This window comes from Streptomyces sp. NPDC001410, from assembly GCF_042895235.1.
In the GTDB taxonomy this organism is placed as follows: Bacteria; Actinomycetota; Actinomycetes; order Streptomycetales; family Streptomycetaceae; genus Streptomyces.
The window spans coordinates 1-114,283 of sequence record NZ_JBIAWE010000018.1 but is presented as its reverse complement, the minus strand read 5'-3'; the positions used below and the strand labels follow the sequence as shown (position 1 = coordinate 114,283).

Genomic DNA, 114,283 nt, shown 5'->3' with positions numbered 1-114,283 from the left:
CACCGACGACGAGGGCCGGCGCTACACCTCGGAGCTGAGGTTCGTCGCCTTCGACACCGAGCCCAGGCCGTAGTGTTCGACCACATGCGCGAGCTGGGAGGTGCCTTCATGGCCGAGGAGCCGATCGACCTGATCCGCCTGGAGGGTGGGGGAAACAGCGTCGTCCTCCGGATCACCGGGAAGGAGGCGGGGGAACGTCCTGACGAAACCGACGTCCTGGCCGGGGAGTTCCAGGTCGACACGTGCTTCGTGCGCGGCAGCCTCAAGACCTGGCTCTTCCCGGAGGATCTGCGCCAGTGGCAGCAGGCCCTGGACATGCTGGACGCGGGACAGGACATCGCTTGGCGTGAAGGCACACGCGCCCCATGGCTGTTCATCGAACGGGTCGAGGACGACGACCGGTGCCGAGTCACGATCAGGGACCACTCCATGTCCCTGACGACGGTGACCGTGACCGTCTTGCTGACCGACGCCTGGTTCGACGAGGCGTACGACCGCCTCGACCTGATCTGGAAGGCCTGGCGTCCGAACGAGGACCGAGCCTGACCACCGCCGCGTGACCGGCTCAGTCCAGCAGGGCGGCCGTGAACCTGTCCCGGTTGGCCACCAGCCGGTCCTGGATACGGTCCCAGCGCTGCCACCCGCCGCGCTCGGCCAGCATCCGGAGGTAGGCACGGTCGCCGTCGGCGACCCGGCGGGCCACGAAGGCGCGGCTGGTCTCGGTGGCCTGCTCGACAACTCCCGGCAGTTCGACGCGTTCCCGCTCGCTCAGGCCGTAGCCGTCGGCGAGGATCCGCAGGCGCGCGGGGGCGTCGAGGCCGGCGGGGTAGAGGGCCGACGCGGACTCGGGATCGAGCATGGGGACCCAGTAGCGCGCGGTCATGGCGACGTCCCACAGGGGCCGGCCCGGGGCAGCCAGGTCGAAGTCGATCAGGGCGGCGGCGCGGCCGTCCCGGAAGACCACGTTCTCCGGGCACACGTCGTTGTGGCACAGGAGCGTTCCGCCCTGCGGGTCGGCCAGGTCCCCGGGCCAGTCGACGTGAGGGTCGGCCGGGACGGCCGCGCCGGCCTCGTGGAGGCGGCGCAGGAGGACCCCCACCGACCTGAGTGCGGTCTCCGTCATCGCCCATCGCGGAAAGGGCGGGAGGGCGACCTCACCGGCGACGAAGGTCAGCTGCTCGCGGCCGTCCGGGGTGAGACCGACCGGGACGGGAGCCGCGTCGAAGCCGTGTTCCCGCAGGGCTTGGAGGTGGCGGTGCAGGGCCCGTGCGGTACGGGGTGCGGGACGGTCGACCACCGCACCCCGGCGGAGGACCGCGCCCGCGTTCACCGTGCCTCCGGGCAGCGCCCGGCCGTCTCCTGCCACACCCTCACTCGTCACTCGAGCAACGCTACTCGTGCTGCTAAGGGTGTACGGGGCCCGCGAACGGGGCCAGTTGCCGGAAGCGCTCGTCGAGGGTGACCGTCGGCGTGATGCGGTGCAGCGCGGCCCGCACCAGGGTGAGCGGGTGGTCGGGGAAGAGCGCGTCCCACTGCTCGTCGTCGGCGACGTGACACGGGAGTCCGCCGAACTGCCCGCCGGCGGCGTACGGGTGGGGACGGAAGTAGGCCTCGGGTCCCACCTGGGCCATCACCGTGGCCTCGCGCATCCCGGTCATCGCGCCCTCCGCGGCCTGCACCTTCAGGACCGTGCTGCACCCGGCCTTCGGTACGGTCCACGAGCCGAGGAACACCTGCCCGTGCGGTCCGCCGGGCCGGGGCACCTTCACCAGCTGACGTACCGCCGGGACACCGTGCACGGTGCCGGGCACCGCCTCGATGAGCCCGCCGCCGGCCCGGGCCACGCCCGCCGCGAGCCCGGTCCGCAGGTGTTCCAACTCATGCAGCGGGGCGGGCAGATCGGGGACGAGAGGAAAGAAGTGGATCGACAGGACGAGTCCCGCCGCGTCCGTCCACACGCCGGGCTCACGCTCGGTGAAGCCGGTCAGGTCCAGGCCGGTGATCGGAGTCATGGTGATCATCATGCCGGGTGCGGACGACCCGCCGACGGCCGGGGCTCAGTCGTCCTCCTCCCCGCCGTAGGCCTCGAAGTCCGCGAACTCGACCGGGTCGTCGTCCTCGTCCAGGACACACAGGCCGGGCGTGCTGAGCCGGCCGCGCTGCCAGGCCAGCAGCGTGTCGATCAGACCCTGCTCCAGCGGCGGCCCCTGTTTCGCGTGCCGGGGCCAGAACACGAGCGGCCAGTCGTCGGGTCGGTCGCCCTCGGTGAGCCAGCCCAGGTAGTCGCCGTCGATGGAGTCGGCGATGGGCAGGAAACCGCCGGGCGCCGGGAAGGTGGCGAAGGGATACCACTCCGGGTGGCCGGACTTCAGGTACTCGTAGGCCTCGATCGTCTGGTCCACGAACGCGGTGAAGCGCGGCGCCGTCGTGCGCAGCGGCTCCGGGAACCGCAGCCAACCGCTCCACTCGCCGCTGCCGTACGTCTCCATCAGCCGCACGTACTCCCCGGGCAGGGCCGTGCCCAACTGCTCGAACAGCCCCTCCCAGGTGCCGTCGCCGAGGCGTGGCTCGGCCGGCGGTGGGGTCAGCAGGCGCAGCGCGTCCAGTCCCGTACCGGTCTCCAGGGCGATCAGGCGCTCCTCCTTGCTCAGCCGGGGCGGGACGGGGGCGGGCGGGGTCCACGGTCCGGCGGTGTCGAGGAAGGCGGTGCGCGCGAAGGTGCCGGGCAGGGGGCCCATCAACGGGCCGGGTGGGGAGGGAAGTTCCCAGGTGTCGCGGACGGCGTGGCGCAGGTAGCCGGTGAGCGTGAGGTCGTACCGGTGCCAGGGGAGCAGGCCGCTGCCGGGCACGGGCCCCTGGTGGGCGACGACCACCGTCCACTCGTCGGGGTCGTCGGAGACCGACGTGTCCCAGAACAGCGTGTCGGTGCCCCGGCTGCAGCCCCAGGCGAGCAGCCCGCCCGGCTCAGGGTGCAGCAACGGCCGCTCCTCCGCAGGGAGTTCGCGCGCCTCGATCCGGGCCTCCCGCTGCGTGGCCCGCAGCCACTGGCCGTAGTCGAACCTGCCCGGCTGCACACACGGCACATGGATCCAGAGGAACTCCCCGAAGTCCACCGGCCCGTACCGGTCGGCCAGCAGCTTGTAGTCGGCCGGCAGCCGCGTCCCCAGCCACTCCTCCACGGCCGCCCAGTCGACGGGGACGGGGACGGGCGGGCGTTCGGCGTCCGGCTCGGCGAACTCGGCCAGGTCCACGGTCACGTGCATCCTCCGGTGTGATCATCGAATGGGCAGGATTCTGCCACCGGCGGTCACCACCGGCGGTCACCCCCATACGGTCAGCGCGCTGGTTAGGCTCGGGGCGTGCTCCATGTGGAAATCGTTCAGCTGCTGGTCTCGCCCGTGCACCGGTTCGAGGGTCGCCCGGGCGACGGACTGCCCGAGCTGCCGCCCGACGACCTGGTGACGACCGCCGAGGTCCGCGCGGGACTGGGCATCGTCGGGGACCGGTACTTCAACCACCCCGCCCACCGCAACGCGTCGATCACCCTCATGGCCGTCGAACGCCTGCCGCGGCAGGGCCCGGGCGAGGCCGACCTGCTGCGCACACGTCGTAACGTCCTGCTGCGCGGCGTGGACATCGACGCGTACGTCGGCTCGACGGTCTTCCTCGACTGCGGCACCGGGCCCGTGGACCTGGAGGTACGCAGCGCTGCCCGGCCCTGCGCCTGGATGGACACCACGCTGGGACCCGGAGCGCAGCGGGCGCTGCGCGGCGGCGGAGGAGTGCGCTGTCGGCCGCTGACCGACGGGATCCTGATCGTGGGACCCGCCGTGTTCGGGGTGCGGGAGGCGCAGGAGACGTAGGCGAACCAGGCGCGGCAGATGAGTACGACGACTCAGGCGATGCCCTCCGGAGATCATGAAGGCTGAGGGCATGACAAGCTCCTCGCCCAGCCACTCGCCGATCACCCCGTTCCCGTACCCCGCCCAGGCGCCGCAGCCCGCACCGCGCCGGCCGCGCCGTCGGCTGCTCGTGGGCGCGGTGGCGCTGATCCTCGTCGCCGCGTGCGCGGTGGCCGCCGTCTGGTGGAGCAAGGGCGAGGAGAACGACCCGCTGGCGGGCCGTCCCCGGGTCACCGACACGCGCGCCGGCCTGTCCTACGCCGTGCCGGAAGGCTGGAAGCACGACGCGGCCAAGGACAAGGACCTCATCGACGCCTTCTCCTCGACGATGAGCAGGACCTCCGGCGCGGCCTCCTCGGGCGGCGGCACCGTGCTGGCCGGGCGCGCCGGGCAGACCGTGCCGCGCGCGGAGCTGCGCCGGGCGGCCGAGAGCGCCGCCCGCTCCAACGCCGAGTTCTTCTACCCCGACCGGCCGGCCACCCTGGAGGAGTCGCACGCCACCGAGGTGGACAGCCGGCCCGCCCACACGGCCGTCCTGCGCATCCGGAACGGCGACGACGGCACCGCCCGCCTGGAGATGACCCTGGTGACCGTCGACGACGAACGCACCGCCTTCCTCCTCGCAGTCACCACGGACGAGGCCGACACGCAGATCACGGCGGACATCCACGCGGTCGTCGCCGACGCCACCGTCGACTGATGACACCGATCGCCGGGGTCAGGAACCAGAGGCGACCCACTGCCCCTCGCCGGCACCGGCGTTCGCCCAGGCCGCCTCACGGAGCGGCCGCAGGCCGTTGAGGCGGACGACGACCGTCGAGCCCCCGTGGCCGAGGACGCCGAGCGGCAGCGGCAGGGTGGCCGCGACGTCCCGTCCCGCACGACCAGGCCGCTGATGAACACGGCGGCGTTGACGAGGTTCTGCACCACCAGACGCCGGGCCCGCCGGGAGAGCGCCACCACGGTGGGCACGGAGGCCGGTTCGTCGCGGACGATCACCGCGTCCGCGGTCTCCAGGGCCAGGTCCGATCCGGCGCGGCCCATGGCGATCGCGGTGTGGGCGGCGGCCAGGGCGGGCGCGTCGTCGACGCAGTCACCGACGACCAGCACCTTGCGGCCGGCGCTCTCCCGCTCCTTCACCGCGCCCACCTTGTCCTCGGGCGGCAGCCCGGCCCGCACCTCGGTGATACCGACCTCGCCGGCCCGCCGGGCGGCGGCGCGGGGGGTTGTCGCCGGTGAGCAGCATCGGGCCGCTGCCGGTGAGCGCCGTGAGGGAGCGACGGTGCCGGCGGCGTCGGGTCGCAACCGGTCGGCGATCCCGAGGGCGACGACGGGGACGCCGTCGACGGTGACGAGCACCGCGGTACGGCCGCCGTCCTTCAGATGGGCGGCGAAGGCCTCGGCACCGTCCCGGACGGCGGGCGCCGAGCGGGCTGGTGACAGGTCGTCGTACAGCAGCCGAGCCTGGCGCGCCCACGGCGACCGTACGGCCTTCGATCCTGGCCCGTACGCCGATGCCGGGCGCGGAGACGAAGTCCCGCGCGACGCCGACGACGAGGCACCTCCGCCTCGGCCTGCCCGACACCCCGGACACGGACCGCCCGGCGGGCTGACCGGAGCGAGGGTGGGTACCGGCCGCTGCGCGCCGGACGTCGGCTCGGTCTGACCTGGAGTCCTCCGACGTGGAGGCCTCGCCCCAGGCACGGCAGTGCCCAGTTGGCACCGCAGTGCGGGTGGGCACCTGCCGCTGTGCGCCGGACGCCGGACCGGGGTGACCTGGTGTCCTCCGGTGCGGATGCCTCACCCCAGGCTCGGCGGTGCCCAGTCGGCGTGGCGCAGGATGCCTCGGACCGTCGCCCGGGACGGGGCGAGTCGCAGAGCCGTGTTGCGCAGGGCGACGGCCGCGGGATGGGACAGCTGCTGGCCCATCCGGCCGGCCTGCCGGGCCGCGCGGGCGACCGACTGCGTGCGGGGCCGGCGCTCGGCGTCGTACCGGGCCAGCGCCGCCGCGACCGTGGGGGCGTCGGCGAGCGCGGCGGCCAGCGTGGCGGCGTCCTCCAGGGCCTGGCAGGCGCCCTGGCCTAGATGCGGCGTCATGGCGTGGGCCGCGTCGCCGAGGAACGCGATCCGGCCCGCGACGAAGGTCGGCAGCGGGGTCACCAACTCGTGGATGTCGTGGTGCAGTACGGCCTCGGTCCGGGTCGCCTCCAGGAGCGCCGGGATCGGCGCGTGCCAGCCGCGGAAGCGGGCGCGCAGCATGCCGAGCGGATCCGTATGACGCACTGCGGGCGGGGAGTTGAGCACCGCGTGCCACTCGGCGCGCCCGTCGGCGAAGGCGATGTGGCCGAACTCCGCTCCCTGTCCCCAGGTCAGCTCGAAGTCGCTGCTCAGCTCCACCGGGCGCGCGGTGATGGCGCGCAGGACCGTCGACCCGCTGTACGCGGGGCCGGGATGGTCCGGGAACACCTGGCCGCGCAGCCGACTGCCGACGCCGTCCGCCGCGACGACCAGATCCGCTTCCAGGACACCCGCTCCGGTCGGCACCTCGATCCGGTCGGGAGCCGAGCGGTCGACCGACGGCACGGTGACGCCCACATGCAGGCACTCCGGGGGCAGCGCGGCGCGCAGCAGGCGGTGCAGCGCGGTGCGCGGGATGCCGACGATCGGCGTGCCCAGCTCCCGCGCGAGCGCGGCTCCGTCCATGCGTGCCAGGAGGCCGCCCGAGGGGGTGCGGGTGCCCCCGCTGTACTGCGGCCGGGCCGCCGCACGCACCGCGGCGCCGACGCCCAGGACGTCCAGCGCGCGCAGGCCGTTGGCGTGCAGGGAGATGCCCGCACCCGCGTCGGCCAGGGTGGCGGCCCGTTCGAGGACCGTCACCTCCCAGCCGATGCGGTGCAGACCGATCGCCGCCGACAGTCCCCCGATCCCGCCACCGACCACCACCGCCGTACCGCCCATGTCGGTCCCCTCCCCGAGTACGCTCCTTCTACAGATGTAGAAGGAGCGTACTCGGGCCCTCTACGGCTGTAGAAGCGGGGGTGTAGAAAGAGGGGGTGTCCACCGATCGACGTACCCTCCTCGCCGACGCGGCCATCGGCGTGCTCGCCGACGTCGGCATGCGCGGACTGACGCACCGCGCCGTGGACCGCGCGGCGAATCTGCCGCCAGGCACCACCTCCGCCTACTACCGCACCCGCCAGGCGCTGCTCACCGCACTGGTGCGACGTCTGGTGGCACTCGACCAGGCGGAGCTGCAGGAGATCGGGAGCAGGACACCGGAGATCCGGAGCGCCGCCGAGGTGACGGCGGGCCTCCTGGCGTTCACCGCGCTTCGGCTCGCCGGGGAGGGGCGGCGGCGGTCCCTCGCGCGGTACGCGTGCGCCATCGAGAGCGTGCACCAGCCCGAGCTGCGCGAGATCCTCGTGCCCCGCGAGAACCTGGCGCGACGGGCGCTGCAGGAATTCCTGGTCATGCAGGGCGTGGAGGATGCCGAAGAACGTGCGGTCACCCTGCTGACCTGCGTGGACGGGCTGGTCTTCGACCGGCTGGTGAACGGCGGTAGCGTGACCGGGCCGGAGATCCACGGCCTCGTGGCAGCGGCCCTGCGCTGAGCCGTACGACGACCACGGCGTGGCCTCCCTCGGAACCGAAGGGAAGGTGTCGCGACCACGGTCACGGCGGCACCGCCCGCACCGCGCGCAGGACAGCCCAGACGACCGAGATGATCGGCACGGCGACGACGGCTCCGATCACCCCCGCGACGATGCTGCCCGCGATGACGGACACGGCAACGACGAGCGGGTGCAGCCGGACCGCCCAGCTCATCACCAGCGGGTGCAGCACATGCCCTTCGAGCTGGCCGATGACGACGATGAGCACCAGCACCGCCGCGGCCGTGAGCGGCCCACGCCCGGCGAGAGCGACGATGGTGGCCACGCCGAGCGCGACCGGTGAGCCCACCAGGGGCACGAACGTGGCGAAGAACTCCAGCAGCGTCAGCGGCAGCGCGAGCGGCACCCGCAGCACGAGCAGTGCGATGCCGACCAGCACGGCGTTGGTGGCAGCCACGATGATGATCCCGCGCGTGTACCCGGCGAACGTCCGCCAGGCGGCGCTCCCCGCCCGGTCCCAGGCCGGCCGGGCAGGGCCCGGCACCAGCTGGTCGCGCCCCCAGCGCCACATGCGCTCGCCGGAGTGCATGAAGAACGCGGAGGCGAACAGCGCGAGCGCGCCGCCCGTGATCACCTCGACGACTCTGCCCAGTCCCGACAGGGCGCTGCTGAGCAGGCTGGCCCGGTGCGTGGAGATGTAGTCGGTCACCTGGCGCTGCAGATCGGAGAGCCGGCCGGGGCTGAGCCGGAACGGCGGACGCTGCAGCCACAGCTCGATGCGGTGGATGCCGCCCCGGAACTCGCCGGCCAGCTTGGCCGACTCGCCCGCCACCGCGTTGCCCACGAGCGCGAGCAGGCCGAGCAGGATCAGCAGGCTGCCGACGAGCGCGAGGGCGACGCTCAGCGGCCGCGACAGGACGCGGCTGAGGAAGTCGACGAGGGGGCGCAGGACCGAGGTGACGACGAGGGCGAGGAACAGGGCGACGGCGATGAGCTGGAAGCGGCCGAGGATGCTGAAGACGCCGTAGACGACGATGCCGACGAGGGTGAGGCGCCAGGCGTAGGCGGCGGCGACCCGCAGCCACGGCACCGGGCGCCCGGCCACCGGGGTGTCGGGCTCCGGGCGGGTGACCGCCGTGAGCCGTACCGAGTACGCCGGCCGGCTCCCCAGCACCGCCGCGCCCGCTCGACGCCCTCTGCTCATTCGCCGGCCCGCACCGCCCACCCGGTCTTCCGCCTCCTCACCGTGCCCGCGTCCTGACTGTCCGTCACATCCTGAGAACGGTAAGGGCAAGCCGGAGAAGGAGACGACGCAACGCGCGGTGACGCGGACTTCACAACCCGTGGGCGCGCTCCACGGGCAGCAGCTCCCGGATGTCCGCCGGCAGCGCCCCGGCGATCCGCTCGGTCAGCTCCGGAGCCAGTGCGGCGTCCAGCACCTCCAGTACGGCCGCGGCGTCGCGCAGGGCCGTGTCCTCGTCGGTGCCGGCCCGGTCGGCGATCCGTCCGGCGAAGACGGTCAGCCCGAAACGCTCACCCGCGGTGCCCGAGTCGGCGCCGCCCGACGCGTCCGCCGCCAGTCGCATGTCGGCCGCCAGGTCCGGCGGCAGCTGAGCGGCCACATGGCGGGCGAGCCCGGACGGCAGCCGTTCCGAGAGGGTGCTCACCACGGCGTGCGTCGCCCGCTCGGCCGTCCCCCGGTCGGGCAGCTGGGCCAGTGCCTGCACCTTTCCGATGATCTCGTCGTGATGCATGAAGCCGGCTCCTTCCTCACGATGCCAGGGCCCGGCTGCGCTGTGACTCCGGGTAGCGTCGGGTGAAGTTGACTGCCCACACCAGCAGCGCCACCGGCAGGACCCAGTTGAGCCAGTCGCTCCCCGACGACGTCCGTGTGGCCAGCCAGCCCAGCACCGTGATGACCACGAATACCCCACCCCGCGCCGCCGTGAGCACCCGGTTGATGCGCTTGAACAGTGGCGAGTCCCACACCTCGGGCGGCGTCGACCGCCGGGCGTACTGCTCCGTGAACGGCTGGAAGAACAGCGATCCGAGGGCCACGACGGCGATGACCCCGTTGGCGATCACCTGCGCGTACGTCTCCAGCCACAGCAGTTGTTGCTGTTCCAGGGTCAGCGCCAGCACGCAGATCACGGCGAAGAAGACGATGCCCGTCACGTCGAGGATCGAGAGCCTGCCGTGCAGGATGTCCTGGCCGGACAGCACGAGGGCGGTGACCAGCGCGGCCAGCGCCGCGTACTTCCAGGTGCTGGGTCCGGCGACCACCGTGAAGACGATCCATGGCGCGAAGGAGAGGAAGACGCTGCCGTACCCGACCGGTGCGGCCGTCCGGTCCCTGGTCGCCGATTGCTGTGCCATGGGATCACTTCCAGCGCATGGACGAGCCTGTCGGGGGCCCGGCCCGTTCTTCCATCGTGCCGCCGAGACGCGGCCCGCGCATCCGCGCCCGCGGTGCCCGAGGGACCGCCCGGAACGCGCTGCGGACGGAGGAAGAGATCCCGCCGAGGTGAAGGAAACGCCGCACGGGTTCTTCACGGTTCCCCCAAGAGGGACGAACATGCCATGTCATGGACATTTTGCTCGTGGCCAGCGCGTTCAACAGCCTCTCCCAGCGGCTGTACGCAGAACTCTCCGACCTGGGACACCGCGTGGATGTCGTACTCGCCACGCACGGCGCGGACCCGGTCCGTGCCGCCGTGCACGACCGGCGCCCGGACCTGATCGTCGCGCCGATGCTGAAGACGGCCCTGCCCGAGGACGTCTGGCGGGAGCAGACCTGCCTCATCGTGCATCCGGGGCCGCCCGGCGACCGCGGCCCGTCCGCGCTCGACTGGGCCATCGCCGATTCTGCGCCGCGCTGGGGCGTGACGGTGCTCCAGGCCGAGGCGGCCATGGACGCGGGGGACATCTGGGCCGCGGAGTCGTTTCCCGTGCCGGCCGTCGGCAAGAGCGACCTGTACCGCAACGAGGCCTCCGACGCCGCCGTGGCCGCCGTCCTGCTCGCCGTACGCCGCTTCGCCGACGCCTCGTTCAAACCGCGCCCGCAGACCGGCGACCCCGACGCGTCCCACGCCCCCGTCCACGTCGTGTGGCGCGACCTCTTCCGGCAGGAGCGGCGGCGCGTCGACTGGGCGCACGACAGCACCGAGACCGTGCTGCGCAAGCTCCGCGGCGCCGACTCGCAGCCCGGCGTCCTGGACGAACTCCTCGGCCACGAGGTGTTCCTGCACGGCGGGCACCCCGAGGACCGGCTGCGCGGCCGCCCCGGCGAACTGCTCGCGACCCGGGCGGGCGCGGTGTGCCGGGCCACCCGGGACGGCGCCGTGTGGATCCCGGAACTGCGCCCGCGCAAGAACTCCGGCGACCCGGCGCCCTTCCGCCGCCCCGCCGCCTCCGTGCTCGCCTCGTTCGCCGGCCGCCCGCTCGACCTCCCGGAGGCCGCCGTCCCGCTCGACCTGCCCCCGCGCCGCCGCACCTGGACCGACATCCGCTACCGGCAGCGCGGCGATGTCGGCTTCCTCGGCTTCTCCTTCCCGGGCGGAGCGATGAGCACCGACCAGTGCCGCAGGCTGCTCGCCGCCTACCGGTTCGCGCTCACCCGCCGCACCTCCGTCCTGGTGCTCGGCGGCGCCCGCGACTTCTTCTCCAACGGCATCCACCTGAACGTCATCGAGGCCGCCGCCGACCCGGGCGAGGAGTCCTGGACCAACCTCACCGCCATGGACGACCTCGTCGAGGCCGTGCTGCGCACCACCGACCGGCTGGTGGTGGCCGCGCTCGCCGGCAACGCGGCCGCGGGCGGCGCCATGCTCGCCCTCGCCGCCGACCAGGTCTGGTGCCGTACCGGTGCCGTCCTCAACCCGCACTACCGGCGGATGGGCCTGTACGGATCCGAGTTCTGGACGTACTCGCTGCCCCGCCGCGCCGGGTCCGACACCGCCCACCGGCTGACGGAGGAGGCGCTGCCGCTGAGCGCCGCGTCGGCCGGGCGGCTCGGACTGGTGGACCGGCTCGTGCCCACCGGGCCGGGGGAGTTCGCCGCCCAGGTCGAGCGACTGGCCGTCGGCCTCGCCGCCGCCCCGGACCTCGGGCGACGCATCGCCGCCAAGGCCGCGGCACGCCACGCGGACGAGCAGGCACGGCCGCTCGCGGACTACCGGCGGGACGAACTCGCCCGCATGTACGCCATCTTCTTCGACCCCACGGCCCCGTACCACGTCCTGCGGTCGGCCTTCGTCCGCAAGCAGCCCACCGGCGACGCCCGCCCCCTGGCACAGGCCGTCGGAGCCGTCCGGTGAACCCGGCACCATCCCCGCTGCTCGTGGCGGGCGTCGGCAACATCTTCCTCGGGGACGACGCGTTCGGCCCCGAGGTGATCCGTGCCCTCGACGCGCGCCCGCTGCCGCCCGAGGTGCGGGTGCGGGACTTCGGCATCCGCGGCATGGACCTCGCCTACGCGCTGCTGGACGGCTGCGCCACCGCCGTCCTGGTCGACGCGGCCCCGCGCGGACACCGCCCCGGCACCCTCACCCTGATCGAGGCGGAACCGCCCGACGGCACCGCCGTGCCCGAGGCGCACGGCATGGACCCGCAGAAGGTGCTGGCGCTGGCCGCGCACCTGGGTGACGAGCTGCTGCCCCGGGTCCTCGTCCTGGCCTGCGAGCCCGGCGTCCTGCCGAGCGGCGACGAGGACATCCTGCCGGGGATCAGCCCACCCGTGCGGGAGGCGGTCGACCGGGCCGTGGACGCGCTGCACACCCTGGTCCCCGTACTGCTGGCCGACCCCGCCGCGCCCGCACCGCCGTTGGGCCGCCCGATGGAATCCGGGCCCCCGCACGCGGCTGCGCTGCCCGGCCTCGCGGCCGACGGAGCCGAAGATCGGTGAGACCCGAGCCGTAAGGGACACGGCCGGGGCTCCGCCGCACGACTCCGAGGAGCTGCGCCCATGTGCCGGTCCGACGTCAAGCAGGCCGTCCTGGCGAAGAACGACGACCTGGCCGCGAGCCTGCGCGACGATCTGACGCGACAGGGCGTCACGGTGGTCAACCTGCTGTCCAGCCCGGGCAGCGGCAAGACCGAACTCCTCGGCCGGATCCTGGCCAGAGCGGTGGAGCGCGGCGTTCCGGTCGCCGCGCTCACCGCCGACCTCGCGACCGAGAACGACGCCGTCCGGCTGGCGCGCTCGGGCGCCCCCGTCCAGCAGCTGCTCACCGACGGACTGTGCCATCTGGAGGCCCGGCAGGTACGCGGGCGCCTGGAAGGCTGGCTGCCGGCGGACACCGCGGTGCTCTTCGTGGAGAACGTCGGCAACCTCGTCTGCCCGGCGTCCTACGACCTCGGCGAGACCCTGCGGATCGTCCTGATGGCGGTGACCGAGGGCGAGGACAAACCGCTGAAGTACCCGACCGCGTTCGGCTCGGCCCACCTGGTCGTCGTCACCAAGACCGACCTGGCCGAGCCTGCCGGCTTCGACGAGATGGCCTTCCGGGCGAACGTCCAGCGGGTCAACCCGGGGGTGGAGATCGTACGGTCGTGCGCGCGTACCGGCGACGGCGTCGACATCCTCCTGGCCCACGCCCTCGCCGCCCGGCACGGCGCCCCGCCGCACCGGCCTCCGCTCGCCCCGCATCCCCACGGTCACCACCACCCCGCCTCCGCTCCCGTCGCGTGACCGCGCCCGTCACCGGCCCGGTCCGCCGCCGGATCACCGTGCGCGGCACGGTGCAGGGGGTCGGGTTCCGGCCGTACGTGCACCGGCTCGCCGCCGACCTGGAGCTGGCCGGGTTCGTCGGCAACACCGCGAACGGCGTGCTCATCGAGGTGGAGGGCCCGGCGGGCGAAGTGGGCCGGTTCTTCGACCGGTTGACCGAGCAGCCGCCCCCGCTGGCGGCCGTGACGGGCGTCGGCTGTGAGGACCTCCCCGCCACCGGCACCACCGGCCCGTTCACCATCCGCCCCACCGAGCAGTCGGCGGGCCGGACCCAGCTCCCGCCCGACACCGCGACCTGCGCCGACTGCCTGCGCGAGCTGGCCGCCCCGGCCGACCGCCGCCACCGCCACCCCTTCATCACCTGCACCCATTGCGGCCCCCGCTTCACCATCGCCACGGGGATGCCGTACGACCGAGCGGCCACCACCATGGCCGGCTTCCCGATGTGCCCCACCTGCGCCCGGGAGTACGCCGCCCCCGCCGACCGGCGCTTCCACGCCCAGCCCGTCGCCTGCCCCGACTGCGGCCCCCGGCTCCGCCTGATCCCCGCCGACGGAACCGGTGTCCGCCCGGCCCGGGACGCGGACGCCCTGGCCACCGCACGGGCGCTGCTGGCCGCGGGCCGGATCATCGCCGTGAAGGGCGTCGGCGGCTACCACCTGGCCTGCGACGCCACCGACTCACGCGCCGTCGCCACCCTGCGCACCCGCAAGGAACGCGGCGGCAAGGCCTTCGCCGTGATGTGCGCCGACCTCGACACGGCGGAGCGCGTCGCGGACCTCACCGACGCCGAACGAGCCGCACTCACCGGCGCCCGGCGCCCCATCGTCCTGCTGCGCAGACGCACCTCCGCGGACGGGCTCCGCCTCGCCGACCAGGTCTGCCCCGGTAGCCCGCACGTGGGCGTGATGCTGCCCTACACCCCCGTGCACACCCTGCTGTTCGGGCTGCCCGGCGATCCGCCCGGACCCCGGGTACTGGTCATGACCAGCGGAAACCGCTCCGGCGAGCCCATCGTCACCGATGACGCCGAGGCGCTGATCCGGCTGGCCGGACTCGCCGACGCCTGGCTCGCCCACGACCGGCCCATCGCCTCCCCGTGCGACGACTCCCTGCTGCGGGTGCGCCCCGACGGCACCGAACAGGTGCTCCGGCGCTCCCGCGGTTACGTCCCCCGCCCGCTGCGCCTCCCCCTCCCGGTCCGTCCCACGCTCGCGGTCGGCGGCGACCTGAAGAACGCGCTCTGCCTGGGCGAGGGGGACCTCGCCTGGTTCGGGCCGCACATCGGCGACATGGGTGACCTGGCCACCCTCGAAGCGGCCGAGAGGGCCGAACGGCACCTCGGTCGCCTCACGGGAGTCACCCCGCGGCTGGTGGCCGCCGACCGGCACCCCGGTTACCACTCGACGGGTTGGGCACGGAGACGATCGACCCAACTCGGACTTCGGCCACCGACGTTGGTCCAGCATCACCACGCCCACATCGCCTCGGCCATGGCCGAACACGGCCTCGACGGCACCACACCCGTCATCGGGATCGCCTTCGACGGCACCGGGTACGGCGACGACGGCACCGTGTGGGGCGGCGAGGTACTGCTCGCCGACTACACCGGCTACCGGCGCTTCGCCCACCTGACCCCGGCCCCGCTGCCCGGCGGGGACGCGGGCGTCGCCAACCCCTGCCGGCTGGCGCTGGCCCGGCTGTGGGCGGCGGGGCTGCCGTGGGAGCGGGACCTGCCGAGTGTCGTAGCGTGCTCCGAACCGGAACTCGGCATCCTGCGGCAGCAGTTGGAACGCCAGGTGGCATGTGTCCCGACGTCCGGCATGGGTCGTCTCTTCGATGCCGTGTCGTCTCTGATCGGCGTGTGCCACCGCGCGGGGTACGAGGCGCAGGCCGCGCTGGAGCTGGAGGCCGCGGCGACGCAGGCGTGGCACGCGGACACCAGGGCGTACCGCTTCGGGTTCCGGACCCTCCCGCCACTCAACGCAGTCCCGTCCGGCCGGCCTCTCGGCCGGCTGAACCGGGCGGGCAGGTGGGAGATCGCGCCCCCGCTGCAGGCCGTCCTCGCCGACCTGCGGAGCGGCACCCCCACCCCCGTGCTCGCGGCCCGCTTCCACCGGGGCGTGGCCCGGGCCGTCACGGAGATCTGCCGGCGGGCCCGCGGAACGACCGGCCTGACCACGGTCGCTCTCACCGGAGGCGTCTTCGCCAACGCCCTGCTGGAGGAGGAGTGTGCCGCCCTGCTGGCCGCGGACCGGTTCACGGTCCTGCGGCATGGCGAAGTACCCCCGAACGACGGCGGGTTGGCGCTCGGTCAGCTCATGGTCGCGGGAACAGCAACCAACCACGAGACGGAGTGACCCATGTGTCTGGCAGTGCCCGGCAAGGTCGTGGCCATCGACGACGGCGCCGACCCGCTCACCGGGCTGATCGACTTCGGCGGAGTGCGGAAGCAGGCGTGCCTTGAATACCTGCCCGATGTGCGGGTCGGGGAGTACGTCATCGTCCACGTCGGGTTCGCCCTGCAGCGCCTGGACGAGGAGTCGGCCCGGGCGTCCCTGGAGCTGTTCGAGCAACTCGGGCTGCTGGAGGAGGAGTTCGGCGACGCCTGGGAGCAGGCGGCCCGGCAGGGGAGCGGGAGTGAGGTCCAGTGAAGTACATCGACGAGTTCAACGACCCGGATCTGGCGCGCCGGTTGCTGGGCGAGATCCGCGCCACCGTCACCCGCCCCTGGGCGCTGATGGAGGTCTGTGGCGGCCAGACCCACTCCATCATCCGGCACGGCATCGACCAACTCCTGCCGGACGAAGTGGAGTTGATCCACGGTCCGGGCTGCCCGGTGTGCGTCACCCCCCTCGACGTGATCGACAAGGCGCTGGAGATCGCCGCCCGCCCGGACGTGATCTTCTGTTCCTTCGGCGACATGCTGCGGGTGCCCGGCACCGACCGGGACCTGTTCCGGGTCAAGGGCGAGGGCGGTGACGTCCGGGTGGTGTACTCGCCGCTCGACGCCCTGGACCTCGCCCGCAAGAACCCGGACCGGCAGGTCGTCTTCTTCGCGATCGGCTTCGAGACGACCGCCCCCGCCAACGCCATGGCCGTCCACCAGGCCCGCCGTCTCGGCGTGGACAACTTCAGCCTGCTGGTGTCCCACGTCCGGGTCCCCCCGGCGATCGACGCCATCATGTCGGCGCCCGCCTGCCGGGTGCAGGGCTTCCTCGCCGCCGGGCACGTGTGCAGCGTGATGGGCACCGCCGAGTACCCGGACCTGGCCGAGAAGCACCGGGTGCCGGTCGTCGTCACCGGCTTCGAACCGCTGGACATCCTCGAGGGCATCCGCCGCGCCGTCCACCAGCTGGAGCGCGGTGAGCACCGGGTGGAGAACGCCTACCCCCGGGCCGTGCGCGAGCAGGGCAACCCGGCGGCCCTGCGCATGATCGAGGAGGTGTTCGAGGTCACCGACCGCAACTGGCGCGGCATCGGCCGGATCCCGACCAGCGGCTGGCGCCTGACCGACGCCTTTCGCGCCCACGACGCCGAGCACCGCTTCGACGTCGCCGGGATCCGCACCGAGGAGCCCGCCGCGTGCCGGGCCGGCGAGGTGCTGCAGGGCCTGATCAAGCCGACCGAATGCGCCGCGTTCGGCACGACCTGCACCCCGCGCACCCCGCTGGGCGCCACCATGGTCTCCAGCGAGGGCGCCTGCGCCGCCTATTACCTGTACCGCCGGATGACCGACACCCCGGCACGGCAGGGATCCCGCATCCCGCAGGAGGAGATGAACCCCGTTGGCTGACCTCGCCACCGAAGCGGCCGAAGCGGTTGACGCTGCCGAAGCGATGCAAGCGGCCGTCGACCCCGCGAACTGGACCTGCCCCGCACCCCTGCGCGACCAGCCGGTCGTGGTCATGGGCCACGGCGGAGGCGGCGCGCTGTCCGCCGAACTGATCGAGCAGGTCTTTGCCCCCGCGTACGGCAACCCCACCCTGGCCGCCCTCACCGACTCGGCCGTCCTCGACCTGGGCGGCGCCCGGCTGGCCTTCTCCACCGACTCCTACGTCGTACGGCCGCTGTTCTTCCCCGGCGGCAGCCTGGGCGACCTCGCGGTCAACGGCACCGTCAACGACCTGGCCATGAGCGGCGCCCGCCCCGCCTACCTCTCCACGGCGTTCGTCCTGGAGGAGGGCGTGGAACTGGCCGTCGTCGGGCGGATCGCCCACGCCATCGGCGCGGCGGCCGAGGCGGCGGGCGTCACCGTCGCCACCGGCGACACCAAGGTGGTCGAGTCCGGGCACGGCGACGGCGTCTACGTCACCACCGCCGGCATCGGCCTCGTCCCCGACGGCGTCGACATCCGCCCGCAGCGCGCCCGGCCCGGCGACGCCGTGATCGTGAGCGGCCCGATCGGCCTGCACGGCGTGGCCATCATGAGCGTCCGGGAGGGGCTGGAGTTCGGGGTCGAGATCGCCTCCGACACCGCGCCGCTGGCCGGCCTGGTGGCGGCCATGCTGGCGGTCACCCGAGACATCCACGTGCTGCGCGACCCCACCCGGGGCGGGCTCGGCACCTCGCTCAACGAGATCGCCCGCGCCTCCGGCACCGGCGTACGGCTGCGGGAGCGGGCCATCCCGGTCCCGGACGAGGTCGCGAACGCCTGCGGTTTCCTCGGCCTGGACCCGCTCTACGTCGCCAACGAGGGCCGGCTCGTCGCCTTCGTGCCCCGGGACGAGGCCGAAGCCGTGCTGGCGGCGATGCGCGCCCACCCGCAGGGCACCGGCGCGACCCTCATCGGCGAGTGCGTCGAGGAGCACCCGGGCATGGTCGTCGTGGCCACCGGGCTCGGCGGCACCCGGGTGGTGGACCTGCCGCTGGGGGAGCAGCTGCCCCGTATCTGCTGAGCGGCCCGGACAGCAGTCGGCCCTGCCGGAGACCGAGCTCCGGCGGGGCCGACTGCCGTCAGGGCAGGGCCGCAGCCGCCTCGACGTCCGTGATCTCCAGTTCCCGGCCGCTGCGCAGGTCCTGCGAGGGCCGGTCGCAGCGCGGGCACCAGAAGAACGGCGGCATGCCCACCGCGAACTCCTCAGCACACCCGCCGCACCAGGCCCGCGCAGTCACCTGCTCGACCACGAGCCGCGCCGCGGCGAGGGCCGTGCCGTCACGGGCCACCTCGAAGGCGAAGTGCAGCGCGTCCGGCACCACACCGGCGAGCTCGCCGACCCGGACGGTCACCGACGAGACGTCGTCGGCGCCGTCCGCCCGGGCGATCTCCTCGGCCTGCTCCACGATCGCCGTCGCAATGGACAACTCGTGCACGGCCGGCTCAGGGGTAGCGGCGGTTCGCGCGCAGACCACCGGTCATCCGGTAGATGCGCAACTCACGCACCATACTGGGCAGTTCCAACACGAACAGGGCCAGTGCCAGACCGCCCACCAGAGCGGCCTGCGCGAGCAGCACCTGACGTCCGGACATCGCCGACCTCGCTGTGTTCGTCGTTCGGCAGCGCTTGTTCACGCTCTCTCCCTGCTCTCATCCCGGTGAGATGTTCGGCATGGCGTCCAGCAGGGCGTCATGCCGCTTCCAGTGGATCCCGGTGGAGCGGCGCGCGTCGGCGGTGCCGTCCCCGTGGTGTCCGCTCTGGTGCTCGTAGGGGCCATGGTTGCCCTGGTGCATCCCCGGCACATGGCGGGGCGTGTCGGGCTTCGCCTGGCGGCGGCCCACTCTGATGCTGCCCATGTCTGTTCTCCTTCCAGGCCCTCACGACCGCTCGGTGAGCTGCGCGAAGAACCGTTCCACGGCCGGCCAGACCCCGTCGCCACCGGACAGGCCCCGCCACTCGCGGCGGACGAGGGCGACCATCCGGAAGCAGTCGTCGACCGGCACGATCCAGTGCTCGTCGAGGCCCCGCACGGTGTTCACCAGCAGCGCCTCCACCTCGGGTGCCATGGAGGCGAGCTGCGGAAACGCGGCGGTCAGCCGCTGCCAGGCCGCCGCGTCCACCTCCCACCGCATGGCCCCGGCCGGGCTCGGCCCCTGTGCGGTGACCGTGCCGTCGGAACGCGGCACGAAGAACACCAGGCCGACCGGTACGCCCAGCACCGCCGTGTCGACCGGCGGCAGCCGCAGCCGGCGCCGGGGTACCAGCCGGTAGCGTCCCTCGCCCGCCCCGTCCTCGGCGAACAGCACCGAACAGGGGCCGCACACGCACCGCACCTCGGCGGCCTCGATGTCGTACAGGTGGGGGTGCGCGTCGGCCACCGGGGCGGCGCACAGTTCGCACGTCTCGGCCTCGGCGGCCGCCGTGCGGCCGGCTGCCGAGCGGATGACGCGGGCCAGTGCCCCGTCCGTGGTCACCGGGACTCCTGCGGCCGCGGCGCGGTCCGGCGCGTCAGCGTCGTCAGGGGTACGAAGGCCGGGGCCGCCCGCCGCGCGGCGGCGACCGGCTCCACCGCGTCCAGCTCCGGGGCGGCGGCCAGCACCGCCGCGCGGACGGCCGCGGTGACGTCGGCCGACCCGCCGCCACACCCGGAACCGCACCCGCCGCCGGTGCTCACCCGCACCCGGGCCACCTGACCCTCGACACCGGCCCACTCCAGGTCACCGCCGCGTTCGCGGACCGCGGGCCGCAGCCGCTCGACCGCGCGGGCGGCCCGTCGCTCGGCGGACTCGGGGTGCAGGGAGTGCAGCACCAGCAGGTGCCCGAGCAGCTCGTCGTCGGCCAGGCGCTCGCGCAGCCGCTCGTCCGCGTGGTCCAGGACCCGGGCGAGCGCCTCGCCGTAGACCTCGGTCAGCAGAGTCACCGACTCCAGCGCCTCCCGCGCAGCCGGGCCCGGCGCGGACTCCAGCCCCGCGAGCACCTCGTCGAGCCGGGCGAGCCGCGCCTCCACCGCCGGATCCGGGAGCCGTACGGCGGTGTCAGGCATGGCCGGCCCCGTACGTGGGCGAGTGCACCGTCGACAGCGTCTTGCCCTTGCCCATGTACATGTGCACCCCGCAGGGCAGACACGGGTCGAAGCTGCGCACGGTGCGCATGATGTCGACGCCCTTGAAGTCGTCGGGCCCGTTCTCCTCGAAGATCGGCTGGCCCTGGACGGCGTCCTCGTACGGCCCGGGGGTGCCGTAGATGTCGCGGGGGCTGGCGTTCCACGGGGTCGGCGGGTACGGGTGGTAGTTGGCGATCTTCTTGTCGCGGATCACCAGGTGGTGCGAGAGGACACCGCGCACCGCCTCGTGGAAACCGCAGCCGATCGCCTCGTCGGGCACCTCGAAGTTCTCGTACACCTTGGAGTCGCCGTCGCGGAGCATGCCCATCGCCTCCTCCAGGAACTGCAGGGCCATGGCGGCGGCGTAGGCGACGAAGTACGGCCGGGCACGGTCCCTCTCGATGGTGTTGCTCCACTTCGGGATGTGCCACTCGAGCGTGGTCTCCGGCAGCGACTCGCCCTTGGGCAGGGAGATGCGCACGCTGCTGCCGGTCGCCTTGACGTACGGCGTGTCGACCAGGCCGCTCAGCGCGGTCGTCCACAGCCGGGCGAGCGGCCCGCCGCCGGTGTCGAGGGCGAGGTGCTCGCCGGTCCCCGGGTGGTGCCAGCGCGGGCTCATCACCCAGCTGTACTTGCCGTCGAAGTCCCGCTTCTGCGGCACCGGCACGGTGGTCTGGTTCCACGGGTGACGCATGTCGACGGGGTTGCCGAGCGGGTCGTGGGTGACGAACGGCTGCTCGTTGACCCAGTCCTCGTAGAAGGAGCTGCCGAGCATGATCCGCAGGCCGAGGTTGATGTCGACCAGGTTGTTGGTGACCAGTTCGCCGTCGACCACGATGCCGGGGGTGACGTACATCGCCTTGCCCCACTGGTTCATGTTCGCGTAGCGGTAGTCGACGACGTCCGGGTCCTGCCAGGCGCCCCAGCAGCCCAGCAGGATGCGGCGCTTGCCGACCTCCTCGTAGCCGGGCAGCGCCTCGTAGAAGAAGTCGAAGACGTCGTCGTTCATCGCCACGGCCTTCTTGACGAAGTCGATGACGCGCATGAGCCGGCTGAGGTAGTCGGTGAAGGTGTTGGGCTGCGGCATCGTGCCGACCCCGCCCGGGTACATCGTCGACGGGTGGACGTGCCGTCCCTCCATCAGGCAGAACATCTCCCGGGTGACCCGGCTGACCTTCAGCGCCTCCTTGTAGACCTCGCCCTCGAAGGGGTTGAAGGCCCTCATGATGTCGGCGATGGTCCTGAAGCCGTGGACGTCCCCGCGGGGCGCGTTCGTGCGCTCGGCACGGGCCAGCACAGCGGGGTTGGTGGCCTTGACCATCGCCTCGCAGAAGTCCACGAACACCAGGTTGTCCTGGAAGATCGTGTGGTCGAACATGTACTCGGCCGCTTCGCCGAGGTTGGTGATGTGCTCGGCCAGCTTGGGCGGCTTCACGCCGTAGGCCATCTGCTGGGCGTAGTTGGAGCACGTGGTGTGGTTGTCGCCGCAGATGCCGCAGATGCGCGAGGTGATGAAGCCCGCGTCACGCGGGTCCTTGCCCTTCATGAACACCGAGTAGCCGCGGAACAGCGACGAGGTGCTGTGGCACTCCACGACTTCCCGGTTGGCGAAGTCGATCTTCGTGTAGATGCCCAGGTTGCCGATGATCCGGGTGATCGGATCCCAGGACATGTCCACGATCTGCGGGGGTTTGCGCCCGGTGGCCCGGGACTCGGTGGTCGTCATCTGCGGTACTGCCCCTTGCTGTTCGGGTTCGGCGGGTCGATGGCGGGATACGCGACGGGCGGCCTCTCGGGCGGCGTCACGGGCGGTAGTGCGGGTCGTAACCGCTGGTCAGCCTGCGCTTGTTGTGGCGCCACTTGGGCTCGTGGTTCACCATGTCGTTGGTCAGGCCGCGCAGCCGGCGGATGACGGCCGCGTACGGCTTGACGGCGAGGGTCGACAGCGTCGCCCCGGGTGGTTCGTCCATGAACGGCATGAACGCGTCCGGGAAGCCGGGCATCGTGCACCCGATGCAGATACCGCCGACGTTCGGACAGCCGCCGATCCCGGACATCCATCCCCGCTTGGGCACGTTGCAGTTGACCACGGGGCCCCAACAGCCCGTCTTCACGAGGCACTTGGGCGAGTTGTAGTCGAGGCCGAAGTCGCCCTGCTCGTAGTACGAGCCCCGGTCGCAGCCCTCGTGCACGGTCTTCCCGAACAGCCACTGCGGGCGCAGCATGTGGTCCAGCGGGGGCGGGGGAGCGGTACCGGCCGCATGCTGGAGCACCCAGATCAGGGTCTCCATGAAGTTCTCGGGCTGGATCGGGCAGCCGGGCACGTTGACGACCGGAAGCCCGGCCTGCGACGTGAACTCCCAGCCCAGGTAGTCCGCGAGGCCCATGCAGCCGGTGGGGTTGCCGGCCATGGCGTGGATGCCGCCGAAGGTGGCACAGGTGCCGGCGGCCACCACCGCCCAGGCCTTGGGCGCCAGTTGGTCGATCCACCAGTTCAGCGGCAGCGGCTGGCCGGTCTCCGGGTCGTTGCCGAAGGACGTCCAGTAGCCGTCGCCCTCGATGATGTTCTGGTTCGGGATCGAACCCTCGATGACGAGGATGAACGGGGCCAGTTCGCCGCGCGCCGCCGCCCGGTACGGGGCGAGGAAGTCCTCGCCGCCCAGGCTCGGCGAGAGCACCTTGTTGACCAGGTTGACCTTCGGCAGGCCCGGGATGAGACCGAGCACCACGTCCTCGATGGAGGGCTGGTCGGCGGCCGTCAGGGAGACGGTGTCGCCGTCGCAGCTCATGCCCTCCGAGATCCAGAGGATATGGATCTCGTCGATCGCGTCGCGCTCCTGGGTGGCACTGGTCTGGGTGGTCATGTCGTCCGCCTTTGCTGCGGTCGGTCGGGGAGTCGGTGAGCGGCGTGCGCCGGCAGGTCAGGGGCGTCCATCGGGCCGTCCCTCCTCCGGCCGGTCGGCCGGACGTCGGGGCCGCGGGGACTGCGGCCGGGGTGGGTGGACCGGGTCGGCGGGACCCGGCGCGTGCGCGCCTGCGAGCGGTTCGACCTCGTCGGGCCGGAAGTAGTGGAAACGGCCGTACCAGCCGTGCAGTTCGGCCGCGGGATCGTCGTCGACGTTCACCGCGAGGTGCACGCTGCCGTCCACGTCGTGGAAGACCGCCGCCACCTGCGCGGTCCGGCCGGCCACGAACATGTCCTGGGCGTCGGCACCCCGGCCGCGCGGCCGCAGCCGCACCCGGCTGCCGCCGCCGACGGGGACGCCGTCCACGAGCACCGTGTCGGTCGTCGGGGACAGCCCCTCGTCGCCGCCCTCCTGCCACCACGCGGGCCGTTCGGCCGGGTCCTCGGCTACGGCGGCGGGCGTGACGGGAGTCAGTGAGCGGATGGCGCCGTGCAGCCGGGCGAAGACCTCCTGGGGCATGCTGTCGACACGGTCCAGGATCTGCGCGGCCCGCGGGTCGGTGGCCCGCGCCTCGGCCTTCTCCTCGTCCGTCAGGAGCATCGTGCGCAGCGTCAGGATCTCGTCGATCTCCGCCGCGTCGTGCAGGTCGCCGGGGCTCTCCGGCGCCACCTGCGGACGGTCCGGGAGGATGATCGGGGAGGACAGGACGACCCGACCGACCGGTCCCGTCTCCTGCGGCTCGCCGCCCAGGACAGGAAAGGTGAACGTGTTACGGCAGTCGCGCACAGGGGCCTGCAGATCCGCGGGCGGATCGATCAGCGAGACGAACTCCACGCCCTCGCCGCCGAGCAGGGTGTGCGCGGCGAGCAGCGCATGCCGCAGGGCATCGCCCCGAGCGGCCCGGGCATCCGGTGCGCGCCCGGTGTTCTCGGTGCGCACCCGCAGCCGGCACACGTCGTCGGTGATCCGCTCGGCCACGACCGTCGTACGCGCCCGGACCTGTTCGCGTCGCCGCACCACGCGCCCGGCACCCCCGGGCAGCGGCTCCGTCCGCTCACCGGGCGGCGCCCCGGCCTCGGCGCGGCACTCGCCGCGCAGCAGATCGGCGAGCGGCCACGCGAAACCGACCTCGTGCGGCACCGCCTCGTCGAAGGTGAGATGGGCCGTCCCGTCGTCGGTGCGCAGCGACTCGACCGGGCGGTACTGCCCGTCCGCACCGGCCGCTTGCACCTGCTTGTGCTGCATCTGCAGGTACCGCACCCGCACCCGTACGACCGCTTCGGGCTGCCGTACGCGCACCAGGCACTCGGTCTGCTGGTACCAGGAGTCCGCGGAACCGGACAGGCCCGGGGTGACGGGCCCGTCCGCCTCCACCCAGTCCCGGGGCAACAGCACCCCGAACTGCCAGCGGACGCGGTTCTTGGCCGAGGAACGGCGGTACGGGTAGAGCAGATAGCCTTCGTAGAGGACGGCATCGGCGACCGCGCTCACCTGCGCGAAGGCGTCACCGGACGGGTCGTCTCCCGCCACGGCGGTACACGCCACGCCACTTACGCCGCCCGTCTCGGCCATTTTGCCTCCTCGCCACAGGTGCACCCGCCGATCCCTTCCACCACGGTCACACCCCTCACGGGTGCTCGCCCTTCCGGCGGACCGGGATTGGGCCGGGCGGGGGACGAGGTAGCGGGAGAGGTATGGGCTCGGCGGGCTCGGAGTGTGCGGGAGGCCGGAGTCGGTCACCGGTCCGGGCCGGCGCTCACACCTGTCCTGCCAGGTCGAGGCAGCAGCGGACGAAGTCCAGGACGACCGGATTGCGGTCGTCGGCGGATGCCCACGCGACGCCCACGTGCGTCGGGCTCACTCCGGTGACCGGCCGGTACACGACGCCGGGCCGGGCGTAGAACCGCGCGGCGGACTGGGGCGCGAGGGCGATCCCGTACCCGTTGGCGATGGCGTTCAGCCAGTCGTCGGGCTGCTCGGTGACCGCGCCGACACGGACGGGGTGGCCCTCGCGCTCCTCGGCGGCCAGCCAGTGGTCGCGCCACGCGCCGGTCTCCTGCGGGGCGGCGACGAACGGCTCGTCCCACAATTCGCGAAAGGCGATGGTGTCGCGCGCGGCCAGCGGGTGCGTGGCGGGCAGGGCGACCCAGCGCGGCTCGCTGAACAACGGCTCGACGCGCAGGACCTCCTGGCCAGGGAAGGGCAGCCGCAGCAGTGCGACGTCCACGTCCCCGGTGGCCAGTCCGGCGCTCGGGTTCGTCCAGGCCGCCTGGCGCAGCTCGGCGCGCCACCCGGGCCGGCGCCGGGCGAACGCGGCGACGATCTCCTGCGTCGCCTCGTTGGCCGCGCTCGCCAGGAACCCGACCCGCAGCACCCGGGAGGCCTGCCGGTCGGCGGCCCGGGTGGCGCGCAGGGCGTCGTCCCACGCCGCGAGCACCTTCGGGACGAGACGGGCCAGCTCACGGCCCGGCCCGGTCAGTGCCATGCCGGCCCGCGAGCGGTCGAACAGCCGTACACCGAGCTGAGTTTCCAGCTGCCGGATCTGCTTCGTCAGGGCCGGCTGGGACACATACACGCGCTCGGCGGCGCGGGTGAGGCTGCCGTCCTCGGCGACGGCCAGGAAGGAGCGCAGGAGACGGGTGTCGACATCCATTCCACCAGGTTATGGACGCAGGTATTGGACGGCGTGTCGGCCTCCCGGGGAGGGTGGGGGCATGGAACTCGCCTACGTCCTCGTCACCTGTGCGGCCGTCCTGGCCAACGCCGGCATCGCGGCGGCCGACCTCGCCAGGGCGCCGTTCGTCCTCGCCAACTCGCGTGAGGTCGGTGTGCCGGCGGCCTGGCTCCGGCCCCTGGCTCTGCTGAAGGCGGCCGGGGCCGCAGGACTCCTGCTGGGACTGCTGGGCCTTCGCCTCCTGGGCGTCGCCGCCGGTCTCGGCCTGGTGCTTTTCTACATCGGCGCCCTGGCCGTCCACGTACGGGCACGCGTGCTCCACAACATCGCGTTCCCGGGCCTGTTCCTCGTACTGGCCTCGGGAGCGCTGACGATGGCCGCGATCGTCTAGCGTGGCCGCCATGACGCCACTGTCGCTGCCCCCAGAGATCCGCCAATGCGTCGACAGCTACCTGCAGTTGACCGACGAGGCCGTTCCCGGGCTCGTCCAGGGCCTGTATCTGCACGGGTCGCTCACGTTCGGCGACTTCCGTCCCGGACGCAGCGACATCGACTTCCTGGCGGTGCTGAGCGAGCGGCCTTCGCAGAAGGCGGTGGACGCGCTCCGCGAGGTCTTCGTGGAGCTGAGCAGCCGTCACCCACGCCTTACTTCGACGGGTTGCACGTCACGTACGCGGATCTGGCCGGCTCGCCGAAGGGCTGCCCGGACGTGCCGTGCGTCCAGGAGTGGGACTTCCGGCCCGCAGGTCACTTCAGCCGCAACCCGGTCACCTGGCACGAGCTGGCCCAGCGAGCCGTCACCGTACGTGGCCGCCAGCTGACGGCGGACGACGTGTGGACGGACCAGAGCGCGCTGCGCGCCTACAGCCACGCCAACCTCGACGAGTTCTGGCGGTCGTCGCTCGACGAACTGCGCGCGGGTCCGGGTCAGGAATGGGTCTTCGACGGCCCGGCCGAGCGGGGCGAGTGGGTCACCGAGTGGTTCGTACTCGGTATCGCGCGCCTGCACCATCTGCTGGCCACCGACCGGCTCACCTCCAAGACCGGCGCCGGGCGCCACGCCCTGACCGCCTTCGACGGGCGCTGGCAGCCGATCGTCCACGAAGCGCTGCGGATCCGTGAAGGCTCCGCGGCCTCCGCGTACGAGGGCGACCCGATCGCGCGCCTGCGGGACACCATCGCTTTCGCGGCGATGGCGATCGAGGAGGGCCGGCGGCTCGGCCCTTGACCTTTGCAGCTCGCCCCTTGACGCCCCGAAACCGCTCTCACGGCAGCCGCTCCAGCGCCACCAGCGCTGCGTCGCCGCCGAGGTCGCCGTCGACGTGATGCAGGAGGGCCAGGCGCAGGGCGGAGACCATCGCGGGCAGCGGGCGGTCCGCGTGGGCACGGGCGTGCGCGGGGAGGTCGTAGAACCGGCCCCGGCGGTCCCGGGCCTCGATGAATCCGTCCGTGTACAGCAGGAGCCGGTCGCCCGGGGCGAAGGGCACCGTCGTCGCGACCGGCTCAGCGGCCAGGAGGTCGCCGAGTCCGAGCGGTGGCCCGGGCCGGTCGGGCAGGTGGGCGTGGACCCGGCCCGCGCGCACGACGAGCGGGTCGGGATGACCGCAGTGGACGATGCGGGCCACCGCCTCGCCGGGCGGGAACTCCACCAGCAGGGCGGTCGCGAACCGCTCCGTGAACAACGCCTGCGTGCCCTGGCCGTCCAGCGCCGCGATCTCGCGGCGGGCGCGCTCGTCCAGGCCCTGGGCCACCTCGGCCAGGGACGCCTCACGGTCGGCCAGCTCCCGGAACGCGCCGAGCAGGTTCGCTGAGGCCCCGACGGCCGTCAGCCCTTTGCCCCGCATGTCGCCGATGAGGATCCGGGTGCCGTACGGCGTCTGCAGCGCCTCGTAGAAGTCGCCGCCGATCCGGGCCGCCGACTCGGCCGGCAGATGGACGCCGCACAGGGCCAGCGAGCGGATCCGGTCCGGCAGCGGGTGCATCAGCGCACGCTGTGCGGTCTGTGCGACGGAGCGGACCTGGCGCAGCTGCCGTTCCCGGCGCCGGCGCAGCGAGCAGGTGGCGAGCGAGGCGAGCCCGACCACGGCCAGGGTGCCCAGGACGACGTCCGAGTCCGGGCGGCCGAGCTGCCCCGCGACCATCTGCAGCAGCGCCGTCACGGAGAGCGCCGCGCAGGCGAGGGCCGCCGTCGCCCACACGGGGAGCAGGGCGGCGGCCAGCACCGGCACGGCGGCCATCACCGGCGAGACGTGCAGCCAGTCCGGCGTCAGCAGGTCGGTGAGAGCGACGACCACCAGGAGCAGGACGGGGGTCAGGGTGAGAGGCAGCCGGCTCCAGGCGGGCGGGGTACGGCCGGTGATGTCGGTGGGTGCGGTGTCGTCGTGCGGGTGATCCGTGGGGTGAGAGGTCATCGTCGCCGTGAGGGTCGCAGCGGGCTGAGCACCCGGCGCTGTCGGGTCGGGGCGGGTACGGACGTGGTCAGGCAGGACAGGACCGCGTCCAGGTGATGGACGAGATGGCGGTCCGCCTCGCGGTCGACCGGTGCATCACGGTCGGGTCTGTCGAGGCGGGCGAGGGCGTGGCGGGCCGCCGGCAGCGCGGGGTGGGGCCGCCCGCCCCGGCAGCCGTAGACGCACAGGGCCGTCGTACGCAGCAACCGTGCGTACGGGTCGGCGAACCCGTCGGCGACGGGAGCGTCCTCGCCCCGCGAGCCGGGCCGGCTCACCGCGGGCCTCGTGTCGAGGAGCCGCCCGGCCGCGCACACCTGCTGCTCCACGTCGGCGAGCGTCCGTATGACGCGACGGTCCAGGTGCCAGCGGCGGCGACGGGCCATGGGGCGTACGTTCCAGCGCACGCTCTCGTGCGCTTCGTCCACGGCGGTACGGGCCTGCGCCAGCGCGGTGTCGAGTTCCCGCTCCCAGCCGGAGCCGAGCACGTTCCGCGGCCGCTCCCGCCGGGCGACCGCGTCGGCCAGACCGTCGAGGTGGCGGGCGAGCAGGGTGCGCAGCCTCTCCATGGCGTGCTCCGCGGACCGCACCCGTACGGCCGGGAACAGCAGCGCGCTGCACGCCAGGCCGAACGCGATGCCCAGCATGATCTCCGCGAGGTGGGAGACCACCTCGGCAGGATGCCGGCCACGGACCAGGGCGAAGGTGATCAGGGCCGTCGTCGGCAGATGCAGCCCCTGGTGGCCCAGCAGCTCGTGCCGGGCCAGCAGGACGGAGGCGAAGACGACGAGACCCAGACCCGCCATTCCCGGCTCGACGTACAGGGCGGCGGGTACGGCGACGACCACGCCGAGCAGGCATCCCGCGGCGTACCGGGTCGCGGCGGCGACCGTGCGCACCACCGTCGCCTCGACGATCAGCAGGGCTGCCACGGCACCCACATAGGGGTGGGGCGTATGCAGCAGATTCACGCACACCTGCCAGGTCAGCCCCGCTGCCACCGTTGCCCGCGCGGCGTCGGCGCAGTTGGCTCGTCCGAAGGGCATAGCGAGGGCGGATATCCGTGCGCTGCGCATGCCTTCCGTGCTCCTTCCCTGTGCCGGACTTCTCGAGCCCGCCTGGGCGGGTTCGGGGCAACAGCCCCCCAGGGTAATCGGACAAATGGGGCATCTGGCAAATAAGGAGCGTGTAGAGCTTGCGATGGGCGGAGAGGGCAGGATTCGAACCTGCGTGGGCCCCGTGGGGCCCGACCTTGAGGCGTGCTCGTAGGTCCCCGATCAGCCACTCCGGGCACCTCTCCCCGTGTCCGGCTTCCGGTTTCCCGTGCCGTTCACATCAACTACGGTGCCAGGCCGCACTGACGCGACGGTGACGTCTCACTGACGTGCCGAGCCCTCCGCCGTGCCCACTCGCGGCGACCGCACTATGGGCTCCGGCCCCATATCGCAGCCGTGCCAGGCTCCTAGCATCTCCGGGCATGCAGACCAGAGCCGCACGCCTGACAGCCGCCCTGGTGGCCCTCGTGGCCGCCTTGGCCGCCGGACTCCTCACCCCCCGCACGGCGGCCGCTGCCGCCTCCCTCGGTGAAGTCACCGGGTTCGGTGCCAATCCCGGTGCGCTGCGCATGTTCCGTTACGAACCTCCGGACCTGCCGGTGAACGCTCCCGTCGTCGTCGCCCTGCACGGCTGCACCCAGGACGCCGGGTACGCCGTCAACAGCGGCTGGACCGCGCTCGCGGACCGCTGGCACTTCTCCGTCGTGGTCCCGCAGCAGTCCACGAGCAACAACCTCAGCAAGTGCTTCGACTGGTTCCAGGCCGGGGACATCGAACGCGGGGACGGCGAGGCCGCCTCGATCGCGCAGATGGTGGACCGCCAACTCGCCGACGTCCGGGGCGATCCCTCGCGGGTGTTCGTCACCGGCCTGTCCGCCGGCGGCGGTATGACGGCGGTGATGACGGCGACCTATCCGGAGAAGTTCCGGGCGGCCGGCATCGTGGCCGGGCTGCCGTACGGCTGCTCCGCGGCGGCCGGTGGGCCGTACCCGTGCATGTACGGGTGGGCGAACCAGACACCGGCCCAGTGGGGCGACCGCGTCCGCAGGGCCCGCCCCGGATACACCGGCCCCTGGCCCACGCTCACCGTCTTCCAGGGCTCGGCGGACGGCACGGTGAAGCCGTCGAACATGACGGACCTGGTCAGGCAGTGGACCGACGTCCAGGGTGCCGATCAGAGCGCGGACGTCTCCGACACCGTGGCGGGGTACCCGCACCAGGTCTACCGCTCCCCTTCCGGGCAGGCTGTGGTGGAGACCTACGGCATCACCGGGATGGGGCACGGGCAGCCCGTCGATCCGGCGACCGGGTGCGGGACCACGGCCCCGTACGTCCTCGACGTCCACCTGTGCGCCGCCTACCGGCTCGGCCTCGCCTGGGGCCTCGGCTGACCACGGTCAACTCCCGGTCTGACCGGAGCGGTCCCGCCGCTCGCGCCGCGTTCGGCGGGCCTCCGCCAGCAGGGGCAGCAGGGAGATGACGACGATGAGCGCGACCAGCGGCAACAGGTAGTCGTCGACGCGGGACACCGAGGAACCCAGGAGATATCCGGCGAGTACCAGGCTCTGGGACCAGAGCAGGCCGCCGATGGTCTGCCAGATGGTGAACGTCCGCACGGGAACCCCGAGTGCGCCGGCCGCCGGGTGCAGCACGGAGCGCAGCATCGGGACGAAGCGGCCGATCACCAGTGCCTTGCGGTATCCGTAGCGGGCCAGCATCCGTTCCGCCTGGGCCGTAACCTCCTTCACCCGCCGCCGCGAGGTGCGGGCCAGCAGGGGCCGGCCGCCGTGCCGCCCGAGCAGATAGCCCGCCTGGCCGCCCGCCACGGCGCCGACGGCCGCGCACAGCAGCACCTGCCACAGCACCAGCCGCGGCGCCTGCTGAGCGCTCGCCGCGCACAGCACACCGGCCGGGAACAGCAGCGTGTCACCCGGCAGGAAGAAGCCGACGACCAGCAGAGCCGACTCGGCGAAGATCACCACCAGGACGCCCAGCGCACCGAAGGCAGCGAGCAGCGAGGCGCTGTCGGTCGGATTGACCCCGATCACCGCCCTCGCCTCCCGGTCCCGCTCGTCCGTCGCTTTCCTCAAGTGTCACGTGGCCGCGGTCCGGCTGCCCGGACAACCGGGTGGACGGGACCGCAACGGGCGGGAAACTCCTTTGCCGGGCTCCACGCACTGGTGTGCGACCGGTGCAAGGGCGACACCTGTGCGCCGGTCGCGGACCGGGTGCTCGGTCCCGCGCCCGCCCAGGTGACCTGCGGGGCCGGAGGGCCGGGCCTCCCCTCTTTGTCCTGCCAGTGGAAAAAGATCGCGGGAATCCATGCATGACTTCTTCCCAGTCTCGGCAGCCACTGCTACGTTCCCTACGAAAGCCAGACACTGGTGGCCGAATACTGGCGGGGAGGGGCTCGTGAGGCGCATGACGGCACGACCGGCGAACGCGCACCAGGCCCGCCTGCTCAAGCTGTTGCGTGACGGCGGTCCCAACTCCCGTGCCCAGCTGGGCGACCAGGTCGACCTGTCCCGGTCCAAGCTGGCGGTGGAGGTGGACCGGCTGCTGGAGACGGGCCTCGTGGTGGCCGACGGACTCGCCGCCTCGCGCGGCGGCCGCCGCTCCCACAACGTCCGGCTCAACCCGGACCTCCGCTTCCTCGGTGTCGACATCGGCGCGACCTCGGTCGACGTCGCCGTCACCAACGCCGAGCTGGAGATCCTCGGCCACCTCAACCAGCCGATGGACGTCCGTGAGGGCCCCGTCGCCGTCTTCGAACAAGTCCTGGACATGGCCGGCAAGTTGAAGGCTGCCGGGCTCGCCGAGGGCTTCGACGGCGCCGGAATCGGCGTCCCCGGACCCGTCCGGTTCCCGGAGGGTGTCCCGGTAGCCCCGCCGATCATGCCGGGCTGGGACGGCTTCCCCGTGCGGGAGGCACTCAGTCAGGAACTCGGCTGCCCGGTCATGGTCGACAACGACGTGAACCTCATGGCCATGGGGGAACAGCACGCCGGAGTCGCCCGCACCGTCGCCGACTTCCTCTGCGTCAAGATAGGCACCGGTATCGGCTGCGGGATCGTCGCCGGCGGCCACGTCCACCGCGGTACCACCGGCAGTGCGGGCGACATCGGCCACATCCAGGCCGTGCCCGACGGCCGCCCCTGCGCCTGCGGCAACCGGGGCTGTCTGGAAGCACACTTCAGCGGCGCCGCCCTGGCCCGTGACGCGGTGCAGGCGGCCCAACAGGGCCTGTCCGCCGAACTCGCGGCCAGGCTGGAAGCTAACGGCACACTCACCGCCGCCGACGTCGCGGCCGCGGCCGCGACGGGCGACGCCACCGCGCTCGACCTGATCCGCGAGGGCGGCACCCGCGTCGGCCAGGTCATCGCGGGACTCGTCTCCTTCTTCAACCCCGGCCTGGTGGTGATCGGCGGCGGGGTGACCGGCCTCGGCCACACCCTGCTCGCCGCGATCCGCACCCAGGTCTACCGCCAGTCGCTGCCCCTGGCGACCCGCAACCTGCCCATCGTCCTGGGGGAGTTGGGCCACACCGCCGGTGTGATCGGCGGGGCCCGACTGATCAGCGACCACCTCTTCTCGCCCGCGTAAGCAAACCCCGCCCACCCGCCCGAGCAGACTCCAGCGCGTCCACTTACTCGTGTAGACGAGCGAGCCCGCGATCTCGCGCGAGCCCATCAACCACCCCGCGCGAGCCCCACCAATCCCTGCGCGCACCCACGTACCCAGCGCGAACCCACCAGCCCTGCCTGAAGCACGCCCGCGCCCGGCCCCGCGCCAGGCCGTAGGCCCAGCACGCCCTGAAACCGGCCCGCGTCCGCCGAGGGGAACCCACATGGCACCCGAACCACCCCTGCTCAGCATGTCCGCAATCACCAAGTCGTTCCCCGGCGTCCGCGCCCTGGACGGCGTCGACCTCGACGTCCAGGCCGGTGAAGTGCATTGTCTGCTCGGCCAGAACGGCGCCGGGAAATCCACCCTCATCAAGGTCCTCGCCGGCGCCCACCAGCCGGACGGCGGCACGATCCGCTGGCGCGGCGAGCCCGTAACCCTGCGCTCGCCGATCTCCGCCATGCGCCTCGGCGTCGCCACCATCTACCAGGAACTCGACCTGGTGCAGCACCTGTCGGTGGCCGAGAACGTCCATCTCGGCCACGAGCCGACAGCCGCCGGGTTCGTCGTACGGGGGAAGGCGGCGCGCTCCTCAACCGCCCGGCTCCTGAAGCGGCTCGGGCATCCGGAGATCGATCCGGCCCGCCTGGTCGGGGAGTTGCCGGCGGCGCAGCAGCAGATCGTCTCGATGGCCCGCGCCCTCTCCCACGACGTACGCCTCATCGTGATGGACGAGCCGTCCGCCGCGCTCGACCCCGACGAGGTCGACAACCTCTTCCGTATCGTCGGCGACCTCACCGCCGAGGGTGTCGCCGTCGTCTACATCTCGCACCGCCTGGAGGAGATCCGCCGGATCGGCGACCGGGTGACCGTGCTCAAGGACGGGCGGGCGGTCGCGGGGGGACTGCCCGCCAAGACCACCCCGACCAGGGACGTCGTCGCCCTGATGACCGGCCGCAACGTCGAGTACGTCTTTCCCGAGCGGCCATCGGGGCCGGTCGCCGAGGATCCCGTGCTCCAGGTCCGCGGACTGGCCCGGGAGGGCGAGTTCGCGCCGCTCGACCTCGACGTACGGCCGGGGGAGATCGTCGGTCTCGCCGGGCTGGTCGGCTCCGGGCGGTCCGAGATCCTGGAGACCGTCTACGGTGCGCGGAAACCCACCGCAGGCCAAGTCCTGGTCTACGGGCGGCCGTTGCGGACCGGCAGTGTGCGCGCGGCCGTGCGCGCCGGGCTCGGGCTCGCCCCCGAGGAGCGCAAGGCGCAAGCCCTGCTGATGCTGGAGTCCGTCACCCGCAACGTCTCGGTCTCCTCGCTCTCCCGCTTCTCCCGGGCCGGCTGGATCGACCGGCGCGCCGAGCGCGGCGCGGCACGGGCCGCGACCCGCGAGCTGTCCCTGCGGCCCGACAACCCGGACGTGCCGGTACGCACCCTGTCCGGCGGCAACCAGCAGAAGGCCGTCCTCGCCCGCTGGCTGCTGCGCGGCTGCCGGGTGCTGCTGCTGGACGAACCCACCCGCGGCGTCGACGTCGGCGCCCGCGCCGAACTGTACGCAGTCGTCCGCCGGCTGGCCGACGAAGGACTCGCCGTGCTCCTCGTCTCCAGCGAGGTGCCCGAGGTCCTCGGCCTCGCCGACCGCGTCCTGGTGCTCCGTGAGGGCCGGGTCGTGCACACGGCACCCGCCTGCGAGCTGGACGAACACCGAGTCCTCGACCTCGTCATGGAAGGAAGCCCGGCGTCATGACGCAGCCCGTGTCCCCGCCCCGGGACGCCGCCGACAAGACACCGTCGGCGGGCCGTCTCCCCGCCTGGCGCGGCCTGGCGGCCCGCGCCGACGTCCGTACCCTGTCGCTGCTCGGCGTCCTCGCCGCACTCGTCGTCATCGGCGGTGTCACGAAGCCCGACGAGTTCCTGGACACCCGCAACCTCCAACTCGTCCTCACCCAGGCGTCGGTGATCGGCGTGGTCACGGTCGGCATGACCTTCGTGATCACCTCCGGCGGCATCGACCTCTCCGTCGGCGCGATCGTCGCCCTCGCCTCCGTGTGGGCCACCACGGTCGCCACGCAGGAGTACGGCTTCGCCGGGATCCTCTTCACGGCGGTGGTCGTCGGTCTCGGCTGCGGCCTGGTCAACGGGCTGCTCATCGCCTACGGCGGGATGGTCCCGTTCATCGCCACCCTCGCCATGCTCGCCTCGGCGCGCGGCCTCGCCCTGCAGATCACCGACGGCCGCACCCAGATCGTCACCGTCGACGGCATCCTGAACCTGGGCGAGCGCGACTCATACGTCCTCGGTGTCCCGCCCCTCGTCCTGGTGTTCGCGATCGTGACGATCGTCGGCTGGTTGCTGCTCAACCGCACCACCTTCGGCCGCCGCACCGTCGCGGTCGGCGGGAACGCCGAGGCCGCCCGGCTCGCGGGAATCGACGTGCGCCGCCAGCGGCTCTACCTCTACCTGCTGTCCGGGCTGTGCTGTGGCGTCGCCGCCTTCCTGCTGATCGTGCTCTCCGGTTCCGGCCAGAACACCAACGGCAACCTCTACGAACTCGACGCCATCGCCGCCGCGATCATCGGCGGCACCCTGCTCAGCGGCGGCCGCGGCACCATCACCGGCTCCGTGCTCGGCGTCCTGATCTTCACCACGATCACCAACATCTTCGCCCTGAACAACCTGCAGAGCGACGTCCAGCAGATCGCCAAGGGCGCGATCATCGTCGCCGCGGTCCTGGTCCAGCGCCGCACCGCCAGAACGTCCTGAGGAAAGGTTCACCGCCATGCCAGAGCAGACGAGCCGCGCCACCCATGGCTTGACCAGTCGCAGAGGACTTCTCTTCGGGACCGCCGCGGTGTCCGCAGGGGCCTTCCTGACGGCTTGCACCAGCAACGACACCAAGGGTGAGAGCCCCGCGGCGGACACCCGGCCGGCCGCCGACGACAAGCCCGGCAAGCACGTCACCATCGGCTTCGCCGGACCGCAGGCCGACCACGGCTGGCTCAACGCCATCAACGACAACGCCAAGAACCGGGCGAAGAAGTACTCCGACGTCACCCTGGAGATCACCGAGGGCTCCAACGACACCGCCCAGCAGATCGGCCAGATCGAGACCCTCATCAACAAGAAGGTCGACGTCCTGGTCGTGCTGCCCGCCGACGGCAAGGCCCTCACCCAGGTCGGCCTGAAGGCGATGCGCGCCGGCATCCCGGTCGTCAACCTCGACCGCATCTTCAACTCGGCCCAGGCGTACCGCTGCTGGATCGGCGGTGACAACTACGGCATGGGCCTCAACGCGGGCCACTACATAGGCGAGAAGCTCAAGGACAAGCCGAACGCCCGCGTGATCGAGCTGGCCGGACTGGACAACCTGGAGCTGACGAAGCAGCGCACCCAGGGCTTCGACGACGCCCTGAAGAACTATCCCAACATCCGCAAGGTGGCCCGCCAGGCGGCCGAGTTCACGGTCGAGTCCGGACAGGCCAGGATGGCTCAGCTCCTGCAGGCCCAGCCCAAGTTCGACGCGCTGTGGAACCACGACGACGACCAGGGCGTGGGCGCGCTGCGCGCCATCGAGCAGGCCGGACGGGACGACTTCCTGATGGTCGGCGGGGCCGGCGCGCTCTCCGCCTTCCAGGCCATCGAACAGGACAACGGCGTGCTCAAGGCGACCGTCCTGTACCCGCCGACCATGGCCGCCTCCGCGATCGACCTCGCCCGCGCCCTCGGCCAGGGCAAGGGCGTCGGCGGCCTCGCCGAGTACGAGATCCCCGCGTCTATCACCCTCTACTCGGCCGTCGTGGACAAGGACAACGTCGACCAGTACATGCCGACCGGCTTCAAGTGAGGCACACCGCCCGCACCCCCCACCGCGCCACGACGAAGAGGAGGACGAGCGCATGGAACAGCCGCAGCAGTCGGCGGAGCCGAAGCCGGGGCCGGACACGGCGGCCGAAGCCGTGTCGGAGGCCGGAGGGATTCCGTTGCGCGTCGGCATGATCGGGTACGCCTTCATGGGCGCCGCCCACTCCCAGGGCTGGCGCACCGTGGGCCGGGTCTTCGATCTGCCCCGGCAGCCGGAGCTGGCCGTGGTCTGCGGCCGCGACGCCACCGCCGTACGCGCTGCGGCCGCCCGCCACGGCTGGGCGGCGACCGAGACCGACTGGCGGGCGCTGATCGCCCGGGACGACGTCGACCTGGTCGACATCTGCACCCCCGGCCACAGCCACGCCGAGATCGCTCTCGCCGCCCTCGCCGCGGGCAAGCACGTCCTGTGCGAGAAGCCCCTCGCCAACACGGTCGAAGAGGCCGAGACGATGACCCGAGCGGCCGAAGCCGCCCACGCCCGTGGCCAGTTGGCGATGGTCGGCTTCAACTACCGCCGGGCCCCCGCCACCGCCCTCGCCCGGCGCATGGTCGCCGACGGCCGGCTCGGCACGCTGCGCCACGTCCGGGTGTCGTATCTCCAGGACTGGCTCGTGGACCCGGACTTCCCGCTGACCTGGCGGCTGCGCAAGGAGCTGGCCGGCTCGGGCTCGCTCGGTGACCTCGGCGCACACATCGTGGACCTCGCCCAGTACCTGGCAGGGGAGCGGCTCGCCGGGGTGTCCGCCCTGACCGAGACCTTCGTACGGGAGCGGCCGCTGCCCGCCGGAGCCACCGGCGGACTGGGCGCGGTGGCCGCGCAGGGCGGCACCGGCACGGTGACCGTGGACGACGCCGCCCTGTTCACCGGCCGGTTCGCCTCCGGCGCCCTCGCCTCCTTCGAGGCGACCCGCTACGCCACCGGGCGCAAGAACGCGCTGCGCATCGAACTCAACGGCGAGCGCGGCTCGTTGGCGTTCGACCTGGAACGCCTCAACGAGCTGTGGTTCCACGACGCCACCGAACCCGGTGCCGAGGCCGGCTTCCGCCGCATCCTCGTCACCGAACCCGACCACCCCTATCTGGACGCCTGGTGGCCGCCGGGCCACGGACTCGGCTACGAGCACACGTTCGTCCACCAGGCCCGCGACCTCGTCCACGCCATCGCCGACGGCCGCCGCCCCGAACCCTCCTTCGCCGACGGTCTCCAGGTCCAGCGGGTCCTGGCCGCGGTGGAGGAGAGCGCCGAGAAGAACTCCGTCTACACCCCCGTCGGGGACTGAGGAGGCCCGCCCATGCCGCGCCCGTTCACCCTGTTCACCGGCCAGTGGGCCGACCTGCCCCTGGAGGAGGTCTGCCGGCTCGCCCGCGACTTCGGCTACGACGGCCTCGAACTCGCCTGCTGGGGCGACCACTTCGAGGTCGACAAGGCCCTGGCTGACCCGGCATACCTCGCCTCCCGCCACCAACTCCTCGACAAGTACGGCCTGAAGTGCTGGACCATCTCCAACCACCTGGTCGGCCAGGCCGTCTGCGACGCCATCATCGACGAGCGCCACCGGGCGATCCTGCCCGGCGAGGTGTGGTCCGACGGCGACCCCGAGGGTGTGCGGCGGCGCGCGGCCGACCGCATGAAGGACACCGCCCGCGCCGCGGCCGCCTTCGGCGTCGACACCGTCGTCGGCTTCACCGGCTCCGCGATCTGGCATCTCGTCGCCATGTTCCCGCCCGCCCCCGAGTCGATGATCGAGCGCGGCTACGAGGACTTCGCCGAGCGCTGGAACCCCATCCTCGACGTCTTCGACACGGAGGGCGTACGGTTCGCCCACGAGGTCCACCCCAGCGAGATCGCCTACGACTACTGGACCACCCACCGCGCCCTCGACGCGATCGGCCACCGCCCGGCCTTCGGGCTGAACTTCGACCCCTCCCACTTCGTGTGGCAGGACCTCGACCCCGTCGGCTTCCTGTGGGACTTCCGTGACCGGATCTACCACGTGGACTGCAAGGAGGCCCGCAAGCGCCTCGACGGCCGAGGCGGCCGCCTCGGCTCCCACCTGCCCTGGGGCGACCCGCGCCGCGGCTGGGACTTCGTCTCCGCCGGACACGGTGACGTCCCCTGGGAGGACGTCTTCCGGATGCTCCGCTCCATCGACTACCGGGGCCCGATCTCCGTGGAGTGGGAGGACGCCGGCATGGACCGGCTTCAGGGCGCCCCCGAGGCCCTCACCCGCCTCAAGGCCTACGACTTCGAGCCGCCGTCGGCCTCCTTCGACGCGGCCTTCTCCAACTGACCCTGAACAAAAGGTCAGTTGTCACCCCCTCCGGGATGACGGCGCATCCCGGCGTTCGCACCCGCTCGTACAACCAGCCCCATTCTGGAGGCAATTCGTGCTCGGGAACGACCGCACCACCACGACCGCGAACCACAGATCACGTCTGCGCAAGGCGCTCGCACTGCTCAGCGGCGCCCTGCTCGCCGGTGCGACCCTGACCCTGACCACCCCCCAGGCCGGCGCCGCCGTCGCCGACCAGGAGCCGGCCGCGGCGGCCTCGACGGCCGAGGACTTCCAGCAGGTCACCCTCGCCAAGGGCGAGGCGGAGGTCGGCGAGCCCATGTCGCTCGCCGTCCTGCCCGACCGCTCGGTCCTGCACACCTCACGCGACGGCGAACTGCGCCTGACCGACGCCGCGGGCAACACCAGGCTCGTCGGCAAGCTCGACGTCTACTCCCACGACGAGGAGGGCCTGCAGGGCGTCGGCATCGACCCGGACTTCGCCGACAACCGCTTCGTCTACCTCTACTACGCACCCCCGCTGGACACCCCAGCGGGCGACGCCCCCGAGACCGGCACCGCCGCCGACTTCGCACCCTTCGACGGCGTCAACCGGCTCTCCCGGTTCGTACTGAAGACCGACGGCAGCCTCGACACCGCCAGTGAGAAGAAGATCCTCGACGTCCCCACCACCCGCGGCCTGTGCTGCCACGTGGGCGGCGACATCGACTTCGACGCGGCCGGCAACCTGTACCTGTCGACCGGCGACGACACCAACCCCTTCCAGTCGGACGGCTACACGCCCATCGACGAGCGAGACAGCCGCAACCCCGGCTTCGACGCCCAGCGCACCGCCGGCAACACCAACGACCTGCGCGGCAAGATCCTGCGCATCAAGGTCGACGCCGACGGCTCCTACTCCATCCCCGACGGCAACCTCTTCGCGCCCGGCACCGACAAGACGCGGCCCGAGATCTACGCGATGGGCTTCCGCAACCCCTTCCGGTTCAGCGTCGACAAGAAGACCGGCATCCTCTACGTCGGCGACTACGGCCCCGACGCCGGTGCCGCCGATCCGAACCGCGGCCCGGCCGGCCAGGTCGAGTTCGCCCGCGTCACCGGCCCCGGCAACTTCGGCTGGCCCTACTGCACCGGCGCCAACGACGCCTACGTGGACTACGACTTCGCGACGAAGAACTCCGGCGCCTCCTTCGACTGCTCGGCACCGAAGAACACCTCGCCGCACAACACCGGCCTGACCGACCTGCCCCCGGCCCAGCCCGGCTGGATCCCGTACAACGGCCCGTCCGTACCGGAGTTCGGCGACGGCTCCGAGTCCCCCATGGGCGGCCCGGTCTACCACTACGACCCCACACTCGACTCGCCCGTGAAGTTCCCCCAGGCCTACGACGGCGACTTCTTCGCCGGTGAGTTCGGCCGCCGCTGGATCAAGCGGATCACCAGCGACGCCGACGGCAAGGTGCAGTCGATCAACGACATCCCCTGGAGCGGCACCCAGGTGATGGACATGGCCTTCGGCCCGGACGGCGCGCTGTACGTCCTCGACTACGGCACCGCCTGGTTCGGCGGCGACGAGCACTCGGCGCTGTACCGCATCGAGAACGCCACCGACGGCCACTCCCCGTCGCCGCAGGCCGCCGCGGACCGCACCTCGGGCCAGGCGCCGCTGAAGGTCCAGTTCTCCTCCGCCGGCACGACCGACCAGGACGGCGACGCGCTGACGTACAGCTGGGACTTCGGCGACGGCGGCACGTCCCCGGCCGCCGACCCGGCTCACAAGTACAGGAAGAACGGCACCTACACCGCCACCGTCACCGTCAAGGACCCCTCCGGACGCACCGGCAGTGCCGGCGTTCAGATCGTGGTCGGCAACACCGCGCCGAAGGTCGTCCTCGACACCCCGAAGGACGGGCAGCTGTTCAGCTTCGGTGACCCCATCCCGTTCAAGGTGACCGTCACCGACCCCGAGGACGGCCGCACGATCGACTGCTCCAAGGTCAAGGTCACCTTCGTCCTCGGCCACGACACCCACGGCCACCCGCTCACCTCCGCCAACGGCTGCTCCGGCACCATCCGGACGAGCGCCGACGGCGGCCACGACGAGGACGCCAACATCTTCGGTGTCCTGGACGCCGAGTACACCGACGGCGGAGGCGGCGGCCAGGCATCGCTCACCTCGCACGACCAGAACGTCCTGCAGCCCCGCCACCGCCAGGCCGAGCACTTCGGCACCGGCTCCGGGGTCACGGTGACCGCCAGGGACACCGCCCACGGCGGCAAGGTCGTCGGCGACATCCACGACGGTGACTGGATCGCGTTCACGCCGTACGCCCTGAACAACGCCACGAAGATCACCGCCCGCATCGCCTCCGGCGGCGCAGGCGGCACCCTGGAGGTCCGCGCCGGATCGGCCACCGGCACCCTCCTCGGCAAGGCCACCGTGCCTGTGACCGGCGGCTGGGAGACCTACCAGGACGTCACCGCCGGACTGTCCCGCGCACCGCGCGGCACCACCACGCTCTACCTGGTGTTCAGGGGCGGCAGTGGTGCCCTCTACGACCTGGACGACTTCACCTTCACCACCGGCTGACGTGCTCGACGAGCACCGCATCAGGTAACCGCCCGGCAAGGGCCGCTGAACGGCGGCGGGCGGGAGACGCCGGACTCCCGCCCGCCGTCACCACCCCTTTCCCCTCGGGAAGCTCATGCCCTGGACAAGGAGGCTGCCCATGTCCGCGTCCCACTCCCGTCCCCCTCGTGTCGGTGTCTGGCTCGTCGGCGCCCGCGGCTCGGTCGCCACCACCGTCGTCGCCGGGTGCGCCGCCGTGACCGCGGGCCTCCGCCCGCCGACCGGCCTGGTCACCGAGACGCCGGCCTTCGCCGGCAGCGGCCTGCCCGCCCTGGCCTCGCTGGTCTTCGGCGGGCACGACACCACGGACTGCCCCCTGCCCAAACGCGCCGAACAACTGGCCGCGGGCGGCGTGCTGCCCTCCGGCCTCCCGGCCGCCGTGGCCGCCGAACTCGCCGCGGCAGACGGGGAGATCAGGCCAGGCGGCCCGCTTCCCGGCGACACCCGGGACGAAGGCGAGCTGATCGCCGCGTTCGCCGCCGACATCCAGGACTTCGTGCGACGGCACGGCCTGGAGCGGACGGTGGTCGTGAACGCCGCCTCCACGGAACCGGCCCCGACCGGCCCCGTGCTCCCGCCCAGCTCGCTCTACGCGGCTGCCGCCCTGCGCGCCGGTTGCCCCTACGTCAACTTCACGCCTTCCACGGGCCTGCGCCACCCGGACCTCGCCCCGCTCGCCGCAGCCGGCCCGCTGCCGTACGCGGGATGCGACGGCAAGACCGGACAGACCCTTCTCCGGTCCGTCCTGGGCCCCATGTTCATCCAGCGCGCCCTGGCCGTCCGTGCCTGGTCCGGCACCAACCTCCTCGGCGGCGGTGACGGCGCCAGTCTGGCCGACCCGGCCGCGGCGGCGGCGAAGAACGCCGGCAAGGAGCGCGTCCTCGCCGACACTCTCGGATCCGCCCCCGAGGGCGAGGTCCACATCGACGACGTGCCCGCGCTCGGCGACTGGAAGACCGCCTGGGACCACATCGCCTTCGACGGCTTCCTCGGCACCCGCATGACCTTGCAGACCATCTGGCAGGGCTGCGACTCGGCCCTGGCCGCACCCCTGGTCCTCGACCTGGCCCGCCTGGTCGCCCGCGCCCACGAGCGCGGCCTGGCCGGACCACTGTCCGAACTGGCCTTCTTCTTCAAGGACCCGGTGGGAGAGGCCCCGTCGGCGCTGGCGGAGCAGTACGCGGAACTGGTTCGGTTCGCCCGGCGGTTGGGGGAGGCCGAGTGAGCCGGTACCGGGCCTGGGCCGAACTCCTGCGCCTCCCCGCCCTGTTCACCGTCCCCGGCGACGCCCTCGCCGGAGCAGCCGCCGCCGCGGTCCGCCCGAACCGCCGTACCGTGCTCGCCGTCGGCTGCTCCCTGTGCCTGTACGAGGCCGGGATGGCCCTCAACGACTGGGCCGACCGCGCGGAGGACGCCGTGGAGCGTCCCCACCGGCCCCTCCCGTCGGGCCGGGTCCGCCCGGGCGCCGCATTCGCCGCAGCCTGCGCGCTCACGGCCGCCGGCCTCGCCCTGGCCGGTCGCGCCGGGCGCCCGGCGCTGGCGGTCGCCGTGCCGCTCGCGGCCACCGTCTGGTCGTACGACCTCGGCCTGAAGCGCACGCCCGTCGGCCCGGGCGCCATGGCCGCCGCCCGCGGTCTCGACCTGCTCCTCGGCGCCGCGGCCACCGCCGGACGCGTCCGCCCCGCCCTGCCCTCGGCCGGGCTGCTCGCCACCCACACCCTGGCGGTCACCGCTGTGTCCCGCCAGGAGACCCGCGACGGTTCCCCCTTCGCCCCGCTCGCGGCCTTGGCGGGTACGGCCCTCCTGGCCCGGCTGCTCGCGGACCACACCCCCCTCACCACCGCCCTCGCCCTTGCCTACGCCACGACCACGGCCCGCCCCTACCTCCACGCCACCCTCAACCCCTCGCCCCCACTCACGCAGCGCGCCGTGGGCGCCGGCATCCGTGCCACCATCCCGCTGCAGGCCGCCCTCGCCGCCCGCACCGGAGCCACCGCCACCGCACTCGGCACAGCGGCCCTGGCCGCACTGGCCGGGCGGTTCACGAGGCGGGTGAGCATCACATGACACCTCAGGGCCCGGTTCCGCGGCACGGCTGCGTCGGCGACGGCGGCACCGCCCACGCCGGAAACGGCCTCGTCCATGCCCGCGCCGGCAATGGCCTGGTCAACGCCCGCGTCCTGCTCACCTGCCCGACGGATCGCCAGGCAGGTGAGCATCACATGACACCCCGGCCGACAACACTCCGGTTCGGCTACGGCACCAACGGCCTCGCCGACCTCCGCCTGGACGACGCCCTCGCCCTCCTCGCCGACCTCGGCTACGACGGCGTCGGTCTCACCCTCGACCACATGCACCTCGACCCGCTCGCCCCCGACCTCGCCGCCCGCACCCGGAAGACCGCCCGCCGCCTCGCCGAGCGGGGGCTGGAGGTCACGGTCGAGACCGGTGCCCGCTACGTCCTCGACCCGCGCCGCAAGCACGGCCCCTCGCTGCTCGCCCCGGACCCCGAGGCGCGTGCCCGCCGCGTGGACCTGCTCCTGCGTGCCGTGCGGGTGGCCGCCGACCTCGGTGCGCTCGCCGTGCACTGCTTCAGTGGAACCGTTCCGCCCACCAGTGACCCGGCCACCGCCTGGCAGCGGCTCGCCGATGCCCTCACGCCCGTCCTGGACGCCGCCACCACTGCCGGCATCCCGCTCGCGGTCGAACCCGAGCCGGGCCATCTCCTCGCCACCCTCGCCGACTTCCACCATCTGCGCCGCCTCCTCGGTGACCCGCCGGCCCTCGGCCTCACCCTCGACATCGGGCACTGCCAGTGCCTCGAACCCCTCCCGCCCGCCGACTGCGTGCGCCTGGCCGCGCCCTGGCTCAGGCACGTCCAGATCGAGGACATGCGGCGCGGTGTCCACGACCACCTTCCGTTCGGGCAGGGCGAGATCGACTTCCCGCCCGTGCTCGCCGCCCTCGCCGCGACGGGCTACCGCGGACTGACGGTCGTGGAACTGCCCCGTCACTCCCACGCCGGCCCCCAGTACGCCGAGACCTCCCTGCCGTTCCTCCGCCGGGCGGCGGCCGCCGGCAACCCGGCCGCCGTGCCAGAAGGGAGCACCCGATGACGCACCACCCCGTCGCGCACGCCGGCCCGGACGCCCTCCGCGACCACCTGGACACGCACCTGGACCCGGGCGCCCGCGCCTGGTTCCACCAGGCCGTGACCGAGGCCGCCGCCCACCCCGGCGCGCACGGGCCGATCTCCGTGTGGGAGCTGCGCCTCGCGGAGGCCGCCCGCCGCTGCGGCACCCGGCACGCGGACGCCGTCCGGGTGCTGATCCTGCACGCGGCCCGCGCCGACACGGCCGCCCTCACCCGCGTCTACCGGCAGGGCACCGCCGCCGAGCGGCGCGCCGTGCTGCACGCCCTGCCCCACCTCGTGCCCGGCCCCGACGCCGTGGCGCTGGTCGAGGACGCCCTGCGCACCAACGACACCCGGCTGATCGCCGCCGCCCTCGGCCCCTACGCCGCCCGCCACCTCGACCCCCACGCCTGGCGGCACGCCGTGCTGAAGTGCCTGTTCACCGGTGTCCCGGTCGACGAGGTCGCGGGCCTCGCCGAGCGTGCCCGCGCCGACGCCGAACTCGCCCGCATGCTCGCCGACTTCGCGGCCGAACGCACCGCCGCCGGACGGCCCGTACCCAGCGGCCTGTACCACGTCCTGGCCCTGGCCACCGCTCAGACCCGCGAGGAGTCCTGATGCGCCTGTTCGACCCGCACATCCACATGACCTCCCGCACCACCGACGACTACGAGGCCATGCGTGCCGCGGGCATCCGTGCCGTGGTGGAGCCGTCGTTCTGGCTCGGCCAGCCCCGCACCTCGCCCGCCTCCTTCCTCGACCACTTCGACTCCCTGCTCGGTTGGGAGCCCTTCCGCGCCGCCCAGCACGGCATCGCCCACCACTGCACCCTCGCCCTCAACCCCAAGGAGGCGAACGACCCCCGCTGCCTCCCCGTCCTCGACGAACTGCCCCGCTATCTCCTCAAGGACCAGGTCGTGGCGGTGGGCGAGATCGGCTACGACTCCATGACCCCGGCCGAGGACCGGGCCCTGGCCGCGCAGCTCCAGCTCGCCGCGGACCACGGCCTGCCCGCCCTCGTGCACACCCCGCACCGCGACAAGCTCGCGGGCCTGCGCCGCACCCTCGACGCCGTGCGCGAGTCCGCCCTGCCCCCGGAGCGGGTGCTGGTCGACCATCTGAACGAGACCACCGTCAAGGAGGCCGAGGACAGCGGCTGCTGGCTCGGCTTCTCGGTCTACCCCGACACCAAGATGGACGAGCGCCGGATGGTGGAGATCCTGCGCGCGTACGGGCCCGAGCGGGTCCTGGTCAACTCCGCCGCCGACTGGGGCAGGAGCGATCCGCTGAAGACCCGCCGGGTGGCCGACCTGATGCTGGCCGAGGGCTTCACCGAGGACGACGTCGACCGGGTCCTGTGGCGCAACCCCGTCGCCTTCTACGGCCAAAGCGGCCGCCTGGGCCTGACGGTCACCCCGCCCGGGGCGACCCACGAGGGCAACTCCCTGCTGCGCGGCGGGGAGTGAGCGCCGTGCGGCTGCGCCACCCCGACGGCACCACCGTCCACCTCGCCTACTGCACCAACGTCCACCCCGCCGAGACCCTCGACGGCGTCCTCGCCCAACTGCGCGACCACTGCGAGCCCGTCCGCCGCCGCCTCGGCCGCGACCGCCTCGGCATCGGCCTGTGGCTGGCCCACGCCGCCGCCCGCATCCTGGACACCGACCCGTCCGCCCTGCGCGCCCTGCGCCGCGAACTCGCCCGGCGCGGCCTGGAGGTCGTCACCCTCAACGGCTTCCCGTACGAGGGCTTCGGCGCCGACGAGGTCAAATACCGCGTGTACCGGCCGGACTGGGCCGACCCGGAGCGCCTGGAGTACACCACCGCCCTGGCGCGGATCCTCGCCGCCCTGCTGCCGGACGACGTCACCGAGGGCAGCGTCTCCACCCTGCCGCTGGGCTGGCGCACCACCTGGAGCGCCGACCGCGCCGACGCGGGCCGCGGCGCCCTGCTGACCCTGGCCGAGCGCCTCGACACGCTGGCGGAGCTGACCGGCCGCTCGATCCGGGTCGGCCTGGAGCCGGAGCCCGGCTGCACGGTGGAGACCACCGCCGACGCCCTCGCCCCGCTCACCGCCGTCGGGCACCCCCGCATCGGCGTCTGTGTCGACACCTGCCACCTCGCCACCTCCTTCGAGGAGCCGCAGACCGCCCTGGACGCGCTCACCGGCGCCGGGATCCCCGTCGTCAAGTCCCAGCTGTCGGCCGCCCTGCACGCCGAACACCCGAGCCGACCGGAGGTCCGCGCCGCGCTCCGCGCCTACGCCGAACCCCGGTTCCTGCACCAGACCCGCACGCTCACCGCGGCCGGCCCGCGCGGCACCGACGACCTCGACGAGGCCCTCGACACCCTGTCCCGCGGCGCACCCTGGCGGGCCCACTTCCACGTCCCGCTGCACGCCGCCCCCGCCGCACCCCTCACCTCCACCCTCCCGGTCCTGCGGACAGCCCTGACCCACCTCGTCGGCGGCCCGCACCCCCGGACCCGGCACCTGGAGGTCGAGACCTACACCTGGCACGCGCTCCCGCCCGAGCAGCGCCCCCGCGGCCGGGCCCGGCTGGCCGACGGGATCGCCGCCGAACTCTCCCTCGCCCGCGACCTGTTGACCGACCTCGGCCTGAAGGAGCTGCCATGACCGGGCCCGTGCGACCCACCCCGCTCCTCGTCCTCGACGTGGTCGGCCTCACCCCGCGGCTGCTGGACCACATGCCCCACCTCAAAGCCCTCGCCGCAGCCGGCTCCCGGGCCCACCTCGGCACCGTCCTGCCCGCCGTGACCTGCGCCGCCCAGTCCACCTTCCTCACCGGAACCCACCCCGCCGAGCACGGCATCGTCGGCAACGGCTGGTACTTCCGCGAACTCGGCGACGTCCTGCTGTGGCGACAGCACAACGGCCTGGTCGCCGGGGACAAGCTGTGGGACGCCGCCCGCCGCGCCCATCCCGGCTACACGGTCGCCAACATCTGCTGGTGGTACGCCATGGGCGCCGACACCGACATCACCGTCACCCCGCGCCCGGTCTACTACGCCGACGGCCGCAAGGAACCCGACTGCTACACCCGCCCGCCCGCGCTCCACGACGAACTCACCGAGAAGCTCGGCACGTTCCCGCTCTTCCGCTTCTGGGGGCCCGGCGCCGACCTGGTCTCCAGCCAGTGGATCATCGACGCCACCCGGCACATCCTCGGCACCCGCCGGCCCGACCTGACCCTCTGCTACCTTCCGCACCTCGACTACGACCTGCAGCGCCACGGCCCGGACGATCCCCGCTCCCACAGGGCGGCCGCCGACCTGGACACGGCCCTGGCCCCGCTGCTGGACGACGCCCGAACGCAGGGTCGTACCGTCGTCGCGCTGTCCGAGTACGGCATCACCCGCGTGAGCCGGCCCGTCGACATCAACCGAGCCCTGCGCCGCGCCGGCCTGCTGGAGGTGCACACCCAGGACGGCATGGAGTACCTCGACCCGATGGCATCGCGCGCCTTCGCGGTCGCCGACCACCAGATCGCCCACGTCTACGTCCGCCGGCCCGAGGACCTCGCCGCCACGCGCGCCGCGCTCGCCGGACTGCCCGGCATCGAGAAACTCCTCGACGACGAGGGCAAGAAGGCCCACCACCTGGACCATCCGCGCTCCGGCGAACTGGTCGCCGTGGCGGAGCCGGACGCCTGGTTCACGTACTACTACTGGCTGGACGACGACCGCGCGCCCGACTTCGCCCGCCTGGTCGAGATCCACCGCAAGCCCGGCTACGACCCGGTCGAGCTGTTCATGGACCCGCTCGACCCCTATGTGAAGGTCAAGGCCGCCACCGCGCTCGCCCGCAAGAAGCTCGGGCTGCGCTACCGCATGGCGGTCGTACCCCTCGACCCCGCACCGATCCGAGGCAGCCACGGCCGCCTGCCCACGAGCGACGACGACGGTCCGCTCCTGCTGTGCTCCACCCCCCGCGCCGTCGGCGACCGCATCGCGGCCACCGACGTGAAGTCACTCCTGCTCCACCTCGCCGGTCTCGGCACCGACAACCCGTCCGAAGGAAGGTACCCGTGAACACCACGCATGACACCGACGACCAGTTGCGCCGCAGCCTCGGCATCGGCCGCCGCGGCTTCCTGAGCACCTGCACCGCCGTCGCGGCCGGCGCGATCGCCGCGCCCGTCCTCGGCGCGAGCCCCGTGCAGGCCGCACCGCAGTCCGGCGGCACCGGCAGCGGGCACGCACTCGTCCCCGAAGACAAGCGCGGCATCATCCTCTACACGGTCCGCGACGCCATCGGCCGCGACCCGCTGACCACCTCCCTGCCCTCCGGCTTCCGCGCCGTGTTCGAGCAGCTCGCCCGCTTCGGCTACCGCCAGGTCGAGTTCGCCGGTTACGGCCAGCACCCGAACGCACCCGGCGGCGCGAGCCTGGAGTCGATCGAGGGCGCCAAGCTGCTGCGCCGCTGGCTGGACGACAACGGGCTGCGCGCCCAGGGCAACCACGGCTTCATCCCCAGCTCCTGGCCCTTCACCGACACCGACCTCGACACCTTCAAGAAGCACCTGGAGATCGCCAACATCCTCGGCCTGGCCCACATGGGCACCGGCGCCGACCCCACCAGCAGCTCCTACAAGGCCGACTGGGACGTGGCCGCCGACAAGTGGCACGCCCTCGGCGCGATCGCCCGCCGCGCAGGCCTCAAGCTGTACACCCACAACCACGACGCGGCCTACGGCTTCCTCCTCGACGGCGGACCGCTCGACGCCCAGGGCCGCCCGACCCGCAGCTCCGGCATCCGCAAGCTGGAGTACTTCCTGTCGATCACCGACCCCCAGTTGATCTGGCTGGAGATGGACGTCTTCTGGGCACATGTCGCCCAGTACAAGTTCCGCACCTACACCGCCCACGACGGCTCCACGCAGACGAACATCTTCGATCCGGCCGGCCTGGTCACCTGTCACGACAAGCGCTACCCGCTGTTCCACGCGAAGGACGGCGTCGTCAACACCATTAACGGGATGGGCTACGACATGGTCCCGTTCGGCACCGGCGTCATCGACTACCGTTCGTTCTTCTCCCGCGTGGGCCACCGCAACCACCACAACCCGATGGTCGAGCAGGACAACGCCCCGAGCGCCACCAACCCCGGGCAGTCCCTGGAACACGCGGCGATCGGCTACCGCAACATGGCCGCCCTGCGCCGCTGACGGCGGGCAGGGGCGGAGGGCCTTGCCGCGCCATCACCAGGCCCTCCACCCCGGCCGGCCCCTTGTCCGGACGCCCTCTGTCAGGTCCGCGGCCCCGGCCTTACACTGCCGATCCGCAGTATTTCGGGGGCAGTTGACGGGGGGAACCCAGCATGTCCGATCCGTACGGTCCGTACCAGGGATTCGCCGTACCACCGATGCCCTCGGCTCCGCCGCCCACGCCGCCGGACGGCCGGCGGGCGGCCGCCGTCGCGGTGCTCAACCTGAGCGGACTCGGCCTCGGGTACGCACTCCTGCGAAGATGGGTCCTGATGGCCGCCTGCCTGGCGGCAACCGTCGTCCTGCTGTTCGTGGCTCTGCCAGCCGACGCCGACGGCGTCCCGGGGGCCGCGCTCACCGTCTACGTCCTGCTCCTGCTGATGGCCGCCGTCCACGGAGCGATCGCCGGACTGCGCACCCGGCTCACCTGGCCGGGCCGAGCGCCCCTGGCCCTCCTGCTCGGCGTGCTGCTGCTCGCCGTACCGGCCGGAGGCGTGGTGTGGTACGACGACGCGCACGAGGAAGCCGTGCAGCAGGCGCTCCTCGACCGCCTGGAGCAGGCCGACCATCTGGTGACCAAGGCCGGCCGGCACAGGTTCACCGGCGCGCGGGGCGACTACGGAGCGGCCCTGGAGATCTACCGGGATCTTGCGGCCGAGCACTCCGGTTCCCGCGCCGCCGCCCAGGTACCCGATCGTATGCGGAGCTTCTACACCACGGTCGGCGCGGCCTACGGACACCAGGAGTACTGCGACGCGATCGAGCCGCTGAAGTACCTGCGTACGGTGCCCCGCTTCATGCCGAAGAAGGAACTCGGCTCGCTCACCCAGTGGCCCGACGACCGACTCGCCACCTCGTTGTACGAGTGCGGATGGGCCGGACTGACGGCGGGTCAGGCCGACTGGGTCGCACGCTTCGACGACCTGCTGACCACGTTCCCGCAGTCCGAGTCGGCGACCAAGGTCGCACCCGCCGTGGACGCGGCGGTGAAGAAGGCCGAGAAGGACGTCGACGGCGCCGCACCCTGCACCGCCGTCGAGAAGCTGCACGACCTGAACACCCGGATCAGCGACCTCTCGGGGACGGCGGGGAACGCGGCCGACGGTCTCACGAAGTCCGCCGACCGGGCCGACCGGAGCGGTGACGCGGGGGAGTACGCCTGCGGCGTCGACCAGTACAAGGACGGCGACTTCGACGCGGCCCAGAAGACCATGGAGCAGTACGTCTCCGACAACAAGAACGGCAAGAACCGGGACCGGGCCAAGAAGATCGCCATCGGAGCCGAGGTGGCCCAGACCCTGCCTGCCGCCGGGAAGAAGCTGCCCACCACCGACTCCGGCGGCAGCATCACCGTCACGGTCAAGAACGACAGCCCCGACGACGTCACCGTCCTCTACACCGGACCGGTCACCGGCAGCTTCACGCTCAAGGGGTGCGGCAGCTGCAAGTCGTACGGCCTGGCCGACACGCTGAGGATCGGCTTCAAGCCCTGCAACGGTGGCAAGAACTACCCGCAGCGGACGCTCAGTCTCCCCGTCGGCACCACGTACTTCGTGCACAAGCCGCACGGCGGCAGCACCGCCACACCGGCCTCGGACACGGCCAAGCTCCGGTCCGGGTACATCTACACGGAATGCGCCTACACGACACAGACGTTGGGCTCCAGCTACTGACCGTGCGGGGCGGGCCGAGGCCCGCCCCGCCGCTCGTCAGCGCCGTCGCCCGGCGCGCCGGCGTACCACCAGGACGGTGCCCGTGCCGAGGATCACGGCCCCGGCCGCGGCGGCCGTGAGCGGCAGGACCGAGCCGGTGCCGGTGCTCGCCAGGTTGCCGCCCGTGGCGGAGGAACCCGAGGTGCCGGTGGTGGCGGTGCCGCCCGTGGCGCCGGCGGAGGAGCCGGAATCCGAACCGGAACTGGAGCCGGACCCGGAGCCGGAGCCGGAGGTGGAACCAGAACCGCCGGTGGACCCAGTGGCGGAGCCCCCGGCGGAGCCCGTCGAGCCGCTGCCACCCGTGGAGCCGTCACCGGAGCCGTCCAGCAGGATGTCCGCGGTGTCGTTCGACTTGTCGGTGTCGAAGGGCCGGGGCTCGCCCGCGAGCGCCACCGAGCCCTTGGCCCCGGACACCACCTTGTCGATCTTCAGCCGGAACTCGTACGTCTCCCCGCTGTTCTCGTCGACCCACGCCTGGCTGGTGCCGCACTCGTACGTCCGCGACCCCACGTTCTTGCAGAACCCGTCGGTCTTGGCGACCGACGTACCAGCCGGCACCTTGATGTGCACGCGGGTCGCCCCCGCGCCGATCTCCCGCAGCACCCAGCCGGGTCCGGCGTTGGTGAACCTCACCACCAGCGGGACCGTGTCCCCGACCTTGCCCTTCAACTGGGCGCCGGTGACCTGGAAGTCGGCCGTGTTCTTCGCGGTCACCTTCACGGTCGCCGCGTCCCACTCCTCGTGCTGGGCGGAGCCCGGGGCGGCCGGGGTCTCGTCGGGCCGCTCGACCAGCTTCACCGCAGGGCCCGTACCCCGCACCGGCGGCGGGCCGGCGTCCGTGAACGCGGGGTCGTAGCTGGCGACCGTCACCCGCAGCTCGTCGTACAGCGCGCGGTCGAGTGCCTTCAGGGTCAGCGTCTGGTCGGGCGCGTAGACGACGCCGGGCTTCACCTGCTGGTCGAACTCGCAGACCACGTCCGAGGAGCTGGGCGCCTCGTCGAAGGACGGGATCTCGTAGCGCAGGCAGTTGGAAGGCACCTCGGTGTGGCTGAGCCCGCGGGTGACGGAGTACGACATCCAGACCTTGTCGAGCGCCGCGGTGCCGGTGTTGGTGAAGGAGGCCGGGACCTTGAACTCGCTGCCGGGCCGCACACCGTCGATCGGGGCGATCTTGCCCAGCACCAGACCGGGTCTCGCGTCCGCGGCGCCGGCGGGCGCGGCCCCGAGCGCGATCAGGGCGACGGCGCCGACGGCACCGGCGGTCTGGCGGAGTAAGCGGGGGCCGGAGAGCGTGGGGGGCATGAAATCCTCTGCATGAATCGACTGCTACGGACAGCTGAACTGTGCGGGAACGCGCGTTCCCGCACAGGAGACCTCCGCCACCGCCCGATGGTTGTACAGAGCCCGACCGGAGGTCACTGCCTCGCGCGGCGAACCAGCCACTCCAGGGCCGCGGCCGCCTCGCCGAGGACGGAGAGGTGGCCGTCGTCCGGTCGAAGCCGGAGTTCCGAGCGCGGGCAGCGGTTCGCCAGCCACTCGCCGTGTGTGCTGGGCACGATCCTGTCCTGACCCCCGTGCAGGACGAGGACCGGCGCGGTGACCGACGCGGGGTCGCAGCCCCACGCGTGGACGTAGGCCAGGTCGTCGTCGACGAGTCCGCCCGGACCGGCGGCCACGGCCGGCTCGACGACTTCCTCGAACCAGGACCAGTCACCGGCCAGGGCCGCATGGTCGGCCGGGGTGAACATCTCGGGGTCGTACACCGCCTCCGCCTCGTACCGCTCTTTGGCCTCGCGTCCCGCCGCGGCCGCGGTCAGCGATGCCCGGCAGGACACGGCCATGCCCGCGAACCAGTCGAGCCCCTCGGCGTCGAACGGGGCCAGACCCGACACCTCGACCACGCCGAGCACCCGTTCCGGCAGTACGGCGGCACACGCCAGGGCGTGCGAGGCACCCCCGGAGTGACCATGACGGCGAACCGGTCGATGCCGAGCGCGTCGGCGATGTGGGCGACGTCGGCTGCGGCCGATGCGATGCCGCGGCCGTCGAGCGGCGGGGTCGAACCGCCGTATCCGGGGCGGTCGTACGACACCCAGCGGACCCCGAGCCGGGCGGAGGCGGGGAAGAGGGGCCTGGGCGGCAGGCCCACGTTGGGTGTGCCGTGATGCCAGAAGACGGGGAGCGCACCGGATCCGCCGGCGCCGGTGTCGTAGAGGTGCAGTCTGCGCCCGTCGGGCAGCTCCAGGTCGGATTCGGTCACGTGGATGTTCGTCACTGCGCGGGTCCTTCCGGGCGGGTGCCGGGTACTTGACTGCGTAACCGACTCCGTCGACTCCCGGAACTCATCGCTCGGCCGAGTGGGCGACAGCCCGTGGGTCTGCACCCTCAGGTCGGTACCGAGCGGAGCGGACGGGCCGGCCGTCCGGGTCTGCTGCGCTCCAGCCATTCCTGATACGCCGGGGCCTGGTGGGCTGCCTCCCAGTAGGCCTCCTCCAACTCGCCGACACCGTTGTCGAGTTCGGCCGCCGTCCGGGCCGCGAGCAGCAGCCGTACCCCTATCGGGTCGCCCTGCAGCGGCCGGATGGCGAGGTCGGGGCGGGGGCGCGCGGTCGGCTGGCTGACCGTGACGACCTCGCCGATGGCGGCCAGGGAGTAGGCGCTGAGATAGTCGCCGTGCAGCAGGTCGGGTTCGATCCCGGCCCTGCGCAGCACCCGGCACAGGCCGTCCCATTCGCCGTCGACCGTGGAGTCGATCATCCAGCGTTCGTGGGCGAGGTCGGTCAGGGGTATCTCGCGCTGCGCCGCCGCGGGGTGGTCGGCGGCCAGGGTGACGAACTGCGGTTCGCGCTCCACCAGGACCCGCAGGCGCAGCCCGGCCGGGACACGCAGCGGGCTGCCCTCGACCTCGTGTACGAAGGCCAGGTCGAGCCTGCCCTCGGCGACCATCCGCAGCAGGGAGTTCGCGGACACGTCCATCTGGAGGCTGGGCTCGACCGGCGGGACCCGGGCGCGCAACCGGCGGAGCCAGCCCGGCAGGGCCCGGCTGGCCGTGGCACCGATGCGCAGCCGGGGACCGCCCGAGGCACGAGCGGCCGCTGCCCTCGTCTCGGCCACGATCGCGGCGAGTTCGGCCACGAGCGGCCGGGCGCGGCTGACGACGAGGTGGCCCAGCGGGGTGAGGCGGCTGCCGGTACGGTCACGAGTGAAGAGCCGGCCGCCGAGCGTCTGTTCGATGCGGCGCAGCTGGGTGCTCAACGAGGGCTGGGCCATGCCCAGTTCGCGAGCGGCCTGGTGCAGACTGCCGGCGTCGGCGATGGCGCACAGAACGCGCAAGTGCCTCACCTCGAGCTCCATGCACGGAGCGTAAGGGCAGTGGCTGATGAGGCGCCAGATATTCAAACGCCAACGGAACGGCTGGAGTTGGGCGTGATAGCCGGACGCTATCCCCAGTTGCCATCATCCGCCGACCGCCGGGCTGACGGAAACTCAGGGTCAACCGATCGTTCACCACCCCACACGAACGAGTAGGAGCACCCCCCACATGACGTCGACCCGTACGTCCTCCCCTTCCGCGAAGGCCTCCAGGAGAGCGCTGGCGCTCGGCCTGGGCCTGGCGTTCGCGGCACTGGGCACCGCGATCCCGGCGAGCGCCCAGACCACCGGCTCCACGGCCACGCCGCACGCCCGCTACACGGGCCCGACGGGCGAGGCGGGCAACAACAAGGCGTTCTTCGAGGCCGTACTGGCCTCGGTCGCCAAGAAGCAGGCGGCGCACCCGGGCCTGCGGTCGGTGACCGTCTACTACGACGCCTCCCAGGCGCCGAGCTTCCGGTCGCAGATATCGAGCGCCGCGTCGATATGGAACAGCTCCGTCTCGAACGTCAAGCTGCAGGCGACCTCGGGCGGCGCCGACTTCGCCTACTACGAGGGCAACGACCCCGAGGGGTCCTACGCCTCCACGGACGGCCACGGCAACGGCTACATCTTCCTCGACTACGCGCAGAACAGGCAGTACGACTCGATCCGCGTCGCCGCGCACGAGACCGGTCACGTGCTGGGGCTGCCGGACCACTACAGCGGCCCGTGCAGCGAACTGATGTCGGGCGGCGGCCCGGGCCCGTCCTGCACCAACCGCTACCCGAACGCGGCCGAGCGCGCCCGGGTCAACCAGCTGTGGGCCAACGGCCTCACCAAGGCGCTCGACAAGCTGAACAAGGTGCACTGACCCGCAACAAGGTGCACTGACCGTCTGAGAGCCATCCGCCTGCGACCGGAGGCGGGCCGTGCCACCCGGGTGCGGCCCGCCTCACGCGGGTTCGTGGCCGCCGGCCGCCTGGTCCGCGCGGTCGACGACCTCGGCGAAGTACGGCCAGCCGTCCACCGCCACGTTCCGCGCCGCCGGCTGTGCCTCCAGGGCGGGTGCCGCGGCGTCCAGGAGGCGGCGTGCCGTCCCGGGCTCGTAGAGGTTGAGGTGGCTGCGGTCCGGCAGGCGCACCACGGTGCCCGACTCGAAGTACGTGTTCGAGACGCCCCCGAGCGCACAGGGAGCGAAGACCAGGGAAAGCCGGCAGCCGGCACCCTTGGCGGTTCCGCCGGTGAAGAAGGAGAGGGTGACGCGGCAGTCGTGGTAAGCGGGCCTGATGTGCTGCCGGACGGTCCAGTACCAGACCGTCTCACCCACTACGAGGCGACGGAGGCGACGCTCGTTCCTCACGGCCGGTCGAACCAGGCGAGTGCCGCGATGCGCCAGCCGTCCGGAGTGCGCACGAACTGCAGGGTCTTGGTGCCGCCGCCCTCGTACGGCTCGCCGCTCATGATCCCGGACTTGCGGTACTCGCTCACACGGGATGCGATGTCGCCCACGATCTCGGTGCGTTCGGAGGTCTCCCATTCCGAGAACTCGACGAGCCGGCCGTCGGAGAGCAGCTGGCGACGGGGCTCGATGAACTCGTCCACGGTGTAGACGGTGAAGTCCGGGCCGGTCATGACGATGACGCCGGAGGGGAGGACGAGCCGTCGGATGCGTGCCACGTCGGCCGGTCTGCCGCCGCGGTTGTCGAAGGCGCCGAAGAACTCGGCCGTCACCGCGTCGATCTCGATCTTGGACACCGTGCGAAGCTACCACGCACCCGAAGGTCCGCCAAGGCAGATGCAGTTGGGTAAGGGTGCCGCCCGGTCGCCGTTGACCGGGCGCTGATTCCCTAGGAGTGCTCGGCCACGCGCTGGGGGCCGGCCTGGTTGAGCTGTGCGGTGAGGAGATGCGCGTCCAGCAGGGCGACGTCGGCCGTGCGGTTGGCCCGCGAGTAGCCCGCGAACATGCGCTTGGTGAGGGTGAGGGCTTCGGGTGAGCGCCGGACGAGCGGGCGTACCCAGGCGCCCACGGCCGCGTCCAGTTCGTCGAGCGGGGCGACCTTGTGCAGGAGGCCGAGCCGGTGCGCGGCGGCCGCGTCGAAGGTCTCACAGGTGAGCATGAGTTCGCGGATCCTGGCGGCTCCGCCCTCGACGATCAGACGGCCCATGGCGCCTCCCCAGGCGGGCGGCAGACCGAGGCCGATCTCGGGCATGCGGAACCGGCAGCTGTCGGCTCCGGCGCGCAGGTCGCAGAAGGAGGCGAGCGCGAGACCGGCGCCCACCACCTTGCCGTGGAGCCTGGCGACGGTGACCGCGTGCGTGTTCTCCAGCGCGTCGCACACGCGGTGGGCCTTGTCCGCGATCCGGCGCATGGCGGCTCCGGTCGGGTCTTCGGTCAGCGCCGCCTGGTACTCGAACCGGTCGGCGCCGAGACTGAAGTCCTCCCCGGCGGCAGAGAGGATCAGCACCCGGATGTCGGGCCGGTCGTGGAGGCTGTGGAGGAGGGTGGCGAGGTCGTCGAGGGCGGCGACGGTCAGCGTGCCGTCCTGTGCCGAGGGGTTGAGGCGGACCCGGAGGACCGGCCCGTCGTGTTCGACGTGCAGCGCCTTGTAGGGGAAGTGGGGGGAGGTGTTGATCATGTCGGTCATGAGAGGGCGACGTCCAGGTTCAGCAGGCGCCGGAAGGCCACACGCGGTGCCCAGGTCGGCCTGCGTACGAGGGTGAGGCGGGGGAAGCGCCTGACCAGCTGGTGGAGCAGGGTCTGTGCCTCCATGCGGGCCAGGGGAGCCCCGAGGCAGTAGTGGATGCCACCGCTGAAGGCGAGGTGCGCCGGTTTGCGGTGGAGGTTGAACAGTTCGGGATCCTCGTGCTTGGCCGGGTCCCGGTTGGCCGCGCCCACCATGAGGTGGACCATCTCGTCCTTGCGGATCTCGACGCCGCCGAGGACGGTGTCCCGGGAGGAGACGCGGCTGATGACATGCGTGGGCGGGTCGTAGCGCAACGATTCTTCAACGGCGGCGGGCACGAGTTCGGGGTGCACGGTGAGCCAGTCCCACTGCCGGGGATGCTCCAGCAGCAGGAGCGTCATAGTCGACAGCAGCGTGGCCGTCGTCTCCAGCGCCGCCAGCAGCACGAACAACGCGAGGAAGTAGACCGCCTCGTCCGCCTTGTCCTGGTCGCTCTCCATGGTGTCCCACACCGTGATCCACCGCGAGACAGGGTCGTCGCCGGGACTGGCCCGGCGCCGGCGCACCAGGTCCATGAAGTAGGTCCGCAGCTCCGCCGTGGCCGCGTCCGACTTCGCCAGCTGGCTGGCCGACGGCAGCAGTTCCTGGGTGAAGACCTGGTCGTGGGTCAGCTCCCGCAGTCGGGGGAAGTCGGCGGTCGGCAGCCCGAGCCAGTGCCCGATGGTGGCGATGGGCAGCTCGTCGCCGACCAGGGCGTTGAAGTCCGCCTCGCCGTCGTGCAGCCGCTCGGCGAGCGAGTCGAGGAGCCTGGTCGTGCTGTGGCCCACCGTCCCGCGCAGCTGCTCCAGGGTGGTGCGGTCGAACATGCCCGCCGACCGGCGCACCCAGGTGTGCTCCGGAGGGTTGAGCGCGGGCAGTGTGCGGCTCATCTCGCGCGAGGACGGAGCCGTCCAGCGCGTGCCGTCTCCCTGCTGCTCCCGCCAGCGTGCGTCGGGCTCCAGCCAGTCACGGCTGCGCAGCACCTGGTCGCACACGTCGAAGGCGGTGACGATGTGACCACCCCAGGGGGCTGCGACGACTCCGCCCCTCGACCGCAGCTCCCCGTAGATCGGAAAGGGATTTGCCTGGCCCTTCGCCGTCCTTAAGCGGGAGAACAGCGAAACGGCAAATCGTCTGTCGACGGGCGGAGTTATCGCAATCTCCACGATGTCCCCTTCTGACTCTCACGTATCAGCCGCCATGCATACCCCCCCGTGCGCTGATACATACAAGATGACTATTCGTGTGAGAGTTGCCTACGTCACTCTCCCCTGGTCCATGCCAGGAACCGACTGAAGAGGCCCGGTTTGGGCTTGGACGCGGCCTGCGCCGCAGGCTGCGGCACGGGGCTCGGGCCGTGGTGCGCGGTGGTCGCGGCAGGCTGCTGAGGTGCCTGAGCGGGCGTCGGCGCCACGGTGCGTGGTGTGAACCGGACCGGCAGCGCCACCAGGGACCGGCTCCAGGGAGCGGGCACCCAGCTCAAGTCCTTGAACGGCACCCGGACTTCGATGTCCGGCAGCCGGTTGAGGAGGGACTCGACGGCGGTGACGGCGATCACGAACGCCGGGTCCTTGGCGGGGCAGGCGTGCGGCCCGGCCCCGAAGGACAGATGAGCCTTGGCGCTGAGCTGCTCGCGGTGCTCCGCCAGCCGGGGATCGGTGTTGGCGGCCGCGAAGGAGATCACCACCGGGTCGTTCGCGCGAAGCATCCGGCCGCCCAACTCCACGTCGTGGGTGGGGTAGTGGGCCGCGTAGTTGGCGATCGGCGCGTAGTTCCACAGGGCCTGGCCGACCGCGTCCTCGACCGGCAAGCCGGCCTGCCAGTCCTCGCCGAGGATCAGCGCGCTGCTGGTGCCGATCGTCGCCGACAGCGGCGCGGTGCCGCCCGAGAGCAGCGTCACGAGCTGGTGCAGCACCTCCTCGTCGGTCAGTTCCGCGGAGTGCTGCATCAGACGGGTCGTCAGGTCGTTGCCGGGCCTGCGCCGCTTGAGCGCGATCAGCTCGCCGAGCGCCTCGCCCAGCACCTGGTCCGCACCGGCCGTACCGTCGAAGATGCCGCTGATCCCGACGATCACCCGGTCACCGATCTCGGGCGGGCACCCGAACAGGTCGCTGAAGACCAGCAGCGGCAGCGGCTGCGCGTACTCGGCCATCAGCTCGGCCTGCCCGAGCCGGTCGGAGCTGAACCGGCTGACCAGGTAGTCGGCGGACTGCTGGGTCTGCCGCACCAGCTGGATCTCGTTGACGGTGGCCAGACTGTCGGTCACCGCCTGGCGGAGGCGGGCGTGCGCCGCTCCGTCACTGAACAGCGCGTTGGGCCGGTACCCCATCATGGGCAGCGCCGGGCTGTCCTCGGGCACCCGCCCCTCGTTCAGCGCCCGCCAGCGCCGCGAGTCCCGGACGAACGAAGCAGGGTTCTGCAGGATGTACAGGGCGGCGTCGTAGCTGGTGACCAGCTCGACCTCCACGCCCGGGGCGATGTCGACCGGCGCACTCGGTCCGAGGCTGCGCAGGTACGCGTAGGTGGAGTCGGGATCGGAGCCGAACTGCGGGCCGTAGAGCGGGACATTGCCGTGCGCAGGGCAGCCGGGCGGTGGCCCTTGTATGCCGGGACGCTGCTGCATGTGGGGGAGGCTCCTAGTCGAGAAGGGACAGTAGGTGGTGAACGAGGGTGATGAGGGCCTGCGCCGACGACTGCTGGTCCCGTACGTCGCAGGAGACGACGGGAGTCCGGTCGGACAGGTTCAGTGCCTCGCGGATCTCCGCGAGCGGGTAGTTGGTCGTGTCGTCGAAGTGGTTGACGCCGATGGCGTACGTCAGGCCGAACCGCTCGACCAGGTCCAGGACCGGGAAGGACTCCGACAGCCGCTCCGGGTCGACGAGGACGAGCGCGCCGAGCGCCCCCCTGGACAGCTCCTCCCACATCTCCTTGAAGCGCTCCTGACCCGGCGTGCCGAAGAGGTACAGCACCACCTCCTCGCTGATGGTCAGGCGGCCGAAGTCCATGGCGACCGTCGTGGTGGTCTTGTCCGGAGTCCCTGACAGATCGTCAAAGCCCACGCTGGCTTCGGTGATCTCCTCTTCGGTCCGCAGGGGCTCGATCTCGGAGATGCTGCCTATGCACGTGGTCTTCCCGACCCCGAAGTGCCCCACCACGAGGATCTTCACCGCGGTGAGGACACCTGAATCCAGGTACACGAATCACGCTCCGAATCGGGCTTTGAGGCCGTCGAGTACGGCGTTGAGCACTTCTCGGTCGACACGTTCGGCGCGGGGCACGGGCTTCCGCGCGATGATGAGACCGCTCTCCTCCATCTGCGCCAGGAGAATCCGCACGATCCCCAGCGGCAGATGCGTGTGGGCGGCCACTTCGGCGACGGAGAGAAAACCTTCCGTCACCAGCTCCAGAACCTGCCTCGCCTCCGGAGAAAGCGTGCGAGCCGAAGCAGTGGCACCCTCTTGCGCGGACACCAGGGTGGTGCGCTCGTAGGCATTGTCCGGGGGCAGGGCTCGCCCGTTCGTGATCACGAAGAGCGGGACTAATGCTGAGGTCAGCTCAAGTTCCTGATCCGGCCCGTCATTCACGTACGGCTCGCCTCCCCGCGTGGTGCCATATATGCGCTCAGCCGGGGCACCACCCGATGCAGCCGGGTGGTGAACTCCTCGATATCGGCATCGTGTTCGGCGGCCGCGGCCAGGAACGCCCCACGGCCGGCCGAGATCAGGAAGATCCAGCCATGCTGAAACTCGATCACCGTCTGCCGCCACTGCGCATCCTGGCCCACACCGGCGAACTGCGAGGTCGCCCGGCTGTAGGCGTGAATCCCCGTCATGGCGGCGGAGATGGTGTCAGCCAGGTCCTGGCTCATGCCCGTGGTGGCGCCGCGGGGCAGGCCGTCGGAGCCCAACAGGACGGCGTGGCGGGCGCCTTGCACCTCGGCGACCACCTCGTCGAGGTCCGCGATCGGGATCCCCTTCCCGCCCGCCCCCTGCTGCGCCCGGGCCGCGCCGGACTGCCCGGCGAGGCCGTCCGCGTTGACCCGGGGCGGCGAGGTGAGGTTGTTGCCGAGCCGGGCGACCAGCCGGTGCATGCGGAAGGAGATCTGCTGCATGTCGACGTCCGGCGCCGCGGCCGCCGCCAGGTAGGCGCCCTGCCCGGCGCCGATCAGGAAGATCCAGCCGTGCGAGAACTCGATGATCGTCTGGTTCCACTGCCTGTCTTCCCCCGGCCCGGCGAAGTGGGAGGTCGCACGGCTGAGCGACTGCATGCCGGCCATGGCGGCGGAGATCGTCCGCACGTCCTTCTGGGCCATGCCGTCGGTCGCGCCCCGGGGAAGGCCGTCCGCGGACAGCAGGACGGCGTGACGCGCCTTCGGCACGTTGTGCACGATGTCCTCGAGCATCCACGACAGGTCTGTGGTCATGCGTCATCGGACCCTTCGGACGGCGCCGAGGCGAGATTGCGGCCCGAGAGCGTGCCGCGCTGGAAGGCTCCGAGGCTCCGGCCCGCGGCACGGCCGGCGTCCTCCGGCGCCGCGGCCGGCGGCTCCGAGCCGTCCCGGTCGGGAACGCTGGCGATGGGCACCTGGCGGGCGCCACGGCGCGGCAGGCCGTGCGCGGTACGGCTGACCGGCTCCGGCCGGCCGACGGCGCCACGGATGCCGCTGACCTGGGAGTCCTCGGCCGGAGCCGCCTCCTCCTCGGTCCACAGCTCCTCCGGCAGCAGCACGACGGCGCGCACGCCGCCGTAGCGGGACACACCGGTCACGTCCACCCGGAATCCGTACTGCTGCGCGAGCAGGCCGATGACGGGGAAACCGAACTTCGGCTGGTTGCCGAGATGCGAGAGACGGGGCCGGAAGTCACCGGAGAGCAGCGCGGAGGCCTTCTGCCGGTCCTCGTCGTTCATACCGACACCGGCGTCGTCGATGACGATGCACAGGTTCTTCTGCACCCGCTGGAAAGTCACCTCGATCGGCGAACCCTGCTGAGAAAAACTGGCAGCGTTGTCGAGAAGTTCGGCGACGGCGAGCGCGACCGGAGAAACGGCGGACGCCTTCAATGCAAAACCGGTCTGCTGCATGATTTCGACGCGCCGGAAGTTACGAATCTGACCCTGCGCGCTGCGCACCACGTCATAAACGCTCGCGGGCCTATTGCGGCGACCCAGCGGAGCACCACACATAACCGCAATGCCCTGTGACTTTCGGGCCATCTGTGCATTGGCGTGACTGACTTCCAGCAAATCGCTCAGGACGGAATGGCCGCCGTACTTGCGCTGGATTTCCTCAAGAAGCGCCAGCTGTTCCGCGGCAAGGCTCTGCAGAAAGCGCGCGGAACCCTTGAGAACAGCCTTGGTGCTCTCCTCGGCCGCCTCCTCGGCTTCTTGGATGGTCTTGTCGTGCTCGTCCTGGTGCTGCTGCAACTCTGCTCTTAAGGCGGCCAGTTGCACGTCGGCCTCGCCCAGCCTCTGCGTGAGCGCGGCCTCGGCCTGCTGCTTCTTCGCCGCTATGGCCTTGTTGCGACGACTGAGCACCAGGGCCGCGGCGACGGCGATGGTCAGCGCCGCAACCAGGCACCACACGAGTGCGTCTCGATTCATGGAAACCTTTCCTATATGTAGCCTGCAGTCGTCGGCGGACGGATCGGGGGAATCCGTGGCACAACCGCTCGGTACGACTCGGTCGCCGTCGTGTTGAGAACCGGCCCGATCTCAAAACAGCGCCTGAGCCGAGTGGACCAAGGTCGCAGACGCGGGGATGCTATCACTGAGATAGGGGAAACTTCACAACGCGGAGTCGACCGGTAACCGTCGCGTGTTGGCCGCAGGGGTTATTGATTGAACGACAGTCAACGGCAGTGCGGCCGAGTGGTGAGGGTGTGGGGTATTTATTCGGCACCATGAAGGACTGATTGCCCTTTCATGGACTTAACGGACGGCGAGGCGCTGGACGGCTCGGCTCAGGACCACCACTCCCATGACGATCAGTACGGCACCGCATATTTCGGGCACCAGCCACCAGCCCGTGCGGATGCGTTCCTCGAACAGGGCGATACCCAGGGCCAGGCTGACCATCGCGTCCCCGATGGTCAGCGCGGGCTGTGCCGCCGCCAGCGGACCGGCCTGCAGCGCGTTCCCCAGCAGGAGGACGGCGACCGCGCCGGTCACCGCGAAGCCGTACGTCTGCCAGGACCGCAGGAACGCCGGGAAGCCGTGGTCGGCGAAGGTCCCCGAGGCCGACTTCAGCAGCGCGGCGGTCAGCGCGTTGCCCGTGACCGAGGCGGCCGCCAGCAGCGCGGCACGACGCACCGCCGGGCGCCCCCGGCCGGCCTGCAGGACCGCGACGGCCATGGCGCCGAGGCAGAGGCCGAGCGCCGGGATCCACCGGCCGAGGGGCGCCTGGGAGGTGGCACCGTGCGGGGCGGCCGCAGACAGCAGGACGGCCAGGCCCGTCACCACGCCGCCGACACCCCACCACCCCGAGCGGGGCAGGCGACGGTGCATCAACAGCCCGGCGACGAGCAGGGCGAAGGGAAGCTCCAGGATGAACAACGGCTGGACCAGCGCGAGCGGGCCGTTGACGAGGGCCAGGCTCTGGAACAGCGCGGCGCCGACCACCCCGGCCATGCCGATCAGCCAGGCCGGCCGGCGCAGCAGCTCCGCCAGCAGCCGTACCCCGCCGCGACGGCTGGTGGACGCGGCCTTGCGCTGGAACGCCGTGCCGACGGCGTTGCTGGCCGCTCCCACGACGGCGAACGCCGCGGCCAGTTCGATCACGGCCGTCTCCCGCCTGCGGGCGCACCTCCTGGAGGAGTTTCGGGCACTGTTCAGCCTACGGAAGCGCGCGGCCCGCCGCGGTCTCGGCCGCGGGCCAGGATGACCGGCCGGGCGCGTCGACCCTGCTGATGGAACCGGTGATGCACGGCACCGTCGGCTTCGAGCGAGCTGCCGCCCCAGTGACAGACGTCAGCCCGAGCCCGGTTACGTGGCGTCCCGGCGAGGTGTGCGCAGCGCCGCGTCGGCCTGACGCACGCGCCACTCCTCCGCGGTGTCCTTCTGTCGCCGCACCGCGTGCGGCGTTCTCGCGGCCGTACGATGACCGGTACCGTACGCGGCCGAGACGGGCAGGTCGGTTCCTTGTACGAGGAGGGCCGGGGGATGAGCACGCGCCCCCCGTCGCAGCACGAGAGAGTCGTGCAGTGACTACTGGACCGGATCGTATCGTGACGGCACACCGGCTCAACAAGGGCTGGACGACGCCCTCTTCGACGCCTTCGCCGCGCCCGATGTCAGCATCGACGCGGTCGTGGGCAGCGCCGCACCCCTGCTCGCGGCGCTCACGACGCAGGCCCGGCGCGTCATCGAGGGCGAAGCGCGACCCACGTCGATCCGTGTGCGGGTGCTGCTCCTGGACGTCGGCGAAGACAGCGCTCAGGGCACGGCCGGCGAGGCCACCGACGGCAGTGACACCGAGGCACTGCGGCACCTGCTGGAGAACACCCTCGGGCGGGACCACGGTGCCGTGCGGTTCGAGGCGCGGACGTCCACCTCGCAGGCGCCGATGGAGCTGTACCTGATCAACGACCGCACCGTGCTGACGTCCTATTTCCATCTGCCCGCAGAGGAGAGCGGAGATGCGCTCCTCCTCCAGCCGGAGTACCGCCTCGAGGAGACCCGGGAGTGGTTCGACTCGTGGTGGGAGCTGTTCGACCGGTGACGCGTGTCCTGGACATGCGCTCACACCCGGCTCGACGTCGCCGTGTCCGAGGACAGCCGCTGGGCGACATAGATCGGGACGACCGACAGCAGGACGAGGACGGCGGCCACGACGTTCACCACGGGTGCCTGCTGGGGCCGGGTCATGTTGTCGAAGATCCAGATGGGGAGGGTCTCGATACCGGGTCCCGCCGTGAAGGTCGTGACGACGATCTCGTCGAAGGACAGGGCGAAGGCGAGCAGGCCGCCGGCCAGCAGCGCGGAGCGGACCAGCGGGAAGGTGACGTCCGCGAAGGCGCGGAAGGTGGTCGCCCCCAGGTCCATCGCCGCCTCCTCGTACGAGGAGGCCGTACGACGCAGCCGCGCCACCACGTTGTTGAAGACCACCACGATGCAGAAGGTGGCATGGCCGACGATCACGGTGAACAGCCCGAGGCCCACACCGAGCGGCGCGAGGACGGTGCCGAAGGCCGAGTTGAGCGCGATGCCCGTGACGATGCCGGGCAGCGCGATCGGCAGGACCACGATGAACGACACCGTGTCGCGCCCGAAGAACCGGTGCCGGGCCACTGCGAACGCGATGAGCGTGCCGAGGACCAGCGCGATCGCGGTGGCGCCCAGGCCCGCCTTCACGGACACCCACAGCGCCTCGCGCGCACCGGAGTTGTCGAGGGCCACGGACCACCAGCGCAGCGTGAACCCGGGCGGTGGCCAGCTCGCACTGCGGTCGGGGTTCAGGGAGTTGACGAGGACGAGCAGCAGCGGGACGTAGATCACCGCGAAGCCGAGTGCGGTGCCTATGCGCAGGGCGGTGCGCGCGGTGCGGCTGAGATGCATGGCGCTCTTCTCCTACAGGCTGGTCAGGGCGCCCGTGCGGCGGATCGCCAGCAGGTACAGGACGATCACGAGCACGGGGACGGTGCCGAGCGCGGCCGCCATGGGCAGGTTGAGTTCGATGTTGGAGTACACGAGGTTGCCGACGAGCTGGGTCTTGCCGCCGACGATCTGCACGGTGATGTAGTCGCCGAGGCTGAGCGAGAAGGTGAACACGGAGCCGGCGGCCACGGACGGCAGCACCATGGGCAGCACCACCGAACGGAAGGTGCGGCCGGCCTTCGCCCCGAGGTCCGCCGAGGCGTCGAGCAGGTTGCCCGGAAGCTGTTCGAGGGCCGTGTGGATCGGCAGGATCATGTACGGCAGCCACAGGTACGTCAGCGTGAGCACGGTGGCGGGCAGCCCGAAGCCCGGGCCGCTGAGGCCGAAGGGCCCCAGCATCCAGTCGGCGAGGCCGCCCTCGGAGAGGATCAGCCGCCAGGCGTACACCTTCACCAGGTAGCTCGCCCACAGCGGGGTGAGGATCGCCACCACGAGCAGCGGGCGCCACTTGGGGCGGGCCACCCGCGCGGTGTAGAAGGCGACCGGAAAGGCGATCACGACGCACAGCGCGGTCACCGCGAGCGCCACGCCCACGCTGCGCAGGATCACCTGGCGGAAGACCGGGGTCGTGAACAGGGCGTGGAAGTTGTCCGTCGACCAGACCTTCACCACCTGGGAGGTGAAGGAGTCGGTCGTCCAGAACGCGGAGACGAACAGGACCGTCAGCGAGCCCAGGTAGAGGACGGTCAGCCACAGCAGCGGCGCGGTGAGCAGCAGGGCGAGGCGGAGCCGGGGTCTGGTGTGCAGCGCTCCGGCGAGCCGCCGGACGGTGCCCCGTCCGGCGGCGGGCGTCACTTCACTCGTCACGGCTCAGCCCTTGATCTCGGTCCAGGCCTGCACCCACTTCGCGTACGGCACGCACTTGACGTCGGTGCGGCCGTCGAGGCACTGCTCGATGGGCGTGTTCCAGAAGGCGATGTTCTTCCAGTAGCCCTCGTCGGCGGCGTGGTAGATCGTGCAGAAGTTCTTGTCGCTGGTCTCGGCGCAGGCCCTGGAGTTGGCCGGGGCCTCACCGAAGTACTCGGCGACCTGGGCGTTGACCTTGGGGGAGACGATCCAGTCGAGCCACTTGTAGGCGCAGTTGGGGTGCTTGGCCTTGGCGGACACCATCCAGGTGTCCGACCAGCCGGTCGAGCCCTCCTTCGGCACGAACGCCTTGACCTTGGCGCCCTCACCGGCGGTCAGGCTGGCGATGACCTGCCAGGTGGTGCCGACGACCGAGTCCCCACTCTTGAAGGCGGAGATCTCCTTGAGGTAGTCGCTCCAGTACTCGCCGATGTTCGCGTTCTGCTGCTTCAGCAGGGCCACGGCGGCGTCGAACTGCTTCTGGTCGAGCGCGTACGGGTTCTTGATCTTCAGTTCGGGCTTGGTTGCCTTGAGGTACAGGGCCGCGTCGGCGATGTAGATCGGCGAGTCGTACGCGGTGACGTGCCCCTTGTACTTCGGGGCGTCGTCGAAGACCGCCGACCAGGAGGTGGGCGCCGGGCTGACCTTCTCGGTGTTGTACATCAGCAGGTTGGCGCCCCGGCCGTGCGGGATGCCGTACATCTGCCCGTTCACCGAGTTCCAGGAGCCGTTCTTCAGGCCGCTGAAGATGTCCTTGTAGTTGGGGACGAGGCCGGTGTTGACGGGGGCCGCGTCGCCGGAGGCGATCAGGCGCAGGGAGGCGTCCCCGGAGGCGGAGACGGCGTCGTACTCCCCGGTCTTCATCAGCTTGACCATCTCGTCCGAGCTGGCGGCGACCTTGGAGTTGACCTGGCAGCCGGTCTGCTTCTCGAAGTCGCTGACCCAGTCCACCTTGGGGTCGTTGGAACCGTCCTCGACATAGCCCGCCCAGGCGATCAGGTTGACCTGGCCCTCGGTCTTGCCGAGCTTCGTCGGGGCCTTGAGGTCGGGCGGATTGAGGCCGGTGGCCGAGGAGCCGTTGCCGGAGGAGCTGCAGGCGGCGGTGAGCAGCAGGGCTGCGGTGCCGGCCGCGGCCACGAGGGTTCGGGTGAGACGCACGACGTTCTCCATGGGTGAGGGAGCCTTGCGCGGAGCGGTGGGTTCGGGGGAGTGGGGGTCAGGAGGGGATCCGGACGGCGTGTCCGCGGTGCCACTGGAGGCGCACCCGGGCGCCGCGGTAGGCGGCGACGTCCTCGGAGGAGGTTTCGAGGTTCTGCTGGAGGGCGGTGAGGCGGCCGCCGCCGTCGAGGTCGACGAGGAAGCGGGTGGCGTCGCCGAGGTAGACGACCTCGCCGACCGTGCCGGTGACGGTCGCGTGTCCGGGCTCGTCCGCCTCGGCGGACTCCTTCAGGACACGGATCTTCTCCGGGCGGATGTTGTACGTGCCGGGCGTGCCGACGATCCGGTGGGCTGCCTCGCCCTCCAGCAGGTTCGAGGTGCCGACGAAGGAGGCGACGAAGGGGGTCGCCGGGCGCTCGTATATCTCGGCGGGTGTGCCGACCTGGGCGATGCGGCCCTGGTCGAAGACGGCGATGCGGTCGCTCATCGTCAGGGCCTCCTCCTGGTCGTGAGTGACGAAGACGAAGGTGATGCCCACCTCCCGCTGGAGTGCCTTGAGTTCGACCTGCATCTGTTCGCGCAGCTTCAGGTCGAGGGCGCCGAGGGGCTCGTCGAGCAGCAGGACCCGGGGGCGGCCGACGAGCGCGCGGGCGAGGGCGACCCGCTGGCGCTGTCCGCCGGAGAGCTGGGCGGGGCGCCGCTGGCCGTAGCCCTCCAGACGGACCTCGGCGAGCGCTTTGCGGGCGCGGACGAGGCGTTCGGGCTTCGGCACCTTGCGGACCTTGAGCCCGTAGGCGACGTTCTGTTCGACCGTCATGTGCGGGAACAGGGCGTAGTCCTGGAAGACCGTGTGCACGTCCCGCTCGAACGGGGCGAGGCCGGTGACCTCCTGCCCGGCCAGTTCGATCCGGCCCGCGGTGGGCGTCTCGAACCCGGCGACGAGCCTGAGGACCGTGGTCTTCCCCGAGCCGGAGGGGCCGAGCATGGAGAAGAACTCCCCGTCCCGGATCTCCAGGTCCACACCGGCCACGGCGGTCGTCCCCCCGAACGACTTCCGCAGGTCCTGCAGCCGGATAGCAATTCCCTCCATGCGGGAACCTTTCTGGCGCGCTGTACGTTGACCGTAAACATATGAAGTCATAGTTCTAAGCTCAAGGTCCCCTTAGGGTAAAGCTTGAGTCAACGCACAAGGTGGTGGCCGTGAGGCAACACGAGATCGACGGCGGCGCCCGGGGGGCGGGCGGCGGAGCCCGTCGGGCCGTCTTCACGCCGGTGGACAACCGGGCCCGCGTGGACACGGTCGTCCGCCGCATCGGCGACGCCATAGAACTGGGGCTCCTCGCCGACGGCGAGCAGCTTCCCGGCGAGAGCGAACTGGCCGGACAGCTCGGTGTGTCGACGGTGACCCTGCGTGAGGCGCTGATGGCGCTCAGGCAGCAGGGCCTGGTCACCACCCGCAGGGGCCGCGGCGGCGGCAGCTTCGTGTCGCTGCCCGAGGTCCCCGCCGACGACCGGCTGAGGGCCCGGCTGCGCGGCTGGAGCACCGAGGAACTGCGCGACCTGGGCGACCACTGGGCTGCCCTGTCCGGCGCCGCCGCCCGCCTCGCCGCCCAGCGCACCGAACCCGAGGACCTTCGCCCCCTGCGCCGTACGGCCGAGGAGCTGGCGCACGCGGAGGAGACGGCGGCGCGCAGCCGCCTGTACGGCCGCTTCCATGTGGAACTCGCCGCGGCCGCCCAGTCCGCCCGGCTCACCCGTGAGCAGGTCGCGCTGCAGAGCGAGGTGGGGGCGCTGCTGTGCCTGGTCCTGGGGAGCGGTGAATATCGTGAAGAAGTGGCGGACCGTCACCGCGCCGTGATCTCGGCCGTGCAAGATGGGGCCCACGAATCGGCCGGCACGCTGGCCGAGCGGTGCGTCAGGGAGTCGACGGCACGGCTCGTCGCCGTACGCCTCACCCTCTGAACGCGCCGCGTCCGGTTCCCGTCCCGCTGGAGGACACCATGGGCTGGAGCCCCGGGCAGATCCACTCGGCTGCCGCGACGCTCGACACGGACGCCGAGGCATGGGTGGCCTCGCAGGTGGGCGGTGCGCTGGAGGTGGTGTTCGAGGCCGTCGCCGCCACCCGGGCCGACACCGCGGCCCTGCTCGCCAAGGCGACCGCACAGGGCCGTCGCCCCGCGAGCGCGGACCTCGCCGCCCTCCGCCCCGGCCTGCACCAGCGGCTCACCCGCCAGGAACTGGTCTCCGGCGTCGGCTTCGTGGCCGCCCCCGGCCTGCTGACCGACGTACCCGCATGGCTCGAGTGGTGGCAGACGGGCGCCGACGGCGACGTACGACCCCTGCTGCTCGACCTCGACCCCGGGCACTCGGCGTACTCCGACTACACGCACTGGGACTGGTTCGCCCTGCCCCGCGACACCGGGCGCCGCGCCGTGGCCGGGCCGTACGTCGACTACCTCTGCTCCGACGAGTACAGCCTCACCCTGTCCGCACCGGTCGAGACCGAGGGCCGCTTCGCCGGGGTCGCCGCGGCCGACGTGTACCTACGGCACTTCGAGGCGGCCGTGCTCCCGCTGCTGCGGCGGCTGCCCCGGCCCGCCCATCTGGTCAACGCCCGCGGCCGGGTCGCCGCCTCCGCCGACCCAGCCCACCTGGCCGGCTCCCTCACCAAGGGCCCCGACTTCGGCCAACTGCTCACCGAGGCCGCACCCGCCGAGTACGCGGGTCTGCGGCTGGTGCCCTGCCACGGCGTCCCGCTCGTCCTCGTACTGACCTAGGGCCTGTCCTCCAGGGCGCGGGCGGACGCGCCTGTCCTCAGTCGGCCGTCCGCTCCCGGTACGGTATCCGCGCCGCCTCGCGCACCTCCCCGACCGTGCTCCACTCGTTCCCGCCCAACCGGGCCAGGGGGCGCAGCAGTTTGATGTCCGGCCGGCCGTCGACCAGGACGTCGTCGCTGACGGCCGCGTGCACGACCTGGCCGAACACCACCGTCGAGTTGCCGAGCCGCAGCGTCGAGTGCAGCGTGCACTCCAGTGCCACCGGGGAGGCGGCCACACGCGGTGGCTTCACCCGCAACGACGGCTCGGGCCGGATGCCCACCGCGTCGAACTCGCCCTCGTGCCTGGGGAAGTCGGTCGCGGTCGCGTTGATCTGCTCGAAGAGCGGCTCGGGCGCGAAGTTGACGACGAACTCCCCGGTCTCCTCCACATTGCGCAGCGAGTCCTTCCGGCCCACGGACGTGAACTGGACGATCGGCGGAGCCGTGCAGGCCACGGTGAAGAACGAGTGGGGGGCCAGGTTCGCCGTCCTGCCGTCCGCGGTCAGGGTCGAGACCCACGCGATCGGCCGGGGCACGACCACCGCGGTGAGCAGCTGGTAGAACGCTCTCGGGTCCAGGGACTGGGGTGAGTAGTCGACGCGCATGGCAGCACGCTATGTCCAACCGGGGACCGTCGGCAGTACCCGCTCGGCGACGCGGAGCAGTGCCGTGTCGTCGGGCGGTACGTCGTCCTGGCGCCAGATCGCGATCTCGAACGAGCCGCCCCCGTCCTTGGCGTCACGGGCGACCAGCAGATGACGGGCGATGCCACCCGGGCCGGTGCCGATCTTGTTGTCGCCGAGGTTGATCTTGAGGCCGATGGTCTGGCCCGAGTACAGGACGGCGGGGTGACCGAGGATCGTCTTCGACTCCTCGTCGCTGCTGAAGAGTCCGGAGAACTCGCCGACCCGCAGATCGTCCGACGCCCACAGCTTCACGGAGTACGTCTTCAGCGAGACCTCCGCATCGGGTGACGGGGTCTTCTTGCCGTCGGCGTCCTTGAACGAACTCTCGGACCCGTAGGCGGTCTCGGCCTGTTCCTGCGGTGTGCCGAGGAGCGTGGGCAGGTCCGATCGATTCAGTGCCTTGCACAACTGTGCCGCGGACACGCGTTTGGACACCGGCTTGTCATCGGACGAGCACGTGGCCGGTCCCGGGTCCGAGGAGCCCTGCAGTGCCGTCTGCGCGAGCAGGACGCCCGGCACCCCCAGGACCAGCACCGCCACGAGCGCCTGGACCCAGGGTCTCCGGTCCCTCTCGGACGCGGGATCGTCAACGTCAACCATGTTCCCCCACCTCAGTCGTTCCCCCGACAAACGCTGCAGGAGCCTAACCGGTGATCGTCTTCGACGACATCCCCGATTTCGCGGCCCCGTCAGTCGACCGGCCAGGTGTGCACCGGCGCGTTGAGGTGCATGAAGTCGATATACAGCTCGGTCATCCGCCGCAGGGCCTCGTGGCGGCCGGCGTGCGTGGTGGCGTCGATGCGGTGGAGCATCTCCTTTTGCCACACAGCCCCGTTGCGGGCCGTGACACAGCGCTGCTCGATGATGCCGAGCAGCGGCTCCCGCCAGGCCGCGTCCATGCCGGACAGCTCCAGCCCGCGGTGCGCCAGCGGCAGCAGCCGCCGCAGAACCAGTTCGGGCACCGGCAGTTCACCCATACCGGGCCAGTACAGCAGCGCCTCGATGCCGTGCCGGGCCGCCGTGTGGAGGTTCTCCTCGGCCGCGGAGAACGACATCCGCGACCACACCGGGCGGTCCTCCTCCACCAGGGCGCGGGTGAGCCCGTAGTAGAAGGCGCCGTTGGCGAGCGTGTCGGCGACGGTCGGTCCGGCGGGCAGCACCCGGTTCTCCACCCGGACGTGCGGCTTGTCGTGGGCGACGGCGTAGACGGGCCGGTTCCAGCGGTAGATCGTGCCGTTGTGCAGGGTGAGTTCGGAGAGTTCGGGGATGTCCCCGCGGTCCAGCGTCTCCCCGGGGTCCTGCTCGTCGCACAGGGGCAACAGGGCCGGGAAGTAGCGCAGGTTCTCCTCGAAGAGGTCGAAGACGCTGTTGATCCACCGCTCCCCGAACCACACCCGCGGCCGTACCCCCTGGATCTTGATCTCCTCCGGGCGGGTGTCGGTCGCCTGCTCGAACAGTGGGATACGGGTCTCGTGCCACAGCTCCTTGCCGAACAGGAACGGCGAGTTGGCCGACAGCGCGATCTGGACCCCGGCGATGGCCTGCGCCGCGTTCCAGTAGCCGGCGAAGGTCTCCGGGGACACCTGCAGATGGAACTGCGTGCTGGTGCACGCGGCCTCGGGAGTGATCGTGTCCGCGTAGGTCCGCAGCCGGTCGACGCCGTCCACCTCGATGCGCAGGTCCTCGCCCCGGGCCGCGAAGATCTGGTCGTTGATCAGCCGGTAGCGCGGGTTCTCCGACAGGGACTCCTCGCCGATGTCCTCCTGGCGCAGGGTGGGCAGGATGCCGACCATGACCAGCCGGGCGCCGACCGATCTGGACCGCTCGTCGGCGTGGTTCAGCGCGGCGCGGATCTCGGACTCCCAGGCGTCGGGTCCGCCCGTCGTCAGCCCGCGTGGCGGAACGTTGATCTCGAGGTTGAACCGGCCCAGTTCGGTCGACCAGGCGGGGTCCGCGATCGCCTCGAGCACATCGGTGTTGCGCATCGCGGGCTCGGCCCGGTCGTCGACCAGGTTCAGCTCGATCTCAAGGCCGACCTGAGGCCGCTCGGACTCGAAGCGTGCGTCGCGGAGCATCTGCGCGAACGCGTCGAGGCACTCCTGCATCTTGATCCGGTACCGGCGGCGGTCCTCGCGGGTGAAGACGAGCGCCGGGACGTCCCGTCCCATCGGCCCTCCAGGGTTCCGCTCCTCGGACACCTCTCCACCCAGAGTCGCACCGGCGGGCGAACCCCACCAAGCGGACGGAGCGGCGCCACGGCCTACAGGGCCCGTGCGACGAGCAGGGCCACGTCGTCGTGGTCGTCGGGATGGCGCAGGCCGTACAGCAGCCGGTCGCAGGTCTCCTCGAGCGGCCGGCCGGGCTCGTCGAGGAAGCCGAGGAGGACGGAGAGACGGTCGTCGATGGGGTGCTGCCGGGTCTCCACGAGGCCGTCGGTGTACAGCACCAGCAGGTCGCCGGGGGTCAGTTCGGTCGTCGTGGTCTCGAACGGGATGCCGCCGACACCGAGCGGAGCCGCGGTGGGCAGGTCGAGGTACACGGGCGCTCGGCCGGGCCGAGCGAGGGCGGGCGGCATGTGTCCCGCGTTGGCGATCGTGCACTGCCTGGTGCGGGGGTCGTAGACGATGTACAGGCAGGTGACGATGTAGTGCTCCAGATCGCAGGTGATCTTGTCCAGGTGCTGGAGCACCGCGCCGGGGGCGAGGTCCAGGTCCGCGTACGCACAGGTGGCGGTGCGCAGCCGGCCCATGGTGGCGGCCGCGTCGATGCCATTGCCCATGACGTCGCCCACCACCAGGGCGGTCTTCTCGTCGGCCAGCGGGATGACGTCGTACCAGTCGCCGCCGACCTCGCTGGTGGCCTGCGCGGGCTGGTAGCGGGAGGCGAGTTCCAGGCCCGTGTGGTGCGGCGAGTGGTCCGGCAGCAGGCTGCGCTGGAGGGTGAGCGCGGTGTTGCGCACGCTCTGGAACCAGCGGGCGTTGTCGATGGCGACGGCGGCACGGCTGGCCAGCTCGCCGGCCAGGATGACGTCGTCCTCGTCGAAGGGCAGCGGGTTGCGGGTGCGCTTGAGATCGAGGGCGCCGAGGACCTCGCCGTGCGCGATCAGCGGCACGGCCAGATACGAGTGCACGCCGGCCTGGGCCAGGAGCACGCCGGCCTCGGAGTCCCGGGCGATCTGCCGCAGATCACGGGCGCCGACGTGGCGCACCATGACCGGCCGGCCGGTGTGGACGCACAGGGTGACCAGGCGGTCGCCGTCGTACGAGGCAACGTTGCCGGGCGCGTCGGCGGCGCGCAGCGCCACGGTGGGGTGAGCCGCCTTGAGGGCGAGGGCGCGGAACAGCTCCGGGCCGTTGTCCGGCCGGCGGGCGCGGCGCAGGGCCAGCGCGGAGTCCAGGACGTCCACGGCGACCACGTCCGCGAGCACGGGCGTGCAGATGTCGGCCAGCTCGCGGGCGGTCTGCTCCACCTCCAGCGTGGTGCCCACACGGGCGGAGGCGTCCGCGATCAGCGCCAGGCGCCGCCGGGCCCGGTCGGCCTCGGCGGCCGCGTGGTGCCGCTCGGTGACGTCGACGACCGACGCGGCCGCGCCCAGCACCCGCCCGCTGGGGTCCTCCAGCCGGTAGAAGGACAGCGACCAGGCGTGCTCGTGCTCGGGATCGGCCGGGGGACGGCCCACGTGGTACTGGTCGAGGAGCGGCATGCCGGTGGTGAGCACCTGGCGCAGCGCGGACTCGACGGTGTCGACGTCGGGGAAGGGCAGGGTCTCCCGCAGATGACGGCCGATGTGGTCCTCGGCCGGGATCCCGTCGATCCGCTCCAGCGCCGGGTTGACCAGCAGGTACTTCAGATCGGGGTCCATGAGGGCCAGCCCGATCGGGGACTGGTTGATCAGCCGCTCGCACAGTGCCAGGTCGGTCTCGACGCGCTGCAGCAGGGTGTGGTCGGCCGCGATGCCCAGGGCGTACACGTCGCCCAGGTCGTCCAGCAGCCGCATGGTGCGGAACTCCGTCAGGCGGCTGCTGCCGTCCTTGTGCCGCACGGGGAAGGCGCCGGCCCACCCCCGGCCGGTCTCCAGCACCTCCGTGAACAGGCTCACCACGGCCTGCAGATGCTCGGGACGGATCAGCAGCCGCGCCGCGTACTTCCCGAGGACGTCCTCCGCCGTGTACCCGAACAGGTCCTCGGCCTGCGGGGTCCAGAAGACGATGCGGCCTCGGGTGTCCAGCGCCACCGCGGCCACGCTCAGCATGTCCAGCAGGCCGGTCGGCCGGGGCGGCTCGGGGCTCTGGTCGTCGTCGCCGGCGCGCAAGGAATCCACTGCCATGCCAGAACCACCTCCAGCGGCCGGTCACCCGTCCGTGCCGGTACGGCCGCACGCCCGAGCGCCGATGACCGTCACCTCCATGCTGCCTCCAGGTTCCGCCTGCCCCAACCGCAGCACCGGCCCGTGCGTATCGAGCGGACAAGCAGGACCATGGTGAAGAAAGAGGATGGAGCAGATGGAACCACCGCGAAAGGGTTTCGACGCGTCCACATCCGTGGAACCGCGTGATCTCCTGGACGCCTCCACCGACGCCGCGGCGGTGATCTCGGCGGACGGCGTCGTGGTCGGCTGGACCAGGGGCGCGGAAGCGCTGCTCGGCCACCGCGCGTCCGGGGTCGTCGGCCACCCCGCCGCACGTCTGCTGGCGGTGCCCGCTGACCCGGCCCGCGCCGCCGGCATCGCGGAGCGGTGCCGCTCCGGAATGGGATGGAACGGCCTCGTCCCCGTGCGGCACCGGGACGGCCACCGTGTCGAGCTGGATCTCCGGGTCTCGGCGGCCTTCCGCATGGGCGGGCAGGAGTGCTTCCTGCTCTCGGCACGGGAGCAGCGGCCGCAGTGGACGGTCGGCCAGTCGGTCCTGGACGGATTCCTGACCCGCTCACCGGTCGGCATGGCCGTGATGGACCTGGAGCTGCGCTACATCTGGCTGAACGACACGCTGGAACGCTTCGGCGGTGTGCCCCGGGACCAGCGGCTGGGACGCCGGCTGAGCGAACTGCTGCCCGGGCTGCAGGCGGAGACCCTGGAAGGCCTGATGCGCAAGGTGCTGGCGACGGGGGAGCCGGTCACCGACTACGAGTATCTCGGCTGGAGCTGGGCCGATCCGCACCGCCAGCACGCCTACTCCACCTCCTTCTTCCCCCTGGTGGACGCCGGGGACACCGTCACCGGGGTCTGCTACATGGTCCTGGACGTCACCGAGCGCTGGACTGCCCGCCGGCTCCTGTCCCTGGTCAACGAGGCCGGCACTTGCATCGGCACGACCCTCGACGTGCTGCGGACGGCCCAGGAACTGGCCGACTTCGCGGTGCCCCGGTTCGCCGACTTCGTCACCGTCGACGTCCTGGAGCCCGTGCTCAGCACCGAGGGCCACGGAGCCTGGCTGACCGATGCCGGACCGGCGCCCGCCCGGCCGGCGATGCGCCGCGCTGGACTGCAGTCGGTACGGGAGGGCTGCCCCGAGGCCGTGGTGCGGATCGGCGAGCAGGTGGACTTCCTGCCGCCGCCCAACGACGTCAACCTCCTGATCAGCGGCGAGCCGGTCCTCATCCCGGTCCTCGACCCGAGCGACGCCCTGTGGGTCGCCGAACAGCCCGAGCGAATGGCCCGTATCCGGGAGTTCGGCCTGCACTCGTTCATCTCCGTGCCGATGCGGGCGCGGAACACGGCGTTGGGCCTGACCACGTTCGCCCGCTCGCTCAACACGGCCCCGTTCGGGCACGACGACGTCCTGCTGGCCCAGGAACTGGTGGCACGGGCGGCGGTGTGCGTCGACAACGCCCGCCGCTACACCCGGGAGCACACCGCGGCGGTCACCCTGCAGCGCAGCCTGCTGCCGCACGTCCTGACCGGCGGAACGGCGCTGGAGGTCGTCTCCTCCTACCTTCCGGCGGACCCCACGGGCGGCGTCGGCGGTGACTGGTTCGACGTGATCCCCCTGTCCGGCGCCCGCGTCGGCCTCGTCGTCGGTGACGTGGTGGGCCACGGCATCACCGCGGCGGCGAGCATGGGGCGGCTGCGTACGGCGGTGCAGACCCTCGCCGACATGGAGATGCCTCCCGACGAACTGCTCGCCCACCTCGACGACCTGGTGCTGCGGCTGAGCGACGAGGAAGCCGATCGCGCCCCGGCCGACCGGAGCACGGCGACCTTCATCGGCGCGACCTGCCTCTACGCCGTCTACGACCCGGTCTCCAGGCGGTGCTCGATGGCCCGGGCCGGCCACCCGCCACCCGTCGTCGTCACTCCGGACAAACGCGCCTACTTCCCCGACATCCCGGCCGGGCCACCGCTCGGACTGGGCGGCATGGCCTTCGAGGCCGCCGAGATCGAGCTGGCCGAGAACAGCCTCCTCGGTCTCTACACCGACGGCCTCATCGAAGGAAGCGACGGGGACGTGGAGTCGGGCATGGCCCGGCTCGGCGAGGTGCTGGTGCGGACCGGGACGGACCTCGGCACGCTGTGCACCTCCACGGTGCAGCAGCTGGTGTCCGCACCGCAGCCCGACGACATCGCCCTCCTGCTGGCCCGCTCCCACGCCCTGGCCGCGGACCAGGTGGCGTCGTGGGACGTGCCCCCCGACCCGGCCGCGGTCGGACACGTCCGGGCCGAGGCGACCCACCAGGTGCTGGACTGGGGCTTCGCGGAACAGGCCCTGACGACGGAGCTGATCGTCAGCGAACTCGTCACCAACGCGATCCGCTACGCCGACTCGCCCATCCGCCTGCGGCTGCTCCGCGACGCCCGCCTGACCTGTGAGGTCGCCGACGGCAGCAGCACCGCCCCTCGCCTGAGGCACGCTCGCAGCACGGACGAGGGCGGCCGCGGACTGTTCCTGGTGGCCCAGCTCGCCCTCCGCTGGGGCGCCCGGTACACGGCCGAGGGGAAGATCATCTGGGCCGAGCAGGAGATCCCCTGAGGCCTGCGCGGCACCGGCGGGCCCTTTCTGAGCGTGTCTCAGCGGAACGCCGCGGCGTTGCGTGCCGCCCACGCCGCGAAGGGGGCCGCGGGACGCCCCAGGATCCGCTCCACGTCCCCGCTGACCGCCTGCTCCTGCGGGGTCGGCTCGCCGAGGACGGACAGGGTTCCCTCCACCACGGCGCTCGGCATGAACTGCGCCATCTGCGCGCGGGCTTCCTCGCGGCTCTGCTCCACGAACGTGACCGGCTCGGCGATGGCCTGTGCGAGGGCGGCGGCCCGCTGCCGGGGTGTGGTGGCCTCGGGGCCGGTCAGGGTGTAGGTGACGCCGTCGTGCCCGTCCTCGCGCAGGACCGCGGCGGCGACCGCGGCGACGTCGTCCGGGTCGACGAACGGCAGTGCCACGTCGGCGAAGGGCGCCGCTGCGGTGCGGAGGTGCCGGACGGGCTCGGCCCAGGCGAAGGCGTTGGAGGCCAGCCCGCCCGAGCGCAGCACGGTGAAGGCGAGTCCGGATCCGGCCAGGGCCGCCTCGAAGCCGGCGGCGTGCGCGTAGCTGTGCGGCCGGGTGCCCACGCCCTGCGAGGACAGCAGGACCACCTTGGTGACGCCGGCCGCGGCCGCCTGCTTCAGGATTCCTTCCGGATCGTCCCCGGCGACGAGCAGGAACAATGCCGTGGCCCCTTGCAGCGCGGGACCGAGACCGGCCGGCTGCCCGAGGTCGGAGGCCACGGCCCGCACCCCCGCCGGGACGTCCTCGGGGGTGATGCGCCGGGCCACCGCGGTCACGGCCGCCCCTTCCCCGGCCAGCTTCGCGACCAGGGCCCGCCCGACGTTCCCCGTACCACCCGTTACGACGATCATGACAGCTCCTCGACTGAGTCAGTTGACTAACTAAGTCGCTACGCTAGCCGGTCCGTCGAGCGCTGTCTATCCTTAGTCAGGTGACTGACTCAAAACCCGGTACGACGGCCCGAACCGCCACCTCCCGGCGGGGTGGCAAGCGTGAACGCCTGGTCGAAGCGGCCGTCCAGGTCTTCCACCAGCAGGGCGTGGAGAAGACCACCCTCTCGGACATCGCCCGGGCCGCCGACGTGCCCCTCGGCAACGTCTACTACTACTTCAAGACCAAGGACCAGCTGGTCGAGGCCGCGGTGGACGCCCACTGCGACCAGCTCACCAGGCTCACGGCCCGACTCGAGGAGCTCGACGACCCGGCCGCCCGTCTGAAGGCCCTGGTCGCCGGCTGGGTCGAGGGGCGCGAGACGGCGGCCCGCTTCGGCTGTCCCTTCGGCACCCTGGCCACCGAACTCGACAAGCGCGACGACGGCCTGGACCTGGCCGCGGCCAAGGTCATGCGGGCCCTGCTCGACTGGGTCGAGGGCCAGTTCACCGAACTGGGCCGACCCGACGCCCGCGCCCTCGCCGTCGAGCTGGTCGCCGCCTACCAGGGCATGTCGGTACTCACCAACACCCTGCGCGACCCCGGACTGATGGTCAGCCAGGGCGAACGCCTCCAAGCCTGGATCGACGGCTTCGCACAGCCCTGATCCAGGCTCGGACGTCCCCTGACACAGGGGGCCGGGTCGCCCCGGTCACTTCTGCGACGTGTGTCCGCTTCTCGCGGGGCGCGGTCAGCCGGCTACTCGGCCGCCGTCGTGTAGTCCGCGAGGTCGGTGCGGCCCGAGTTGGCCAGCGGAATTCCCTCCAGGTAGGGGGCTGGCAGGTCGAAGCCCTCGACCAGCTCCGTCATGTGCGGGGCGAGGTCGCGCAGCACGTCGTCCAGCAGCTGGGGCAGGGCGCGTACCTGCTCGGCGGACAGATGGCCGTCGGCCAGCAGATCCCCGGTGTGCTCGCCGAGCTGCTGCAGCAGGAACAACACGCAGAGCCGCTCCAGCAGTTCGCGGGCCTCGGGGTCCGCCGCCCGGGCGACCGCGTCCAGGAAGGCGTCGGCCGCCCGCAGCCGGGCGTGCACCGAGACCATCTCCAGAGCGGCGGAGGAGGCGCCGTTCCAGCGCTCGACCGGATCCCCGGACGGCCCCCGGCGCAGCGCGGCCCGGGCCCGGTCCTGCCAGCAGGCCTCGGTCCGGGCCAGCAGCCCGCGCAGATGCCGGGGATCCGTCAACCGCTCGACGCCACCGGGGTGTTCGGGTGCCTCCCGGGACGGCTGGTGCTCGAAGAGCATCTCCGCGGCGGCCTTCACCCAGATCACCAGGTTGTCGCCCTCGGCGGTGATCGTGCCCTCGACGTACTGCGGGAACTCGGACAGACCGTTGGCCGCGAACAGGCCCTGCGCGCCGCAGCGTTCCCGGCACTCGATGGTGATGTCCCGTGCCTGCCAGGTGATCCAGCTCTTGGCGATCGCGACCAGCCGCTCCGCATCCGCCTGCTGCCCGGCGTCGTGGCCGGCGTGCACGGCGGCCCAGCGGGCGAGCACCGAGCGGTGCAGGAAGGTCATCGCGTAGGCAGAGGCCAGGCCCTTCAACAGCCGCCCGTGGTGCGAGCGGTGGGCGTTGACCGGGATGCGCTCGCCCGCGCGGGGCCCGCTGACCTGCCGGTGGTCGCCGTAGCGGACGGCTATGGCGAGTGCGGCCCGACTCGCGCCGACGGCGGCACCGCTCATGCACAGCTTGCCCATCGTGACCCGGCCGATGGACTGCAGGAACCGCTTGCGCCGGTTGCCGAGGCTGCTGTGGAAACGGCCGTCGGCGTCCAGGCGGCCGTGCTCGGACTCCAGCAGGGCGTCACGCGGCAGCAGCACCCGGTCGAACGCGGTCATGCAGTGGTCCAGCGGGGCGCCGGTGCGCAGGGGCAGCCGGCGGACCCGCACCCCCGGCAGCAGGCCCCGCTCGTCGCTCAGCGGGGTCAGGAACAGGAAGACGCCCTCGTCCCGGCCCTCGACGATGAGGCGGGCAGCCACCACGGCACTCTTGGGTCCGCCGGTCATGCTGGTGTTGGGCATGAACTTCTGGGCGCCGACGTGCGGTGTGTTCAGCACGAACCCGCCGGTGGCCGGGTCCAGTTCGGCGGTGGTGGCGAGAGCCGAGGCGTCGTTGCCGTGGTCCAGCTCGGTGCACAGGAAGGTGCCGGTGCGCCGCAGGGTCGCGAAGTCGGACAGGTCCCGGCGCTCGGCACCCTCGTGGTCGAGCAGGCTGCCGAGGAAGAGGTTGTAGTGGATGCTCGCGACCGTGCACAGGCCCCCGCCGCCGTCCACGATCGCCGCCCACTCGTGCAGCCCCGCCAGCAACTGCGGGTCGTCCGCCAGCGACTCGGCCCCTCCGGCCGTGTCGTTCACCAGCCGCAGCCACTCGTAGGAGAGGGCGGCGCGCTCGGTGGGGCCCAGCCCGGGACGGTGGCGGAACGTGTCCTTCGAGATGAGGTCGCGCCACATCCCGTGGATGTGCTCCCGGTCGTCGCCGTCGAAGAGGAGCCGGGCCAACTCGCCGGACACGGTGCCGGAGAACGCTCCGCCGGGCCCGGTGTGCAGACCGTCGGCTCGGAACGTGTCCGGACCAAGCGCCTGATCCGTGTCGTAGTGCTCGATCTCCGGCAAGGAGGGGAGATGTACCTGGGGTGTCAGAAGGGTCATGGCCCTCTCCCGTCGTCGCAGAACCGGAAGGGTGTGGATGCGCAGAGTCAGAAGATACGGACCTCCCGGTTTGCTTATCAAGCCAAATTTCTGCCAACGGTGGCCGAACTTCGGTGTCTTGGGGGCACTCCCCGGCCTCAGAAGTAAGCACGATGCTCAACTTCGGTCCGGTCCGGTGGACTTCCCTGTACCGGCAGATGCTGCGGGAACGTTGAGATACCGGGCGACAGGTTTTATTGTGGCGGTCAGCGACGGCTCGATTGGTTCCCGCGTACCTGGTGAGGAGGGGGCATTCGCATGGTTGAAAGGCCATCTTCCGAGGTGGCAGGATACGTACCTGTCGGTTTCTTTTTGTGGCCGACCGGTCCGTGAAGCCAGTGCGGAGGATGTGCCGTGGCCCTGCAGGAACGAGCGATCAGGACGAGGCGCAACATCCTGGTGGCAGCCGCCGACGTGTTCGCCGACGTCGGCTACGAGGCGGCGACCATCTCGGAGATCCTCCAGCGGGCGAACGTCACCAAGGGTGCCCTCTACTTCCACTTCTCCTCCAAGGAGCAGCTCGCCCAGGCGGTGCTGACCGACCAGCTGAAGTCGGTGCCGGCCTCGCCGCCGCGGGAGTTGGTGCTCCAGGAGGGACTGGACGCCGGCTTCCTCCTCGCCCACCTGCTCGGCTCGGGCGACCCCATGGTGCGCGGCAGCATCCGCCTCACCGTGGACCAGGGGTCACCGCACGACGGGCTGGACCGGCGGGTGCCCATGGCCTCCTGGGTCGACTACAACGCCGCGCTGCTCGAACGGGCGAAGGCGAACGGCGAGGTGCTGCCCCAGGTCGACGTGGACGCCGCGGCGAAGGCTTTCGTGGCCGCGTTCACCGGGGCACAGGTGCTGTCCAAGATCATGAACAACCATGCCGACCTGATGGAACGCGTGGTCGACCTCTACCGGCACCTGATGACCAGCATCGCGATCCCCGCGGTGCTGGTGCGCCTGGACATGTCGCTCGACCGGGGCCGGCGCGTCTACGAAGAGGCCATGGAGCTGAGCCGGGAACCGCAGGAGGCGCCGGCCGCCGGCTGAACGGGGTCTCTCCGCGGACCACGGACACCGGCACCACCGGGAGCCGGGGGAGCGGACATCGCTGCCATGGGCACGTCGCAACGCCACAACGTGATGCAGAACCGACCCAGGGAGCACATCGATGGAAGAGACCGCCTGCCCTTACGCCCTCGACCTGACCGGCCAGGACCACCTGGGGGAGGCCGCGATGCTGCGCGCCCAGGGCCCCGCGGTCCAGGTCGAGCTGCCCGGCGGCGTGCTCGCCTGGGCCGTCGTCCAGCAGAGGTACGTGGAGCAGCTGCTGACCGACCCGCGCGTCTCGCGCAGCGCCCGCCTGCACTGGCCGCCGTTCATCGAGGGGACGATAACGCAGGAGTGGCCCCTCTACCCATGGGTGGCGAACGAGAACATGCTGTTCGCCTACGGGGAGCACCACACCAGGCTGCGCCGGCTCGTCGCCGGCGCGTTCACCGCGCGACGCTCCGAGGCGCTGCGCCCCCGGGTGCAGGAGCTGTCGGCCGAGCTGCTCGGCCGACTGGCCGCCCTCCCGCCCGGCACCCCGGTCGATCTGCGCACCTCGTACGCGGAGGTGCTGCCGCTGCGGGTCATCTGCGAGCTGTTCGGCGTGCCGCAGGGCGCCGAGACGGACGCGCTGTCCGCGGCGTTGAGCACGGTGTTCAGCTCCACCGTCAGCGGCCAGGAGATGGAGGCCGCGCGGCTGGAGGCCTTCGGGCGGCTCGCCGCACTGGTCAAGGCCAAGCGGGAGCGGCCCGGTGACGACCTCACCAGCTCGCTGATCGCGGCCCGGGACCAGGGCGACCGGCTCACCGAGGACGAACTGCTCGGCTCCCTCTTCATGTTCATCGCCGCGGGACAGGACACCACCGCCACCCTCATCACCAACGCGGCCGGCGCGCTGCTGACCCACCCCGAGCAGCTTGCGCACCTGCGCGCGGGCCGAGCGACCTGGGCGGACGTGGTCTCCGAGACCATGCGGGTGCACACCCCCGGGGCCTACGCGCCGATGCGGTTCGCGGTCGAGGACATCGACCTCGACGGGGTGCGGATCCGCAAGGGCGACTGCATCCTCGTCAACTTCGCGGCGGGCGGCCACGAGACCGACCGGCACGGCCCGGACGCGGACCGCTTCGACCTGCTGCGCGACGGCGACCGGGACGTCCTCGGTTTCGGCCACGGAACGCACCGCTGCCTCGGCGCACCGCTCGGGGAGATCGAGGCCGCCTCCGCCCTCGCCAAGCTCTTCGACCTCTTCCCGGACGTGCAGCTGGCCTGCGCACCCGAGGAGTTGGCCCCGCTGCCGACGTTCATGCTCAACGGATACCGGTCGCTGCCCGTGCTGCTGCGTCCGTCGGCGTCCTGAGCGCGCGGGCGGATGCGCCCGCCGGAAGTCCGCCGCCCGTCGCGGGCGGCGGACTTCCTTGTGCGCCACGGGAACGAAGGCGCGTCCGTCACCTGACCTTCTTGCTTCCGTAAGCCAAACCAAGCACGCGGTTTGCTTCGTGGCCGGCGGGGTGTCAGATCACTCCGACGGGCGAGTTTGCCTGGTCCTCGATGTTTTCGCCCTGGCATCCCGTCAGGTCTTGCCGCACCGCACCCCCATAAACATACTGAACATGCGGTTATTAGAGGAGGGCGTCATGGTCAAGCAGGTACGGGCGGTTCGCACACGGCAGGCCCTCGTCCGCGCGGCGGCGGAAGCCTTCGCCCACGACGGATACGCCCGCGCGTCCCTGCCTGCGATCAGCAGGCGGGCCGGGGTGAGCGCCGGCGCGCTGCACTTCCACTTCCCGAGCAAGGACGCACTCGCGAGCGAGATCGAGTGCGCGGCGGCACGCACGGTGGAGGAGATGACCGCGCACTGCCGGGCCACGGGCGGCAGCGCGCTCGGGGCGCTGGTGGCCGCGATCCGCCAACTGGTGGTCGCGTTAGCGGCCGACCCGGTCATGCGGGCCGGGCTGGCGCTCAGCGGCGACCCCGCACGCAACGGCGGGACCGCGGTGGTGGACTCGTGGCACGGCTGGGTGAGCGACGTGATCGCCCAGGCGCAGGCGGCGGGCGAGCTGACGGACGACCTCTCCCCCGAGTGCGTGGCCGGCGCCGTGGTGGCCGCGACGGTCGGCTTCGAGGTCCTCGGCAGCGGGGACCGGGACTGGCTGTCGAAGGACCGCATGGTGGAGTTCTGGACCTGTCTGCTGTCGCGGCTGGCGACCGTGCCCGGACCGGACCTCGCCCGGGTGCTGGAGAGCGAGACGACCGGCGACCGGGACGCCGAGAACAGCATGGCCGGTCTGTAGGACGGCGCAGCCCGGACAGCAGGCGGTTCGGCGGCGCACGCCTGCCGCCCGTGTGACGCGTGCCATACCCGGACTTCGGAACTCGGCCCCTCGACGGCCCGACTCCTGAAGCGCTACGGCTCCGACCAGGTGATGCCGTACGACGTGATCTGGAGACGCGCTTGATGGACGAGTCCCGTCAGTCCCCCTCCGGCGCGGGCGCGGCACTGCGCACAGCGGTGCCCCCGCCCGCCCTCTGCGGGTTCCTTCTGTTGCTGGCCCTGCTGTTCACGCTGTCGTACGCCGTCGGCGCCGCGGCTGGACCCGTCGCCCCCGGCATGCACGGCACCGGCACCGGCCGTGGCACCGGTGACGGCGGAGGCGGGGGCATGGGCGACGGCGGCGACATGGGGCAGCTGCACGGGGGAAGTCACTGATGGGCCCGGAACCCGTGGTCGCGGACCCGACGACCACCGACTTGACCGTGGGCGGCATGACCTGCGCAGCCTGTGTGAAGCGCGTCGAGAAGAAGCTGGGCCGACTCGACGGGGTCACGGCGGTCGTCAACCTGGCGACCGGGCGGGCTCGTGTGAGCCACCCGGCGCGCATCAGCCCCGAGGAACTCGTCGCGACCGTCGAGCAGGCCGGGTACACGGCCGAGATCCCGCAGCGACCCGAGAAGCGCCTGCGCGAGCGCGGGGGAGAGGGGAGTGCGGGGGAGGAAGTACGGCAGGAGGCACGGCAGGAGCGTGACCGGCTCCTGCTCACCGCGCTGCTCGCGCTGCCCGTGCTCGTGCTGTCGATGGTGCCCGGCCTGCAGTTCCGCAACTGGCAGTGGCTGTGCTTCGTGCTGGCCGCCCCGGTTGCCGTGTGGGGGGCCTGGCCCTTCCACGACCGGGCGGTACGCGGGCTGCGGCACTCGGCGGCCACCATGGACACCCTCGTCTCCCTGGGCGTGCTGGCCTCCTTCTCCTGGTCGGCGTACGCGCTGTTCCTCGGCGGCGCAGGGGATCCCGGCATGCGGATGCCGTTCATCCTGCTGCCCTCCGCCTCGAGCGGTGCCGCGCATCTCTACCTCGAAGCGGCCGTCGGAGTACCGCTGTTCGTGCTGGCGGGCCGGTTCCTGGAGGCACGGGCCCGGCGCGGGACCGGCTCCGCGCTGCGGTCGCTCGCGGAACTCGCCGCCAGGGAGGTGGCGGTGCGCGAGAGCGGCACCGAACGACTGCTGCCCATCGAGGAGCTGACGGTCGGGCAGATCTTCGTCGTGCGGCCAGGGGAGCGGGTCGCCACCGACGGTGAGGTGGTGGAGGGCCGTTCCGCGGTGGATCTGTCTCTGGTCACCGGGGAGAGCGAGCCCATCGAGGCCGGGCCGGGCTCCGCGGTGACCGGCGGGGCCCTCAACGCCGGCGGACTGCTGCTCGTACGGGCCACGGCGGTCGGGGCCGACACCCAACTCGCCCGGATCACGCAGCTGGTGACGGAGGCGCAGGCGGGCAAGGCGCGGGCGCAGCGGCTGGCCGACTCGGTCGCCGGTGTCTTCGTACCGGTCGTGCTCGCACTGGCCGTCACGGCGCTCGGGTTCTGGCTCGGTGCGGGCGCCGATCCGCAGGCCGCCGTCACGGCCGCGGTGGCCGTCCTGGTGGTGGCGTGCCCGTGTGCGCTGGGCCTGGCGACCCCGACCGCGCTGATGGCGGCCACCGGTCGCGGGGCCCAACTGGGCGTCCTCGTCAGCGGCCCGCAGGCCCTGGAGGGGCTGCGCCACGTCGACACGGTCGTCCTGGACAAGACGGGCACCCTCACCTCCGGCCGGATGAGCGTCGCCAGGGTCACCGCCGTACCCGGCGGGCTCGGGAGGGACGCGGCGCTGCGGCTGGCCGCAGCGGTCGAACAGGGCTCGGAGCATCCGCTCGGCCGGGCCGTCACCGCTCACGCGCCCGGGTCGCTTCCGGCCGTGAGCGACTTCCGGGCGGAGGCCGGCCGGGGCGTGCGCGGCCGGGTCGAGGGCCGCCTGGTCGAAGTCCTGGTACCCGACGACCACTTGCCCACGGCGCTGGCCGAGGCGCTCCCGGTGGCAGAGGCCGCCGCACACACCCCGGTCCTGGTCCGCGTGGACGGGAACGCCGAGGCGCTGATCGAGGTCGGCGACGTCGTACGCCCCGGAGCCTACCGGGCGGTGGACCGGCTGCGGCGCCTCGGCGTACGGCCGGTGCTCGCCACCGGCGACGGCGAGGCACCCGCGCAGGCGGTCGCGGCGGAGCTGGGCATCGAGGAGATGCACGCCCGCAGTACACCCGAGGACAAGGCGTCCCTCGTACGAGACCTCCAGCAGCGGGGCCATCGGGTCGCCGTCATCGGGGACGGCGTGAACGACGCGGCCGCGCTGGCCGCCGCCGACCTGGGCATCGCCATGGGCGGCGGCACGGATGCCGCCATCGGCGCGGCCGACGTGACTCTGGTGCGCGGGGACATCGAGGCCCTCGCGGACGCGGCCCGCCTGGCCCGGCGCACCCTGGGCACGATCCGCGCCAACCTCGTCTGGGCGTTCGGATACAACCTCGTGACCGTGCCGCTCGCCCTGGTGGGTCTGCTCACCCCGATGGTCGCCGCGGCGGCGATGTCGGTCAGTTCGCTGCTGGTGGTCGGCAACAGCCTTCGGCTGCGCACCTGGCAGCCGTCTTCTGCCGGGAGGCGTACCCGATGACCGAGCAGAGCCCGTGGCGTCCCACCCGGCGCCGGCTGACCGACACCCTCCTCGCGGCCCTCGCACCCGTCACGGCGTGCAGCCTCGCCCTCGGCGGCCTGACCACCTGGGTCGGTGCCGGGAAGGCGGGCAGCCCGGCCCGCGTCACCGTCTCGAAGGCGCGGGTCCTCCTGCCGTACGGCGACACCAAGGAGACGGCCGCCTTCTTCGACCTCTCCAACGCCGGCGGCGCCGACGACCGGCTGGTCAAGGTCATGTCCTCCCGCACCGCCGGCCGGATCACACTCAGCCGGCATCGCAGTACCGGCTCTGGAGCCGCCACCAAAGCCGACACGGACTCGGCGGTCGTCCCCGCGGGCCGCACCCTGTCCATGTCGCCGCACGGCCTGGACGTGAACCTGCGGGCCGGGGCCGGGTGGCGGACCGGCGACCTTGTGCCGTTCACCCTGCACTTCGAGCACAGCGGCACGATCGAGGCCCTCGCGGTGGTGATCCGCCCCGGCTGACGGCGGTAGCGGCCTCGCCACAGATGTCGGATCGAACGCCTCGCCCGTTCCCGCCATGTGACGTGTTCTGGATCACATCGCGCCGGTTGAGTGACACGGCAGGGCACATCCCGTACCGACGGATGATGACGGACAGCCGGATGCGAGGATGAGACGCCATGACAGCAGGGTGGTGTTCTCGCACGGTACGGGCCGCGGTGTTCGCGGCCGTCTGTGTGCTGCTCGCCGCCCTGGGCCACGTCATGATGTCGGGTCAGCACGTGCCCGGGTGGGCACTGGCCGCAGGCCTGGCCGTGACCGGTGGCGCCGGCTGGTCGCTGGCGGGCCGAGAGCGCGGGCTCCCGCTGATCGTGACCGTCGTGGTCGCCGCGCAGACGGCGCTGCACGAGGCGTTCTCGTTCGCCCAGTCGGCCTCCGCCGACACGGCCTCCATGGACATGGGGCCGATGCCGATGGCCTCCATGGACATGGGCTCCATGGGGCACATGGACATGCGCGGCATGGATCACATGGGGCACTCCATGGGCGGCGGCTCGCCGTCGTTCGGGATGCTCGCCGCCCACCTGTTGGCCGCCCTGCTGTGCGGTCTGTGGCTGGCGTACGGCGAGCGGGCCGCGTTCCGCATCCTGCGGGCCGCTGCCGCCCGGCTGGCGGCACCGCTGCGGCTGCTGCTCGCCCTGCCCGACACACCGGTCCGGCCGCGGCTCCGCGTCCGCCGGCGTCGCTCGCGGCGTGCGCCGCGGCTGCTTCTCCTCGTCCACTCGATCATCTCGCGGGGTCCGCCCGCCGGGGTCGCTGTCGCCTGACGACAGCCGGTTCCCCGAGGCCGCTCCATGCGCCTCGGGCCTCGGCCGTACGCCCGCGCACACGCCGTACTCCCGCGTGAGCGCCCGTAGGGCCGGTTCCCCTCTCACCGGCCCGCCGGCACCCGATCGTGCCCGCGGCCCGGATCCCGGATGACCCGAGAAGGACACCAGGTGATCACTCCTGCCCTGCCCACTTCGCGCGAAGACAGCGCCGCCGGCGACAAACCGGTCTCCACCGACGAGTCGATCACCGCGTGGGCCCTTGCGGCCCGCGGCGGCGACCCCCGTGCCGTGGAGCGTTTCGTGCGCGCGTTGCACCGCGACGTCCTGCGCTACGTCGCCCATCTGTGCGCCGACCCCCAGGCCGTGGACGACCTGGCCCAGGACACCTTCCTGCGCGCGCTCGGCAGCCTCCACCGCTTCGAGGGCCGTTCCTCGGCACGCGCCTGGCTGCTGTCCATCGCCCGCCGCGCCGTCATCGACAGCTACCGGTACGCGGCCGCCCGGCCCCGGCTGTCCGACGTCCCGGACTGGCAGACGGCCGTGGAACTGGCCCAGCCGCGCGACCTGCCCGGCTTCGACGAGGGCATCGCCCTGCTGGACCTGCTGGCCGCACTGCCGGACGAGCGTCGCGAGGCGTTCGTCCTCACCCAGTTGGCCGGGCTGCCGTACGCGGAGGCGGCCGCGGCGAGCGGCTGTCCGGTGGGCACCGTGCGCTCCCGCGTGGCGCGGGCCCGCGCCACGCTGATGGATCTGCTGGACGAGGGGGGCACCTCCCGCGCCCTTGAGGCAGTGGGGAAGGACGCGCCGGCCGTCGCGCCCGCCGTCGTGGCGGCCTGAGACCGGAGTGAGGGTGTCGGCGCCTGCCGGCACCCTCGCCTTCGTCGGTCTCCATCGAGCGGGAACTCCAGGCACGTTCGCCCCGACTACTGGACCGGGCGACGGACGTTCGCCCGAGTACCAAGTGGACCTGGAGACATTCGATGCGTGTGCGTGTGTGGGGCGGTACCGCGGCCCTCGTGCTCGGCGGCCTGCTGACGGCGGGCTGCGGCGGCGGGAAGGGCAAGGCGGACGAGAGCGCGGGGAAGGCCGCCTCCGGCGGCTATCCGGTGTCGGTCACCGACTGCACGGGCGCCCGGACGACGTTCTCCGCCGCACCGAAGCGGATCGTCACCAGCAACGCCTCCGCCCTGGCGCTGCTGCTCCGCCTCGGCGCGGGGGACCGCGTGATCGGCACCGGCTTCCCGCCCGGCAAGGGCACCCTGCCCCGCGACCTCGACGCGAAGGCGCGGAAGGTCGAGGTGCTCAGCGAGAGCGTCATCCCCAAGGAGAAGCTCCTCGGCTCCGGCGCCGATCTGTACCTGGACACCTTCGCCTCCATGGGGAGCATGGGCGGCGGGGGCATGGGAGACGCGCCGACCGAGGAGGAGTTCCAGGCGGCCGGGATCAAGCACATCCACCTGAAGTCCACGGCCTGCGCGGCCGGGAGCGAGGGCCCGGTCACCGACCTGTCGACGGTCGAGGCCGAAATCACCTCCCTCGGTGCGGTCACCGGCACGAGTGCCAAGGCCGAGGAACTCGTCGCCGGGATGCGGCAGAAGGTGGACGCCGTCCGCAAGGCGGTCCGGGGTACGGCCAAGAGCGCGCGGCCGACGTACTTCTTCTTCGACTACGACGCCGGCACCAAGCAGCCCACCGTCACCTGCAACCGCCAGATCGCCAGCGCGGTGATCACCCTGGCCGGCGCCCGGAACGTCTTCGCCGACTGCGACGGCGACTTCAAGCAGGTCGGCTGGGAGGACGTGATCGCCCGGAACCCGGACTGGATCCAGCTCGGGGTGCGCGACCGGGGCAGCGACGCGGCCGACGAGAAGGCGTTCGACGAGGCTGAGAGGTGGCTGAAGTCCACCCCGGCCACCAAGGGGCTGAAGGCGGTGCAGGAGGGTCACTTCGTGCGCGTCGGCTCGGAGCGGACCACCATCGCCGGGGTCGAGAACGCCGACACCGTCGAGGCGATCGCCCGGACCCTCCACCCCGGGAAGGTCCGCTGAAGGTGCTGTCCACACCGACCGCGTCCCGCCGTACGAGGACGGAGACGCGGACTCTTCCCGTGGCGCCGCTCGCACTGGTCCTGGGCGGGGCGCTGCTGGCCGCGCTGACCACGGCCGTCGCCTGGGGCTCGACCTCCGTCGCGCCGGGCGAGGTGTGGAGCGTGGTGTGGCGCCGGCTGTCCGGTGAGGCGCCGCGGCCGGGCACCGACGACCTCATCGTGTGGCAACTACGCGTGCCGCGCGTCCTGTTGGCGGCGCTCGTCGGCGCCGGCCTCGGTCTCGTCGGTACGGCGGTGCAGGCCCTGGTGCGCAACCCGCTGGCCGACCCGTACCTGCTCGGCATCTCCAACGGCGCCTCGCTCGGCGCGGTCGCCGCGCTCGTGCTCGGACTCGGTGCGGGCGGGGCGCTGGGCCTCGGTCTGTCCGGCGCGGCCTTCGCCGGAGCGCTGGCCACCTTCGCCCTCGTCTGGGCGGTGGCCCGGCGCGGCGGCGGCTTCGCACCGCTCAGGCTGGTGCTGGCCGGGGTGGCGGTCGGTCAGTTCCTGTCCGGCTTCACCAGTTACCTGGTGCTGCAGGCCGGGGACGAGCAGCAGACGCACAGTGTCCTGTTCTGGCTCATGGGCAGCCTCAGCGGCGCGAGTTGGCAGCTGCTCGCCGTGCCCGCGGTCACCGTGCCGATCGCCCTGCTGTGGCTGCAGGCCCGCGCCCGGGGGCTGAACGCCCTGCTGATGGGCGACGAGACGGCCGCCGGACTCGGCATCGACGTCGGGCGTCTGCGCCGCGAGCTGTTCACGGTGACCAGCGTGCTGACCGGTGTGCTGGTCGCGGTCTCCGGTGCGATCGCCTTCGTCGCGCTGATGGTGCCGCACGTGTGCCGCCTGCTCGTCGGCGGCGACCACCGGCGCCTGCTGCCCGTCTCCGCGCTGTGCGGTGCCCTGCTGCTGGTCGTGGTCGACGTCGTCTGCCGTACGGCCATGGACACGCAGGAGCTGCCGGTCGGCGTGGTGACCTCGCTGCTCGGCGCTCCGGCCCTCTTGTACCTGCTGGACCGGCGCCTGGGGAGCGGCAGTTGAGGATAGACATCGAGGACCTGAACGTCGCCTACGCCGGGCGCACGGTCGTGGCCGGTGCCCGGCTCATCGCCGGCCAGGGCGAGATCACCGGCCTGGTCGGCCCGAACGGCAGCGGCAAGTCGACGCTTCTGCGCACCGTCTACCGGCACCTGAGACCCGTCGCCGGGCGCGTGCTGCTGGCCGGCACCGATCTGCGCGACCTGACCCCCGTCGAGTCGGCCCGGCACATCGCGGCCCTCCCGCAGGAGCGCGGCACTGACTTCGAGCTGAGCGTGCGCGAGGTCGTCGCCATGGGCCGTACGCCCTACAAGCGCGCCTTCGCCGGGGAGGACGCCGCCGACCGGGACATCGTCCTGCGGGCGCTGGCCGACGTCGGCATGGCGGAGCACGCCGGACGCCGGTTCACGGCCCTGTCCGGCGGCGAGCGTCAACGGGTGCTGCTGGCCCGCGCGTTCGCCCAGGACCCGGACGTGCTGGTCCTGGACGAGCCGACCAACCATCTGGACATCCGGCACCAGGTCGAACTGCTCGCCCTGCTGCGCGCCCGGCGTCGTACGACCCTGGTGTCGCTGCACGACCTCAACGCGGCCGCCTCCGTGTGCGACCGGCTGCACGTGCTGCACGCCGGAGCCGTGGTCGCCTCGGGGCTGCCGCGCGACGTCCTGACCCCGGCGCTGATGGCCGAGGTGTTCGGCGTACGGGCGGCCGTCGTCGACCACCCCCTCACCGGCGACCCGCTGATCGCCTTCGACCACCGGGCCGGGAACTCGCAGGCCGTTCGCCCCGACTTGTGGGACGAGGCCGCAGACCGGCGGTCCACGTACGAAGGGGAGGGGCGGAGGGGTGACACACCAGGGGCCCGGCTCGGAACAACCCGGTGACATACCCGGCGGTGCGGACCGCTGGCGGCTGGTGGGGCTTGCGGGCCTGCTGTCGTTCGTCGCGATGCTCGACATGAACATCGTCAACGTGGCCCTCGCGGACATCGCCGACGGCCTGCGGGTGTCCTCGGCGACCGCCCAGTGGGCCGTACTGGGATACCAACTCCCCGTGGTGGCACTGCTGTTGCCCGCCGGGCGATGCCTGGACGGGGTGGGCCTGCGCCCGGCCGTGCTGACCGCCACCGCGGGCTTCGGCCTGTGCAGCGCGCTCGCGGCCCTCGCGCCCTGGGCGGTCTGGCTGATCGCCGCCCGCCTCGCCCAGGGCGCCTTCGCCGCCGCGCTGTTCGTCCTGATGCCGGTCCTCGCGATCCGCTCCGTACGACCCGAGGCCCGCGGCCGGGCGATGAGCGTGCCCGCGACCCTGGGCCCGCTGGGCGCGGTCACCGGACCGGCCGTGGGCGGTCTGCTGCTGGACCACTTCGGCTGGCACTCCGTGTTCCTGGTGAAGCTCCCGTTCTGCGCGCTCGCACTGGTGGTGGCGTGGCGCGCGCTGCCGCGCGACGGATGCCTGCGCCTGCCCGGCCGACGCGAGTCGGCGGACGCGCTCCTGGTCGCGGGCGGTGTGGCCGTGCTCCTGCTCGCGCTGACCCTGGCTGCGGACACCCCGGCGTGGCTGCTGCTCGCGCTCGCCGCCGTACCGCCGGTGTGGTGGTGGCTGCGCGGCCCCGGTGGCCGTCCGGTGGCCGGCGTGCTGCGGGCCTCGGCGCTGCTGCGGCCGCACGGCGCCGTGCTGGCCCTCGCTACCGGTTTCGCCGCCCTGCACTATGTCGTCGCCCTGCACCTGCAGCGCGACGACGGTGTCAGCGCCACGGCCACCGGCCTCACGGTCCTCGCCTTCCCGCTCGCCATGGGCCTGGCCGGACCGCTCGGCGGGCGCCTGGCAGATCGGTACGGTGCCCGGCCGGTGGCCGTGACCGGAGCCGTTCTCACCGCGTCCGGACTGCTGTTGTGCGTACCGTTGGGCGACGGCTGGTCGCCGGTGGACGTGGCCTGGCGGCTGGCCCTGGCCGGCCTCGGTATGGGCCTGAACGGCGGACCGGCCCAGGCCCTGGTCATGGGCGCCGCCCCGCCGGACCGGACGGCCACCGTCGGATCCACGGTGCAGCTCGCCCGATGCCTCGGCTTCGCCCTCGGCCCCGCGCTGGCCACCACCGCCTGGTCCCTGGCCGGCACCCGGTCCGGGCTGTACCTGGCAGCCGTCGCCGCCTGCCTCGCCGTACCGCTGCTCGCCGCGCCCGGCCGGCGACCCGCCACCGTCCCCGAGAAGGCCACCGACCCCGTTTCCCCCTGACCAGGAGCCGTTCCCATGCTCGCTCGGCCTGATCGGCGGCCTGCCGCCGTCCGCGAGAAGTCCGCCGACCCCGTCTCTCCCTGCCTGGCCGGCGCCTGGCCACCGTCCCGGTGAAGGCCACCGATCCGTTTGCCCCTGACCAGGAGCCGACCCGTGCTGGCTCGGCCTGACTGGCGCCCCGCCGCCGTCCCCGAGAAGTCCACTGACCTCGTTTCCCCTGACCAGGAGCCGCCCCATGCGCGCCCTGCCCGGCCGGCGCCCGGCCACCGTCCGCGTGAAGTCCACTGACCCCGTCTCTCCCTGACCGAGGAGCCGTTCCTCTGCTCGCCCTGCCTGGCCGGCGCTCGGCCATCGTCCCCGAGAAGTCCACTGACCTCGTTTCCCCTGACCAGGAGCCGCCCCATGCGCGCCCTGCCCGGCCGGCGCCCGGCCACCGTCCCCGAGAAGACCACCGCCCCCATCTCCCCCTGACCCAGGAGCCGTTGCCCATGTGCGGAATCACCGGCTGGGTGTCGTTCCACAGCGACGCCCGCACGCAGACCCCGGTCATCGAGGCCATGACTGCCACCCTCGCCCCGCGCGGCCCCGACGCCGGAGGTGTCTGGCTCGGTGAGCGGGTCGCGATCGGCCACCGGCGACTGGCCGTGATCGACCTCGAAGGTGGCGTACAGCCGATGACCGACCGGCCCGACGAGCCGGCGATCGTGATCAGTTACAGCGGCGAGGTCTACAACCACCATCAGCTGCGGGCTGAGTTGCGCCGCCGAGGGCATGTCTTCCGCACCCGCAGCGACACCGAGGTGGTGCTGCGCGCCTACGCCGAATGGGGCGAGGCGGTGGCCGAGCACTTGGAGGGCATGTTCGCGTTCGCCGTGTGGGACGAGCGCGAGCAGCGGCTGCTGCTGGTGCGGGACCGGCTCGGTGTCAAGCCGCTCTATTGGGCCGCCGTCGACGGTGGCCTGGCCTTCGCCTCCGAGCCGAAGGCCCTCTTCGCCCACCCGGAGATACGGCCCCGGGTCGACGCGGACGGGCTGCGGGAGGCGTACAGCCTGCTGTTCAACACCGGGCCGACGGTGTGGTCCGGGGTACGGGAGGTCGAGCCCGGGGGGCTGCTCGTCCTGGACCGGGACGGGATCCGCGAGCGCCGCTACTGGCAGCTGGAGGCCGCGCCCCACACCGACGACCGGGACACGACCGTCGAGCGGGTCCGCGAGCTGGTCGGCGCCGCCGCGCACAGCCAGCTGGAGGCCGACGTCCCGCTGTGCAGCCTGCTCTCCGGAGGGCTCGACTCCACCGTCCTGACCGCCCTGCTCGCCGGTGAACTCCGGTCGCGGCAGGGGCCGGAAGCCCGGATTCGCTCCTACGCGGTCGACTACAGCGACCAGGCCGTCGAGTTCACCGGCGACATCCTGCGCACCGGCCACGACACCCCGTACGCCGTCGAAGCGGGTGCCTTCATCGGCACCGACCACAGCACCGTCGTCCTCGACCCGCGCTCCCTCCTCGACCCCGCGCACCGGACGGCGGTCGTCGTCGCCCGGGACTCGCCGATCGGGGTCGGCGACATGGACACCTCGCTGTATCTGCTGTTCGGCGAGATACGACAGCACTCCACCGTCGCTGTGTCCGGCGAGGCCGCCGACGAGGTCTTCGGCGGCTACCCCTGGTTCCACAGTCCCAGGGCGCTGGCCGCCGGCACCTTTCCCTGGCTGCTGGTGACGGGCGACGAGGCCGCGATGCCGCTCAACCCCGAACTCGACCTGCGCATCGCCGAGTTCCGCGACGACAGCTACCGCACCGCGCTGGCCGCCGTACCCCACCTGGACGGCGAGACCCCCGCCGAGCACCGGCAGCGCGAGCTGCAGCATCTGTCCCTGACCCGCTGGCTGCGCCAACTCCTGCACCGCAAAGACCGGTTGAGCATGGCCCAGGGCCTGGAGGTGCGGGTGCCGTACTGCGACCACCGGCTCGTCGAGTACGCCTTCACCACACCGTGGGCCCTGAAGAGCCACGACGGCAGGGAGAAGAGCCTGCTGCGCGCCGCGGGAGCAGGACTCGCCCCGGACTCGGTGCTCCACCGCCCCAAGAACCACTACCCGGCCACCCACCACCCCGACTACAACCGCGGCCTGCAGCAGCTCGCCCGCGACGCCCTCGCCGCCGAGCAGGTCCGCGCCCTCACCGACGAGACCCGCCTCAAGCCCTGCCTGGACACACCGCCCGACCGGCTGGAGTGGGGCCACCGGCTGCGCCTCGAACGCGTCGTCGACCTCGCCCTCTGGCTGGACCACCACCGCCCCGAACTCGCCCTCTGAGGAACCCCCCATGACGACACTGCCCGATCCGGTCCCGCTGATGGGCTGCCCCTACAAGACCAACCCCTACCCCCTCTACGAGCGGATGCGCGAGGCCGGCCCGGTCCACCGCGTCCTCTTCCCCAGCGGCGTACAGGCCTGGCTGGTGACCGGCTACGACGCCGCCCACTCCGCCCTCGGCGACGACCGGCTCGGCAAGAACCACGACCGCGGCAACGACCGCTGGCGCGCCCGCGCCTCGATCATGCCCGAGCCGCAGCACTCCCGGCTCCAGGTCCATCTCCTCCACCAGGACCCGCCCGAGCACACCCGCATGCGGCGCATCGTCACCGACGCCTTCACTCCACGCCGCATCGAGAGCCTGCGCCCCCGGTTCCAGCAACTGGCCGACGCGCTCGTCGCCGCGCTGCCCGAGACCGGCCCCGCAGACCTCGTCAGCGGCTTCGCCGCACCCTTCCCCTTCCAGGTCCTCGCCGAAGTCATCGGCCTCCCGAAGGAGTTGGCGAACCGCTTCGACCGCGACTGGGGCAAGGTCGTCCAGCCGGTCGGGCCCACCGACCCCGGGCGGCCCGCGTACGAGGCCCGGCTGCACGGCCTGCAGAGGTACATCGCCGACGTCGTGGCCCACAAGCGCGACCACCAGGACGACGACCTGCTCAGCCGCCTCGTCGTGGCCCGGGACCGGGGCGAACTGTCCCAGGAGGAGCTGGACTCCATGATCTTCCAGCTCCTGGTGGCCGGCCAGGAACCGGTCACCAACCAGATCACCACCGCCCTGATCGCCCTCTTCCGCCACCCGGACCAGCTCGCCCGCCTGCGCGACACCACGGACCTGCTGCCCCGCGCGGTCGAGGAACTCCTGCGCCACGACAGCGCCTTCGAGCTGACCACCTGGCGCTTCTTCGACCGGGACAGCGACCTGCACGGCACCACGATCCCGGCCGGCGACTCCGTGATCGTCTCCCTGTGCGCCGCCAACCGCGACCCGCGCCGCTTCCCCGCCTCCGACACCCTCGACCTCGACCGCAGCCCCAACCCCCACCTCGCCTTCGGCCACGGCATCCACTTCTGCCCCGGCGCCGCCCTCGCCCGCGCCGAACTACAGATCGCCCTCGGCACGCTGCTCGCCCGGCTGCCCGGCCTGCACCTCGCCGTCGCCGACGAGGACCTCGCCTGGATCCCGGCCGTCCTCGGCCGCGGCACCCACCACCTGCCCGTCGGCTACGACCGACGCCGCTGACCGAGCCCTCCCCTCCCAAGGAGCGACATGCTGCTGACGACCGCCCCGCCCACGCGCATCAGCACCGACATCCTGAACCTGCTGCTGCCCTACCACCGCACCACCGACCGCGCCCCCGCCCCCGCCGAGGCGTTCGCGCACCAGCGGCGCCGGATCGCCGGCTTCGTACGCGACGGCGCACCCGTCGAGTTCACCCTGCCCGGCTTCCCCTGCAAGTCACCCAACCCGGCCAAGGTCCTCGGCCACCTGCCCGACCAGGCGGAGCGGCTGTCCCTGCGCTTCCTGAACACCCTGTGCACCGAGATCGAGCGGATCCACCCGCCCGGCGCCCGGGTGATCATCTGTTCCGACGGCCATGTCTTCGGCGATCTCGTCCGGGTGCCCGACCGGCACATCGACGCCTACGCCGACGAACTGCGCACCCTCATCCACGACTTGGCCCTCGACAGACTGTCGGTCTTCGACCTCCGGGACGTCTACGGCCCTCTTCCGCACGACGTGAAGCGCGCCCGTGTGCAGGACCGGTACGCCCCGACGGTCGAGGCCCTGCGCGCCCTGGTCCGGTCCGACGACGCCACCCGCGCCCTCTACCGCGGCATCACCCGCTTCCTCGTCGAGGACACCGCCGACTTCCCCGGCACCCGCTCCGCCCTCCAACGGGAGTGCCGTCAGCGGGCCTACGGCGTCATCCGGCGCAGCCGCGCCTGGGGCGCCCTCATCGCCGAGCACCACCCCCATGCCGTCCGGCTGTCCATCCACCCCCAGCCCGTCGGCGATGCCAAGTTCGGCATCCGCCTCCTCGATGCCCCGGACGCCTGGACCACCCCATGGCACTCGGCCGCCCTCCGCCGCACCGACGGCACCTGGACGCTCATGCCCCGCGAGCGGGCCGCCCGGCTGGGCCGTCTGGTCGACCACGACGACAGACCGAGCCATTTCGAGCAGCGCTGATCGAACGTTCCGTACCGTGGGGATCATGACCGGCGAGAGAGATCTGCAGAAGCTGCTGAGCGGGATGCGTCCGGAGCTGAATCCGGGCCGCTACGTGTTCACCACCGTCGAGGGCGGTGTGCCCTCCGGCATCACCCCTGTGGTCACGGTCGCCGAGCAGGAGGGCCTGACCCTGGTGGCGCGGCTCGACGAGGCGGACGCGGCGGGACTGGGGTACGACTACGTGGCCGCCTGGATCACCTTGCGCGTCCACTCGGCCCTTGAGGCGGTGGGGCTGACGGCCGCTGTTGCGCGGGAACTCGCCGACGCCGGCCTGAGCTGCAACGTGGTCGCCGGGTTCCACCACGACCACCTCTTCGTGCCGTACGAGCATGCCCACCAGGCGGTGGCCGTCCTGGAGAGTCTGGCCCGTCGCTTCGCCTGATCAGAAGGACGTGCGTCACCAGGTGACCGGCAGAGTCCTCGGCCCGCGGATGAGCCCCTCGCGCTGGAACTCGACCTCGTCGGCGGGTACGGCGAGCCGGACACCGGGGAAGCGGTCGAGCACGGCCTTGATCATGACCTCGGCCTCCATACGGGCCATCAGGGCCGCCAGGCAGAAGTGGGAGCCGTGCCCGAAGGCCAGGTGGCCGGCACCGTCCCGGTCGAAGTCCAGTACGTCCGGTTCGGGGAAGACCGAGGGATCGCGGTTCGCGGCGACATAGGCGTTGTACACGGCTTCGCCCCTGCGGATGAGGTGGCCGCCGATCTCCACGTCCTCGGTGGCGATGCGGGGAATCCCGACGCCGTTGCGGTGCGGGACGAAGCGGTACAGCTCCTCCACGGCCTTGGGCAGCAGTTCGGGAGTGCTGCGCAGCCGGTCGAGCTGCTCCGGATGGGTCAGCAGCGCGTACATCATCGAGCCGCTGTTGTTGCGCACCGCGTGACCGCCGCTGACGTAGACGGCCATGGCCAGCGAGATCGCCTCCTCGTCGGTGATCTCACCGGCCTGGGCGGCGTGAGCCAGCACTCCTGCCAGGTCGTCGCGGGGTTCGGCGCGGCGGCGTTCGAGCAGGTCGACCACGCGGCCGCGCGTGGTCCGGCGCGCCGCCTGATGGCGTTCGCTGCCGTCCGGTGCCTTGGCCAGGAGCGCTTCGGAGTTGCCGGCCCACTCGTGCCAGTCGTCCTCGTCCGTGCCGAGGAAGAAGCAGACGACGGCGATCGGGAAGGGCGTGTGCAGATGCTCCATCAGATCGCCCGGAGGGCCGGCCTGTTCCATCCCGTCGAGCATCCGGTGGGCGGTGCGCTCCGCCGGCGGGCGCAGCCTGGCCATGCCCTTGCCGGTGAACGCCCTGGCCACGACCCTGCGCAGCCGGGTGTGCCGGGGCGGGTCGATGTACTGCAGGCCCGCCGTCTGCGAGGCCACGGCCTGCGGCGTCATGCTGGTCACCGACCTGCCGACGACCTCCTCACGGGAGAAGCGCGGATCGGACGTGACGAAGCGGACGTCCTCGTACCGCGTGACGAGCCAGGCGTGTCCGGAGCCGTACGGCAGGCTGATCCGGGTGATCGGCTCGTCGCGGAGCACCTCGTCCAGGAAGGGATCCGGGTCCAGGGCCGGCAGGTCGTCGACGGCCCAGGGCCGCACCTGGGGAGGAGGCGACGCGGAAGCGGGGTCCAGTTCGAGGGTCATGCCGCATCACTCCCCTTCTCTGTCCCTCCCCGTAGCGTGCCGCAGGCACCGACGGCCCGCACGCCGGAGACGCTCGTCGCAGCATGTTGGTTGGGTCTACTGCGGACGCCACCGGAGTGTGGGCTCCCTCCATGGCCGACCCGGCGCAGCAAGCCAACGATGTGCGTCATGCGCCCCAGTCGACGAACCACTCTCCTGTCCGCCGCCCTGCTGGCGGCATCGGCGGTCACGCCCTCGGCCGCCGCCCGAGCCGACGACGGTTCCACCCGCCGGCGCCGGATCACGGTCCCCGGTGCCGAACGGCAGCTGGTCTCCCACCACGACGATCTGACGACCAGTGCCCTCACCGGCACGCCCTACACCGACCCGGCGGACTGGGCCGGACTCGCCGCCCAGGGCACCCACAACCCCTCCGGCGTGCCCGGATGGCAGATCGACGGCTACTTCCCCGGCTCCTCGCACCTGAACACCGCGCACGGCTGGAACCACGACGCCCAGTTCGTCATCCGGCTGCCCGAGCACTGGAACGGCAAGCTGGTCGTCACCGGCGCCCCCGGCGTGCGCAGGCAGTACTCGATGGACACCCTCGTCTCCGACTGGGTGCTGGCCCAGGGCTACGCCTTCGCCGCCACCGACAAGGGCAACTGCGGCCCGGACTTCTACACCGACGGCGTTCGTCCGGGCGACGCCGTCGCCGAGTGGAACCGGCGCACGACCCAGCTGACCCGGGCCGCCAGGGCCGTGGTGGCCCAGCACTACGGGCACGCCCCGCGCCGCACGTACATGACCGGGATCTCCAACAGCGGCTATCTCACCCGCTGGCAGCTGGAGAACCATCCCGAGCTGTACGACGGCGGCGTCGACTGGGAGGGCCCGCTGTGGCGGCCGCAGGGCTCGAATCTGCTCACCTTCCTGCCCACCGCCGTCGCCCGCCAACTGGGCCGGGCCGACGACGAGGACATGTACGCGGTCGGCTTCGCACGCGGGTCGGAGTTCCTGTGGCCGTACCACGAGAAGGTGTACTGGGGTCTGACCCAGAAGATCTACCGCGCCGAGTTCGACCCCGGCTACGACCCCGCCTGCCCCGGCGCCTCGGCCGGTACGACCCCCGAGGAGATCCTCGCCCCCTGCCCCTCGGACGCCGCGTACGACTACGCCGCACGACCCCGCCCCGTCCATGACGCCGTCGCCCGGATCTCGCTCACCGGCCGCATCGGCCGGCCGATGATCACGCTGCACGGAACCCTGGACGCGTTGCTGCCCATCGCCGTCCAGTCCGACGTCTACGCGCGGATGATCGCCGAGCAGGGCCGGTCCGGGCTGCACCGGTACTACCGGATCGAGGGCGGCACCCACGTCGACAGCCTCTACGACGCCTTCCCGGACCGGCTGCGGCCGATCCTGCCCTGCTACCGCGCCGCCTTCACCGCGCTGACGGCCTGGGTGGAGCGGGGTGAGGTGCCGCCGCCGAGCGGCACCGTGCCCCGGCCGCGCTCCGGCGATCCGGTCAACACCGGCTCACTCACCTGACCTTGGTCAGGCCAGGGTGCCGGCCTGGGCCAGGACCTCCCCGGCGATCGCGAGCGCCTCGGCGCGGTCCTCGGGGACGACGCCGATCCGGGTGCGCCGGTCCAGGAGGTCCGCCGCGTCGAGGGCGCCCTCGTGCCGGGCGGCCCACACGAGTTCGGCCCGGGTGACCGGATACCCCGGCAGCACCGGTTCGGCCAGGGCCGGATCCCGTTCCATGAGGGCGTGGACCGCCGGGGCCTCGGTGCCGTAGCGGCGGACCAGGCGGCGGGGCGCGGGTACGGCACGCAGCCGGTCCGGTGCGGTGGCGCCGACCAGCGGCAGGCCGGCGGTGGGGGAGGGGCGCACGGGCAGGCCACGGGCCTCGACCGCGGCGTCCACGGCGTCCTGCGCCATCCGGCGGTAGGTGGTGAGCTTCCCGCCCACGATGGTCGTCACCCCGTCGGGCGAGGTCAGCACCGCGTGCCGGCGGGAGATGTCGGAGGTACGGGCCGGTGCGTCACCCGGGCCGTCGTGCCCGCTGGTGTCCAGCAGGGGGCGCAGCCCGGCGAAGGCGCCGACGACCTCGTCCCGGCGTACCGGCGTGTCCAGTACGGACCCGAGCACGTCCAGCAGGAAGCCGATGTCGGTCTCGGGGACTTCCGGCACGTCGGGGATCGGGCCGTCGACCGGCTCGTCGGTGAGTCCGACGTAGACCCGGCCGTCCCCCTGGGGCAGCACCAGGACGAAGCGGTTGGTCTCGCCGGGGATCGGGAGGTGCAGGCCGGCCGGCAGGGCGCCGAGCCGCTCCGAGCGCAGCACCAGGTGGGTGCCGCGGGAGGGCCGGATCCGGATCCCCTCGACCAGGTCACCCGCCCACACACCGGTGGCGTTGATCACGGCGCGGGCGCGGATCTCGCCCTCCTCGCCGGTGAGTTCGTCGCGGATGCGGGCGCCGGTCCCGGTCGACTCCAGCACCCTGACCCGGGTCAGCACCCGGGCGCCCCGCGTGGCGGCGGTGCGCGCCAGCGCGGTCACCAGCCGGGCGTCGTCGGTGACCTTCCCGTCCCAGGACAGCAGCCCGCCGCGCAGGTCGGCCGCGCGCACCGAGGGCGCCAGGTGCCGGGCCTCCGTCGCCGACAGCCGGCGCGGGGCGGGCAGCACCTGCCGCGGGGTCCGGGCGGCCAGCCGCAGCATGTCGCCGGCCCGGAACCCGGCCCAGGCCAGCGAGGCCTGCGCCCGCGACACGAGCGGGGTCAGCGGCAGCACGAACGGCTGGGCGGCGACCAGGTGCGGGGCGGTGCGGGTCATCAGGACCCCGCGTTCGACCGCGCTCTCGTGGGCGACGTCGAACTGTGCGGAGGCCAGATAGCGCAGCCCGCCGTGGATGAGCTTGGAACTCCAGCGGGAGGTGCCGAAGGCCAGGTCGTGCGCGTCGACGGCGACGACGTCGAGACCGCGGGCGGCCGCGTCCAGGGCGGCTCCGGCCCCCGTGGCGCCGAGCCCGACGACCAGGACGTCGGCGACCCTGCCGTCGGTGGCCTCGGCCAGTTCCCGGGTCCGCCGACCCGCGCTGAGGGACGAGCCTCGTACGGCCTCGTTGTGGCTCATGGCGTCAGGGTCCTCTCCAGAAGGGTGCGCAGCTCGCCCAGCAGGGCGGCGGAGTCGAGGTCGGGATCGTCCTCGTCGGTCATCGTGCGCAGGGACAGGGCGAAGGACTGCACGATCAGCAGCAGGCCCCGGGCCTGCCGCTCGACGTGAGCGGTGCGTACCGATCCGTCGGCGTGACCCTCGCGCAGCGCGCCGGCCAGCAGTTCCAGCAGCGCCTCCTGGCTCGCCCCGCGCCGGTCGAGCACATAGGGGAGCAGCAGTTCGGGATCGACGTCGACGATCTTGCCGAAGAGCGGGTGGGCGCGGAACGCCTCCACCCCGGCCACCAGACCCGCCACCATCCGGCCGCGCGTGTCGGTGCCGGGAGCGGGCTCCGGTATCGCGCGGGTGGCCACGTCGATCCACTCTCGGGTCATCAGATCGCCCACCAGCGTGCGCAGGTCGGGCCAGCGCCGGTACAGCGTCATCCGCGAGACGCCGGCGCGGCGGGCCACGTCGGCGAGGGTGGTGCGGCGGACCCCGACGGCCAGCACACAGTCGCGCACCGCGTCGAGCACGTGATCGTTGCCAGAACTGTCTGCACCGTTGTGACGAATAGGCGTCATGTGTCACAGTGTAACGCCCTGGGGGCCGGGCGGAGACGCCGCCGCGCGAACCGAGCACACCGATCTGTGAGGACGACCCTTCGATGGACATGCTGTGGAACGGCTGGGGCGACCCGGCCAAGGCGGCACCGCTGCCCGACTCGGTGACCGGACTGCTGCGCGACCTGCTCGGCGTCAAACCGCGCACCACGCCGGCGCTCGCCCTGGAGGACATCGACCTGCCCGCGCCCACGGCCGACCCGGCTGCGCTGAAGGCACTCGCCCAGGCCGTCGGCGGCGAGGACCACGTCCGCACGGACGCCGAGAGCCGCATCCGGCACACCCGCGGCAAGTCCACCCCCGACCTCCTGCGGCTGCGCGCCGGCGACGTCTCCGACGTCCCGCAGGCCGTGGTCCTGCCCGCGACCCACGACGAAGTCCTCGCCGTACTGCGAGCCTGCGCCGCGCACGGCCTGGCCGTCGTCCCCTTCGGCGGCGGCACCTCCGTCGTCGGCGGACTCGCCCCCGAGCGGCGCGCCTTCATCGCCCTGGACCTGCGCCGCATGAACCAACTGCAGCACCTGGACCGGGTCTCCCGCACCGCCGTGCTCCAGCCCGGTCTGCGCGCCCCCGAGGCCGAGGCGCTGCTCAACGAAGAGGGCTTCACCCTCGGCCACTTCCCGCAGTCCTTCGAGTGGGCCACCATCGGCGGCTTCGCCGCCGCCCGCTCCAGCGGACAGGCCTCCGCCGGATACGGCCGCTTCGACGAGATGGTGCTCGGACTCACCCTCGCCACCCCCGAGGGAACCGTGGAGACCGGCCGCGCCCCCCGCTCCGCCGCGGGACCCGACCTGCGCCAGCTCATCCTCGGCTCCGAGGGCGCCTTCGGCGTCATCACCTCCGTTCTCGTACGGATCCGCCCGCTGCCCGAGGTACGCGTCTACGAGGGCTGGCGGTTCGCCTCCTTCGAGGAGGGAGCGGCGGCCCTGCGCCGGCTCGCCCAGGACGGACCCCGGCCGACCGTGCTGCGCCTGTCCGACGAGACCGAGACGCTGATCGGCCTCGCCCAGCCGGACGCCATCGGTGCCGGCCTGGAGAGCAACGCCGGATGCATGGCCATCACCGGCTACGAGGGCACGGCCGAGGACACGGCCCAGCGCCGTGAGCAGGCGGCGGCCGTCCTGCGGGACGCCGGCGGCACCCTGGTCGGAACCGAACCGGGCGAACGCTGGGCCCACGGCCGCTACTCCGCGCCCTACCTGCGCGACTCCCTGCTCGACGCGGGAGCCTTCGCCGAGACGCTGGAGACCGCGGCCTTCTGGTCCCGGATCCCCGACCTGTACGCGGCGGTCCGCACCGCCCTCACCGACACCCTCACCGAGGCCGGCACCCCGCCCCTGGTGATGTGCCACATCTCCCACGTGTACGAGAACGGCGCCTCCCTGTACTTCACGGTCGTCAGCGCCCAGGGCGAGGAGCCCGTCGCGCACTGGACGCGCGCCAAGCACGCCGCCAACGACGCCCTGCTCGCCGCCGGGGGCACCATCAGCCACCACCACGGGGTGGGCACCGACCACCGAGACTGGTATGTCAGGGAGACCGGACCCCTCGCCGTCGAGGCCCTGCGCGCCGTCAAGCGCCGCCTGGACCCCGAGGGACTCCTCAACCCGGGCGTCCTGCTGCCCACCGACTGATCCGCCCCCGCCCAGCCCGTCACTCTCGTCATCGCCCGGAGGCCCACCGATGCGACAGTTCACCGCCGTCGTCAACCCGACCGCGGGCGACTCGACCGGAGCGGCATCGCTGCTCCAACTGGCCCGACTGCTCCGCGAGGCCGGGGCCGAGCTGGAGACGGAGTACAGCCACAGCCTCGCCCACGCCCAGGACATCGCCCGGCAGGCCGGGGAGCGCGGCCGGGTGGTCCTGGCGGTCGGTGGCGACGGCATGGCCGGCGGCATCGGCGGAGCGCTCAGCGGCACGGGTACGGTCCTGGGCCTCGTACCCGCCGGGCGGGGCAACGACTTCGCCCGGGCGCTGAACCTGCCGTCCGACCCGGCCGCCCTCGCCGACATCCTCCTGCACGCCGAACCCAGCCATGTCGACACCATCGAGGTGGAGTCGGCCGTGCACCAGCGCACCGTGGTCCTCGGCAGCGTCTACGCCGGGGTCGACGCGCTGGCCAACCGCCACGCCAACGAGGCCCGGCTGCTGCGCGGGTCCGCCTCGTACTACGCGGGCGGCCTGCGCGCGGTGACCACCTGGCGGCCGGCGGACTACCGCGTCACCGTCGACGGCGAGGAACACGCCCATCGCGGCTACACCGTCGTGGCCGCCAACTCCCCCTACTACGGCTCCGGCCGGCTCATCGCCCCCGACGCCCGGGTCGACGACGGACTGCTGGACATCGTCATGATCCGCGAGGCGCCGCGCCGGCTGTTCTTCGCCCTCATGAACGAGCTGAAGACCGGCGGCCACGTCCACCGCCCCGAGGTACGGGTCCTGCGCGGAAAGGAGATCCGCATCGAGGTCACCCGGCCCGTCCCCTACGGAGCCGACGGCGAGGTGGAGGCCACGCTGCCTGTGACGGTGCGGGTACGGCCCGCGGACCTGCCGGTGCTCTGGCGCCCGGCCGCCGCGGACCGCCCCTGACCTCTCAGCGGTCGTGGGACAGGGCCAGCAGCTCGGCGAAGGTGCCGCCCGCGTGGACCAGGTCGTCGTAGGAGCCCTGCTCGGTGATGCGGCCGTCGTCCAGCACCACGATGTGGTCGGCGACCTTCGTGTTCTCCAGCCGGTGGGTGACCACCACCGTGATCCGGTCGGCGGCGATGGTCCTGATCCGCTCGAAGATGCCGTGCTCACCCCGGGGATCCATCTGTGAGGTGGGCTCGTCGAGGATCAGCAGCTCCGGCCGGCGGTACAGGGCACGGCTGCAGGCCAGCCGCTGCCACTGGCCGCCGGAGAGTTCCGCCCCGCCGAAGATCTCCCGGGCGAGGAGGGTGTCCAGGCCGGCCGGGAGGCTCTCCACCGCCACCCGCATGCCGACCGCGTCGACGGCGTCCCACACGGGTCCGTCGTCGTCGCTGCGGGGCTGGCCGAGCGTGATGTTCTCGCGGACCCGCAGCGGCCACTGCGCGAAGATCTGCGGCACCAGCCCGGTCCTCGCCCACACGGCCGCGGGGTCGGCGTGGGCGAGGTCCGTGCCGTTCCAGGTGACCTTGCCCTTGTCCGGCAGGTAGATCCCGGTGAGCAGCCGGGTCAGGGTGGACTTCCCCGAGCCGTTGACACCGACGATCGCGAGGATCGACCCCCTGCGCAGCGTGAGGGAGACGCCGTCCACAGCCGGTCTGTCCTTGCCGGGGTACTGGTACACCACCTCGTCGAGCCGGATCTCCTCGACCGGCCCGGCGACGGCGCGGTCACCCCGGCGCGGGGCGCGGGCCGCCGCGTCGTCCAGGAAGGCCTGCATGTCGCCGAGGTAGAGGCTGGTGTGGAAGACGGCGGCGCCGTTCACGACGACCTGCGACAGCGCGGCCAGGGTGGCCTGGACGGCGACGACCGCGGTGGCGGCGATCGCGAGTGCGATACGGCCGCTCACCGCGAGCCAGGCCAGCGCCGCCCAGGTGGTGACCAGGAAGCCCCCGCCGGCGAGTGAGGTGAGCAGCGCGATCCGCAGCGTGCGCGGGGCCGCGGCGAGGGTGCGCCGGTCGCACCGGTCGGACAGCGACCGGTACCAGAACACCAGGTAGTCCGTCATCGAGTTGGCGCGGACCTCGTCCCCGTACTTCGCGGTCGTCGCCCACCAGCGCATCATTCCGCGTGCGTTGCGGTCGGCCACGTTGGCGTAGTGGATCTCGTAGTCCACCCGGGCCGTCAGGAGGGCACCGATCCCCGCGGGCAGCACGGCGAGGAGGAGCAGCGGCAGCATCATCAGGTTCAGCACGGACAGGACACCGCTGGCGGTGATCATGCGGATGAGCGCGGACATGAACCGCTGGGCGTCGGCCACCATCACAATGGTGCGCATCACCCCCATCTCCGCCGCCTCCTGCCGGTCGGTGAAGCCGTCGACCGCGTAGGCCGCCGCCTCCACCCGGCACACCGCCTCCACCAGCGCACTGTCGGTCTCGGTCGTCAGCAGCGGCGTGATCCGGCGCTCGGCGTACGTCGCCACCGCGCCCGCACCCCGGGCGAGCGCGGCAGCGGCGGCCACGACCACCAGCGCCGGCACGGCCGCGCCCAGCCGTTCGCCGACCGGACCCGGCCCGAGGACGTACCCCATCGCCCGGGCCGTCGCGCCGAGTTGGACCGCCGCGGACACCCCCGTCACCACCTGGCAGCCGAGCAGCAACTGCACCGCACGCCGGTCGGTGCGCCACGACAGCCGTCCGATCCGGGCCAGTACCGCGGGAATCTGCCTGCACATCCGCCGGAAGGACACCTCGGCCAACGGGTTGACCGAGTACTGCCCGCTGTATCTGATCTCCGCCGGCGGTGGCGGAGGAGGTGGCGTGTCCTGTTGATCGCGTGTTTCGGCCGAGGTCAACGTGATCCCCCTGACGGTCGCTCCGGCTGGTCACGTGACTCAACGACCCGGCACCGATATCGAACACACGTATTTCAGCCGTGCTCAGAACCCCGGCACAGAGCCCACCATGGAGCGTGCCCGATGCACCGACCCTTGCCGCACAACAGGAGGCAGTGGGACCGGGGTTGGCCGAAACGCCGACCAGATTCAGTGCTCTGTGCCGAAGACTGCTGCCGCGTCGGTCACCGGGGGTGCGGCGGCAGAGTGGCCGTGGTCGACGCCTGCGGGTCCGGCGACACCGGGGAGGCAGGGGTGAAGCTCCGTGCCGGTGAACTTGGCTCCGGACGGGTCACCGAGGGTCGAGGCGTCGGCATCGTGGGTGCCGGCTGCCGTGGTGAAGGAGCTTCCGCTCAGGTCGTCCGGTGACGTCACGGGAAGGACCGGATGCCAGTTGCCGGCCCTGTCGGCCCAGACCCCGTCCCCCAGGTTCACCTGGCCGATCGGGTCGGGTGAGGCTGCGGAAGGCGGGGGAGGGCCCGTCTCGGCATCGCGGTGGGTGACAGGTGGCACGCCCGCGTCGAATCCCCGGCCCGCGTCGGGTGGAGCTTCGGGGAGAGAGGGCGTGGTTCCGGGCGGTGCGGTCGCGTCGTCTTCATCGGGCGCGCGCAGGTACCGCAGAATGTCCGCGCCGTTTCCGTGCTCTCGGGCTCCACGGAGAAGTCCACGACGCCCGGCTCAGGTTGAGGCGTGCACCCGGACGGCGGTGCCGGCGACCTGGCCACGAGCCCGGTACCGGAAACCCGCCGCGACCGGTGGCGGCCACTGGCACGCCAACGGCGGCGGCTGGGTCGATGACCGTGCCGATGTCGCGGCGTCCGTGTACGTCGGGCCGCGCGCGGCCGTCTTCGGCTCCCGGATCGAGGGTCTGTCATGGGTCGACTCCGGAGCCACGGGCCGACCTGTCCGGGAGCCTCGTCCTCGGCGGGGACGCCGAGAGTGACGTCAACCGTTGTACGGCGCTTTCACTGACCAGGAACTCGCGATCACCATCTGAGCCCTCGGTGACGAACCTCAACAGTGAGGTTCATGTCCCCACGTACTGCGGGCAGTTGTGGCGTTGTTCAGCCAAGGTCATCTCACTGAGGCCGGTGAAGTGTGGCTTGGCTCACATCATCCCGTCCACCCGTGATGATCACGGACTGGAATGCGCTTTCGATATGGGTTGCCTGTGTGGCAGGTGGGCCTGACGTGACGTTACTTCTATGGCCGATGCCGGCCGATGTGGGGGTGCACTCTCCGTGAGTCGTCGTACAGCGCATGCGTACAAACCGTTTAACCTCAAACGGCGGGCATGGCTGACCCTGGGTGCGGTCGTCCTGGGCGGCGGGGGAGTGGTCTCCTACGCGGTGGCCAGCCCCTCCCACGACTCGGGTGACGCCGGCCGGGCCAAGCGGCCGGTGAAGGTCTACGACCTCGCGCTGAAGGGCACCGCGAACGGCAGGCGGGAGCTGCCCCGCACCGACACCGAGCAGTTCTCGATGCTCGGTGTGTCCTGGACCGGCGCCGCCAAGCGGCTCGACGGCACGGCACAGGTGCGCACCCGTGACCGGGAGACCGGGGACTGGAGCGCATGGCGTGACCTCGAGGTGAACGTCGACCCGCTGGAGCGTCCCGACGCCGGTGTCCGCGGCTCCTCCGAGCCGCTGTGGGTCGGTTCCTCCGACGGCGTCCAGGCGCAGGTCGTCCACAAGGACGGCTCCACCGTCCCGCTGCCGAAGGGCCTGCAGGTCAACCTGGTCGATCCGGGCGTGGTGACCGACGCCGAGACCAAGTCCGGCGCCGGTGACGCCCATCCGGCCGCCTTCGCCACAGATACGGCGTCGCCCTCGGACAGTCCGACCGCGTCCGCCTCGGACAGCCCGACCGCGTCCGCCTCGGACAGCCTCACCGAGTCCCCCTCGGCGAGCCAGACCGAATCCCCCTCTGAGAGCCCGTCGGCCACCACGCCGACGGCGCCGCCGTCCACCGTGCCCGAACCGCCGATCACCTCCCGCGCCGGCTGGGGCGCCGACGAGTCGATCAGCCCCGACGCGCCGGAGTACAACGCGGACGTGAAGGCCGTCTTCGTCCACCACACGGACGGCAGCAACGACTACTCCTGCACCGACTCGGCGTCGATCGTGCGCGGCATCTACGCGTACCACGTGCAGGTCAGCGGCTGGAAGGACATCGGCTACAACTTCCTGGTCGACAAGTGCGGCACCGTCTTCGAGGGCCGCAAGGGCGGTGTCGACCTGCCGGTGCTCGGAGCCCACACCTACGGCTGGAACCGTGAGGCCGCGGGCATCGCGGTTCTCGGCGACTACACCACCACCGGCGCCACCAAGGCCGCGCTGGCCTCGATCGCCCGCGTGGCCGCCTGGAAGCTCGGCCAGTACGGCCTCGCCCCCGACGGGACGGCCCAGCTGACGGCCGGCGCCACCCAGACCAACTACTTCGCCACGAAGTTCACCGCGGGCAGCACGTACACCTTCCAGCGGATCTCCGGGCACCGCGACGGCTACAACACCCAGTGCCCGGGCAGCTCCCTCTACGCCCAGCTGCCCACCATCCGCTCCTGGGCGGCCGGCCCGGTGCAGGGCCTGAAGGTCACCTCGGTCGACAAGGCGGGCCTCTCCGGCTCGACCTACTACACCAAGGGCGCCGTCACGCTGCACTGGACGACCACCACGCCGGGCTCGCTCATCTCCAAGTTCGAGCTGCTGGTCGACGGCAAGCCCGCCGCCAGTGTGGCCGGTACCGCCACCTCGGCCGGCGCCACGCTGGCCGCGGGCACGCACACCGTCGCCGTCCGGGCCGTCCACCAGTCCGGAAAGTCCACGACCAGCGCCGCGCTGAAGGTCGTGGCCGAGACGACCGCGCCGACCTTCACCACCGCCCCGAAGCTCTCCCTGCGCACCGGCACGGTCAACACCGGCGCGGTCCCGGTCACCCTCGGCTGGAAGGCCGCCGACGAGACCGCACTGCGCCAGGTGAACCTGCTGTCCCCGACGACGGCCACCTTCGGCCCGACCACCACCAGCTCCAACCGCACGGCCGCGTCCGGCACCGCCGCCACCTGGTCGATGCGCGCCTACGACTACGCCGGCAACTACCGCACCTCCTCGCCCTCCTTCACCCCGGTGATCCTGCAGGAGACCTCCGCCACCAAGTCCGGCAGCTGGACGACCCGTTCGTCCACCAGCTACCTCGGCGGCAAGTCGTACTCCAGCGGCTCCAAGAGCGCCGCCCTCACCTGGACCTTCACCGGCCGCTCCGCCGCCTGGGTGGTCTCCCGCGCCTCCACCTCCGGGCAGGCGGACGTCTACGTGGACGGCACCAAAACCGCAACGATCGACCTGAAGTCCACCACCACCCAGTACCGCCAGGCCATCTGGACCAAGACCTGGTCCAGCAGCGCCACGCACACCGTCAGGATCGTCGTGGTCGGCACCAGCGGCCGTCCGACCGTCACCACGGACGGCCTGGTGTACATCAAGTAACCGCACACACAGTCCTCATCGAACAACCGCACACGCAGTCCTCGTCCGCCCAGGGGGAACCCTGGGCGGACCCCTACACTGGGTGCCCGCATGTGCGTGAACGGTGAAGCGGGCGGGGGCAGGAGAGGATTGTGGCGGAGAACGGCGGCTTCGAGGATCCGTCGGCCGAGGTGCTGGCGGCGGCGGCCGCGACGTTCGGGCTGCTCGCCTCGTCGGCCCGGCTGCACCTGATGTGGGCGCTGGCGCAGGGCGAGAGCGATGTGACGCACCTCGCCGACCGGGTGGGCGGTGCGCTGCCCGCGGTCAGCCAGCACCTGGCCAAGCTGAAGCTCGCCGGGCTCGTCAGCTCCCGCCGTGAGGGCCGCCGGCAGGTCTACTACATCGACGACCCCGACATCGTGACCGTCATGCGGGTGCTGGTCGGACCGCTCACCGCTCGCTCGCAGCACGCGTCCGCCTCCGTACGGCAGCTCCACGGGGCCGACGCCTGAGCCCACCGGGGCCCGCTCCTCGGTTCCATGAGATCCCTCACCTGTGAATTCCCACAGGATCCGTGCTGTTCGGGCCACGGGTTTGTTAGATTGCGCAATCACGCAATTCAGGCGGAGCCACCGCTTTCCGCCTGCCCGAACACCGCCGCGCTTGCCCGGCCGCACACCTGATGGCCCGGCCCGCCGAGCCCGACCGTTCATGGGAGTGGGTAGATGAGCGACCCCTGGGACGGCCCGGGCGGCCAGGCCACGCGCGACCGCAGCGCCCGGGTCCCCGGTCCCCGCACGGGCGAGCCCCACGGACCGCGCCCGGGCGGCCAGGCCGCCTCCCGCTCACGTGCCGGCAGTCGTTCGCGGCGCCGAGCCGGTGCAGGGCGCGGGAAGCGAGTGCTGAAGATCGCCGCGGTGTGCCTGTCGCTCCTGGTACTCGGCACGGCCGGTGTCGGTTGGTGGTTCTACCAGCACTTGAACGGCAACATCCGGAGTGTGTCGCTGGACGGCAAGGGTGGTACGGAGAAGGCCGATGCGTTCGGTCGTACGCCGATCAACATTCTGGTGATG

The 114,283-nt window shown here is 72.2% G+C and carries 103 protein-coding genes and 4 pseudogenes (1 of these 107 cut by a window edge); 58 read left to right on the top strand and 49 right to left on the bottom strand.

Translation table 11 applies throughout. The features are described 5' to 3' along the window. On the top strand, positions 1-546 hold the 3' portion of the coding sequence (locus tag ACFY3C_RS33940; protein ID WP_390773598.1) for a DUF5959 family protein. It extends 348 nt beyond the left edge of the window; 546 of the gene's 894 nt are visible here — the last part of the coding sequence; the start codon falls outside the window, past its left edge; its stop codon occupies positions 544-546. A 19-nt stretch (positions 547-565) separates the two neighbouring features. On the opposite strand, the gene ACFY3C_RS33935 is transcribed toward ACFY3C_RS33940, so the two are convergent. The 3 genes from ACFY3C_RS33935 to ACFY3C_RS33925 are packed head-to-tail and all read right to left on the bottom strand — an operon-like array spanning position 566 to position 3,257. Next, positions 566-1,381 (bottom strand): phosphotransferase, encoded by an 816-nt coding sequence (locus tag ACFY3C_RS33935; protein ID WP_390773520.1) that lies wholly within the window; start codon positions 1,379-1,381, stop codon positions 566-568. A 22-nt stretch (positions 1,382-1,403) separates the two neighbouring features. Beyond that, positions 1,404-2,012, bottom strand: a complete 609-nt coding sequence (locus ACFY3C_RS33930) for a hypothetical protein (RefSeq protein ID WP_390773519.1) — start codon at positions 2,010-2,012, stop codon at positions 1,404-1,406. Between the two features lie 45 nt (positions 2,013-2,057). Continuing rightward, complete coding sequence (locus tag ACFY3C_RS33925) at positions 2,058-3,257, bottom strand: SMI1/KNR4 family protein (RefSeq protein ID WP_390773518.1); 1,200 nt, start codon at positions 3,255-3,257, stop codon at positions 2,058-2,060. 102 nt (positions 3,258-3,359) lie between these two features. Here ACFY3C_RS33925 and ACFY3C_RS33920 point away from each other — a divergent pair, with 102 nt between their 5' ends. Together ACFY3C_RS33920 and ACFY3C_RS33915 are read left to right on the top strand one after the other, a co-directional pair. Beyond that, on the top strand, positions 3,360-3,863 hold the full coding sequence (locus ACFY3C_RS33920; protein WP_390773517.1) for a molybdenum cofactor biosysynthesis protein: 504 nt from the start codon (positions 3,360-3,362) through the stop codon (positions 3,861-3,863). A gap of 70 nt (positions 3,864-3,933) precedes the next feature. After that, entirely contained in the window at positions 3,934-4,602 is a 669-nt protein-coding gene (locus ACFY3C_RS33915; protein ID WP_390773516.1) for a hypothetical protein, read from the top strand. A 416-nt stretch (positions 4,603-5,018) separates the two neighbouring features. Here the strand turns inward: ACFY3C_RS33915 and ACFY3C_RS33910 are convergent. Together ACFY3C_RS33910 and ACFY3C_RS33905 are read right to left on the bottom strand one after the other, a co-directional pair. Next, positions 5,019-5,261 (bottom strand): annotated as a pseudogene (locus ACFY3C_RS33910) (heavy metal translocating P-type ATPase); the annotation flags it as partial. Between the two features lie 441 nt (positions 5,262-5,702). Continuing rightward, positions 5,703-6,860, bottom strand: a complete 1,158-nt coding sequence (locus ACFY3C_RS33905; protein WP_390773515.1) for an FAD-dependent monooxygenase — start codon at positions 6,858-6,860, stop codon at positions 5,703-5,705. A 95-nt stretch (positions 6,861-6,955) separates the two neighbouring features. Between ACFY3C_RS33905 and ACFY3C_RS33900 the strand changes: the two genes are divergently transcribed. Further along, the gene (locus ACFY3C_RS33900) at positions 6,956-7,513 is read left to right on the top strand and encodes a TetR/AcrR family transcriptional regulator (RefSeq protein WP_390773514.1); all 558 of its coding nucleotides are present in this window, start codon (positions 6,956-6,958) and stop codon (positions 7,511-7,513) included. 61 nt (positions 7,514-7,574) lie between these two features. On the opposite strand, the gene ACFY3C_RS33895 is transcribed toward ACFY3C_RS33900, so the two are convergent. From ACFY3C_RS33895 to ACFY3C_RS33885, 3 genes are all read right to left on the bottom strand, one after another. Beyond that, on the bottom strand, positions 7,575-8,717 hold the full coding sequence (locus ACFY3C_RS33895) for an AI-2E family transporter (protein WP_390773513.1): 1,143 nt from the start codon (positions 8,715-8,717) through the stop codon (positions 7,575-7,577). 130 nt (positions 8,718-8,847) lie between these two features. Beyond that, positions 8,848-9,267 carry a DUF2267 domain-containing protein gene (locus tag ACFY3C_RS33890; protein ID WP_389189588.1) on the bottom strand — a complete coding sequence of 140 codons (420 nt, stop codon included), beginning with the start codon at positions 9,265-9,267 and terminating at the stop codon, positions 8,848-8,850. A gap of 16 nt (positions 9,268-9,283) precedes the next feature. Further along, on the bottom strand, positions 9,284-9,889 hold the full coding sequence (locus ACFY3C_RS33885) for a hypothetical protein (protein ID WP_390773512.1): 606 nt from the start codon (positions 9,887-9,889) through the stop codon (positions 9,284-9,286). A gap of 209 nt (positions 9,890-10,098) precedes the next feature. On the opposite strand from ACFY3C_RS33885, the gene ACFY3C_RS33880 reads away from it, so the two are divergent. Genes ACFY3C_RS33880 through hypE form a run of 7 tightly spaced genes read left to right on the top strand, consistent with a single transcriptional unit; the run spans position 10,099 to position 18,139 of the window. Beyond that, complete coding sequence (locus tag ACFY3C_RS33880; RefSeq protein ID WP_390773511.1) at positions 10,099-11,829, top strand: enoyl-CoA hydratase-related protein; 1,731 nt, start codon at positions 10,099-10,101, stop codon at positions 11,827-11,829. After that, the gene (locus tag ACFY3C_RS33875) at positions 11,826-12,416 is read left to right on the top strand and encodes a hydrogenase maturation protease (RefSeq protein WP_390773510.1); all 591 of its coding nucleotides are present in this window, start codon (positions 11,826-11,828) and stop codon (positions 12,414-12,416) included. Before ACFY3C_RS33880 ends, ACFY3C_RS33875 begins: the two co-directional genes overlap by 4 nt. A 60-nt stretch (positions 12,417-12,476) precedes the next feature. Beyond that, entirely contained in the window at positions 12,477-13,202 is a 726-nt protein-coding gene (gene hypB, locus ACFY3C_RS33870; protein ID WP_390773509.1) for a hydrogenase nickel incorporation protein HypB, read from the top strand. Continuing rightward, positions 13,199-15,601: a carbamoyltransferase HypF gene (gene hypF / locus ACFY3C_RS33865; protein WP_390773508.1), complete on the top strand. Its 2,403-nt coding sequence runs from the start codon at positions 13,199-13,201 to the stop codon at positions 15,599-15,601. Before hypB ends, hypF begins: the two co-directional genes overlap by 4 nt. A 3-nt stretch (positions 15,602-15,604) precedes the next feature. Next, positions 15,605-15,895, top strand: a complete 291-nt coding sequence (locus ACFY3C_RS33860; protein WP_386578743.1) for a HypC/HybG/HupF family hydrogenase formation chaperone — start codon at positions 15,605-15,607, stop codon at positions 15,893-15,895. Next, positions 15,892-17,037 carry a hydrogenase formation protein HypD gene (hypD, locus tag ACFY3C_RS33855; RefSeq protein ID WP_390773507.1) on the top strand — a complete coding sequence of 382 codons (1,146 nt, stop codon included), beginning with the start codon at positions 15,892-15,894 and terminating at the stop codon, positions 17,035-17,037. Before ACFY3C_RS33860 ends, hypD begins: the two co-directional genes overlap by 4 nt. Positions 17,038-17,080: 43 nt before the next feature. Continuing rightward, the gene (gene hypE, locus ACFY3C_RS33850) at positions 17,081-18,139 is read left to right on the top strand and encodes a hydrogenase expression/formation protein HypE (protein WP_390773597.1); all 1,059 of its coding nucleotides are present in this window, start codon (positions 17,081-17,083) and stop codon (positions 18,137-18,139) included. A 58-nt stretch (positions 18,140-18,197) separates the two neighbouring features. Here hypE and hypA read toward each other — a convergent pair whose 3' ends face one another. The 9 genes from hypA to ACFY3C_RS33805 form a co-directional block, all read right to left on the bottom strand. Next, complete coding sequence (hypA, locus tag ACFY3C_RS33845; RefSeq protein WP_390773506.1) at positions 18,198-18,554, bottom strand: hydrogenase maturation nickel metallochaperone HypA; 357 nt, start codon at positions 18,552-18,554, stop codon at positions 18,198-18,200. A gap of 7 nt (positions 18,555-18,561) precedes the next feature. Beyond that, the gene (locus ACFY3C_RS33840) at positions 18,562-18,753 is read right to left on the bottom strand and encodes a hypothetical protein (RefSeq protein ID WP_390773505.1); all 192 of its coding nucleotides are present in this window, start codon (positions 18,751-18,753) and stop codon (positions 18,562-18,564) included. Positions 18,754-18,768: 15 nt separating this feature from the next. Then, positions 18,769-18,975: a hypothetical protein gene (locus ACFY3C_RS33835; RefSeq protein ID WP_390773504.1), complete on the bottom strand. Its 207-nt coding sequence runs from the start codon at positions 18,973-18,975 to the stop codon at positions 18,769-18,771. Positions 18,976-18,996: 21 nt separating this feature from the next. After that, entirely contained in the window at positions 18,997-19,593 is a 597-nt protein-coding gene (locus ACFY3C_RS33830) for a DUF5947 family protein (RefSeq protein ID WP_390773503.1), read from the bottom strand. Continuing rightward, a complete protein-coding gene (locus ACFY3C_RS33825) occupies positions 19,590-20,162 on the bottom strand; it encodes a NifU family protein (protein ID WP_390773502.1) in 573 nt (190 codons plus the stop codon). Before ACFY3C_RS33825 ends, ACFY3C_RS33830 begins: the two co-directional genes overlap by 4 nt. Continuing rightward, positions 20,155-21,948 carry a nickel-dependent hydrogenase large subunit gene (locus ACFY3C_RS33820; RefSeq protein WP_390773501.1) on the bottom strand — a complete coding sequence of 598 codons (1,794 nt, stop codon included), beginning with the start codon at positions 21,946-21,948 and terminating at the stop codon, positions 20,155-20,157. The genes ACFY3C_RS33825 and ACFY3C_RS33820 overlap by 8 nt, the downstream gene beginning before the upstream one ends. A 76-nt stretch (positions 21,949-22,024) precedes the next feature. Further along, a complete protein-coding gene (locus tag ACFY3C_RS33815) occupies positions 22,025-23,086 on the bottom strand; it encodes a hydrogenase expression protein HypE (RefSeq protein ID WP_390773500.1) in 1,062 nt (353 codons plus the stop codon). Between the two features lie 57 nt (positions 23,087-23,143). Further along, positions 23,144-24,700 (bottom strand): hypothetical protein, encoded by a 1,557-nt coding sequence (locus ACFY3C_RS33810; RefSeq protein ID WP_390773499.1) that lies wholly within the window; start codon positions 24,698-24,700, stop codon positions 23,144-23,146. Between the two features lie 184 nt (positions 24,701-24,884). Continuing rightward, complete coding sequence (locus tag ACFY3C_RS33805) at positions 24,885-25,781, bottom strand: LysR family transcriptional regulator (RefSeq protein ID WP_390773498.1); 897 nt, start codon at positions 25,779-25,781, stop codon at positions 24,885-24,887. Between the two features lie 61 nt (positions 25,782-25,842). On the opposite strand from ACFY3C_RS33805, the gene ACFY3C_RS33800 reads away from it, so the two are divergent. From ACFY3C_RS33800 to ACFY3C_RS33790, 3 genes and pseudogenes are all read left to right on the top strand, one after another. Further along, positions 25,843-26,193, top strand: a complete 351-nt coding sequence (locus ACFY3C_RS33800) for a DoxX family protein (RefSeq protein WP_390773497.1) — start codon at positions 25,843-25,845, stop codon at positions 26,191-26,193. A 10-nt stretch (positions 26,194-26,203) separates the two neighbouring features. Next, positions 26,204-26,431 (top strand): annotated as a pseudogene (locus ACFY3C_RS33795) (nucleotidyltransferase domain-containing protein); the annotation flags it as partial. 29 nt (positions 26,432-26,460) lie between these two features. Beyond that, complete coding sequence (locus tag ACFY3C_RS33790; protein ID WP_390773496.1) at positions 26,461-27,030, top strand: aminoglycoside adenylyltransferase domain-containing protein; 570 nt, start codon at positions 26,461-26,463, stop codon at positions 27,028-27,030. Between the two features lie 37 nt (positions 27,031-27,067). On the opposite strand, the gene ACFY3C_RS33785 is transcribed toward ACFY3C_RS33790, so the two are convergent. The 3 genes and pseudogenes from ACFY3C_RS33785 to ACFY3C_RS33775 all read right to left on the bottom strand — a co-directional run bounded on the left by ACFY3C_RS33785 (position 27,068) and on the right by ACFY3C_RS33775 (position 29,549). Further along, positions 27,068-28,213, bottom strand: coding sequence for a PP2C family protein-serine/threonine phosphatase (locus ACFY3C_RS33785; protein ID WP_390773495.1), 1,146 nt, complete (start codon positions 28,211-28,213; stop codon positions 27,068-27,070). Then, a complete protein-coding gene (locus ACFY3C_RS33780) occupies positions 28,210-29,325 on the bottom strand; it encodes an aromatic acid exporter family protein (protein ID WP_390773494.1) in 1,116 nt (371 codons plus the stop codon). Before ACFY3C_RS33780 ends, ACFY3C_RS33785 begins: the two co-directional genes overlap by 4 nt. A 129-nt stretch (positions 29,326-29,454) precedes the next feature. Beyond that, positions 29,455-29,549 (bottom strand): annotated as a pseudogene (locus ACFY3C_RS33775). A gap of 177 nt (positions 29,550-29,726) precedes the next feature. Between ACFY3C_RS33775 and ACFY3C_RS33770 the strand changes: the two are divergent. Beyond that, the gene (locus ACFY3C_RS33770; protein ID WP_390773493.1) at positions 29,727-30,695 is read left to right on the top strand and encodes a PHB depolymerase family esterase; all 969 of its coding nucleotides are present in this window, start codon (positions 29,727-29,729) and stop codon (positions 30,693-30,695) included. Between the two features lie 6 nt (positions 30,696-30,701). Here ACFY3C_RS33770 and ACFY3C_RS33765 read toward each other — a convergent pair whose 3' ends face one another. Further along, positions 30,702-31,352 (bottom strand): DedA family protein, encoded by a 651-nt coding sequence (locus ACFY3C_RS33765; RefSeq protein ID WP_390773596.1) that lies wholly within the window; start codon positions 31,350-31,352, stop codon positions 30,702-30,704. A gap of 373 nt (positions 31,353-31,725) precedes the next feature. On the opposite strand from ACFY3C_RS33765, the gene ACFY3C_RS33760 reads away from it, so the two are divergent. The 16 genes from ACFY3C_RS33760 (at position 31,726) to ACFY3C_RS33685 (ending at position 51,740) form a co-directional block, all read left to right on the top strand. Continuing rightward, complete coding sequence (locus ACFY3C_RS33760; RefSeq protein WP_390773492.1) at positions 31,726-32,907, top strand: ROK family protein; 1,182 nt, start codon at positions 31,726-31,728, stop codon at positions 32,905-32,907. Positions 32,908-33,151: 244 nt separating this feature from the next. Next, complete coding sequence (locus ACFY3C_RS33755) at positions 33,152-34,669, top strand: sugar ABC transporter ATP-binding protein (protein WP_390773491.1); 1,518 nt, start codon at positions 33,152-33,154, stop codon at positions 34,667-34,669. Further along, the gene (locus ACFY3C_RS33750) at positions 34,666-35,685 is read left to right on the top strand and encodes an ABC transporter permease (RefSeq protein ID WP_390773490.1); all 1,020 of its coding nucleotides are present in this window, start codon (positions 34,666-34,668) and stop codon (positions 35,683-35,685) included. The genes ACFY3C_RS33755 and ACFY3C_RS33750 overlap by 4 nt, the downstream gene beginning before the upstream one ends. Positions 35,686-35,701: 16 nt before the next feature. Next, the gene (locus ACFY3C_RS33745; RefSeq protein ID WP_390773489.1) at positions 35,702-36,766 is read left to right on the top strand and encodes a substrate-binding domain-containing protein; all 1,065 of its coding nucleotides are present in this window, start codon (positions 35,702-35,704) and stop codon (positions 36,764-36,766) included. Positions 36,767-36,818: 52 nt separating this feature from the next. Further along, positions 36,819-38,066, top strand: a complete 1,248-nt coding sequence (locus tag ACFY3C_RS33740; RefSeq protein ID WP_390773488.1) for a Gfo/Idh/MocA family protein — start codon at positions 36,819-36,821, stop codon at positions 38,064-38,066. Positions 38,067-38,078: 12 nt separating this feature from the next. Further along, a complete protein-coding gene (locus tag ACFY3C_RS33735; protein ID WP_390773487.1) occupies positions 38,079-39,077 on the top strand; it encodes a sugar phosphate isomerase/epimerase family protein in 999 nt (332 codons plus the stop codon). A gap of 97 nt (positions 39,078-39,174) precedes the next feature. Further along, the gene (locus ACFY3C_RS33730) at positions 39,175-41,670 is read left to right on the top strand and encodes a PQQ-dependent sugar dehydrogenase (protein WP_390773486.1); all 2,496 of its coding nucleotides are present in this window, start codon (positions 39,175-39,177) and stop codon (positions 41,668-41,670) included. Positions 41,671-41,809: 139 nt separating this feature from the next. Beyond that, positions 41,810-42,934 carry an inositol-3-phosphate synthase gene (locus ACFY3C_RS33725; RefSeq protein WP_390773485.1) on the top strand — a complete coding sequence of 375 codons (1,125 nt, stop codon included), beginning with the start codon at positions 41,810-41,812 and terminating at the stop codon, positions 42,932-42,934. Next, positions 42,931-43,776 carry an SCO3242 family prenyltransferase gene (locus tag ACFY3C_RS33720; protein ID WP_390773484.1) on the top strand — a complete coding sequence of 282 codons (846 nt, stop codon included), beginning with the start codon at positions 42,931-42,933 and terminating at the stop codon, positions 43,774-43,776. The genes ACFY3C_RS33725 and ACFY3C_RS33720 overlap by 4 nt, the downstream gene beginning before the upstream one ends. 155 nt (positions 43,777-43,931) lie before the next feature. After that, positions 43,932-44,825 carry a sugar phosphate isomerase/epimerase family protein gene (locus tag ACFY3C_RS33715; RefSeq protein WP_390773595.1) on the top strand — a complete coding sequence of 298 codons (894 nt, stop codon included), beginning with the start codon at positions 43,932-43,934 and terminating at the stop codon, positions 44,823-44,825. Beyond that, a complete protein-coding gene (locus ACFY3C_RS33710) occupies positions 44,822-45,460 on the top strand; it encodes an EboA domain-containing protein (protein WP_390773483.1) in 639 nt (212 codons plus the stop codon). The genes ACFY3C_RS33715 and ACFY3C_RS33710 overlap by 4 nt, the downstream gene beginning before the upstream one ends. Then, positions 45,460-46,308 (top strand): TatD family hydrolase, encoded by an 849-nt coding sequence (locus ACFY3C_RS33705; protein WP_390773482.1) that lies wholly within the window; start codon positions 45,460-45,462, stop codon positions 46,306-46,308. The genes ACFY3C_RS33710 and ACFY3C_RS33705 overlap by 1 nt, the downstream gene beginning before the upstream one ends. Before the next feature lie 5 nt (positions 46,309-46,313). Continuing rightward, positions 46,314-47,477 (top strand): metabolite traffic protein EboE, encoded by a 1,164-nt coding sequence (eboE, locus tag ACFY3C_RS33700; protein WP_390773481.1) that lies wholly within the window; start codon positions 46,314-46,316, stop codon positions 47,475-47,477. After that, entirely contained in the window at positions 47,474-48,892 is a 1,419-nt protein-coding gene (locus ACFY3C_RS33695; protein ID WP_390773480.1) for an alkaline phosphatase family protein, read from the top strand. The genes eboE and ACFY3C_RS33695 overlap by 4 nt, the downstream gene beginning before the upstream one ends. Further along, a complete protein-coding gene (locus ACFY3C_RS33690) occupies positions 48,889-50,028 on the top strand; it encodes a sugar phosphate isomerase/epimerase family protein (protein WP_390773479.1) in 1,140 nt (379 codons plus the stop codon). Before ACFY3C_RS33695 ends, ACFY3C_RS33690 begins: the two co-directional genes overlap by 4 nt. A gap of 152 nt (positions 50,029-50,180) precedes the next feature. Beyond that, a complete protein-coding gene (locus ACFY3C_RS33685; protein WP_390773478.1) occupies positions 50,181-51,740 on the top strand; it encodes a hypothetical protein in 1,560 nt (519 codons plus the stop codon). 36 nt (positions 51,741-51,776) lie between these two features. Here ACFY3C_RS33685 and ACFY3C_RS33680 read toward each other — a convergent pair whose 3' ends face one another. The 3 genes and pseudogenes from ACFY3C_RS33680 to ACFY3C_RS33670 form a co-directional block, all read right to left on the bottom strand. After that, positions 51,777-53,081, bottom strand: coding sequence for a hypothetical protein (locus tag ACFY3C_RS33680; protein ID WP_390773477.1), 1,305 nt, complete (start codon positions 53,079-53,081; stop codon positions 51,777-51,779). Positions 53,082-53,194: 113 nt separating this feature from the next. After that, positions 53,195-54,045, bottom strand: a pseudogene (locus ACFY3C_RS33675) (alpha/beta fold hydrolase). 119 nt (positions 54,046-54,164) lie between these two features. Then, positions 54,165-55,133: a LysR family transcriptional regulator gene (locus tag ACFY3C_RS33670; RefSeq protein ID WP_386578725.1), complete on the bottom strand. Its 969-nt coding sequence runs from the start codon at positions 55,131-55,133 to the stop codon at positions 54,165-54,167. A 187-nt stretch (positions 55,134-55,320) separates the two neighbouring features. On the opposite strand from ACFY3C_RS33670, the gene snpA reads away from it, so the two are divergent. After that, positions 55,321-56,004 carry a snapalysin gene (snpA, locus tag ACFY3C_RS33665; RefSeq protein WP_386578724.1) on the top strand — a complete coding sequence of 228 codons (684 nt, stop codon included), beginning with the start codon at positions 55,321-55,323 and terminating at the stop codon, positions 56,002-56,004. Between the two features lie 81 nt (positions 56,005-56,085). Here the strand turns inward: snpA and ACFY3C_RS33660 are convergent, their stop codons facing one another. The 10 genes from ACFY3C_RS33660 to ACFY3C_RS33615 form a co-directional block, all read right to left on the bottom strand. Further along, positions 56,086-56,460 (bottom strand): hypothetical protein, encoded by a 375-nt coding sequence (locus tag ACFY3C_RS33660; protein WP_390773476.1) that lies wholly within the window; start codon positions 56,458-56,460, stop codon positions 56,086-56,088. 29 nt (positions 56,461-56,489) lie between these two features. After that, positions 56,490-56,888 (bottom strand): DUF4440 domain-containing protein, encoded by a 399-nt coding sequence (locus ACFY3C_RS33655; protein ID WP_390773475.1) that lies wholly within the window; start codon positions 56,886-56,888, stop codon positions 56,490-56,492. A 92-nt stretch (positions 56,889-56,980) separates the two neighbouring features. Beyond that, positions 56,981-57,778, bottom strand: coding sequence for an enoyl-CoA hydratase/isomerase family protein (locus tag ACFY3C_RS33650; protein WP_386578721.1), 798 nt, complete (start codon positions 57,776-57,778; stop codon positions 56,981-56,983). Then, entirely contained in the window at positions 57,775-59,022 is a 1,248-nt protein-coding gene (locus ACFY3C_RS33645; protein ID WP_390773474.1) for a cytochrome P450, read from the bottom strand. The genes ACFY3C_RS33650 and ACFY3C_RS33645 overlap by 4 nt, the downstream gene beginning before the upstream one ends. Positions 59,023-59,117: 95 nt before the next feature. Continuing rightward, entirely contained in the window at positions 59,118-60,479 is a 1,362-nt protein-coding gene (locus tag ACFY3C_RS33640; protein ID WP_386578719.1) for a cytochrome P450, read from the bottom strand. Positions 60,480-60,492: 13 nt separating this feature from the next. Further along, complete coding sequence (locus ACFY3C_RS33635; protein ID WP_386578717.1) at positions 60,493-61,053, bottom strand: ATP/GTP-binding protein; 561 nt, start codon at positions 61,051-61,053, stop codon at positions 60,493-60,495. Between the two features lie 3 nt (positions 61,054-61,056). After that, on the bottom strand, positions 61,057-61,440 hold the full coding sequence (locus ACFY3C_RS33630; protein ID WP_145884578.1) for a DUF742 domain-containing protein: 384 nt from the start codon (positions 61,438-61,440) through the stop codon (positions 61,057-61,059). Next, positions 61,437-62,279 (bottom strand): roadblock/LC7 domain-containing protein, encoded by an 843-nt coding sequence (locus ACFY3C_RS33625; protein ID WP_390773473.1) that lies wholly within the window; start codon positions 62,277-62,279, stop codon positions 61,437-61,439. Before ACFY3C_RS33625 ends, ACFY3C_RS33630 begins: the two co-directional genes overlap by 4 nt. After that, positions 62,276-63,457: an ATP-binding protein gene (locus ACFY3C_RS33620; RefSeq protein WP_390773472.1), complete on the bottom strand. Its 1,182-nt coding sequence runs from the start codon at positions 63,455-63,457 to the stop codon at positions 62,276-62,278. The genes ACFY3C_RS33625 and ACFY3C_RS33620 overlap by 4 nt, the downstream gene beginning before the upstream one ends. 327 nt (positions 63,458-63,784) lie before the next feature. Further along, positions 63,785-64,633 (bottom strand): DMT family transporter, encoded by an 849-nt coding sequence (locus ACFY3C_RS33615; protein ID WP_390773471.1) that lies wholly within the window; start codon positions 64,631-64,633, stop codon positions 63,785-63,787. 529 nt (positions 64,634-65,162) lie between these two features. Here ACFY3C_RS33615 and ACFY3C_RS33610 point away from each other — a divergent pair. Continuing rightward, complete coding sequence (locus ACFY3C_RS33610) at positions 65,163-65,573, top strand: hypothetical protein (protein WP_390773470.1); 411 nt, start codon at positions 65,163-65,165, stop codon at positions 65,571-65,573. A 20-nt stretch (positions 65,574-65,593) separates the two neighbouring features. Here the strand turns inward: ACFY3C_RS33610 and ACFY3C_RS33605 are convergent, their stop codons facing one another. Genes ACFY3C_RS33605 through ACFY3C_RS33590 form a run of 4 tightly spaced genes read right to left on the bottom strand, consistent with a single transcriptional unit; the run spans position 65,594 to position 69,602 of the window. After that, positions 65,594-66,409, bottom strand: coding sequence for an ABC transporter permease (locus ACFY3C_RS33605; RefSeq protein WP_390773469.1), 816 nt, complete (start codon positions 66,407-66,409; stop codon positions 65,594-65,596). 12 nt (positions 66,410-66,421) lie between these two features. Next, on the bottom strand, positions 66,422-67,315 hold the full coding sequence (locus ACFY3C_RS33600) for an ABC transporter permease (RefSeq protein ID WP_390773468.1): 894 nt from the start codon (positions 67,313-67,315) through the stop codon (positions 66,422-66,424). 3 nt (positions 67,316-67,318) lie between these two features. Continuing rightward, a complete protein-coding gene (locus ACFY3C_RS33595) occupies positions 67,319-68,512 on the bottom strand; it encodes an ABC transporter substrate-binding protein (protein WP_390773467.1) in 1,194 nt (397 codons plus the stop codon). A 58-nt stretch (positions 68,513-68,570) separates the two neighbouring features. Continuing rightward, a complete protein-coding gene (locus ACFY3C_RS33590) occupies positions 68,571-69,602 on the bottom strand; it encodes an ABC transporter ATP-binding protein (protein ID WP_386578710.1) in 1,032 nt (343 codons plus the stop codon). Between the two features lie 110 nt (positions 69,603-69,712). On the opposite strand from ACFY3C_RS33590, the gene ACFY3C_RS33585 reads away from it, so the two are divergent. Continuing rightward, positions 69,713-70,474, top strand: a complete 762-nt coding sequence (locus ACFY3C_RS33585) for a FadR/GntR family transcriptional regulator (protein ID WP_386578709.1) — start codon at positions 69,713-69,715, stop codon at positions 70,472-70,474. A gap of 38 nt (positions 70,475-70,512) precedes the next feature. Further along, positions 70,513-71,289, top strand: a complete 777-nt coding sequence (locus tag ACFY3C_RS33580) for a cache domain-containing protein (RefSeq protein ID WP_386578708.1) — start codon at positions 70,513-70,515, stop codon at positions 71,287-71,289. Between the two features lie 37 nt (positions 71,290-71,326). Here the strand turns inward: ACFY3C_RS33580 and ACFY3C_RS33575 are convergent, their stop codons facing one another. The 4 genes from ACFY3C_RS33575 to ACFY3C_RS33560 all read right to left on the bottom strand — a co-directional run bounded on the left by ACFY3C_RS33575 (position 71,327) and on the right by ACFY3C_RS33560 (position 76,343). Next, positions 71,327-71,935, bottom strand: coding sequence for a flavin reductase family protein (locus tag ACFY3C_RS33575; RefSeq protein ID WP_389189467.1), 609 nt, complete (start codon positions 71,933-71,935; stop codon positions 71,327-71,329). Positions 71,936-71,944: 9 nt separating this feature from the next. Then, positions 71,945-72,616, bottom strand: coding sequence for a DUF6215 domain-containing protein (locus ACFY3C_RS33570; protein ID WP_386578706.1), 672 nt, complete (start codon positions 72,614-72,616; stop codon positions 71,945-71,947). An 89-nt stretch (positions 72,617-72,705) separates the two neighbouring features. Continuing rightward, positions 72,706-74,184 carry a glutamate-cysteine ligase family protein gene (locus ACFY3C_RS33565; RefSeq protein WP_386578705.1) on the bottom strand — a complete coding sequence of 493 codons (1,479 nt, stop codon included), beginning with the start codon at positions 74,182-74,184 and terminating at the stop codon, positions 72,706-72,708. A gap of 92 nt (positions 74,185-74,276) precedes the next feature. Continuing rightward, complete coding sequence (locus ACFY3C_RS33560) at positions 74,277-76,343, bottom strand: SpoIIE family protein phosphatase (protein ID WP_390773466.1); 2,067 nt, start codon at positions 76,341-76,343, stop codon at positions 74,277-74,279. A gap of 175 nt (positions 76,344-76,518) precedes the next feature. Between ACFY3C_RS33560 and ACFY3C_RS33555 the strand changes: the two genes are divergently transcribed. Then, a complete protein-coding gene (locus tag ACFY3C_RS33555) occupies positions 76,519-78,981 on the top strand; it encodes a SpoIIE family protein phosphatase (RefSeq protein ID WP_390773465.1) in 2,463 nt (820 codons plus the stop codon). 38 nt (positions 78,982-79,019) lie between these two features. Here ACFY3C_RS33555 and ACFY3C_RS33550 read toward each other — a convergent pair whose 3' ends face one another. Continuing rightward, the gene (locus tag ACFY3C_RS33550) at positions 79,020-79,841 is read right to left on the bottom strand and encodes an SDR family oxidoreductase (RefSeq protein WP_390773464.1); all 822 of its coding nucleotides are present in this window, start codon (positions 79,839-79,841) and stop codon (positions 79,020-79,022) included. Between the two features lie 80 nt (positions 79,842-79,921). On the opposite strand from ACFY3C_RS33550, the gene ACFY3C_RS33545 reads away from it, so the two are divergent. Then, complete coding sequence (locus ACFY3C_RS33545; protein ID WP_386578701.1) at positions 79,922-80,527, top strand: TetR/AcrR family transcriptional regulator; 606 nt, start codon at positions 79,922-79,924, stop codon at positions 80,525-80,527. 92 nt (positions 80,528-80,619) lie between these two features. On the opposite strand, the gene ACFY3C_RS33540 is transcribed toward ACFY3C_RS33545, so the two are convergent. Beyond that, on the bottom strand, positions 80,620-82,566 hold the full coding sequence (locus ACFY3C_RS33540) for an acyl-CoA dehydrogenase (protein ID WP_390773463.1): 1,947 nt from the start codon (positions 82,564-82,566) through the stop codon (positions 80,620-80,622). 393 nt (positions 82,567-82,959) lie between these two features. Here ACFY3C_RS33540 and ACFY3C_RS33535 point away from each other — a divergent pair, with 393 nt between their 5' ends. The 16 genes from ACFY3C_RS33535 (at position 82,960) to ACFY3C_RS33460 (ending at position 100,215) form a co-directional block, all read left to right on the top strand. Beyond that, positions 82,960-83,643 (top strand): ScbR family autoregulator-binding transcription factor, encoded by a 684-nt coding sequence (locus ACFY3C_RS33535; protein WP_386578699.1) that lies wholly within the window; start codon positions 82,960-82,962, stop codon positions 83,641-83,643. 121 nt (positions 83,644-83,764) lie between these two features. Continuing rightward, positions 83,765-85,003, top strand: a complete 1,239-nt coding sequence (locus tag ACFY3C_RS33530) for a cytochrome P450 (RefSeq protein WP_389189444.1) — start codon at positions 83,765-83,767, stop codon at positions 85,001-85,003. A 277-nt stretch (positions 85,004-85,280) separates the two neighbouring features. Beyond that, on the top strand, positions 85,281-85,937 hold the full coding sequence (locus ACFY3C_RS33525; protein ID WP_390773462.1) for a ScbR family autoregulator-binding transcription factor: 657 nt from the start codon (positions 85,281-85,283) through the stop codon (positions 85,935-85,937). Between the two features lie 164 nt (positions 85,938-86,101). Continuing rightward, positions 86,102-86,353: a hypothetical protein gene (locus ACFY3C_RS33520; protein WP_390773461.1), complete on the top strand. Its 252-nt coding sequence runs from the start codon at positions 86,102-86,104 to the stop codon at positions 86,351-86,353. After that, complete coding sequence (locus ACFY3C_RS33515) at positions 86,353-88,617, top strand: heavy metal translocating P-type ATPase (protein ID WP_390773460.1); 2,265 nt, start codon at positions 86,353-86,355, stop codon at positions 88,615-88,617. The genes ACFY3C_RS33520 and ACFY3C_RS33515 overlap by 1 nt, the downstream gene beginning before the upstream one ends. Next, positions 88,614-89,123, top strand: coding sequence for a copper chaperone PCu(A)C (locus ACFY3C_RS33510; protein ID WP_390773459.1), 510 nt, complete (start codon positions 88,614-88,616; stop codon positions 89,121-89,123). The genes ACFY3C_RS33515 and ACFY3C_RS33510 overlap by 4 nt, the downstream gene beginning before the upstream one ends. Positions 89,124-89,281: 158 nt before the next feature. Beyond that, entirely contained in the window at positions 89,282-89,929 is a 648-nt protein-coding gene (locus ACFY3C_RS33505; RefSeq protein WP_390773458.1) for a hypothetical protein, read from the top strand. A 171-nt stretch (positions 89,930-90,100) separates the two neighbouring features. Beyond that, a complete protein-coding gene (locus tag ACFY3C_RS33500; protein WP_386578692.1) occupies positions 90,101-90,769 on the top strand; it encodes a sigma-70 family RNA polymerase sigma factor in 669 nt (222 codons plus the stop codon). Between the two features lie 143 nt (positions 90,770-90,912). Then, the gene (locus tag ACFY3C_RS33495; protein ID WP_390773457.1) at positions 90,913-91,980 is read left to right on the top strand and encodes an ABC transporter substrate-binding protein; all 1,068 of its coding nucleotides are present in this window, start codon (positions 90,913-90,915) and stop codon (positions 91,978-91,980) included. A 2-nt stretch (positions 91,981-91,982) separates the two neighbouring features. Then, positions 91,983-93,053, top strand: coding sequence for a FecCD family ABC transporter permease (locus ACFY3C_RS33490; protein ID WP_390773456.1), 1,071 nt, complete (start codon positions 91,983-91,985; stop codon positions 93,051-93,053). Then, entirely contained in the window at positions 93,050-93,934 is an 885-nt protein-coding gene (locus ACFY3C_RS33485; RefSeq protein ID WP_386578689.1) for an ABC transporter ATP-binding protein, read from the top strand. Before ACFY3C_RS33490 ends, ACFY3C_RS33485 begins: the two co-directional genes overlap by 4 nt. Continuing rightward, positions 93,897-95,285 carry an MFS transporter gene (locus ACFY3C_RS33480; RefSeq protein ID WP_386578688.1) on the top strand — a complete coding sequence of 463 codons (1,389 nt, stop codon included), beginning with the start codon at positions 93,897-93,899 and terminating at the stop codon, positions 95,283-95,285. The genes ACFY3C_RS33485 and ACFY3C_RS33480 overlap by 38 nt, the downstream gene beginning before the upstream one ends. A 488-nt stretch (positions 95,286-95,773) precedes the next feature. Then, a complete protein-coding gene (gene asnB / locus ACFY3C_RS33475) occupies positions 95,774-97,600 on the top strand; it encodes an asparagine synthase (glutamine-hydrolyzing) (protein WP_390773455.1) in 1,827 nt (608 codons plus the stop codon). Positions 97,601-97,610: 10 nt separating this feature from the next. Beyond that, the gene (locus ACFY3C_RS33470) at positions 97,611-98,840 is read left to right on the top strand and encodes a cytochrome P450 (RefSeq protein ID WP_390773454.1); all 1,230 of its coding nucleotides are present in this window, start codon (positions 97,611-97,613) and stop codon (positions 98,838-98,840) included. Between the two features lie 27 nt (positions 98,841-98,867). Then, entirely contained in the window at positions 98,868-99,791 is a 924-nt protein-coding gene (locus ACFY3C_RS33465; protein WP_390773453.1) for an L-tyrosine/L-tryptophan isonitrile synthase family protein, read from the top strand. A gap of 25 nt (positions 99,792-99,816) precedes the next feature. Beyond that, a complete protein-coding gene (locus ACFY3C_RS33460; protein WP_386578684.1) occupies positions 99,817-100,215 on the top strand; it encodes an ACT domain-containing protein in 399 nt (132 codons plus the stop codon). Positions 100,216-100,230: 15 nt separating this feature from the next. On the opposite strand, the gene ACFY3C_RS33455 is transcribed toward ACFY3C_RS33460, so the two are convergent. Next, positions 100,231-101,463 carry a cytochrome P450 gene (locus ACFY3C_RS33455; RefSeq protein ID WP_390773452.1) on the bottom strand — a complete coding sequence of 411 codons (1,233 nt, stop codon included), beginning with the start codon at positions 101,461-101,463 and terminating at the stop codon, positions 100,231-100,233. 168 nt (positions 101,464-101,631) lie between these two features. Here ACFY3C_RS33455 and ACFY3C_RS33450 point away from each other — a divergent pair, with 168 nt between their 5' ends. Next, positions 101,632-102,993 carry a tannase/feruloyl esterase family alpha/beta hydrolase gene (locus tag ACFY3C_RS33450; RefSeq protein WP_390773451.1) on the top strand — a complete coding sequence of 454 codons (1,362 nt, stop codon included), beginning with the start codon at positions 101,632-101,634 and terminating at the stop codon, positions 102,991-102,993. A 6-nt stretch (positions 102,994-102,999) separates the two neighbouring features. Here the strand turns inward: ACFY3C_RS33450 and ACFY3C_RS33445 are convergent, their stop codons facing one another. Next, on the bottom strand, positions 103,000-104,580 hold the full coding sequence (locus ACFY3C_RS33445; RefSeq protein ID WP_386578680.1) for a glycerol-3-phosphate dehydrogenase/oxidase: 1,581 nt from the start codon (positions 104,578-104,580) through the stop codon (positions 103,000-103,002). Next, positions 104,577-105,185, bottom strand: coding sequence for a TetR/AcrR family transcriptional regulator (locus ACFY3C_RS33440; RefSeq protein ID WP_386578679.1), 609 nt, complete (start codon positions 105,183-105,185; stop codon positions 104,577-104,579). The genes ACFY3C_RS33445 and ACFY3C_RS33440 overlap by 4 nt, the downstream gene beginning before the upstream one ends. 83 nt (positions 105,186-105,268) lie before the next feature. On the opposite strand from ACFY3C_RS33440, the gene ACFY3C_RS33435 reads away from it, so the two are divergent. Together ACFY3C_RS33435 and ACFY3C_RS33430 are read left to right on the top strand one after the other, a co-directional pair. Further along, positions 105,269-106,858 carry an FAD-binding oxidoreductase gene (locus tag ACFY3C_RS33435; protein ID WP_390773450.1) on the top strand — a complete coding sequence of 530 codons (1,590 nt, stop codon included), beginning with the start codon at positions 105,269-105,271 and terminating at the stop codon, positions 106,856-106,858. A 49-nt stretch (positions 106,859-106,907) separates the two neighbouring features. Then, on the top strand, positions 106,908-107,813 hold the full coding sequence (locus ACFY3C_RS33430; protein ID WP_390773449.1) for a YegS/Rv2252/BmrU family lipid kinase: 906 nt from the start codon (positions 106,908-106,910) through the stop codon (positions 107,811-107,813). 4 nt (positions 107,814-107,817) lie between these two features. Here the strand turns inward: ACFY3C_RS33430 and ACFY3C_RS33425 are convergent, their stop codons facing one another. Beyond that, entirely contained in the window at positions 107,818-109,707 is a 1,890-nt protein-coding gene (locus ACFY3C_RS33425) for an ATP-binding cassette domain-containing protein (RefSeq protein WP_390773448.1), read from the bottom strand. 189 nt (positions 109,708-109,896) lie between these two features. Further along, positions 109,897-110,121: a hypothetical protein gene (locus ACFY3C_RS33420; protein ID WP_390773447.1), complete on the bottom strand. Its 225-nt coding sequence runs from the start codon at positions 110,119-110,121 to the stop codon at positions 109,897-109,899. 866 nt (positions 110,122-110,987) lie between these two features. Here ACFY3C_RS33420 and ACFY3C_RS33415 point away from each other — a divergent pair. Then, a complete protein-coding gene (locus ACFY3C_RS33415; protein WP_390773446.1) occupies positions 110,988-113,231 on the top strand; it encodes an N-acetylmuramoyl-L-alanine amidase in 2,244 nt (747 codons plus the stop codon). Between the two features lie 128 nt (positions 113,232-113,359). After that, positions 113,360-113,722 carry an ArsR/SmtB family transcription factor gene (locus ACFY3C_RS33410; protein WP_390773594.1) on the top strand — a complete coding sequence of 121 codons (363 nt, stop codon included), beginning with the start codon at positions 113,360-113,362 and terminating at the stop codon, positions 113,720-113,722. Positions 113,723-114,283: the final 561 nt, after the last annotated feature.

Coding starts and splice junctions, on each gene's coding strand:
- ACFY3C_RS33930 (WP_390773519.1), bottom strand. CDS start 2,012: ATGACTCCGATCACCGGCCTGGACCTGACCGGCTTCACCGAGCGTGAG.
- ACFY3C_RS33915 (WP_390773516.1), top strand. CDS start 3,934: ATGACAAGCTCCTCGCCCAGCCACTCGCCGATCACCCCGTTCCCGTAC.
- ACFY3C_RS33905 (WP_390773515.1), bottom strand. CDS start 6,860: ATGGGCGGTACGGCGGTGGTGGTCGGTGGCGGGATCGGGGGACTGTCG.
- ACFY3C_RS33895 (WP_390773513.1), bottom strand. CDS start 8,717: ATGAGCAGAGGGCGTCGAGCGGGCGCGGCGGTGCTGGGGAGCCGGCCG.
- ACFY3C_RS33890 (WP_389189588.1), bottom strand. CDS start 9,267: ATGCATCACGACGAGATCATCGGAAAGGTGCAGGCACTGGCCCAGCTG.
- ACFY3C_RS33885 (WP_390773512.1), bottom strand. CDS start 9,889: ATGGCACAGCAATCGGCGACCAGGGACCGGACGGCCGCACCGGTCGGG.
- ACFY3C_RS33880 (WP_390773511.1), top strand. CDS start 10,099: ATGGACATTTTGCTCGTGGCCAGCGCGTTCAACAGCCTCTCCCAGCGG.
- hypB (WP_390773509.1), top strand. CDS start 12,477: ATGTGCCGGTCCGACGTCAAGCAGGCCGTCCTGGCGAAGAACGACGAC.
- ACFY3C_RS33860 (WP_386578743.1), top strand. CDS start 15,605: ATGTGTCTGGCAGTGCCCGGCAAGGTCGTGGCCATCGACGACGGCGCC.
- hypE (WP_390773597.1), top strand. CDS start 17,081: ATGCAAGCGGCCGTCGACCCCGCGAACTGGACCTGCCCCGCACCCCTG.
- ACFY3C_RS33835 (WP_390773504.1), bottom strand. CDS start 18,975: ATGGGCAGCATCAGAGTGGGCCGCCGCCAGGCGAAGCCCGACACGCCC.
- ACFY3C_RS33825 (WP_390773502.1), bottom strand. CDS start 20,162: ATGCCTGACACCGCCGTACGGCTCCCGGATCCGGCGGTGGAGGCGCGG.
- ACFY3C_RS33820 (WP_390773501.1), bottom strand. CDS start 21,948: ATGACGACCACCGAGTCCCGGGCCACCGGGCGCAAACCCCCGCAGATC.
- ACFY3C_RS33815 (WP_390773500.1), bottom strand. CDS start 23,086: ATGACCACCCAGACCAGTGCCACCCAGGAGCGCGACGCGATCGACGAG.
- ACFY3C_RS33810 (WP_390773499.1), bottom strand. CDS start 24,700: ATGGCCGAGACGGGCGGCGTAAGTGGCGTGGCGTGTACCGCCGTGGCG.
- ACFY3C_RS33805 (WP_390773498.1), bottom strand. CDS start 25,781: ATGGATGTCGACACCCGTCTCCTGCGCTCCTTCCTGGCCGTCGCCGAG.
- ACFY3C_RS33800 (WP_390773497.1), top strand. CDS start 25,843: ATGGAACTCGCCTACGTCCTCGTCACCTGTGCGGCCGTCCTGGCCAAC.
- ACFY3C_RS33785 (WP_390773495.1), bottom strand. CDS start 28,213: ATGACCTCTCACCCCACGGATCACCCGCACGACGACACCGCACCCACC.
- ACFY3C_RS33780 (WP_390773494.1), bottom strand. CDS start 29,325: ATGCGCAGCGCACGGATATCCGCCCTCGCTATGCCCTTCGGACGAGCC.
- ACFY3C_RS33770 (WP_390773493.1), top strand. CDS start 29,727: ATGCAGACCAGAGCCGCACGCCTGACAGCCGCCCTGGTGGCCCTCGTG.
- ACFY3C_RS33760 (WP_390773492.1), top strand. CDS start 31,726: ATGACGGCACGACCGGCGAACGCGCACCAGGCCCGCCTGCTCAAGCTG.
- ACFY3C_RS33755 (WP_390773491.1), top strand. CDS start 33,152: ATGGCACCCGAACCACCCCTGCTCAGCATGTCCGCAATCACCAAGTCG.
- ACFY3C_RS33750 (WP_390773490.1), top strand. CDS start 34,666: ATGACGCAGCCCGTGTCCCCGCCCCGGGACGCCGCCGACAAGACACCG.
- ACFY3C_RS33745 (WP_390773489.1), top strand. CDS start 35,702: ATGCCAGAGCAGACGAGCCGCGCCACCCATGGCTTGACCAGTCGCAGA.
- ACFY3C_RS33740 (WP_390773488.1), top strand. CDS start 36,819: ATGGAACAGCCGCAGCAGTCGGCGGAGCCGAAGCCGGGGCCGGACACG.
- ACFY3C_RS33735 (WP_390773487.1), top strand. CDS start 38,079: ATGCCGCGCCCGTTCACCCTGTTCACCGGCCAGTGGGCCGACCTGCCC.
- ACFY3C_RS33725 (WP_390773485.1), top strand. CDS start 41,810: ATGTCCGCGTCCCACTCCCGTCCCCCTCGTGTCGGTGTCTGGCTCGTC.
- ACFY3C_RS33715 (WP_390773595.1), top strand. CDS start 43,932: ATGACACCCCGGCCGACAACACTCCGGTTCGGCTACGGCACCAACGGC.
- ACFY3C_RS33710 (WP_390773483.1), top strand. CDS start 44,822: ATGACGCACCACCCCGTCGCGCACGCCGGCCCGGACGCCCTCCGCGAC.
- ACFY3C_RS33705 (WP_390773482.1), top strand. CDS start 45,460: ATGCGCCTGTTCGACCCGCACATCCACATGACCTCCCGCACCACCGAC.
- ACFY3C_RS33695 (WP_390773480.1), top strand. CDS start 47,474: ATGACCGGGCCCGTGCGACCCACCCCGCTCCTCGTCCTCGACGTGGTC.
- ACFY3C_RS33685 (WP_390773478.1), top strand. CDS start 50,181: ATGTCCGATCCGTACGGTCCGTACCAGGGATTCGCCGTACCACCGATG.
- ACFY3C_RS33680 (WP_390773477.1), bottom strand. CDS start 53,081: ATGCCCCCCACGCTCTCCGGCCCCCGCTTACTCCGCCAGACCGCCGGT.
- ACFY3C_RS33670 (WP_386578725.1), bottom strand. CDS start 55,133: ATGGAGCTCGAGGTGAGGCACTTGCGCGTTCTGTGCGCCATCGCCGAC.
- snpA (WP_386578724.1), top strand. CDS start 55,321: ATGACGTCGACCCGTACGTCCTCCCCTTCCGCGAAGGCCTCCAGGAGA.
- ACFY3C_RS33650 (WP_386578721.1), bottom strand. CDS start 57,778: ATGACCGACATGATCAACACCTCCCCCCACTTCCCCTACAAGGCGCTG.
- ACFY3C_RS33640 (WP_386578719.1), bottom strand. CDS start 60,479: ATGCAGCAGCGTCCCGGCATACAAGGGCCACCGCCCGGCTGCCCTGCG.
- ACFY3C_RS33625 (WP_390773473.1), bottom strand. CDS start 62,279: ATGACCACAGACCTGTCGTGGATGCTCGAGGACATCGTGCACAACGTG.
- ACFY3C_RS33620 (WP_390773472.1), bottom strand. CDS start 63,457: ATGAATCGAGACGCACTCGTGTGGTGCCTGGTTGCGGCGCTGACCATC.
- ACFY3C_RS33605 (WP_390773469.1), bottom strand. CDS start 66,409: ATGCATCTCAGCCGCACCGCGCGCACCGCCCTGCGCATAGGCACCGCA.
- ACFY3C_RS33590 (WP_386578710.1), bottom strand. CDS start 69,602: ATGGAGGGAATTGCTATCCGGCTGCAGGACCTGCGGAAGTCGTTCGGG.
- ACFY3C_RS33580 (WP_386578708.1), top strand. CDS start 70,513: ATGGGCTGGAGCCCCGGGCAGATCCACTCGGCTGCCGCGACGCTCGAC.
- ACFY3C_RS33575 (WP_389189467.1), bottom strand. CDS start 71,935: ATGCGCGTCGACTACTCACCCCAGTCCCTGGACCCGAGAGCGTTCTAC.
- ACFY3C_RS33570 (WP_386578706.1), bottom strand. CDS start 72,616: ATGGTTGACGTTGACGATCCCGCGTCCGAGAGGGACCGGAGACCCTGG.
- ACFY3C_RS33565 (WP_386578705.1), bottom strand. CDS start 74,184: ATGGGACGGGACGTCCCGGCGCTCGTCTTCACCCGCGAGGACCGCCGC.
- ACFY3C_RS33560 (WP_390773466.1), bottom strand. CDS start 76,343: ATGGCAGTGGATTCCTTGCGCGCCGGCGACGACGACCAGAGCCCCGAG.
- ACFY3C_RS33555 (WP_390773465.1), top strand. CDS start 76,519: ATGGAACCACCGCGAAAGGGTTTCGACGCGTCCACATCCGTGGAACCG.
- ACFY3C_RS33550 (WP_390773464.1), bottom strand. CDS start 79,841: ATGATCGTCGTAACGGGTGGTACGGGGAACGTCGGGCGGGCCCTGGTC.
- ACFY3C_RS33540 (WP_390773463.1), bottom strand. CDS start 82,566: ATGACCCTTCTGACACCCCAGGTACATCTCCCCTCCTTGCCGGAGATC.
- ACFY3C_RS33530 (WP_389189444.1), top strand. CDS start 83,765: ATGGAAGAGACCGCCTGCCCTTACGCCCTCGACCTGACCGGCCAGGAC.
- ACFY3C_RS33525 (WP_390773462.1), top strand. CDS start 85,281: ATGGTCAAGCAGGTACGGGCGGTTCGCACACGGCAGGCCCTCGTCCGC.
- ACFY3C_RS33520 (WP_390773461.1), top strand. CDS start 86,102: ATGGACGAGTCCCGTCAGTCCCCCTCCGGCGCGGGCGCGGCACTGCGC.
- ACFY3C_RS33515 (WP_390773460.1), top strand. CDS start 86,353: ATGGGCCCGGAACCCGTGGTCGCGGACCCGACGACCACCGACTTGACC.
- ACFY3C_RS33510 (WP_390773459.1), top strand. CDS start 88,614: ATGACCGAGCAGAGCCCGTGGCGTCCCACCCGGCGCCGGCTGACCGAC.
- ACFY3C_RS33505 (WP_390773458.1), top strand. CDS start 89,282: ATGACAGCAGGGTGGTGTTCTCGCACGGTACGGGCCGCGGTGTTCGCG.
- ACFY3C_RS33495 (WP_390773457.1), top strand. CDS start 90,913: ATGCGTGTGCGTGTGTGGGGCGGTACCGCGGCCCTCGTGCTCGGCGGC.
- asnB (WP_390773455.1), top strand. CDS start 95,774: ATGTGCGGAATCACCGGCTGGGTGTCGTTCCACAGCGACGCCCGCACG.
- ACFY3C_RS33470 (WP_390773454.1), top strand. CDS start 97,611: ATGACGACACTGCCCGATCCGGTCCCGCTGATGGGCTGCCCCTACAAG.
- ACFY3C_RS33465 (WP_390773453.1), top strand. CDS start 98,868: ATGCTGCTGACGACCGCCCCGCCCACGCGCATCAGCACCGACATCCTG.
- ACFY3C_RS33460 (WP_386578684.1), top strand. CDS start 99,817: ATGACCGGCGAGAGAGATCTGCAGAAGCTGCTGAGCGGGATGCGTCCG.
- ACFY3C_RS33455 (WP_390773452.1), bottom strand. CDS start 101,463: ATGACCCTCGAACTGGACCCCGCTTCCGCGTCGCCTCCTCCCCAGGTG.
- ACFY3C_RS33450 (WP_390773451.1), top strand. CDS start 101,632: ATGCGCCCCAGTCGACGAACCACTCTCCTGTCCGCCGCCCTGCTGGCG.
- ACFY3C_RS33445 (WP_386578680.1), bottom strand. CDS start 104,580: ATGAGCCACAACGAGGCCGTACGAGGCTCGTCCCTCAGCGCGGGTCGG.
- ACFY3C_RS33440 (WP_386578679.1), bottom strand. CDS start 105,185: ATGACGCCTATTCGTCACAACGGTGCAGACAGTTCTGGCAACGATCAC.
- ACFY3C_RS33435 (WP_390773450.1), top strand. CDS start 105,269: ATGGACATGCTGTGGAACGGCTGGGGCGACCCGGCCAAGGCGGCACCG.
- ACFY3C_RS33430 (WP_390773449.1), top strand. CDS start 106,908: ATGCGACAGTTCACCGCCGTCGTCAACCCGACCGCGGGCGACTCGACC.